Annotated in this window: 104 protein-coding genes, 5 tRNA genes, 1 pseudogene and 1 riboswitch (2 of these 111 cut by a window edge); of the genes and pseudogenes, 46 read left to right on the plus strand and 64 right to left on the minus strand. The window is 54.6% G+C overall.

The features are described from left to right. Window positions 1-6, plus strand: partial view of a DUF1471 family protein YbiJ gene (gene ybiJ / locus OGY62_RS06755; protein WP_012133170.1) — the end only. Its footprint begins 255 nt before the window's first position; the window shows 6 of its 261 coding nt (coding positions 256-261); the start codon falls outside the window, past its left edge; its stop codon occupies window positions 4-6. 121 nt (window positions 7-127) lie between these two features. On the opposite strand, the gene ybiB is transcribed toward ybiJ, so the two are convergent. Next, complete coding sequence (ybiB, locus tag OGY62_RS06760) at window positions 128-1,096, minus strand: DNA-binding protein YbiB (RefSeq protein WP_012133171.1); 969 nt, start codon at window positions 1,094-1,096, stop codon at window positions 128-130. Between the two features lie 253 nt (window positions 1,097-1,349). Between ybiB and OGY62_RS06765 the strand changes: the two genes are divergently transcribed. The 5 genes from OGY62_RS06765 (at window position 1,350) to OGY62_RS06785 (ending at window position 6,725) form a co-directional block, all read left to right on the plus strand. After that, complete coding sequence (locus tag OGY62_RS06765) at window positions 1,350-1,886, plus strand: fimbrial protein (protein WP_047457960.1); 537 nt, start codon at window positions 1,350-1,352, stop codon at window positions 1,884-1,886. Window positions 1,887-1,955: 69 nt separating this feature from the next. Continuing rightward, window positions 1,956-2,630, plus strand: coding sequence for a fimbrial biogenesis chaperone (locus OGY62_RS06770; protein WP_115181810.1), 675 nt, complete (start codon window positions 1,956-1,958; stop codon window positions 2,628-2,630). Between the two features lie 30 nt (window positions 2,631-2,660). Next, entirely contained in the window at window positions 2,661-5,204 is a 2,544-nt protein-coding gene (locus OGY62_RS06775; RefSeq protein WP_286459401.1) for a fimbria/pilus outer membrane usher protein, read from the plus strand. Window positions 5,205-5,226: 22 nt separating this feature from the next. Further along, the gene (locus tag OGY62_RS06780) at window positions 5,227-6,216 is read left to right on the plus strand and encodes a fimbrial protein (protein ID WP_286459403.1); all 990 of its coding nucleotides are present in this window, start codon (window positions 5,227-5,229) and stop codon (window positions 6,214-6,216) included. A 5-nt stretch (window positions 6,217-6,221) separates the two neighbouring features. Next, window positions 6,222-6,725: a fimbrial protein gene (locus OGY62_RS06785; RefSeq protein WP_286459404.1), complete on the plus strand. Its 504-nt coding sequence runs from the start codon at window positions 6,222-6,224 to the stop codon at window positions 6,723-6,725. Here the strand turns inward: OGY62_RS06785 and dinG are convergent. Together dinG and rhlE are read right to left on the minus strand one after the other, a co-directional pair. Continuing rightward, complete coding sequence (gene dinG / locus OGY62_RS06790; protein ID WP_286459406.1) at window positions 6,712-8,889, minus strand: ATP-dependent DNA helicase DinG; 2,178 nt, start codon at window positions 8,887-8,889, stop codon at window positions 6,712-6,714. The genes OGY62_RS06785 and dinG overlap by 14 nt on opposite strands. Before the next feature lie 96 nt (window positions 8,890-8,985). Beyond that, the gene (rhlE, locus tag OGY62_RS06795) at window positions 8,986-10,344 is read right to left on the minus strand and encodes an ATP-dependent RNA helicase RhlE (RefSeq protein ID WP_286459408.1); all 1,359 of its coding nucleotides are present in this window, start codon (window positions 10,342-10,344) and stop codon (window positions 8,986-8,988) included. A gap of 229 nt (window positions 10,345-10,573) precedes the next feature. Between rhlE and cecR the strand changes: the two genes are divergently transcribed. From cecR to OGY62_RS06820, 5 genes are all read left to right on the plus strand, one after another. Continuing rightward, window positions 10,574-11,251: a transcriptional regulator CecR gene (gene cecR, locus OGY62_RS06800; RefSeq protein ID WP_071259642.1), complete on the plus strand. Its 678-nt coding sequence runs from the start codon at window positions 10,574-10,576 to the stop codon at window positions 11,249-11,251. After that, on the plus strand, window positions 11,248-12,243 hold the full coding sequence (hlyD, locus tag OGY62_RS06805; protein WP_286459411.1) for a secretion protein HlyD: 996 nt from the start codon (window positions 11,248-11,250) through the stop codon (window positions 12,241-12,243). Before cecR ends, hlyD begins: the two co-directional genes overlap by 4 nt. Then, window positions 12,236-13,972: an ATP-binding cassette domain-containing protein gene (locus OGY62_RS06810; RefSeq protein WP_012133182.1), complete on the plus strand. Its 1,737-nt coding sequence runs from the start codon at window positions 12,236-12,238 to the stop codon at window positions 13,970-13,972. The genes hlyD and OGY62_RS06810 overlap by 8 nt, the downstream gene beginning before the upstream one ends. Next, window positions 13,965-15,098: an ABC transporter permease gene (locus tag OGY62_RS06815; protein WP_012133183.1), complete on the plus strand. Its 1,134-nt coding sequence runs from the start codon at window positions 13,965-13,967 to the stop codon at window positions 15,096-15,098. The genes OGY62_RS06810 and OGY62_RS06815 overlap by 8 nt, the downstream gene beginning before the upstream one ends. 406 nt (window positions 15,099-15,504) lie before the next feature. Beyond that, window positions 15,505-16,611, plus strand: a complete 1,107-nt coding sequence (locus OGY62_RS06820; protein WP_012133184.1) for an ABC transporter permease — start codon at window positions 15,505-15,507, stop codon at window positions 16,609-16,611. Here OGY62_RS06820 and OGY62_RS06825 read toward each other — a convergent pair. After that, entirely contained in the window at window positions 16,573-16,983 is a 411-nt protein-coding gene (locus tag OGY62_RS06825) for a YbhQ family protein (RefSeq protein ID WP_024130510.1), read from the minus strand. The genes OGY62_RS06820 and OGY62_RS06825 overlap by 39 nt on opposite strands. 133 nt (window positions 16,984-17,116) lie before the next feature. Between OGY62_RS06825 and OGY62_RS06830 the strand changes: the two genes are divergently transcribed. Genes OGY62_RS06830 through OGY62_RS06840 form a run of 3 tightly spaced genes read left to right on the plus strand, consistent with a single transcriptional unit; the run spans window position 17,117 to window position 20,078 of the window. Then, window positions 17,117-17,878 carry an endonuclease/exonuclease/phosphatase family protein gene (locus tag OGY62_RS06830; protein WP_012133186.1) on the plus strand — a complete coding sequence of 254 codons (762 nt, stop codon included), beginning with the start codon at window positions 17,117-17,119 and terminating at the stop codon, window positions 17,876-17,878. After that, window positions 17,875-19,116, plus strand: coding sequence for a cardiolipin synthase ClsB (gene clsB, locus OGY62_RS06835; RefSeq protein ID WP_012133187.1), 1,242 nt, complete (start codon window positions 17,875-17,877; stop codon window positions 19,114-19,116). Before OGY62_RS06830 ends, clsB begins: the two co-directional genes overlap by 4 nt. Beyond that, window positions 19,116-20,078 (plus strand): lysylphosphatidylglycerol synthase domain-containing protein, encoded by a 963-nt coding sequence (locus tag OGY62_RS06840; protein ID WP_047457979.1) that lies wholly within the window; start codon window positions 19,116-19,118, stop codon window positions 20,076-20,078. The genes clsB and OGY62_RS06840 overlap by 1 nt, the downstream gene beginning before the upstream one ends. 69 nt (window positions 20,079-20,147) lie before the next feature. Here the strand turns inward: OGY62_RS06840 and OGY62_RS06845 are convergent, their stop codons facing one another. The 6 genes from OGY62_RS06845 to moaA form a co-directional block, all read right to left on the minus strand. Then, complete coding sequence (locus OGY62_RS06845; RefSeq protein WP_115181814.1) at window positions 20,148-20,852, minus strand: Bax inhibitor-1/YccA family protein; 705 nt, start codon at window positions 20,850-20,852, stop codon at window positions 20,148-20,150. Between the two features lie 51 nt (window positions 20,853-20,903). Beyond that, entirely contained in the window at window positions 20,904-21,356 is a 453-nt protein-coding gene (gene moaE, locus OGY62_RS06850) for a molybdopterin synthase catalytic subunit MoaE (RefSeq protein WP_286459414.1), read from the minus strand. Window position 21,357: 1 nt separating this feature from the next. Then, entirely contained in the window at window positions 21,358-21,603 is a 246-nt protein-coding gene (gene moaD / locus OGY62_RS06855; RefSeq protein ID WP_012133191.1) for a molybdopterin synthase sulfur carrier subunit, read from the minus strand. After that, window positions 21,596-22,081, minus strand: coding sequence for a cyclic pyranopterin monophosphate synthase MoaC (gene moaC, locus OGY62_RS06860; protein WP_012133192.1), 486 nt, complete (start codon window positions 22,079-22,081; stop codon window positions 21,596-21,598). The genes moaD and moaC overlap by 8 nt, the downstream gene beginning before the upstream one ends. Before the next feature lie 2 nt (window positions 22,082-22,083). Beyond that, window positions 22,084-22,596, minus strand: a complete 513-nt coding sequence (gene moaB, locus OGY62_RS06865; protein WP_115609468.1) for a molybdenum cofactor biosynthesis protein B — start codon at window positions 22,594-22,596, stop codon at window positions 22,084-22,086. Window positions 22,597-22,620: 24 nt separating this feature from the next. Beyond that, complete coding sequence (gene moaA, locus OGY62_RS06870; protein ID WP_024130512.1) at window positions 22,621-23,610, minus strand: GTP 3',8-cyclase MoaA; 990 nt, start codon at window positions 23,608-23,610, stop codon at window positions 22,621-22,623. Beyond that, window positions 23,598-23,744: riboswitch (molybdenum cofactor riboswitch) on the minus strand. (Overlaps the previous gene by 13 nt.) A 286-nt stretch (window positions 23,745-24,030) precedes the next feature. Between moaA and yvcK the strand changes: the two genes are divergently transcribed. Next, on the plus strand, window positions 24,031-24,939 hold the full coding sequence (yvcK, locus tag OGY62_RS06875; protein WP_024130513.1) for a uridine diphosphate-N-acetylglucosamine-binding protein YvcK: 909 nt from the start codon (window positions 24,031-24,033) through the stop codon (window positions 24,937-24,939). Window positions 24,940-25,043: 104 nt separating this feature from the next. Here yvcK and uvrB read toward each other — a convergent pair whose 3' ends face one another. The 5 genes from uvrB to bioB form a co-directional block, all read right to left on the minus strand. Continuing rightward, window positions 25,044-27,065 carry an excinuclease ABC subunit UvrB gene (gene uvrB / locus OGY62_RS06880; protein ID WP_047457991.1) on the minus strand — a complete coding sequence of 674 codons (2,022 nt, stop codon included), beginning with the start codon at window positions 27,063-27,065 and terminating at the stop codon, window positions 25,044-25,046. Between the two features lie 567 nt (window positions 27,066-27,632). Next, a complete protein-coding gene (bioD, locus tag OGY62_RS06885) occupies window positions 27,633-28,319 on the minus strand; it encodes a dethiobiotin synthase (RefSeq protein WP_049008951.1) in 687 nt (228 codons plus the stop codon). Beyond that, window positions 28,312-29,067: a malonyl-ACP O-methyltransferase BioC gene (bioC, locus tag OGY62_RS06890; RefSeq protein ID WP_153258246.1), complete on the minus strand. Its 756-nt coding sequence runs from the start codon at window positions 29,065-29,067 to the stop codon at window positions 28,312-28,314. Before bioC ends, bioD begins: the two co-directional genes overlap by 8 nt. After that, window positions 29,054-30,208: an 8-amino-7-oxononanoate synthase gene (bioF, locus tag OGY62_RS06895; RefSeq protein ID WP_286459416.1), complete on the minus strand. Its 1,155-nt coding sequence runs from the start codon at window positions 30,206-30,208 to the stop codon at window positions 29,054-29,056. Before bioF ends, bioC begins: the two co-directional genes overlap by 14 nt. Further along, window positions 30,205-31,245, minus strand: coding sequence for a biotin synthase BioB (bioB, locus tag OGY62_RS06900; RefSeq protein ID WP_012133202.1), 1,041 nt, complete (start codon window positions 31,243-31,245; stop codon window positions 30,205-30,207). The genes bioF and bioB overlap by 4 nt, the downstream gene beginning before the upstream one ends. An 86-nt stretch (window positions 31,246-31,331) precedes the next feature. Here bioB and bioA point away from each other — a divergent pair, with 86 nt between their 5' ends. After that, window positions 31,332-32,621: an adenosylmethionine--8-amino-7-oxononanoate transaminase gene (bioA, locus tag OGY62_RS06905; RefSeq protein ID WP_130028170.1), complete on the plus strand. Its 1,290-nt coding sequence runs from the start codon at window positions 31,332-31,334 to the stop codon at window positions 32,619-32,621. Window positions 32,622-32,686: 65 nt separating this feature from the next. Beyond that, window positions 32,687-33,163, plus strand: coding sequence for a kinase inhibitor (locus OGY62_RS06910; RefSeq protein ID WP_049010068.1), 477 nt, complete (start codon window positions 32,687-32,689; stop codon window positions 33,161-33,163). Between the two features lie 42 nt (window positions 33,164-33,205). On the opposite strand, the gene hutH is transcribed toward OGY62_RS06910, so the two are convergent. The 5 genes from hutH to hutI form a co-directional block, all read right to left on the minus strand. Continuing rightward, on the minus strand, window positions 33,206-34,726 hold the full coding sequence (gene hutH, locus OGY62_RS06915; RefSeq protein ID WP_012133205.1) for a histidine ammonia-lyase: 1,521 nt from the start codon (window positions 34,724-34,726) through the stop codon (window positions 33,206-33,208). 1 nt (window position 34,727) lies between these two features. After that, window positions 34,728-36,413 (minus strand): urocanate hydratase, encoded by a 1,686-nt coding sequence (gene hutU, locus OGY62_RS06920; protein ID WP_060815870.1) that lies wholly within the window; start codon window positions 36,411-36,413, stop codon window positions 34,728-34,730. Between the two features lie 139 nt (window positions 36,414-36,552). Further along, entirely contained in the window at window positions 36,553-37,272 is a 720-nt protein-coding gene (locus OGY62_RS06925) for a histidine utilization repressor (protein ID WP_286459417.1), read from the minus strand. A gap of 88 nt (window positions 37,273-37,360) precedes the next feature. Continuing rightward, entirely contained in the window at window positions 37,361-38,302 is a 942-nt protein-coding gene (hutG, locus tag OGY62_RS06930) for a formimidoylglutamase (protein WP_275148023.1), read from the minus strand. Beyond that, entirely contained in the window at window positions 38,299-39,522 is a 1,224-nt protein-coding gene (gene hutI, locus OGY62_RS06935) for an imidazolonepropionase (RefSeq protein WP_286459418.1), read from the minus strand. Before hutI ends, hutG begins: the two co-directional genes overlap by 4 nt. Window positions 39,523-39,753: 231 nt before the next feature. On the opposite strand from hutI, the gene OGY62_RS06940 reads away from it, so the two are divergent. After that, window positions 39,754-41,037 (plus strand): putative acyl-CoA thioester hydrolase, encoded by a 1,284-nt coding sequence (locus OGY62_RS06940; protein ID WP_012133211.1) that lies wholly within the window; start codon window positions 39,754-39,756, stop codon window positions 41,035-41,037. A 72-nt stretch (window positions 41,038-41,109) separates the two neighbouring features. On the opposite strand, the gene OGY62_RS06945 is transcribed toward OGY62_RS06940, so the two are convergent. The 3 genes from OGY62_RS06945 to OGY62_RS06955 all read right to left on the minus strand — a co-directional run bounded on the left by OGY62_RS06945 (window position 41,110) and on the right by OGY62_RS06955 (window position 46,026). Next, a complete protein-coding gene (locus OGY62_RS06945) occupies window positions 41,110-43,368 on the minus strand; it encodes a hydratase (protein WP_286459420.1) in 2,259 nt (752 codons plus the stop codon). A gap of 84 nt (window positions 43,369-43,452) precedes the next feature. Then, complete coding sequence (locus tag OGY62_RS06950) at window positions 43,453-44,886, minus strand: anion permease (RefSeq protein WP_071259654.1); 1,434 nt, start codon at window positions 44,884-44,886, stop codon at window positions 43,453-43,455. 84 nt (window positions 44,887-44,970) lie between these two features. Continuing rightward, window positions 44,971-46,026 (minus strand): 4-oxalomesaconate tautomerase, encoded by a 1,056-nt coding sequence (locus OGY62_RS06955; protein ID WP_130028166.1) that lies wholly within the window; start codon window positions 46,024-46,026, stop codon window positions 44,971-44,973. Between the two features lie 198 nt (window positions 46,027-46,224). Here OGY62_RS06955 and OGY62_RS06960 point away from each other — a divergent pair, with 198 nt between their 5' ends. After that, complete coding sequence (locus OGY62_RS06960) at window positions 46,225-47,163, plus strand: LysR family transcriptional regulator (RefSeq protein WP_047458020.1); 939 nt, start codon at window positions 46,225-46,227, stop codon at window positions 47,161-47,163. A gap of 58 nt (window positions 47,164-47,221) precedes the next feature. Here the strand turns inward: OGY62_RS06960 and pgl are convergent, their stop codons facing one another. After that, a complete protein-coding gene (pgl, locus tag OGY62_RS06965) occupies window positions 47,222-48,217 on the minus strand; it encodes a 6-phosphogluconolactonase (protein ID WP_024130516.1) in 996 nt (331 codons plus the stop codon). Between the two features lie 163 nt (window positions 48,218-48,380). Between pgl and OGY62_RS06970 the strand changes: the two genes are divergently transcribed. Beyond that, the gene (locus tag OGY62_RS06970) at window positions 48,381-49,199 is read left to right on the plus strand and encodes a pyridoxal phosphatase (RefSeq protein ID WP_012133218.1); all 819 of its coding nucleotides are present in this window, start codon (window positions 48,381-48,383) and stop codon (window positions 49,197-49,199) included. Here the strand turns inward: OGY62_RS06970 and modC are convergent, their stop codons facing one another. The 4 genes from modC to OGY62_RS06990 form a co-directional block, all read right to left on the minus strand. Continuing rightward, on the minus strand, window positions 49,200-50,258 hold the full coding sequence (gene modC / locus OGY62_RS06975; RefSeq protein WP_012133219.1) for a molybdenum ABC transporter ATP-binding protein ModC: 1,059 nt from the start codon (window positions 50,256-50,258) through the stop codon (window positions 49,200-49,202). A 2-nt stretch (window positions 50,259-50,260) separates the two neighbouring features. Then, window positions 50,261-50,950 (minus strand): molybdate ABC transporter permease subunit, encoded by a 690-nt coding sequence (gene modB, locus OGY62_RS06980; RefSeq protein ID WP_012133220.1) that lies wholly within the window; start codon window positions 50,948-50,950, stop codon window positions 50,261-50,263. Then, window positions 50,950-51,723: a molybdate ABC transporter substrate-binding protein gene (gene modA, locus OGY62_RS06985; protein ID WP_012133221.1), complete on the minus strand. Its 774-nt coding sequence runs from the start codon at window positions 51,721-51,723 to the stop codon at window positions 50,950-50,952. Before modA ends, modB begins: the two co-directional genes overlap by 1 nt. A gap of 240 nt (window positions 51,724-51,963) precedes the next feature. After that, on the minus strand, window positions 51,964-52,113 hold the full coding sequence (locus OGY62_RS06990; RefSeq protein ID WP_024130518.1) for an AcrZ family multidrug efflux pump-associated protein: 150 nt from the start codon (window positions 52,111-52,113) through the stop codon (window positions 51,964-51,966). Window positions 52,114-52,241: 128 nt separating this feature from the next. On the opposite strand from OGY62_RS06990, the gene modE reads away from it, so the two are divergent. From modE to gpmA, 7 genes are all read left to right on the plus strand, one after another. Then, the gene (gene modE, locus OGY62_RS06995) at window positions 52,242-53,030 is read left to right on the plus strand and encodes a molybdenum-dependent transcriptional regulator (RefSeq protein ID WP_012133223.1); all 789 of its coding nucleotides are present in this window, start codon (window positions 52,242-52,244) and stop codon (window positions 53,028-53,030) included. A 67-nt stretch (window positions 53,031-53,097) separates the two neighbouring features. Next, complete coding sequence (gene modF, locus OGY62_RS07000; RefSeq protein ID WP_024130519.1) at window positions 53,098-54,570, plus strand: molybdate ABC transporter ATP-binding protein ModF; 1,473 nt, start codon at window positions 53,098-53,100, stop codon at window positions 54,568-54,570. Between the two features lie 218 nt (window positions 54,571-54,788). Then, window positions 54,789-55,805: a UDP-glucose 4-epimerase GalE gene (galE, locus tag OGY62_RS07005; protein WP_024130520.1), complete on the plus strand. Its 1,017-nt coding sequence runs from the start codon at window positions 54,789-54,791 to the stop codon at window positions 55,803-55,805. A gap of 9 nt (window positions 55,806-55,814) precedes the next feature. Then, the gene (gene galT / locus OGY62_RS07010) at window positions 55,815-56,861 is read left to right on the plus strand and encodes a galactose-1-phosphate uridylyltransferase (RefSeq protein ID WP_104868901.1); all 1,047 of its coding nucleotides are present in this window, start codon (window positions 55,815-55,817) and stop codon (window positions 56,859-56,861) included. A gap of 3 nt (window positions 56,862-56,864) precedes the next feature. Then, window positions 56,865-58,013, plus strand: a complete 1,149-nt coding sequence (gene galK, locus OGY62_RS07015; protein ID WP_198448346.1) for a galactokinase — start codon at window positions 56,865-56,867, stop codon at window positions 58,011-58,013. Then, on the plus strand, window positions 58,007-59,047 hold the full coding sequence (gene galM, locus OGY62_RS07020; protein WP_198448347.1) for a galactose-1-epimerase: 1,041 nt from the start codon (window positions 58,007-58,009) through the stop codon (window positions 59,045-59,047). The genes galK and galM overlap by 7 nt, the downstream gene beginning before the upstream one ends. A gap of 221 nt (window positions 59,048-59,268) precedes the next feature. Further along, a complete protein-coding gene (gene gpmA, locus OGY62_RS07025; RefSeq protein WP_012133230.1) occupies window positions 59,269-60,021 on the plus strand; it encodes a 2,3-diphosphoglycerate-dependent phosphoglycerate mutase in 753 nt (250 codons plus the stop codon). A gap of 102 nt (window positions 60,022-60,123) precedes the next feature. Here gpmA and OGY62_RS07030 read toward each other — a convergent pair whose 3' ends face one another. The 5 genes from OGY62_RS07030 to aroG form a co-directional block, all read right to left on the minus strand. Continuing rightward, window positions 60,124-60,900 (minus strand): ABC transporter ATP-binding protein, encoded by a 777-nt coding sequence (locus tag OGY62_RS07030; protein WP_012133231.1) that lies wholly within the window; start codon window positions 60,898-60,900, stop codon window positions 60,124-60,126. Continuing rightward, window positions 60,897-61,979 (minus strand): FecCD family ABC transporter permease, encoded by a 1,083-nt coding sequence (locus OGY62_RS07035; RefSeq protein WP_052194398.1) that lies wholly within the window; start codon window positions 61,977-61,979, stop codon window positions 60,897-60,899. Before OGY62_RS07035 ends, OGY62_RS07030 begins: the two co-directional genes overlap by 4 nt. Then, window positions 61,976-62,962, minus strand: a complete 987-nt coding sequence (locus OGY62_RS07040) for an ABC transporter substrate-binding protein (protein ID WP_012133233.1) — start codon at window positions 62,960-62,962, stop codon at window positions 61,976-61,978. The genes OGY62_RS07035 and OGY62_RS07040 overlap by 4 nt, the downstream gene beginning before the upstream one ends. Window positions 62,963-62,973: 11 nt before the next feature. Next, window positions 62,974-65,142 carry a TonB-dependent receptor gene (locus tag OGY62_RS07045; protein WP_198448348.1) on the minus strand — a complete coding sequence of 723 codons (2,169 nt, stop codon included), beginning with the start codon at window positions 65,140-65,142 and terminating at the stop codon, window positions 62,974-62,976. A 183-nt stretch (window positions 65,143-65,325) separates the two neighbouring features. Next, window positions 65,326-66,378, minus strand: coding sequence for a 3-deoxy-7-phosphoheptulonate synthase AroG (aroG, locus tag OGY62_RS07050; RefSeq protein WP_012133235.1), 1,053 nt, complete (start codon window positions 66,376-66,378; stop codon window positions 65,326-65,328). A gap of 316 nt (window positions 66,379-66,694) precedes the next feature. Here aroG and OGY62_RS07055 point away from each other — a divergent pair, with 316 nt between their 5' ends. Both OGY62_RS07055 and zitB read left to right on the plus strand, forming a co-directional pair. Beyond that, the gene (locus tag OGY62_RS07055) at window positions 66,695-67,069 is read left to right on the plus strand and encodes a YbgS-like family protein (protein WP_058668795.1); all 375 of its coding nucleotides are present in this window, start codon (window positions 66,695-66,697) and stop codon (window positions 67,067-67,069) included. A gap of 112 nt (window positions 67,070-67,181) precedes the next feature. Continuing rightward, the gene (gene zitB, locus OGY62_RS07060; protein WP_047458052.1) at window positions 67,182-68,123 is read left to right on the plus strand and encodes a CDF family zinc transporter ZitB; all 942 of its coding nucleotides are present in this window, start codon (window positions 67,182-67,184) and stop codon (window positions 68,121-68,123) included. Here the strand turns inward: zitB and pnuC are convergent. From pnuC to mngA, 20 genes are all read right to left on the minus strand, one after another. Continuing rightward, window positions 68,120-68,839, minus strand: coding sequence for a nicotinamide riboside transporter PnuC (gene pnuC, locus OGY62_RS07065; RefSeq protein ID WP_047458055.1), 720 nt, complete (start codon window positions 68,837-68,839; stop codon window positions 68,120-68,122). The genes zitB and pnuC overlap by 4 nt on opposite strands. A gap of 24 nt (window positions 68,840-68,863) precedes the next feature. Next, window positions 68,864-69,907: a quinolinate synthase NadA gene (nadA, locus tag OGY62_RS07070; protein WP_115181832.1), complete on the minus strand. Its 1,044-nt coding sequence runs from the start codon at window positions 69,905-69,907 to the stop codon at window positions 68,864-68,866. A gap of 397 nt (window positions 69,908-70,304) precedes the next feature. Next, window positions 70,305-70,380 (minus strand) — tRNA-Lys (locus OGY62_RS07075). Window positions 70,381-70,412: 32 nt separating this feature from the next. Next, a tRNA-Lys gene (locus OGY62_RS07080) sits at window positions 70,413-70,488 on the minus strand. A 145-nt stretch (window positions 70,489-70,633) separates the two neighbouring features. Next, window positions 70,634-70,709: transfer RNA gene (locus OGY62_RS07085), tRNA-Lys, on the minus strand. Window positions 70,710-70,712: 3 nt separating this feature from the next. Then, a tRNA-Val gene (locus OGY62_RS07090) sits at window positions 70,713-70,788 on the minus strand. Between the two features lie 36 nt (window positions 70,789-70,824). Then, window positions 70,825-70,900 (minus strand) — tRNA-Lys (locus tag OGY62_RS07095). Between the two features lie 164 nt (window positions 70,901-71,064). Then, window positions 71,065-71,853 (minus strand): cell division protein CpoB, encoded by a 789-nt coding sequence (cpoB, locus tag OGY62_RS07100; RefSeq protein ID WP_012133241.1) that lies wholly within the window; start codon window positions 71,851-71,853, stop codon window positions 71,065-71,067. A gap of 9 nt (window positions 71,854-71,862) precedes the next feature. After that, window positions 71,863-72,381: a peptidoglycan-associated lipoprotein Pal gene (pal, locus tag OGY62_RS07105; protein WP_003022983.1), complete on the minus strand. Its 519-nt coding sequence runs from the start codon at window positions 72,379-72,381 to the stop codon at window positions 71,863-71,865. 34 nt (window positions 72,382-72,415) lie between these two features. Beyond that, window positions 72,416-73,708 carry a Tol-Pal system beta propeller repeat protein TolB gene (gene tolB, locus OGY62_RS07110; protein ID WP_024130523.1) on the minus strand — a complete coding sequence of 431 codons (1,293 nt, stop codon included), beginning with the start codon at window positions 73,706-73,708 and terminating at the stop codon, window positions 72,416-72,418. A gap of 132 nt (window positions 73,709-73,840) precedes the next feature. Beyond that, window positions 73,841-75,067, minus strand: a complete 1,227-nt coding sequence (gene tolA, locus OGY62_RS07115) for a cell envelope integrity protein TolA (RefSeq protein WP_047458058.1) — start codon at window positions 75,065-75,067, stop codon at window positions 73,841-73,843. A gap of 63 nt (window positions 75,068-75,130) precedes the next feature. After that, window positions 75,131-75,559, minus strand: coding sequence for a colicin uptake protein TolR (tolR, locus tag OGY62_RS07120; RefSeq protein ID WP_012133245.1), 429 nt, complete (start codon window positions 75,557-75,559; stop codon window positions 75,131-75,133). 3 nt (window positions 75,560-75,562) lie between these two features. Then, window positions 75,563-76,255, minus strand: a complete 693-nt coding sequence (gene tolQ, locus OGY62_RS07125) for a Tol-Pal system protein TolQ (protein ID WP_024130524.1) — start codon at window positions 76,253-76,255, stop codon at window positions 75,563-75,565. Beyond that, entirely contained in the window at window positions 76,252-76,650 is a 399-nt protein-coding gene (gene ybgC, locus OGY62_RS07130) for a tol-pal system-associated acyl-CoA thioesterase (protein WP_012133247.1), read from the minus strand. The genes tolQ and ybgC overlap by 4 nt, the downstream gene beginning before the upstream one ends. A 149-nt stretch (window positions 76,651-76,799) precedes the next feature. Beyond that, the gene (gene ybgE, locus OGY62_RS07135; RefSeq protein ID WP_012133248.1) at window positions 76,800-77,093 is read right to left on the minus strand and encodes a cyd operon protein YbgE; all 294 of its coding nucleotides are present in this window, start codon (window positions 77,091-77,093) and stop codon (window positions 76,800-76,802) included. Further along, window positions 77,093-77,206, minus strand: coding sequence for a cytochrome bd-I oxidase subunit CydX (gene cydX, locus OGY62_RS07140; protein ID WP_003022970.1), 114 nt, complete (start codon window positions 77,204-77,206; stop codon window positions 77,093-77,095). The genes ybgE and cydX overlap by 1 nt, the downstream gene beginning before the upstream one ends. Before the next feature lie 14 nt (window positions 77,207-77,220). After that, complete coding sequence (cydB, locus tag OGY62_RS07145) at window positions 77,221-78,360, minus strand: cytochrome d ubiquinol oxidase subunit II (RefSeq protein ID WP_012133250.1); 1,140 nt, start codon at window positions 78,358-78,360, stop codon at window positions 77,221-77,223. A 15-nt stretch (window positions 78,361-78,375) separates the two neighbouring features. Next, the gene (gene cydA / locus OGY62_RS07150) at window positions 78,376-79,944 is read right to left on the minus strand and encodes a cytochrome ubiquinol oxidase subunit I (RefSeq protein ID WP_024130525.1); all 1,569 of its coding nucleotides are present in this window, start codon (window positions 79,942-79,944) and stop codon (window positions 78,376-78,378) included. Window positions 79,945-80,626: 682 nt separating this feature from the next. Continuing rightward, on the minus strand, window positions 80,627-83,260 hold the full coding sequence (gene mngB, locus OGY62_RS07155; protein ID WP_286459426.1) for a mannosylglycerate hydrolase: 2,634 nt from the start codon (window positions 83,258-83,260) through the stop codon (window positions 80,627-80,629). A gap of 21 nt (window positions 83,261-83,281) precedes the next feature. Next, window positions 83,282-85,198, minus strand: coding sequence for a PTS 2-O-a-mannosyl-D-glycerate transporter subunit IIABC (gene mngA / locus OGY62_RS07160; RefSeq protein WP_286459587.1), 1,917 nt, complete (start codon window positions 85,196-85,198; stop codon window positions 83,282-83,284). 177 nt (window positions 85,199-85,375) lie between these two features. Here mngA and OGY62_RS07165 point away from each other — a divergent pair, with 177 nt between their 5' ends. The 10 genes from OGY62_RS07165 to cobO all read left to right on the plus strand — a co-directional run bounded on the left by OGY62_RS07165 (window position 85,376) and on the right by cobO (window position 96,664). Then, complete coding sequence (locus OGY62_RS07165; protein WP_049008346.1) at window positions 85,376-86,095, plus strand: GntR family transcriptional regulator; 720 nt, start codon at window positions 85,376-85,378, stop codon at window positions 86,093-86,095. A 490-nt stretch (window positions 86,096-86,585) separates the two neighbouring features. Continuing rightward, window positions 86,586-87,035 (plus strand): methylaspartate mutase subunit S, encoded by a 450-nt coding sequence (glmS, locus tag OGY62_RS07170; RefSeq protein WP_047458071.1) that lies wholly within the window; start codon window positions 86,586-86,588, stop codon window positions 87,033-87,035. Further along, window positions 87,035-88,423 (plus strand): methylaspartate mutase accessory protein GlmL, encoded by a 1,389-nt coding sequence (gene glmL / locus OGY62_RS07175; RefSeq protein WP_012133258.1) that lies wholly within the window; start codon window positions 87,035-87,037, stop codon window positions 88,421-88,423. Before glmS ends, glmL begins: the two co-directional genes overlap by 1 nt. A gap of 18 nt (window positions 88,424-88,441) precedes the next feature. Beyond that, a complete protein-coding gene (locus OGY62_RS07180; RefSeq protein ID WP_012133259.1) occupies window positions 88,442-89,887 on the plus strand; it encodes a methylaspartate mutase subunit E in 1,446 nt (481 codons plus the stop codon). Continuing rightward, window positions 89,887-91,128 (plus strand): methylaspartate ammonia-lyase, encoded by a 1,242-nt coding sequence (locus OGY62_RS07185; RefSeq protein ID WP_012133260.1) that lies wholly within the window; start codon window positions 89,887-89,889, stop codon window positions 91,126-91,128. Before OGY62_RS07180 ends, OGY62_RS07185 begins: the two co-directional genes overlap by 1 nt. Before the next feature lie 3 nt (window positions 91,129-91,131). Then, window positions 91,132-92,502, plus strand: a complete 1,371-nt coding sequence (locus OGY62_RS07190) for an acyclic terpene utilization AtuA family protein (protein WP_047458076.1) — start codon at window positions 91,132-91,134, stop codon at window positions 92,500-92,502. Further along, complete coding sequence (locus tag OGY62_RS07195) at window positions 92,499-92,816, plus strand: DUF4387 domain-containing protein (protein ID WP_012133262.1); 318 nt, start codon at window positions 92,499-92,501, stop codon at window positions 92,814-92,816. Before OGY62_RS07190 ends, OGY62_RS07195 begins: the two co-directional genes overlap by 4 nt. A 167-nt stretch (window positions 92,817-92,983) precedes the next feature. Next, window positions 92,984-94,291: a dicarboxylate/amino acid:cation symporter gene (locus tag OGY62_RS07200; RefSeq protein ID WP_012133264.1), complete on the plus strand. Its 1,308-nt coding sequence runs from the start codon at window positions 92,984-92,986 to the stop codon at window positions 94,289-94,291. 108 nt (window positions 94,292-94,399) lie between these two features. Then, complete coding sequence (locus OGY62_RS07205; protein ID WP_047458079.1) at window positions 94,400-96,052, plus strand: class I fumarate hydratase; 1,653 nt, start codon at window positions 94,400-94,402, stop codon at window positions 96,050-96,052. Between the two features lie 9 nt (window positions 96,053-96,061). Next, the gene (gene cobO, locus OGY62_RS07210; protein WP_012133266.1) at window positions 96,062-96,664 is read left to right on the plus strand and encodes a cob(I)yrinic acid a,c-diamide adenosyltransferase; all 603 of its coding nucleotides are present in this window, start codon (window positions 96,062-96,064) and stop codon (window positions 96,662-96,664) included. Between the two features lie 89 nt (window positions 96,665-96,753). Here the strand turns inward: cobO and OGY62_RS07215 are convergent. The 9 genes and pseudogenes from OGY62_RS07215 to sdhC form a co-directional block, all read right to left on the minus strand. Next, window positions 96,754-97,662, minus strand: a pseudogene (locus OGY62_RS07215) (LysR family transcriptional regulator). Window positions 97,663-98,251: 589 nt separating this feature from the next. Beyond that, window positions 98,252-99,121 (minus strand): succinate--CoA ligase subunit alpha, encoded by an 870-nt coding sequence (sucD, locus tag OGY62_RS07220; protein WP_012133270.1) that lies wholly within the window; start codon window positions 99,119-99,121, stop codon window positions 98,252-98,254. Beyond that, a complete protein-coding gene (gene sucC / locus OGY62_RS07225) occupies window positions 99,121-100,287 on the minus strand; it encodes an ADP-forming succinate--CoA ligase subunit beta (protein WP_012133271.1) in 1,167 nt (388 codons plus the stop codon). Before sucC ends, sucD begins: the two co-directional genes overlap by 1 nt. 129 nt (window positions 100,288-100,416) lie before the next feature. After that, window positions 100,417-101,637 (minus strand): 2-oxoglutarate dehydrogenase complex dihydrolipoyllysine-residue succinyltransferase, encoded by a 1,221-nt coding sequence (odhB, locus tag OGY62_RS07230; RefSeq protein ID WP_047458082.1) that lies wholly within the window; start codon window positions 101,635-101,637, stop codon window positions 100,417-100,419. Between the two features lie 14 nt (window positions 101,638-101,651). Continuing rightward, a complete protein-coding gene (gene sucA, locus OGY62_RS07235) occupies window positions 101,652-104,453 on the minus strand; it encodes a 2-oxoglutarate dehydrogenase E1 component (RefSeq protein ID WP_012133275.1) in 2,802 nt (933 codons plus the stop codon). Between the two features lie 293 nt (window positions 104,454-104,746). Then, window positions 104,747-105,463, minus strand: a complete 717-nt coding sequence (gene sdhB, locus OGY62_RS07240) for a succinate dehydrogenase iron-sulfur subunit SdhB (RefSeq protein WP_012133276.1) — start codon at window positions 105,461-105,463, stop codon at window positions 104,747-104,749. Between the two features lie 15 nt (window positions 105,464-105,478). Next, on the minus strand, window positions 105,479-107,245 hold the full coding sequence (gene sdhA, locus OGY62_RS07245; RefSeq protein ID WP_012133277.1) for a succinate dehydrogenase flavoprotein subunit: 1,767 nt from the start codon (window positions 107,243-107,245) through the stop codon (window positions 105,479-105,481). Then, window positions 107,245-107,592 carry a succinate dehydrogenase membrane anchor subunit gene (gene sdhD, locus OGY62_RS07250; RefSeq protein ID WP_012133278.1) on the minus strand — a complete coding sequence of 116 codons (348 nt, stop codon included), beginning with the start codon at window positions 107,590-107,592 and terminating at the stop codon, window positions 107,245-107,247. The genes sdhA and sdhD overlap by 1 nt, the downstream gene beginning before the upstream one ends. Beyond that, window positions 107,586-107,990, minus strand: coding sequence for a succinate dehydrogenase cytochrome b556 subunit (gene sdhC, locus OGY62_RS07255; protein ID WP_047458089.1), 405 nt, complete (start codon window positions 107,988-107,990; stop codon window positions 107,586-107,588). The genes sdhD and sdhC overlap by 7 nt, the downstream gene beginning before the upstream one ends. 383 nt (window positions 107,991-108,373) lie before the next feature. Here sdhC and OGY62_RS23380 point away from each other — a divergent pair, with 383 nt between their 5' ends. From OGY62_RS23380 to OGY62_RS07285, 7 genes are all read left to right on the plus strand, one after another. After that, window positions 108,374-108,481 carry a hypothetical protein gene (locus OGY62_RS23380; protein WP_418222314.1) on the plus strand — a complete coding sequence of 36 codons (108 nt, stop codon included), beginning with the start codon at window positions 108,374-108,376 and terminating at the stop codon, window positions 108,479-108,481. 205 nt (window positions 108,482-108,686) lie between these two features. After that, on the plus strand, window positions 108,687-109,970 hold the full coding sequence (locus tag OGY62_RS07260; RefSeq protein ID WP_012133280.1) for a citrate synthase: 1,284 nt from the start codon (window positions 108,687-108,689) through the stop codon (window positions 109,968-109,970). 230 nt (window positions 109,971-110,200) lie between these two features. Next, window positions 110,201-111,937: a type VI secretion system tube protein TssD gene (gene tssD, locus OGY62_RS07265; RefSeq protein ID WP_286459429.1), complete on the plus strand. Its 1,737-nt coding sequence runs from the start codon at window positions 110,201-110,203 to the stop codon at window positions 111,935-111,937. A 10-nt stretch (window positions 111,938-111,947) separates the two neighbouring features. Beyond that, complete coding sequence (locus OGY62_RS07270) at window positions 111,948-112,226, plus strand: bacteriocin immunity protein (protein ID WP_134769621.1); 279 nt, start codon at window positions 111,948-111,950, stop codon at window positions 112,224-112,226. A gap of 43 nt (window positions 112,227-112,269) precedes the next feature. Next, the gene (locus OGY62_RS07275) at window positions 112,270-112,551 is read left to right on the plus strand and encodes a bacteriocin immunity protein (protein ID WP_286459432.1); all 282 of its coding nucleotides are present in this window, start codon (window positions 112,270-112,272) and stop codon (window positions 112,549-112,551) included. A gap of 70 nt (window positions 112,552-112,621) precedes the next feature. Continuing rightward, the gene (locus tag OGY62_RS07280; RefSeq protein WP_049011595.1) at window positions 112,622-113,026 is read left to right on the plus strand and encodes a DUF2251 domain-containing protein; all 405 of its coding nucleotides are present in this window, start codon (window positions 112,622-112,624) and stop codon (window positions 113,024-113,026) included. 204 nt (window positions 113,027-113,230) lie between these two features. Next, window positions 113,231-114,280, plus strand: coding sequence for an AbrB family transcriptional regulator (locus OGY62_RS07285; protein ID WP_286459434.1), 1,050 nt, complete (start codon window positions 113,231-113,233; stop codon window positions 114,278-114,280). A 5-nt stretch (window positions 114,281-114,285) separates the two neighbouring features. On the opposite strand, the gene OGY62_RS07290 is transcribed toward OGY62_RS07285, so the two are convergent. Continuing rightward, window positions 114,286-115,077 (minus strand): oligogalacturonate-specific porin KdgM family protein, encoded by a 792-nt coding sequence (locus OGY62_RS07290; protein WP_286459437.1) that lies wholly within the window; start codon window positions 115,075-115,077, stop codon window positions 114,286-114,288. A gap of 81 nt (window positions 115,078-115,158) precedes the next feature. Further along, window positions 115,159-115,343, minus strand: the end of a protein-coding gene (locus OGY62_RS07295) for a glycoside hydrolase family 88 protein (RefSeq protein WP_275375896.1). It continues 1,006 nt past the right edge of the window; 185 of the gene's 1,191 nt are visible here — the last part of the coding sequence; the start codon falls outside the window, past its right edge — the gene reads right to left on this strand; the stop codon is at window positions 115,159-115,161.

Below are 115,343 nucleotides of genomic sequence, written 5' to 3' on the forward strand. Positions count from 1 at the left end.
AAATAATTTCACACGTTTCTGTTATACCCGTCTGTTTGCCGACAGACACACTGCTCCAACCCTCATTGAACCTGTGTTACCCTTGTTCGCCCGTCCGCCACTGGACGGGCTTTTTTTTGCCTGACGTTTAAAAATGCTGCGCTACCCGCGCAAGCCCTTCCGTTAACGTCGCCGCTTCTCCCGTAGCCACCAGACAGCACGCCATCTGAATTTTCAGGGAAGCCGGGATCGGCTCGCTTCCCGCCAGGCAGCGCTCAATCCAGCGAGCGGTGGTTTCCGGGTCTTTTGCCGCAGGCAGCGGCACCGGCTCGTCGGGCATCTCGCTCTGGCGATCCTGAAGCACCTGCACGCCGGAACGGTCGATCAGGCTGATTTGCGGGCAACGCTGTGGATTGGCATACACCTCCCCTTCCGTGCCGTGCATCAGCAAACCGCGCCCGCCGATGTCGGCAAAAAATTTCGCGACGCGCGGAACGTACTCCGGGTGCGAGACGCTGGACAACCGCAAGGCGGCATCTTCCGCAAACGGCGTCGCTAACTTCGCCAGCGTGTGCGCGCTGTTACGCACGCCCAGCCGCCAGCGCATTGCCAGCTGTTTTTCCAGCGGTGGGCACAGCGTACCAACAGGAATAAACACCGGCTCGTGCCCATCCAGTTTCGCCTGAGCCTGACCGGCGTGCAGCGTCGGCGCAATCCCCATCAGTTCGAAAATGGTCTCCGTCAGTACGCGCGTCGGATCTTCGCTTACGCCATGTACCACCACCGGAAAGCCCAGTTTATGCAGCAGAATCGCCAGCAACGGCGTCAGGTTCGCCTGTTTGCGCGCCCCGTTGTAGCTGGGGATGACAATCGGCATCGGTTTGGCGACCGGCGGCGTAAGCGTAATCGTGTGGTTCTGCATGGCTTCATAAAAGCCCAGCATCTCCGCTTCGCCTTCCCCTTTAATACGCAACGCGATCAACACGCCGCCCATTTCCAGTTCGGGCACATCGCCATTCAACATATGGGTATACAGGCCGCGCGCGGTATCCTGATCCAGGTCGCGGGCGTGATTTTTACCTCGACCGACCTCTTTGATGATTTTGCGATAATCCATGACATTCTCCACTGCGACATTTTTTTAACAATATAGCCCCTCTGGAGACCCGGCCGTTAGTTTTTTATCTCAGTCATCAATCACCTGTTTTTGTAGTAATTATTAAAACGCAAGCATTAGTTCAAATATTTGTGATTTTTATACACGATTCTAATCCGTAAACAATCTGATTAAATATCCGGCGAAGAGTTATTGAGGGTCCACGGTGAAAACGTTCAGGCTGGTTTTCACCACTTATACACCAGGATTTATGATGAACAAGGTTGCTTTAGGTTTATTCATCGCTGCAACAGTAGGATGTTCCGCATCCGCATTTGCGGCAACAAATGGCGAAGGTCAGATTAACTTTACGGGTGAAATCATTGACTCCGCTTGTCAGGTCGTTAATGGGTTAAGTAACCCGCTAAATGTCGAGTTGGGCAGAGTGTCTAAAACCGTATTTTCTGGCGCAGGCTCTACCAGCACACCAACGAAATTCGATATTCAGCTAAAAGACTGCCCGGAAACGGTGACCTCTGCCGCCATTAATTTTGGCGGTACGCCGGATACGGATAACAGCACGACCCTGGCATTAACGCCAGACACGGAGACGGCTACCGGTGTGGCAATTCAGTTGCTCGACTCGTCAGAGCAACCCGTCAGCTTATATACCCCTTCCCGTCAATATCCACTGACGGCAGGAAGCACGGTAAACGATCTGGAATTTGCAGCGCGTTATATTCAGACTCAGGCTGCCGTTACGGCCGGCCCGGCAAATTCCGTATCTACCTTTACCGTTATCTATAACTGATATTATCCATCCGAAGATATTAGCCCTTTCTTCAGGGCTAATATCTTTTATTCATGCTGAGAAATATTTATGCGTCACGGTTATTTACTGGGCACTCTTTTTCTGGTAGCAGCGACAGCGCATGCTGGCGTTATTATTAACGGCACCCGTCTTGTTTACCAGGGAGACAAAAAGGAATCCTCGCTTGGTCTTTCAAACCCAGATTCAACGGACTATCTGGTACAATCCTGGGTCGATTCCGGCAGTAAAAATCCGGGCAACACCCCCTTTCTGATTACGCCGCCGCTGTTTCGCCTGAATGCGAAAGAAGACAACGTTCTGCGGGTTATTCGCACAGGCGGCAATCTGCCCGAGGATCGTGAATCGCTGTACTGGCTGAATATCAAGGCTATTCCATCTTCAAAACACGTTGAGGGGGTAAATACCCTGCAAATCGCGATCAACACGCGTATTAAATTATTGTATCGCCCATCCTCCGTGAAAGGTAAGCCAGAAGAGGTTGCTGACAAACTGGAATGGCATCGTGAAGGTCACGATCTGGTCGTCAATAACCCGACGCCGTTTTATATGAATTTCCAGAGCGTGATGATTAATGGTCATAAAATCAGTAAAGCGACCTGGGCAGTACCTGAAACGGCAACCCACATGGCTCTGCCCACCAATACTGACGGTAACACCGTGACCTATTCCATTATTACTGATTACGGCAGCATCAGCCGAACCTGGTCTAAGCCTGTCCATTAAGATAACGGCGCACAGGCAACTAAAATAATCATGTACCGCGATAAAAAGCCATTTTCCTGCAAATTATTCACACTGCTGCCCCTGTTATGTGGCCTGGCAGTGTTCTGTTTTGCGCAGCAAACGCGGGCAGATGATTATTTTAACCCGGCGCTCCTGGATATTGATAATCCCCGACAGGAAAAAACCGATTTATCGGTATATGAAAAAGGTCCAGGACAAGCACCAGGAAAATACCAGGTATCAATCTTTATTGATAATAATAAAGTCGACACCCGCGATGTCACATTTAAATTACAGAAAGATGTTAAGGGCAACCGTTCACTCCAGCCCTGTTTCAGCCTGGATGATTTAAAGAGTCTCGGCATTAAAACGAAGGCGTTTCCGAAGCTCATGGCACTAGGAAAATGTGCAGATTTAAGCGTCATTCCCGCCGCCTCCGCCACGTTCCGCGTGCGCAACCAGCAGCTATTGCTCAGTATTCCCCAGTCAGCACTGGGCCAGATTCCGCGCGGTTATATCGACCCAAAAACGTTCGATGAAGGCATTACCGCCGGTCTACTGAACTACAGCGCCAACGCCAGTCAGAGCGACGCCCGCCGGCAGGGTGAACAGGATAACAGCAGCCAGTATGTCAACCTGCGTCCCGGGTTCAACATCGGCGCCTGGCGCGTGCGCAATTACTCAACCTGGAATCGTAACGTCACGGGCCATGACGAACAGCAGAAATTCTCGTCGGTTTATACCTACGCGCAGCGCGATATCGTGGCGATGAAAAGCGATCTCACGGTAGGGCAAAGCGCCTCTCCGGCGGACGTGTTCGACAGCGTGCCTTATACCGGCGTACAACTCAATTCCGACAGCGACATGCTGCCGGATAGCGAAAAAGGCTATGCGCCGATTATCCGTGGCACCGCACACAGTAACGCCCTGGTGATGGTTCGTCAGAACGGCTACGTCATTTATCAGAACACCGTAGCGCCAGGCGCATTTGAAATTAACGATCTCTACCCGACGGGCAGCAGCGGCGACTTGCAGGTCACCGTCAAAGAGACGGACGGTAGCGAAAGCCATTTCGTGGTGCCCTACGCCTCCGTACCCGTGTTGCAGCGTGAAAAAAATCTGCGCTACAGCGTGACTGCCGGTCGCTATCGCGCCTATGACAAAGACGTCGAGCAAACTCCATTTGCTCAGGGGAGCGCAATCTACGGTCTACCTTATGGTTTTACCGCCTATGGCGGCGTACAGCAAAGCCGCCATTACCAGTCGCAGGCGATCGGCACCGGGAAAAACCTGGGGGATTTAGGCGCGTTTTCTGTCGACGTCACGCGGGCCAAAGCATTGCTGAAACAGCAACAGGCCAGCACGGGGCAGTCATGGCGCGTGCGTTACAGCAAAGATTTTGCAGGCGCAGGCACCAACTTTTCCCTGGCCGGGTATCGCTATAACAGTAAGGGTTTTTACACCCTGGAAGACACAATGGAGTCCTATACCCGCGCCAGCGACTGGTCCGCCCCGCAGCAGCGCCGCGCGCGTACCGAAGCCACTGTCGATCAGACGCTCGGCGAAAGTTGGGGGTCTTTTACGCTGAGTCTGGTCAAAGAGACCTACTGGAGCCAGCGCCAGGATATGACCTCCATGAGCCTCAGCTACAACAACAGCTGGCATGGCGTGAGCTATAGCCTGAGTTACAGCATGAACAAAAACACCAGCGACAGCGATGAAAACGGTGAGTCCGTTACCCATGACAACCAGTTCGCGCTGAGCGTTTCGGTTCCACTCGACCACTGGATGCACAACACCTGGGCGACGTACAACCTGAACAACAGTCAAGACGGCGCCACGCAAAACATTGGCCTTAACGGTACTGCTCTGGCCGAAGACAACCTGAACTGGAATATCCAGGAAGGCGTGAGCAATACCGGAAGCGGCAACTCAACCAGTATGAATGCCGATTACAAAGGAACCTATGGCGAAGTGAGCGGCGGCGTCAACCAGGACAGCCATCAACGGAGCGTTAATGTGGGTCTGCAAGGCGGCGTTGTGGCGCACGCCAACGGCATCACTCTGACGCAACCGCTCGGTGAAACCATCGCGCTGGTAAAAGCACCGGGAACACATGGCACGCACATTACCAATCAGACCGGCGTCAAAACCGATTTTCGCGGCTATACCGTTGTGCCATTTGTATCAGCCTACCGTCACAACACGATTGCCCTGGACACAGAAACACTGCCAGACGATGCCGACGTAACCCATGCCGCGCGAATAGTAACCCCAACGCGCGGCGCGGTAGTCCGCGCCAGTTTTAACACCCGCGTGGGCAGCAGGGTTTTAATGATGCTCACGCAAAACGGTAAGCCGTTGCCCTTTGGCGCAACCGTCACCACCGACGATAAAGACAGCGAGTTTATTGTTGGCAACGGCGGTCAGACTTATCTCTCCGGTTTACCTCAGCACGGAACGCTCTTCGTGTCGTGGGGTCAGGATGCCAGCGAACACTGCGTCGCAGAGTACACGTTAACGGATGAGAGACATAAAACCAGCATCATTAACGCTGCCGCGCAGTGTCATTGATTCACCATGCAGACTCAACATTATGCAAATGATTAAACAGTGTTTTTTCCTCCTGATTTTGGCCAGCGCAGCCTTGTTTATGCCGCATGCAAAGGCGGCCTGCACAACGCCGGATATGCCCAAAATGATCAACGTGGCATCTGTTTCCGTACCGACGACGCTGGCGATTGGTGAGACCATTCCAGGAACAGAGCAAACCGTACACGTTGCCGGACAGTGCGATCAAAGTATTGATAGCGGTCTGGAAATTGTCTCCTGCTATTACGGAACAGGCGCTGAGATACCAGGCCTGAGAGGGGTGTACGACTCCGGGGTGCCCGGCGTTGGCATCGCGCTGATGAACGAGCAAGGCCAGCGGATCAGCGGCGCAGGCGGCGTACAGTGCGATTCACGCGGCACGCCGATCGGTTATGTATCCAGCGATGGGCAGCAGTCATTTAACTTCAACGTCACGCTTGAGCTGGTGAAAACCGGCAGTGACGTGACCTCCGGTACACTGGTGCAGGCGCAAACAGAGTTTGGGATTGGCGTGTTTGGTCACGAAGGTATCGGGAGTCCTAACCACATTGCCTATGCCGGCAATGTGGATCTCGAAACCGTAACCTGCTCCGTGTTACCGAAAAACCTGACCGTCAATCTGGGCGACTTTCCGATCAGTGATTTTATGGGAGTAGGCACCCTCTCGATGCCAGCACAGAATTTTAACGTTACGGTCAATTGTAATTCCACCGTACAGCCTGAAGTGAAGATCACCAGTGCGAATGGCTACGAATCGGGTTTTGCCGGCGTGATGAAACTGACTCAGCAAAGCGGGATGGCGACCGGCGTCGGCGTCAGAATGCTGTTTGATGGCAATATCGCCACCTTCGACAACTACATCAACACGCAAAGCGAGGCAAAAGCCAACGAAACGCTGGATATTCCGTTCCAGGTCCGCTATGAGCAAATCAGCGACGACGTTACACCAGGCCCGGCAAATACCGTCGCCACGATTACGCTGGCCTATAAGTGATCGCGATGAAAAAAATGGTTTTCTTACTCACCGCAGGTCTGATGGCGTATGCCTGCGCAGATGATATCCAGGTGCAAATGGTGGGTAACATCTATGCCAACACCTGCTCCGTGGACAGCGCCAGTAAAGATTTAACCGTCGATTTGGGGCAGGCGTCATCCAGTGATTTCAAAGACGTAGGCGATACCGGCGAATGGAAAGCGTTTTCCCTGAAAGTAACGCATTGCCCAAAAACACTCACGCTGGCCAACGCGTTTTTTTACGGACAGGCCGATAGCGTACACCCGACCAAATTTGCCAACAGCGGCAGCGCGAAAGGGCTTGCGCTGGAGCTGGCCGATCGGCAGGACAATATTCTCATCGCCCCGCAGGCAAGTTTTAACGTGCTGATCAACCAAAGCGATCACACGGCCACTTTCCCGTTAGCCGCCCGCTATTACGCCACGTCCATTCCCGTCAGCGCGGGCTCGTTCGATAGCGTCATACAGGTCACGTTTACCTATCAGTAGGAGCGCGCCCCTTCGCACGGATGCTTTTTTTACGCCCGGCAACCACTTTTGTCGGGCGTTTTTTTACCTCCGGCACTTCCGGGCGTTCAATCGGAAATACCGGGAGCGCATTCAGCAAACGTTGCCCGTAGCTTTTGGTTAACAGACGCTTGTCGTAAATCACCACCTCTCCCCAGCAGCCGTGGCTACGAATCAAACGGCCCACCTGCTGGATCAGGTTAAACGACGCGCTTGGCAGGCTCTGCACTTCAAACGGGTAGCGATTCAGGCTTTTCAGCCACTCGCCTTCGGTGATCACCACCGGGCTGTCGATGGGAGGAAACGCAATCTTGTGAATATGCACCTGAGTCAGCAGGTCGCCTTTCAGATCCAACCCCTCGGCAAAAGATTGCAGGCCAATCAGCACGCTGCGCTCGCCGTTCGCCACCCGCTTACGGTGCAGTTCCACCAGGCGATAGCGCGGCTGATCGCCCTGAACCAGCAGCAAAAGACGCAAATCGGTCACATGCTCCAGAAAGCGCTGCATCGCCCGTCCGCTGGCAAACAAAACCAGCATGCCGTGGTGTTTTTTGCTTTCCAGCGCCTGACGGAAATAGGCCGCCATCTCCGCAATATGCTGCTCTTCGTTATCAATCAACGGTTCATAGCGCATCTGCGGAATGACAATTTTACCCTGTTCCACATGATTAAAGGGGGAGTCCAGCGCCACAAAGCGATCGCCCGCTTTCTCCTTCAGGCCGCTCATCTCCTGCAAGCGCGAGAAGCTGTTAAGCGAACGCAGGGTCGCCGACGTTACAATAATATGCGGCACGCTGCGCCAGAGCAGCCTTTCAAGCTGATCGCTGACGCGAATGCCCACACAGTGGAACCAGACGTGTATCTGCCCATCGCGCGCCTCCCGCGTGGCCCACTTCGAGACCGGCGCACCGGAAGACTGCGCCAGCGACGCCAGCCGCCAGAGCTTGCTTTGCGCCTCAAACATGCCCAGCGCGCGGTTCATCTGCAAAATCACCCGGTGCAGGCGCACAATATCGTGCGAGCCGGTTTTCTCGCTGAGATCGTTAAGGAACAGCTCCGCCAGCCCACGCAGCATTTCCGTCAGCTTCGCCAGTCGCTGGCAGATCGCCATGATCTCATCCGGTAACTCGCCCATCGCAAAGCGGTGCTCAGCATTCTGCGTCGCGGGCATATACAGATTCAGGGTGTTGTTGAGCGAGGCAATCAGCTCGTACAACTCTTCGCAGTGCGCATTCAGGCGCTCAGGATTCGCCAGCGGCGGCGTGGTTTTCGGGCGGAACTGTTCCAGGCAGGTCACCACCAGCTTAGTGAACAGATCCAGTTGCAGGCGATACCAGGGGGCGGAGATCTCAGCGCTCATCTCCAGCGCGTCGCGCGCGACATCCGGCAGATGGTGGCCTTCGTCCAGCACCAGCAGAAGATTTTTCGGCTCCGGCAGCACCGCTTCACTCTCCATCGCCGCCATCACCAGCGCATGGTTTGCCACCACCACTTCAGCTTCCTGAATTTCCCGTCGGGCGACAAAAAAAGGGCATTCACGGTAGTAATGGCAATTGCGGTTCAGGCAACTGGCTTTATCGGTGCTCAGGCGCTTCCAGAGCGCGTCGTCAATGGCGATATCGGTATGATCGCGCAACCCGTCCCACTTGTAGCTGTCAAGATCGCCCTTTAACCTGGCGCAGCGCTTTTGCTCTTCCTGATTATTCGGCGTCAGTTCGTCATCCAGAAACGCGAGCAGATCCTGTTGATTCGGTTCGCTGCTGGCCAGCGCCGCCAGATTACGCGGGCAAACGTAGCGCCCACGACCAAACGCGGCGGTAAACCGCAAGTCAGGAATGATTTTGCGCAGCAGCGGGAGATCTTTGCTGTAGATCTGATCCTGCAACGCCACGTTGGCGGTGCTCACCACCAGCGTTTTTTGTTCTTCGCGGGCGATGGCGATACCGGGAATAAGGTAAGAGAGGGTTTTCCCGACCCCGGTCGGCGCCTCAATCGCCAGATGACGACCTTCTTCACCCGCCAGCGTTTTGGCGACATCGGCAATCATCTGCCGCTGCGGCGCACGGGGGATAAAGTCGGGGATCTGCTCCTGAAGCGCCTTATACCAGGCGGCGATTTGCGCTTTAAGCGCAGCGGTCAATGCCATGAGAAAACCTGAAATACTGTATAAACAGCCACTATTGTGGCACTTTCTGGCGCGGGTCGCAAAAAGAAAAGCCCGACCTTTCGGCCGGGCTCGCAATTAATCCGCCAGTCTGCGCGGGCGGCGCGGCGGACGTGGTTTATCGCCGCCTGGCTTACCTTCTCCGCTGCGCGGTTTGGCTTTCGGCGCCCCGCCATCATTGCGACGCGGTTGCTGGGCACGGCCTGCTCCACCCTGCCCCTGACCCTGGCCTCGGCCGCGACCACCGCCGCCACGCTGCTGCTGGCGACCGTTCTGAATCGGCTCCGCTTTAATTGACGGGTCCGGTTCATAACCCGGCGTGGTGATGCGCGGGATCTCTTTTTTCAGCAGCTTCTCGATATCGCGCAGCAGTTTGTGTTCATCAACGCAGACCAGCGATAACGCTTCGCCGGTCGCGGCGGCACGACCGGTACGGCCGATACGGTGCACGTAATCTTCCGGGACGTTTGGCAGCTCATAGTTCACCACATGCGGCAGCTCTTCGATATCCAGCCCGCGCGCCGCGATGTCGGTCGCCACCAGGACGCGGATATCGCCGGATTTGAAATCAGCCAGTGCACGGGTACGCGCGCCCTGAGATTTATTACCGTGGATCGCCGCACTGCGAATACCGTCTTTATTCAGCTGTTCCGCCAGATGGTTGGCGCCGTGTTTGGTTCGGGTAAAGACCAGCACCTGCTGCCAGTTGCCTTTGCCAATCATCTGCGACAACAGTTCGCGCTTGCGTTTTTTATCCACGAAATGAACGTGCTGGGTCACCTGCTCAGAAGCGGTATTACGGCGCGCCACTTCAATTTCCAGCGGGTTATGCAACAGCTTCTCAGCAAGCGCTTTAATGTCATCGGAGAATGTGGCGGAGAACAGCAGGTTCTGGCGCTTCGGCGGCAGTTTTGCCAGCACGCGGCGAATATCGTGGATAAAGCCCATGTCGAGCATACGGTCAGCTTCATCCAGCACCAGAATCTCAATCTGATCCAGCTTCACCGCGTTTTGATGTTCCAGGTCGAGCAAACGCCCCGGCGTTGCCACCAGCACGTCAACGCCGCCGCGCAGTTTCATCATCTGCGGGTTAATGCTGACGCCGCCAAACACGACCAGAGAGCGAATGTTCAGGTATTTACTGTAATCCCGGACGTTCTCACCAATTTGCGCCGCCAGCTCACGGGTCGGCGTCAGAATCAACGCGCGTACCGGGCGACGGCCCTTCGCGTGCGGCTGCTGCGTGATCAGATGTTGTAACAGCGGCAGCGTAAAACCGGCTGTTTTACCCGTCCCCGTCTGGGCGCTGGCCATCAGGTCGCGGCCTTCCAGCACCGCAGGGATCGCCTGCTGCTGAATAGGGGTAGGTTCACGGTAACCCTGCTCGGCAATCGCGCGCAAAATATCAGAATTCAACCCAAGGGAATCAAAAGACATAACTACTCCGAACCGCCCCGACCGTTACCGGTGTAGTTTTCAGGGAGATACTCACAAGAGGGATGACAAAAACCACAATGTCATGAAGGGGCGGAGTGTAGCAGTTTTTGTGACATACCGCATAAATTATCCCCGTGACTGGAAAAAACAAAATAAACCACCACACTGGACAAGAACAATTATCGGTCATAATCTTAATCAATCGATTGATTAAGAATTGGGTTGCGCGATGAATACCCCAACCATGACGACGAAAGGCGAACAGGCCAAAAGCCAGCTTATCGCCGCTGCGCTGGCGCAGTTTGGCGAATACGGCCTCCATGCCACCACGCGCGACATTGCCGCCCAGGCCGGACAAAATATCGCCGCCATCACTTACTATTTTGGCTCCAAAGAGGATTTATACCTCGCCTGCGCCCAGTGGATAGCCGATTTCATCGGCGCCCAGTTTCGCCCTCATGCCGAGGAAGCGGAACGACTGTTCGCCCAGCCGCAGCCCGATCGCGCCGCAATGCGCGAGCTGATCCTGCGCGCCTGCAAAAATATGATCATGCTGTTAACCCAGGACGACACGGTCAACCTGAGCAAATTTATTTCGCGCGAGCAGCTCTCCCCGACGGCGGCTTATCAACGGGTACACGATCAGGTTCTCAACCCCCTTCACACGCATCTGACGCGCCTGATTGCGGGGTATACCGGCCGCGATCCGGGAGATACGCAAACCATTCTCCACACGCACGCGCTGCTGGGCGAAGTGCTGGCCTTCCGCCTGGGAAAAGAAACCATTTTGCTGCGTACCGGCTGGTCAACGTTTGATGAAGAGAAAACAGAACAGATTTACCAGACGATCACCTGTCATATCGATCTCATTCTGCAAGGCTTAACGCAAAGGAGTCAGGAGCAATGAAAAAACCTGTCGTTATCGCACTGGCTGTCGCGGCGCTGGCCGCCGTGCTTGCCGGTGGTACATGGTGGTATCAGAGTCGGCAGGATAACGGGCTGACGCTCTACGGCAATGTGGATATTCGCACCGTCAATATGAGTTTTCGCGTCGGAGGCCGGCTGGCTTCGCTGGCCGTTGACGAAGGCGACGCCATTACGTCCGGGCAGGTATTGGGCGTGCTGGGTAAAGCCCCGTACGAGAACGCGTTGATGCAGGCTAAAGCAGGCGTCTCCGTCGCCCAGGCGCAGTATGATCTGATGCTCGCGGGGTATCGCGATGAAGAGATAGCCCAGGCCGCTGCCGCCGTGAAACAGGCGCAGGCCGCATTTGACTATGCGCAGAACTTTTATCAGCGCCAGCAGGGATTGTGGAAAAGCCGCACGATTTCCGCCAACGACCTGGAAAACGCTCGCTCATCCCGCGATCAGGCGCAGGCGCAGCTGAAATCCGCACAGGACAAATTGAGCCAGTACCGTACCGGTAACCGCCAGCAGGATATCGCCCAGGCAAAAGCCAGCCTCGAACAGGCGCAGGCGCAGCTGGCGCAATCAGAACTCGATTTACAGGATACAACGCTGATCGCCCCCTCTGACGGTACGCTGTTAACCCGCGCGGTAGAGCCCGGCAGTATGCTCAACGCAGGCAGCACCGTGCTGACGCTGTCGCTGACTCGTCCGGTATGGGTTCGCGCCTACGTGGATGAACGCAACCTCAGCCAGGCGCAGCTCGGCCGCGAAATTTTACTCTACACCGATGGCCGCCCTGACAAGCCTTACCACGGCAAAATCGGCTTCGTATCGCCGACCGCTGAATTCACCCCGAAAACCGTTGAAACGCCGGATCTGCGCACAGACCTGGTCTATCGACTGCGCATTGTGGTGACTGACGCGGACGATGCGCTGCGCCAGGGAATGCCGGTGACGCTGACGTTCAGCGACGAGGCGCGGCATGAATGACGCCGTCATTACGTTAAACGGCCTGGTGAAGCGCTTCGCCGGAATGGAAAAACCGGCGGTCGCCCCGCTCGACTGTACTATCCACGCCGGTTATGTCACGGGTCTGGTCGGGCCGGATGGCGCAGGCAAAACCACGCTGATGCGGATGCTGGCAGGGCTGCTCAAGCCCGATAGCGGCAGCGCGTCGGTGATCGGGTTCGATCCGATCAAAAACGACAGTGAATTGCATGCGGTACTCGGTTACATGCCGCAAAAATTTGGTCTGTATGAAGATCTGACCGTGATGGAGAATCTCAATCTCTATGCGGACTTACGCAGCGTAACGGGCGAAGAACGGCAAAAAACGTTTGCCCGCCTGCTGGAATTTACCGCCCTCGGCCCCTTCACCAAACGGCTGGCAGGCAAGCTCTCGGGCGGGATGAAACAAAAACTCGGGCTGGCCTGTACGCTGGTCGGCGAGCCGAAAGTGCTGCTGCTTGACGAACCGGGCGTCGGCGTTGACCCCATCTCCCGTCGCGAGCTGTGGCAAATGGTGCATGAACTGGCGGGTGACGGCATGCTTATCCTGTGGAGTACGTCATACCTGGACGAAGCCGAACAGTGTCGCGACGTGCTGCTGATGAACGAAGGAGAGCTGCTGTATCAGGGCGAACCGACTAAGCTGACGCAGACCATGGCAGGACGCAGTTTCTTAATGAGCAGCCCGCAGGAGAATAACCGCAAGCTCCTGCAACGCGCGTTGAAACTGCCGCAGGTCAGCGACGGCATGATTCAGGGGAAATCGGTACGGCTGATCCTGAAAAAAGAGGCTACCGCAGAGGATATCCGCCGGGCCGAAGGGATGCCGGAGATAACGATTAACGACACCACGCCGCGCTTTGAAGATGCCTTTATCGACCTGCTTGGCGGCGCGGGTACGTCGGAATCTCCGCTCGGCGCGATCCTGCATACCGTTGACGGCACGCCGGGTGAGACGGTCATTGAGGCCAAAGAACTGACCAAAAAATTCGGCGACTTCGCCGCCACCGACCACGTTAACTTCGCCGTTGAGCGCGGAGAAATCTTCGGTCTGCTCGGCCCCAACGGCGCGGGGAAATCCACCACGTTCAAGATGATGTGCGGTTTGCTGGTGCCAACTTCCGGCAAAGCGCTGGTGCTGGATATGGATTTGAAAGTCAGCTCCGGCAAGGCGCGCCAGCATTTAGGGTATATGGCGCAAAAATTTTCCCTGTACGGCAACCTGACGGTAGAGCAAAACCTGCGCTTTTTCTCCGGGGTTTATGGCCTGCGAGGCCGGGCGCAAAACGAAAAAATCACCCGCATGAGCGAAGCCTTCGGCCTGAAAAGCATCGCCTCTCATGCGACGGATGCGCTGCCGCTCGGTTTTAAACAGCGTCTGGCGCTGGCCTGTTCGCTGATGCATGAGCCCGACATTCTGTTTCTCGACGAACCCACCTCCGGCGTCGATCCCCTCACCCGCCGTGAGTTCTGGCTGCACATCAACAGCATGGTAGAAAAAGGGGTCACGGTGATGGTCACCACCCACTTTATGGACGAAGCGGAATACTGCGACCGTATCGGGCTGGTTTATCGCGGCAAGCTGATCGCCAGCGGGACGCCGGACGATCTGAAAGCACAGGCGGCAGACGACGACACGCCGGACCCGACGATGGAGCAGGCCTTCATCACGCTCATTCACGACTGGGATAAGGAGCATACTCATGAGTAACGCCCTGCTCTCCTGGCGGCGCGTACGCGCGCTGTGCGTGAAAGAGACGCGTCAGATTATCCGCGATCCCAGTAGCTGGCTGATCGCCGTGGTGATCCCGCTGCTGTTGCTGTTTATTTTTGGCTACGGGATTAACCTCGACTCCAGCAAGCTGCGGGTCGGCATTCTGCTCGAACAACAGAGCGAGGAGGCGCTGGATTTCACCCACGCCATGACCGGTTCGCCGTATATCGACGCCACCATCAGCGATAGCCGCCATGAGCTTATTGAGAAAATGCAGGCCGGGCGCATTCGCGGGCTGGTGGTGATCCCGGTCGATTTTGCGCAAAAGATGGCGCGAGAGAATGACACCGCGCCGATACAGGTTATCACCGACGGCAGCGAACCGAACACCGCCAACTTCGTGCAGGGTTACGTGGAGGGGGTCTGGCAGATCTGGCAAATGCAGCGGGCTGAAGATCGTGGGGAGGAATTTGAACCGCTGATCGACGTGCAGACCCGCTACTGGTTTAACCCGGCGGCCATCAGCCAGCACTTTATCATTCCCGGCGCAGTCACCATTATCATGACGGTGATTGGCGCCATTCTCACTTCGCTGGTGGTTGCGCGCGAGTGGGAACGCGGAACGATGGAGGCCCTGCTCTCGACCGAGGTGACGCGCGCAGAGTTGCTGCTGTGCAAACTGATCCCCTACTACTTCCTCGGTATGCTGGCGATGCTGCTGTGTATGCTGGTGTCGGTGTTTATTCTTGGCGTGCCCTGGCGCGGCTCGCTGGTGATTCTGTTTCTTATCACCAGCCTGTTTCTGCTCAGTACGCTGGGAATGGGATTGCTGATTTCCACCATTACCCGTAACCAGTTTAACGCCGCGCAGGTCGCGCTGAACGCCGCTTTTTTACCGTCGATTATGCTGTCAGGCTTTATTTTCCAGATAGACAGTATGCCTGCCGTCATCCGCGCGGTGACTTACATTATTCCGGCGCGCTATTTCGTCAGCACCCTGCAAAGCCTGTTTCTGGCGGGGAACATCCCCATTGTGTTGATCGTTAATACGTTATTTTTAATCGCTTCGGCAGCCATGTTTATCGGCCTGACGTGGATGAAGACCAAACGCCGGTTGGATTAGGTTTTCTGCCTGATGGCGCTTCGCTTATCAGGCCTACGACCACATATTTTGTAGGCCGAATAAGGCATTTACGCCGCCATCCGGCAAAGACGTTAAGTTTGTAGGCCGGATAAGGCATTTACGCCGCCATCCGGCAAAGACATTAAGTTTGTAGGCCGGATAAGGCGTTTACGCCGCCATCCGGCGAAGACGTTAAGTTTGTAGGCCGAATAAGGCATTTACGCCGCCATCCGGCGAAGACGTTAAGTTTGTAGGCCGAATAAGGCGTTTACGCCGCAATCCGACAAAGACATTAAATTTGTAGGCCGGATAAGGCATTTACGCCGCCATCCGGCAAAGACGTTAAGTTTGTAGGCCGGATAAGGCGCCGCCGTCATCCGGCATGGCATGCATAAGGGAGAGAAACATGTTTCATCGCCTGTGGACATTAATCCGCAAAGAGCTGCAATCGCTGTTACGCGAGCCGCAGACCCGCGCGATCCTGATCTTACCGGTGCTGATCCAGGTGCTGCTGTTTCCCTTTGCCGCCACGCTGGAAGTGACCAATGCCACCATTGCCATTTATAACGAAGATAATGGCAAACATGCCGTCGAGCTGACGCAACGGTTCGCGCGCGCCAAAGCGTTTACCCATATCCTGCTGCTGAAAAGCCCGCAGGAAATCCAGCCGACGATCGACACGCAAAAAGCGCTGCTGCTGGTGCGCTTTCCGGCCGATTTTTCCCGTCACCTGGATAACCTCCAGCCCGCGCCGCTACAGCTCATTCTTGATGGCCGTAACTCCAACAGCGCGCAAATCGCCGCCAATTATCTCCAGCAGATCGTCAAGGATTATCAGCAGGAGCTGATAGAGGGCAAACCCAAGCCCAACAACAGTGAGCTGGTGGTGCGCAACTGGTACAACCCGAATCTGGACTATAAGTGGTTTGTGGTGCCGTCCCTGATCGCCATGATCACCACGATAGGCGTCATGATCGTCACCTCGCTTTCCGTTGCCCGCGAGCGTGAACAGGGTACGCTGGATCAACTGCTGGTTTCCCCTCTCACCACCTGGCAAATTTTCATCGGCAAAGCGGTACCCGCGCTGATTGTCGCCACTTTTCAGGCCACGATCGTACTGGCTATTGGCATCTGGGCGTACCACATCCCCTTTGCCGGTTCGCTGGCGCTGTTCTACTTCACAATGGTGATTTACGGGCTGTCGCTGGTTGGATTTGGCTTGTTAATCTCGTCGCTCTGCTCCACCCAACAGCAGGCCTTCATCGGCGTATTCGTCTTTATGATGCCTGCTATCCTGCTATCAGGATATGTTTCTCCGGTCGAGAACATGCCGGTATGGCTACAAAATCTGACGTGGATAAACCCTATCCGCCATTTTACGGACATCACCAAGCAGATTTATTTGAAAGATGCGAGTCTGAAGATCGTCTGGGGGAGTTTGTGGCCGCTACTGGTGATCACGGCCACAACGGGGTCAGCGGCGTATGCGATGTTTAGACGCAAAGTGATGTAGCTTTTTCTCCTTCGCCAGCAGCGAAACCACAGCAGGCCCGGCAAGGATCGCCAGCCCAGCCAGCGCCAGCAGCAGGTTGTTGTGCAGTACGCGGGACAGCAGCCACAGGGCAATCATCGCGGCGCCGAAATACCAGGTGGTCGTCAGCTCTTCCAGCACATCCGCAACGTCGCGCCAGCGCTGTTCGTGGTGGCGTTGTAACGCCAGCATCAGCAGCACCGTCACGCCATAAAGCACGCATAATCCCAGGCCGACGCGGACTAAAGCGCCGCTCATCCAGCCCATTACCAGCAGCGCCACTACCAGTAAATGCAACATTATCTGCCAGCAACTAAGACCCGTTGCGACACGAACACGTTGTTGCCACCTCATGGCTTTTTCTCCTGAAGGATTTTTATCTAATTATTCAGAGTACCGAACTTTACGGAAAATTCCGTAAGACCGCATCTTTTTGTGACGACGACTACACTATTTCAATCAGGATAGTGACGCGGACAGGAAGAAAATGATCCAACAAACGCGAAATTTTTCATTCAAAGTGCTCACAATTAACACGCATAAGGGTTTTACCGCCTTTAATAAGCGCTTTATTCTGCCGGAGCTGCGCGACGCCGTCAGAACCGTCAGCGCGGATATTGTCTGCCTACAGGAAGTGATGGGCGCGCATGAAGTTCATCCGCTGCACGTCGAGAACTGGCCTGATACCACCCATTACGAATTTCTTGCCGACACCATGTGGAGCGATTTCGCCTATGGTCGTAATGCCGTCTACCCGGAAGGGCATCACGGCAACGCGGTGCTGTCGCGCTATCCGATTGAACACTATGAAAATCGCGATGTCTCCGTCGGCGGCAGTGAAAAACGCGGCGTGCTGTATTGCCGTATTGTTCCGCCGATGCTGGCTCAGCCAATTCATGTGATGTGCGTGCATCTCGGCTTACGGGAAGGCCACCGCCAGGCACAGCTGGATATGCTGGTTGAATGGGTTAACGCCCTTCCCGAATCCGAACCCGTGGTGGTCGCCGGGGATTTCAACGACTGGCGGCAGAAAGCCAACTATCCGTTAAAAGCGTCTGCGGGGCTGGAGGAGATCTTCACCCGCGCGCATGGCCGCCCGGCGCGCACCTTTCCGGTCAGGCTGCCGATACTGCGACTCGATCGTATATACGTCAAGAATGCCAATGCCAGCTCTCCTGCGGCGTTGCCGTTGCGTAACTGGCGACATTTATCTGACCATGCCCCTCTTAGCGCGGAGATACATCTATGAAATGTGGATGGCGTGAAGGCAATCAGATTCAGCTACTGGAAAACGGCGACCAGTTCTATCCCGCCGTGTTTGACGCTATCGCGCAGGCACAGCAGAGGATCATCCTGGAAACCTTCATCTGGTTTGAAGATGACGTAGGTAAGCAGCTACACGCGGCGCTGCTTAAAGCGGCCAGACGCGGCGTAAAAGCGGAAGTGCTGTTAGACGGCTACGGCTCACCCGACCTCAGCGAGGCGTTCGTCGGGGAGCTGACCGCAGCGGGGATAATCTTCCGCTATTACGATCCGCGTCCTCCCCTGTTCGGCATGCGCACCAACCTCTTTCGCCGTATGCACCGTAAAATCGTGGTTATTGACGATCGGGTTGCGTTTGTCGGCGGGCTGAATTACTCCGCAGAACATATGTCCGATTACGGCCCGGAAGCCAAACAGGATTACGCCGTTCGCGTCGAAGGGCCGGTCGTGGAGGATATTTTGCAGTTTGAGCTGGAAAACCTGCCGGGGCAAAGCGCCGCGCGCCGCTGGTGGCGACGCCATCATCGCGCCGAAGAAAACCGGAAACCCGGCGAAGCGCAGGTGCTGTTTATCTGGCGCGATAATGATGAACATCGCAACGATATTGAACGTCACTATCTGAAGATGCTTACGCAGGCGAAACGTGAAGTGATCATCGCCAATGCCTATTTCTTTCCCGGCTATCGCCTGCTGCATGCCATGCGCAAAGCCGCCCGACGCGGCGTGCGGGTAAAACTGGTAATCCAGGGGGAACCCGATATGCCCATCGTCAAAGTCGGCGCGCGTCTGCTGTACAACTATCTGGTGAAAGGCGGCGTCCATGTCTATGAATATCGCCGTCGCCCGCTGCACGGCAAAGTGGCGTTGATGGACGATCACTGGGCGACCGTCGGCTCCAGCAACCTCGATCCGCTCAGTCTGTCGCTTAACCTTGAAGCAAACGTCATTATTCATGACCGCACGTTTAACCAGACGCTGCGCGACAACCTGAACGCCATTATCGCCAATGATTGCAAGCAGGTGGACGAGTCTATGCTACCGAAGCGCACCTGGTGGAATCTGAGCAAAAGCGTGCTGGCGTTCCACTTCCTGCGCCACTTCCCGGCGCTGGTCGGTTGGCTGCCGGCGCACACGCCGCATCTGGCGCAGGTTGAACCGCCCGCCCAACCGACGATGGAAACGCAGGATCGGGTCGAAGCGGAAAACACGGGGGTGAAGCCCTGATGTCAACATCACACCCGCGATGGCGGCTGGCGAAAAAGATCCTCACCTGGCTGTTTTTTATCGCGGTGATTGTCCTGCTGGTCATTTATGCCGGAAAGGTCAACTGGGAAGATGTCTGGACGGTGATCCGGGATTACAACCGGATTGCGCTGTTGAGCGCGGTTGGGCTGGTGATTGTCAGCTACCTTCTTTACGGTTGCTACGATCTGCTGGGACGTTTTTACTGCGGCCACAAGCTGGCGAAGCGGCAGGTCATGCTGGTGTCGTTTATCTGTTACGCCTTCAATCTGACGTTAAGCACCTGGGTCGGCGGAATCGGTATGCGCTACCGTCTGTACTCCCGCCTCGGCTTACCGGGGAGCACCATCACGCGTATTTTTTCGCTGAGCATTACCACCAACTGGCTGGGATATATTCTGCTGGGCGGAATTATTTTTACCTTCGGCGTCGTGCAACTCCCGGCCCACTGGTATATCGATGAAAATACGCTGCGCATTCTCGGTATTGTGTTGTTGCTGGTGATAGCCGTCTACCTGTGGTTTTGCGCCTTTGCGAAACGGCGTCATATCACGATTAAAGGCCAAAAGCTGATGCTTCCGTCATGGAAATTCGCCCTCGCGCAGATGGGGATTTCCAGCGCTAACTGGATGGTGATGGGCGCCATTATCTGGCTGCTGATGGGGCAAGACGTTAATTATTTCTTTGTACTTGGCGTGCTGCTGGTGAGCAGTATTGCCGGAGTGATCGTGCATATCCCGGCCGGGATCGGCGTTCTGGAGGCCGTGTTTATGGCGCTGCTGGCGGGTGAGCATACGTCGCAAGGCACCATTATCGCCGCCCTGCTCGCCTGGCGTGTGCTTTATTATTTTATTCCGCTATTGCTGGCGTTGATTTGCTATCTGCTGCTGGAAAGTCGGGCAAAGAAGCTGCGGGCGAAAAACGAGAAAGCCTTAGCGAAGTGACGGGTTATTTGCTGCTTATCAGGTGTATTACCGGCCTAACCTGTAGGCCGGATACAGCGTTCACGCCAATTAACGGCGATTACCGAAAATACGCAGCAGCATCAGGAACAGGTTGATGAAGTCCAGATACAGCGTTAACGCGCCGAGAATCGCGTATTTCCGCAGCGTCGAGCTGTCACGAACATCAATCTGCTCGCCAATGTTTTTCAGCTTCTGCGTGTCATAGGCGGTCAGGCCAACAAAGACAACCACCCCGATATAGGTCACCGCCCACATCAACGCTTCGCTTTTGAGCCAGAAGTTGACCAACGATGCCAGAATGATGCCGATCAGCGCCATAAACAGCATACTGCCCCAGCCGCTGAGATCGCGTTTCGTGGTGTAGCCATACAGGCTCATCACGCCAAACATCCCGCCGGTCACGACAAACGTGCTGGCGATAGACGAATAGGTATAAACGATAAAAATGCTCGACAGCGTCAGGCCCGTCAGCGCCGAATAGAGCATAAACAGCGTGGTCGCCATCCCGGCGCTAAGTTTTTGCACCATTGCCGACAGCGCAATAACCAGCGCAAGCTGGGCGATAATCAAGCCAAAGAAGGTGATTTTGCTGGAAAAGACAAACATCATCACCGCAGGCGTATTCGCCGCATACCAGGCGATAAATGCGGTCAGCAGCAGCCCAACCGTCATCCAGCCATATACCTGCGCCATATACGTTTGCAGGCCGGAACGGGTCTGTACGATAGAATCGGATCGTGGGAATCGGTCCATGATGATCTCCTGATTAAAAGTGATACCCCTGAATAAGGGTATCACATTCTGCTACCAGCGTTTTGCCGCCTGCCGATCGCTATCGCGCGCTTCCACCCAGCGGTCGCCTTCCGGCGTCGCTTCACGCTTCCAGAACGGCGCGCGGGTTTTCAGATAATCCATAATGAATTGCCCGGCCTCGAACGCGCTGCTGCGGTGCGCGCTGGTTACGCCGACAAAGACAATCTCATCGCCCGGCCACAGTTCACCAATGCGATGGATCACCGTCACGCGCCCCAGCGGCCAGCGCGAGCGCGCCTCGTCCACGATATCCGCCAGCGCTTTTTCCGTCATCCCCGGGTAATGTTCCAGCGTCAGCGCTTTAACGCTGTCGCCCAGATTATGATTGCGGACTTTACCGGTAAAGGTCACAACCGCGCCATCTTCATCACGCTCCGCCAGCCAGGGGTACACCTCCCCGACGCTGAACGGCGCATGGCCAACGATCACTCGCGTTTCAGCCATCTCAGCCTCCTGTCACCGGTGGGAAAAAGGCCACTTCATCACCCGCCGTCAGCGGATGTTCAAAACTGACCAGCGTCTGATTGACGGCGGCCAGCAGCTTGCCGTCTTCCAGCGCCAGCGCCCAGCGATCGCTTTGCGCCGCCAGATGCTGACGCAGCGCTTCTACGGTTGGGAAATCGGCGGCGACCTCTAACGCATCCGTTCCCACCAGTTCACGCACCTGAGCGAAAAACAGAACCTTAATCATGCGCATCCACCTTAAAATCGCCAGATTTACCGCCGCTTTTCGCCAGCAAGCGCACCGGGCCAATCACCATATCTTTTTGCACCGCTTTGCACATGTCGTAGATCGTCAATGCTGCCACGGAAGCGGCAGTCAGCGCTTCCATCTCCACGCCGGTTTTCCCCGTCAGGCGGCACAGCGATTCAATGCGTACCCGGTTGTGTTCAGGCTCCGCCTGCAATTGCACTTCGACCTTACTCAACAACAGCGGATGGCACAGCGGGATCAGCTCCCAGGTACGTTTAGCCGCCTGAATACCGGCGATACGCGCGGTCGCGAAAACATCGCCCTTATGGTGACTGCCGTCGATAATCATCGCCAGCGTTTCACTGCGCATCGTCACAAACGCTTCGGCGCGCGCCTCACGTACGGTTTCCGCTTTGGCGGAGACGTCCACCATGTGCGCTTCGCCAGCGGCATTAATATGGGTCAGTTGCGACATACTTATTTCTTCAAATGTGGGTGGAAGTTACACGGGCGTGTGCGAGCATCAAGCTGCGGCGCGATGATGTTGTCCCAGGCGGTGCGGCACGCTTTTGTGGAGCCCGGCATCGCAAAAATCAGCGTCTTGTTGGCAACGCCGGCCACCGCGCGCGATTGCAGGGTCGATGTGCCAATCTCTTCAAACGACAACATGCGGAACACTTCGCCAAACCCTTCGACTTCGCGATCAAAGAGCGGCAGTAACGCTTCCGGCGCCTGATCGCCATCGGTCAGCCCGGTGCCGCCGGTGATGAGCACCACCTGAACGTCATCGCTGGCGATCCACGCGGAAACCTGCGCGCGAATGGCGTAGCGGCTCTCTTTAACGATGGCTTTGTCCACAACCTGATGCCCTGCTTCCAGCGCGGCGTCGCGCAGAAAATGACCGGAAGTGTCGTCTTCTTCGCCGCGACGACTGGAAACCGTAAGAATAGCAATGCGGGTAGGGATAAACTCAGCGCTTACCTGACTCATAAAAACTCCTTGTCCGTTAAGGCGTTAACCGCCTATGTACGATAGATTTTGCGTAATACCGGTATTGTTCTGGTGCAGGAAGTGGGTCTGCTTTTTCTCCAGCAGCGCGGCTGAAATGCGTTCTTCCAGCGCATGTTGCTGTGCATCGTCTTCCAGCAGGTCGCGCAGGCTTACGCCGCCTTCGCCAAACAGGCAAAGATGGAGTTTACCGACCGAGGAAACGCGCAGACGGTTGCAGGTGGCGCAGAAATCTTTTTCATACGGCATGATGAGACCGATTTCACCGGCATAGTCAGGATGACAAAAAACCTGCGCCGGGCCGTCGCTGCGCTGGCGCAGCTGATGAATCCAACCGCGACGCAGCAGTTCATCACGCAGCACCTGTCCAGAAATATGGTGTTTACGAAAGAGTTCGCTCCCCTCTCCCGTCTCCATCAGTTCAATGAAGCGCAGTTGAATAGGGCGTGCCTGAATCCAGGCGAGAAAGGTGTCCAGTTGATGATGGTTCACATCGCGCATCAACACGGTGTTCACTTTGACCTTTGCGAAACCGGCGTCAAACGCGGCGTCAATGCCCGCCATCACCTGCTGGAATTTATCCTGCCCGGTAATGGCGTGAAACTGACGGGCGTCAAGGCTATCGACGCTGACGTTGATGCCCGTCAGACCCGCGTCGCGCCAGTTCGCCGCATCACGCGCCAGACGATACCCATTAGTGGTCACCGCAATCTGGCGAATCGCGTCGTTTTCACGCACGGCGGCAATGATGTCGGTAAAGTCGCGACGCAGCGACGGTTCACCGCCGGTAAGGCGCACTTTTTCGGTGCCCAGACTGGCAAACGCGCGCGTCACACGGCGAATTTCATCGACGGTCAGAAAGCCGTTATTAGTAACACCGCCAGGCTTGTAGCCATCCGGCAGGCAGTATGTGCAACGAAAGTTACACACATCAGTAATCGACAGACGTAAGTAATAAAACTTACGTGCGAAAGCATCGGTAAGTTGTGAGGCCATGTACACCTTTCCAAATACGGGAGGCGGAGTCATTTCTTCCTGCGCCCTGGTGGCAAACTCTTTCGAGGCTTGTCACGGCCAAAACACCATATCAATTTGACACAGGCGTAGAGGCTAGAGTGTCTTTTTAAGCATCGCTTAAAAAGGTGGTTATGCCGATACTAGCGTGTAAATAGCATTTTTGCCATTCCCACTTTACGCTATATAATCATGTATATAGCGTCATGATCGTGCTATTTCGCTACAGAATAAGCAAAAATCACACTTTTGCATTGATATACATCAGTTAGCCATCAGGCTAACCCTATCCGAAAGAGGTAGAGGGGATGGATTTATTTTCCATCGTTGTTCGTTGGCTAATTGCTGAAAAGGCGCTATTTGCGCTACTGTAGCGCAGTACCTCTGATATTAGGAATTTGTATGCGCAATCGTACGCTGGCAGACCTGGATCGTGTTGTCGCTCTCGGCGGAGGGCATGGATTAGGACGCGTTCTCTCTTCACTCTCTTCATTAGGCTCACGCCTGACCGGTATTGTCACCACTACCGATAACGGGGGTTCCACAGGCCGTATTCGCCGCTCTGAAGGGGGCATCGCCTGGGGCGATATGCGCAACTGTCTGAACCAGTTAATTACCGAACCCAGCGTCGCGTCGGCGATGTTTGAGTATCGTTTTGGCGGTAATGGTGAACTTTCCGGCCATAACCTCGGAAATCTGATGTTAAAGGCGCTGGATCACCTGAGCGTGCGGCCTCTCGAAGCGATAAATTTAATTCGCAACTTATTGAAGGTGGATGCGCATTTAATCCCTATGTCGGAGCTGCCGGTAGACCTGATGGCCATCGACGATCAGGGGCATGAAGTATACGGCGAGGTGAATATCGATCAACTGGCGACCCCGCCGCAGGAGCTGATGCTGTCACCGAAAGTCCCCACTACCCGGGAAGCGGTGCAGGCCATTAGCGAAGCCGATTTGATTCTGATTGGCCCCGGAAGTTTCTACACCAGTTTGATGCCGATTCTGCTGCTTGATGAGCTGGCGCAGGCGCTGCGCCGTACTCCGGCACCGATGGTCTATATCGGTAATCTGGGGCGCGAATTGAGTCTGCCCGCCGCCAGCTTAACGCTTGTCGACAAACTGGCGATTATGGAGCAATACGTCGGGAAACAGGTTATCGACGCCATTGTGGTTGGCCCGAAAGTGGATGCCTCGGCGGTGACGGGCCGGATTGTGATTCAGGAAGTGCTGGAAGCCAGCGATATTCCGTATCGCCATGACCGACAGCTGCTGCATAACGCGCTGGAGAAAGCGATACAGGCGTTGGGGTAAACGTATTCAGATTTGCCCGGTGGCGCTTCGCTTACCGGGCCTACACACAACAGGCGGCACAACCGTAGGCCGGATAAGACGCTTTACGTCGCCATCCGGCATCGTCAGGACGCCGCGATAAACAGCTCACGTAGCTGATGCAACTGGTCGCGGATCTCTGCGGCTTCTTCAAACTCCAGGTTTTGCGCATGCTGCATCATCTGGCCTTCCAGCTCATGAATTTTCTGCTGCAACGCTTTCGGCGTCATATCCATCTCAACCACACCCGATTTCGCCGCTGCGCGGGACTTCCCTTTGCCCTTCGCTTTGGTTTTCGCGATGTTCTGACCCAACGCCAGAATATCGACCACTTTCTTATTCAGCCCCTGCGGAACGATACCGTGCTCTTCGTTGTATAACTGCTGTTTCTCGCGACGACGTTCGGTTTCGCCTATCGCTTTCGCCATCGACGGGGTGATCTTATCGCCATAGAGGATCGCCTTCCCGTTGACGTTACGCGCCGCACGGCCAATGGTCTGAATCAGCGAACGCTCTGAACGCAGGAACCCTTCTTTGTCTGCGTCCAGAATCGCCACCAGCGAGACCTCAGGCATGTCCAGCCCTTCTCGCAACAGGTTGATCCCCACCAGCACGTCAAACTCGCCCAGACGCAAATCACGAATGATTTCCATACGTTCAACGGTATCGATGTCCGAGTGCAGGTAACGTACACGCTCGCCGTGTTCTTCGAGATATTCGGTAAGATCTTCCGCCATTCGCTTGGTCAGCGTCGTCACCAGCACACGTTCGTTAATCGCCGCCCGCAGGCGGATCTCAGAGAGCAGATCATCAACCTGCGTCGCCACCGGCCGAACTTCAATGATCGGGTCCAGCAGCCCGGTGGGACGCACCACCTGATCCACCACCTCGCCGCCGGATTTCTCCAGCTCATAGTTGCCCGGCGTGGCGGAAACGTAGATGGTTTGCGGGGCCAGCGCTTCAAACTCTTCAAATTTTAGCGGACGGTTATCCAGCGCCGACGGCAGACGGAAACCGTACTCCACCAGCGTCTCTTTGCGCGCCCTGTCCCCACGAAACATCCCGCCGATTTGCGGAATCGTGACGTGAGATTCATCCACGACTAACAGGCCATCGGCTGGCAGATAATCAAACAGCGTCGGCGGCGGCTCGCCAGGCCCGCGCCCGGAAAGGTAGCGGGAGTAGTTTTCAATCCCCGAGCAATATCCCAGTTCGTTCATCATTTCCAGATCGAACTGCGTACGCTGGGTTAAGCGCTGTTCTTCCAGCAGCTTATTGTTTTCCAGCATGATCCTGCGTCTGTCCACCAGTTCGTCTTTGATCTCCTCCATCGCCTGTACGATGCGCTCGCGCGGCGTAACGTAGTGCGTTTTCGGGTAGATGGTGTAGCGCTGGATAGTCGATTCAACCTGCCCGGTCAGCGGGTCAAACAGCGACAGACGTTCAACCTCTTCGTCAAACAGCTCAACCCGCAGCGCAATATCGTCAGACTCCGCCGGGAAGATGTCGATGACCTCGCCGCGTACGCGGAAAGTGCCGCGCTGGAAGGCCTGATCGTTGCGGGTATATTGCAACTCCGCCAGACGGCGCAGGATAGCGCGCTGATCGATGATCATCCCCACCGTCAGGTGCAGCATCATCTTCAGGTATAAATCGGGATCGCCCAGACCGTAGATAGCGGAAACCGAAGCCACGACCACAACGTCCCGCCGCTCAAGCAGTGCCTTGGTCGCCGACAGTCGCATCTGTTCTATGTGTTCGTTCACCGACGCATCTTTTTCGATAAAGGTGTCGGAGCTGGGCACATACGCCTCTGGCTGATAGTAGTCATAGTAAGAGACGAAATATTCCACCGCGTTGTCAGGGAAGAACTCTTTCATTTCGCCGTATAACTGGGCCGCCAGCGTTTTATTGGGCGCAAGCACCATCGTCGGGCGCTGTAAATCGGCAATCACATTGGCGATGGTGAACGTTTTCCCTGACCCCGTTACGCCCAACAGCGTCTGGTGCGCCAGACCATCTTCAAGACCTTCCTCCAGACGACGTATCGCCTCCGGCTGATCGCCTGAAGGTTTAAAAGCGGAATTCAGTTTGAACGGTTTACTCATGGGCAGCTACCTGAAGGAATGGGCGGGCAGGACACTAATTTTACCCGGAGCCGCTAATATTGCCAGCAAAATATACTGGATGAAAAAACAGTGGCGACTTAAGGTATTACTCAAATAAGGGATAACACCCGGCATTGCGACGTAAAATGTAGACCCTGACGAGATAAAAAACCAGTGAGATGCGGTTATCCCCAAACCAAAGACTTTTTTAACACTTGTCAAGATGTGTGATGAAAGATTTGTGGCAACCCGTGACACTTTCCTTACAGCCATTGCTTTTATCTAACAAATTGTTTCATAAGCACTATTTACTTAAGACGCCTTTCGCATCAATTTAGTCGCAGGCCGCGTCTTCTCTCGCTTACGTTGTGTTTTCTAACTCTAATACACAAGGTTATCCACAGGAATGGTGGATAACTGCGTCCAGCCCGTATGGACTGCCGCCTGGCAAAATCGCGCGGACGCCCTTTGATGAGGGGCTAAAAAAAAATTATCGCTTTTTTTTGATTTTTATCAGCTAACGAAACGCGGGCGGCAGGCGAGATCCTGCTCGCATTTTCACCTGTTTTACACCGCCTTCAGGCGCGTCAGGTCGAGATATTGTCCTGTTGATGCACTTTCCGCCTTCCCGGAAAGCCAGGGGATTTCGCCCAGCAGAGGAGCCGTAATCACCCGCGTTAGCGTCGCCATGTATTCCGCATGGCGCTTTCCGGGCGGCGTCACGTCATTGGCTACCCACCCGGCAAGCGTCAGCCCGGCTTGCTGCACGGCCTGCGCCGTCAGCATGGCATGATTGATACACCCAAGCTTCACGCCCACCACCAGAATCACCGGCAGGTGCTCCGCCGCGACCCAGTCGGCAAACGTCAGCGTTTCGCCAAGCGGAGTAAACCAGCCGCCCGCCCCTTCCACTAACACCCAGTCGGCCTGCCGTTCCAGCGTGCGTAAACCGGCGGACATCACCGAGGCCTGAACGGGTCTCCCCTCCTCTGCGCTCACAATGTGCGGCGAGGTCGGTTCCGCAAAGGTGTAGGGATTGATCGCTTCATAGGCCAGCGTCAGCGTACTGTTGCGCTGTAGCGCCAGGGCATCGCTATTGCGCAGCCCCTGCGCCGTCATCTCGCTGCCCGACGCCACGGGTTTGTAGCCTGCCGTCCGAAAGCCGCTCTGCGCGGCAGCCTGCAACAGGGCGCAACTGGCGACCGTTTTTCCAACTTCAGTGTCCGTCCCGGTGACAAAATACCGTTTAATCACGTTCAATGACTCCTAAAAAAAGCTGATACGTCAGCGGATATTTCCCCTGCTGCTGCGGCCAGGCCAACTGCAACTGTCGCAACTGCGAACGCGTTAACACGCGCGGTTCACGCCCCTCGTGCAGATGCGTCGCCCCAATACCTTTAAGCGAACGCATCGCGCTGAGCGCATCATCAAACCACAGAGTGATCGCCTGGATCTGCTGACGGACGCGCCAGCCGCGCATTGCATTGCCGATCGTCTCCGGCGACAAAAAATGGTTGGCATGCCCCCGGTTATCTACCGCCTGCCAGGCCTGACGCAGTTCCGGCAGCGATCCGTGCGCCAGCGAGGTAAACGCCACCACGCCGCCAGGACGCACCACGCGATACAGTTCGCTTAGCGCGCCGCGCAAGTCGCCGCACCACTGCACCGCCAGGTTGCTCCATGCCAAATCAAACCGCGCCGCCGCCAGCGGGATGGCTTCGATATCCGCCGCAAGGTAATGGTGAGCAGCCTGCTGACGACGCGCCTCATCCAGCATTTGCGCCGAGAGATCGAGCGCCGTGACCTCGCATCCCTGCTCTCGCCAGAAGCGGCTCATCCGCCCTGGCCCACAACCGGCGTCCAGAACGTGCGCACATTCGCGCCCTGCCAGCAGCGCCAACAGCGCGTCCGCACTCTGGCGTTGCAGTTCAGCGTGCTGTTCATAATGCGACGCGGCGCGCCCAAACGCGGCTGCAATCGCCTGCTTATCAACCTGCGCCATCCAGCACCTCCAGTAAGCGATCAATATCCTGCGTTTCGTGCGCCTGAGTGAGCGTCAGGCGCAATCGGGCAGTACCGGCCGGAACGGTAGGCGGTCGGATCGCGCTCACCCAGCATCCCTGCTCCCGCAGAGTATCCGCCAGCCGTAACGCGCGCGCATTGTCTCCGACAATCAGCGGCTGAATCGCACTGTGCGAATTTGCCAGCGTAAAATCGCTGGCCTTAACGCCCGAACGGAAGCGCTGAATTAACGCAGCCAGTTTTTCCCGGCGATCTGCGCCTTCCGGGCTTCGGATCACCGCCAGCGCCGCGCTCAGCGCCTGCGCCTGGGCCGGTGGCATACTGGTGCTGTAGATCAGATGGCGGGCAAACTGCAACAGATAATCCGCAACGCTTTCAGAGCAGAGAATCGCCGCCCCGCTGACGCCAAAGCCTTTGCCAAACGTCACAATCAGTAGCTCAGGTTTGACCTGCTGTCGCCAGCAGCTTCCGCGCCCCTCATCGCCCGTAACGCCAATACCGTGCGCATCATCCACCAGCAGCCAGGCGTTACGCCGCCGTGCGACACGGTGGATCTCCGCCAGCGGCGCGCCGTCGCCGTCCATACTGAATATGCCCTCTGTCACCACCAGTTGCTGCCCGCCGCACGGGGCGTCCAGCAGGCGCGCCAGGTGTTGAGGATCGTTGTGGGTAAAGCGGCGAAGCGTCGCCGGGCTGAGGTTTGCCGCTTCCAGCAATGAGGCGTGGCTGAGACGGTCCGCAACAATCCGATCGTCTTTCGCCATCAGCGCGGCGATAACCGCCTGATTCGCCGCAAAGCCAGAGATAAACAGCAGCGCCCGCGAATAGCCAAGCCAGCCTGCCAGCGCCTCCTCAAGCGCCTGATGCGCCACGGAGTAGCCGCTGACGTGGCCGGAGCCGCCGCTGCCGACGCCAAAGCGCTCCGCACCCTGTTGCCAGGCGCGAATAATCTGCGGATGGTGACTTAAACCGAGGTAGTCATTGCTGGAGAAATTCAGATACTGGCGTTCGTTAGCCACCAGCCAACGCCCTGCCCCCTGCGTCACCGCATAGCGGCGACGCAACGCATCGGCATAACGACGCGCCGTAAGCGCATCGTCGATTTTTTGCTGCCAGGTCATACTGCTGCCGCGTTGTAATAGTCGTCGGTATCCGGGGTCATCAGCGCCTGTTCCAGACGCTGTTGCTGTTCGTTGTCGCCAGCCAGCACCGACGTTTGCTGCGGATTCAGCCCCAGTTTGCGGAACAGCTGGAGATCTTTGTCTTCTTCCGGGTTCGGCGTGGTCAGCAGCTTACAGCCGTAGAAGATGGAGTTCGCCCCCGCCATAAAGCACATCGCCTGCGTCTGTTCGTTCATCTGTTCGCGACCCGCAGAAAGACGCACGTATGAGGTTGGCATCATAATGCGCGCAACAGCGATCGTGCGGATGAAATCAAACGCATCCACATCCTCATTATCCGCCAGCGGCGTACCTTTGACCTTCACCAGCATGTTGATAGGCACGCTCTCCGGCGGGGTCGGCAAATTCGCCAGTTGCAACAGCAGCCCGGCGCGATCTTTAACCGTTTCGCCTAAGCCAACGATACCGCCAGAGCAGACTTTAATCCCTGCTTCACGCACTTTGTCCAGCGTATCAAGACGTTCCTGATACGAGCGGGTCGTGATGATGTTGCCGTAAAATTCCGGGGAGGTATCCAGGTTGTGGTTGTAGTAGTCCAGCCCGGCGTTGGCGAGGCGCTGCGCCTGAGATTCATTGAGCGTGCCGAGGGTCATACAGGCTTCCAGCCCCATCGCCTTCACGCCCTGCACCATCTGTTCCAGATACGGCATATCGCGCTCGTGCGGGTTTTTCCATGCCGCGCCCATGCAGAAACGGGTTGAACCGGCGTTCTTCGCTTTGCGCGCGGAGTCCAGCACCTGTTCCACTTCCATCAGACGCTCCGCTTCCAGCCCCGTCTTATAGCGGGAACTCTGCGGGCAATATTTGCAGTCTTCCGGGCAGGCGCCGGTTTTAATCGACAGCAGCGTGCTGACCTGCACCTGTTGCGGATCGAAATGCTGACGATGGATTTGCTGCGCGTCAAACAGCAGATCCAGCAGCGGTTTATTAAATAATTCGGTAACTTGCGACAATGTCCAGCGTGGGTGGTGAGCCATAGGGCCTCTCCAAAGGGTGTTGTTAATTCTTGATTCGGTGTAGACTCGTAAACCTAAATGTTTTTAATTTGGTTTACAAGTCGATTATGACAACGGACGATCTTGCCTTTGACCAACGCCATATCTGGCATCCCTATACCTCCATGACCTCCCCGCTCCCGGTTTATCCGGTTGCGCGCGCCGAGGGTTGCGAACTGATTTTGGCCAACGGCGACCGTCTGATCGACGGCATGTCGTCATGGTGGGCGGCGATCCACGGTTACAACCATCCACAGCTCAACGCCGCGATGAAAACGCAAATTGACGCCATGTCGCATGTGATGTTTGGCGGCATTACCCATGCCCCTGCGGTCAACCTGTGTCGCAAGCTGGTGGCGATGACGCCGCAAGCGCTGGAGTGCGTGTTCCTGGCGGACTCCGGTTCGGTGGCGGTGGAAGTGGCGATGAAAATGGCGCTGCAATACTGGCAGGCGAAAGGCGAGTCTCGTCAGCGTTTTCTGACCTTTCGCAACGGCTATCACGGAGACACCTTCGGCGCGATGTCGGTATGCGATCCAGATAACTCAATGCACAGCCTGTGGAAGGGCTATCTGCCGGAAAACCTCTTTGCCCCCGCCCCGCAAAGCCGGATGGATGGCGAATGGGACGAGCGGGATATGGTGGCCTTTGCCCGCCTGATGGCGGCGCACCGGCATGAGATTGCGGCGGTGATTCTGGAGCCCATTGTCCAGGGCGCAGGCGGGATGCGGATATATCACCCGGAGTGGCTTCGCCGCATCCGCAAGATGTGCGATCGCGAAGGGATTCTGCTGATTGCCGATGAGATCGCCACCGGATTTGGCCGCACAGGTAAACTGTTTGCCTGTGAACATGCGGACATTACGCCGGATATTTTGTGTCTCGGTAAGGCCATCACCGGCGGCACGATGACGCTTTCCGCCACGCTAACCACCCGTCTGGTCGCTGAAACCATCAGCAACGGCGAAGCCGGTTGCTTTATGCATGGCCCGACTTTTATGGGCAATCCGCTGGCATGTGCCGTGGCTTGCGCCAGTCTTTCTCTGCTGGAAACGGGCGAGTGGCAGCAGCAGGTGGCGGCGATTGAAACGCAGTTACGCCAGGAATTAGCGCCCGCGCGCGCATCGTCCTGGGTTGCTGACGTGCGCGTACTCGGCGCCATCGGCGTCGTGGAAACCACGCACCCGGTCAATATGGCGGCGTTGCAGCGTTTCTTTGTCGGGCAAGGCGTCTGGGTGCGCCCGTTCGGTAAACTTATCTACCTGATGCCGCCCTATATCATCCAGCCGGAACAATTGCATCGTCTGACGCAGGCGGTGAACGACGCTGTGCGCAATGAAACATTTTTTATCCATTAATCAGCGGTAAGCTGTAGCGGTTCTGGCTACACTTCCTTGCTAATCAGTAGATTAATGGAGGCGGTATGAAACTTATCAGCAACGACCTGCGCGACGGGGAAAAACTGCCCCATCGCCATGTGTTTAACGGCATGGGCTATGACGGGGACAACATCTCCCCGCACCTGGCCTGGGACGAGGTGCCCGCCGGTACGAAAAGCTTTGTCGTGACCTGCTACGATCCCGATGCGCCAACCGGCTCAGGCTGGTGGCACTGGATTGTCGCCAACCTGCCAGCCGATACCCGCGTACTGCCGCAAGGGTTTGGTTCCGGCCTGGTGGCGATGCCGGAAGGGACTCTCCAGACGCGCACCGATTTTGGTAAAGCAGGCTACGGCGGCGCAGCTCCGCCAAAAGGGGAAACGCACCGCTACATCTTTACCGTTCACGCGCTGGATGTGGAGCGTATTGATGTCGATGCAGGCGCCAGCGGCGCGATGGTGGGCTTTAACGTCCATTTCCATTCGCTCGCCAGCGCGTCGATTACCGCAATGTTCAGCTAAGTGCCGTAGGCCGGATAAGCGTCAGCGCCATCCGGCATTTTTTTACAAGAAATCAGGTAATAACCGGAACAAGTCCCCACGCGCCAGCAGTTCGGTCGCGCACTCAATATCCGGCGCGAAGAAACGGTCCTGAGTATAATGCGGCACCTGCTCGCGCAGCGCTTTTCGCGCCTGCTCCAGCAGCGGGCTTGAGGTTAATCCTTCCCGGAGGTCGATACCCTGACAGGCCGCCAGCCACTCTACCGCAATGACCCCACGCGTGTTTGCCGCCATTTCCCATAGTCGCCGACCCGCAGCGGGCGCCATCGACACATGATCTTCCTGATTGGCCGACGTCGGCAGGCTGTCCACGCTGTGCGGATGCGCCAGCGCTTTGTTCTCGCTGGCCAGCGCCGCAGCGGTCACCTGCGCAATCATAAAACCGGAGTTGACGCCGCCGTTTTTCACCAGGAAAGGCGGCAACTGCGACATATGTTTATCCATCATCAGCGCGATGCGCCTTTCCGACAACGCGCCGATTTCCGCAATCGCCAGCGCCAGATTATCCGCCGCCATCGCCACCGGTTCGGCATGGAAGTTACCGCCGGAAATCACATCCCCCTCTTCGGCAAACACCAGTGGGTTATCCGAAACGGCGTTGGCTTCAACGAGCAGCACCTCCATCGCCTGACGCAGTTGTGTGAGGCACGCGCCCATCACCTGCGGCTGACAGCGCAGCGAGTACGGGTCCTGCACCTTTTCGCAGTTATGGTGCGACTGTGCTATCGCGCTGGTCTCCGTCAGAACGTGGCGGAACAGCCCAGCGGCGTCGATCTGCCCACGCTGACCGCGCGCGGCATGAATGCGCGCATCAAACGGTCGGCGCGACCCCAGAACGGCTTCGGTGGTTAACGCCCCGCAGACCACCGCAGAGGCGAACAGCGCCTGCGCTTCGAACAGCCCACGCAGCGCAAAGGCGGTGGAGGCCTGGGTGCCATTCAGCAGCGCCAGTCCCTCTTTCGCCGCCAGCGTGATCGGTTCCAGTCCGGCCTTTTTCAACGCCTCTTTCGCCGGAAGCCACTCCCCCTGCCAGCGGGCTTTCCCTTCGCCAAGCAGCGTCAACGACATATGCGCCAGCGGCGCCAGATCGCCCGATGCCCCTACAGAACCTTTCGCCGGGATCAGCGGCCAGACTTCTGCGTTGACCAGCGCAATCAGCGCTTCAATCACGCTCAGGCGGATGCCCGAGAAACCACGCGCCAGGCTATTGATTTTCAGCACCATGATCAGACGCACCATCGCGTCGTCCAGCGGCTCGCCAATACCCGCCGCGTGGGAGAGCACCAGCGAACGTTGCAGGTTTTGCAGATCCTCCGTGGCGATGCGCGTCTGCGCCAGCAGACCAAAACCGGTATTGATACCGTAGGCCGTGCGCCCCTCGGCGACGATATTGTTCACGCAGTCGACGCTGGCATTAATACCGTCAACCGCGCTGCTATCAAGACGCAGTTGCACTGGCTGCTGCCAGACGGCGCGAAGCTGCGCAAAACTCAGATGACCCGGCGTTAACGTAAGCGTATTCATATCAGCGTTTTCCTTGAGTAGCCGCGATCATCGGCAAGTTCAGCCCTTGTTCTGCGGCGCATTCAACCGCAATCTCATACCCGGCGTCAGCATGACGCATCACGCCTGTCGCCGGATCGTTATGCAGCACTCTGGCGATACGCGCCGCCGCCTCGTCGGTGCCGTCGCAGACAATCACCATTCCGGCATGTTGCGAGAACCCCATGCCGACGCCGCCGCCATGATGCAGCGAAACCCAGGTCGCACCGCTGGCGGTATTGAGCAGCGCGTTCAGTAACGGCCAGTCGGATACCGCATCAGAACCGTCGCGCATCGCTTCCGTCTCCCGGTTTGGACTGGCGACGGAGCCGGAATCCAGATGATCGCGGCCAATGACGATCGGCGCGGAGACCTCTCCACGGCGTACCATTTCGTTAAACGCCAGACCCAGTTTTTGCCGCCACGCCAGCCCCACCCAGCAAATACGCGCCGGTAAGCCCTGGAAGTTAATACGTTCGCGCGCCATATCCAGCCAGTGATGCAGATGTTTGTCATCCGCCACAATCTCTTTGACTTTGGCATCGGTTTTATAAATATCTTCTGGATCGCCGGAAAGCGCTACCCAACGGAATGGGCCGATCCCCCGACAGAAAAGCGGGCGGATATAGGCCGGAACGAACCCAGGAAAATCAAAGGCGTTCTCTACGCCCATCTCTTTCGCCATCTGGCGGATATTGTTGCCGTAATCGAAGGTCGGGACGCCCATTTCACTGAACGCCAGCATCGCCTGTACGTGCTTCGCCATTGAGCGTTTCGCCGCCTGTACCGTGCCCTGTGGATCTGACGCCGCTTTCGCCTGATACTCCTCCCAACACCAGCCAGAGGGCAGATAACCGTGCAGCGGATCGTGCGCGCTGGTCTGGTCGGTCACCAGATCCGGGCGAACGCCGCGTTTTACCAGTTCCGGCACGACGTCCGCCGCGTTGGCGCACAGCGCAACGGAGACGGCTTTACCTTCGCGGGTATATTTTTCAATTCGCGCCAGCGCGTCGTCCAGCGAGGTGGCCTGTTCATCGACGTAGCGGGTACGCAGACGGAAATCGATACGGCTTTGCTGGCATTCGATATTCAGCGAACACGCCCCCGCCAGCGTCGCGGCCAGCGGCTGTGCGCCGCCCATACCGCCAAGCCCGGCGGTCAGCACCCAGCGCCCGGACAAATTCCCCTGATAGTGCTGCCGTCCTGCTTCAACGAAGGTTTCATAGGTACCCTGCACGATGCCCTGACTGCCGATGTAGATCCAGCTTCCGGCGGTCATCTGGCCGTACATCGCCAGCCCTTTGGCGTCCAACTCATTGAAATGTTCCCAGGTCGCCCAGTGCGGCACCAGGTTGGAGTTAGCGATCAGGACACGCGGCGCGTTTTCGTGGGTCTTAAACACGCCGACCGGTTTACCGGACTGCACCAGCAGGGTTTCATCGGCCTCCAGTTTGGTCAGCGCATTGATGATGGCGTCATAGCACTCCCAGTCGCGCGCTGCGCGGCCAATGCCGCCATAAACCACCAGTTCATGCGGATTCTCGGCAACATCGGGATCGAGGTTGTTCATTAACATGCGCAGCGGCGCTTCGGTTAACCAGCTTTTTGCCGTCAGGGTTGTTCCCCTCGGGGCGCGAATATCCTGCTGACGATACTTGCTTTGAGGCATGACACCAGACTCCTTACGATGATCGGACAGATAAGTAACATATACTTGTCTATACAACTTGTCGCAAGGCTGATTTTAACAACTGAGATACATTTTTGTTATATTGCGTCAGCAATCACGCTTTTTATCGCGCCGTCATTCAGGACATAAAATGGCCCTGCAACCGGTAGCGAGAACCGGGGAAAAGCAGGCGAGCGTGAGAAACAATGTGCGACGCAGACCAGGTGCGTCGATGAATTAACAGGCAGGGATCGTGCTCCTTAATGTTCAGCAGCGCGCACTCTTCCGCCGTGGCGCGCACGGCTTCCACAATGTGCTCCCCTTCCGTTAGCGGGGCGATCAGCGACAGGTATGCATGAGGCGTGGTCTGACTGTAATCCTGCGCCAGATAATCCGGTACAACGCCGGCATTCACACAGCGATCCTCAATCTGCACCGGCAGATCGTTTTCATAGTGCACCATCACCGAATGAAAAATCAGCGTGCCTTCACGCACATTCAGGGCCGTGGCCTGAAGCGCATTCGCCTGCGTCTGTTCCAGCGTCAGCACCTCACAGCGGTGCTGATGGTGACGAGCGGCGATTTCATCGGCAATGCTGCGAATTTCAAACAGCGCGGACTGCCCTTTCGGTTCCGCCACAAATGTGCCGACGCCCTGTAAACGCACCAGCAGCCCTTCATCCGTTAATTCCCGCAACGCCCGGTTGATTGTCATCCGGCTGAAGCCAAATTGCGCCACCAGTTCCGCTTCCGAGGGAATACGGTCATGCGGGCGCCAGACGCCGCTGGCGATGTTGTCGCTGATCATCTGTTTGACCTTTTCATAGAAAGGCACAGGGGCAGAACGGGATGGGAGCATGCGTAAGCCTTCCTTAAGCGTATGATTTTATTTGCCGGATGGCATTATCCGGCCTGTAACGCGATTCTGGGCCGGACAAACATCGCGATTAACGCCACCCGTGTGCGATTTGCCAGCCGAGGCGTGCCGCAACACGCGCGGCGTTGCCATCATCGTCAAAGCGCGGATTAAATTCAACCATATCCACCGCCTGTAACTTACCGCTGCGACAAACGGCATCGACAAGCCGCATCACCGTCGCCAACGGCACACCGAGCGCTGCGGGCGCAGACACTGCGGGCATCTCCCAGGCGGGCAGCACATCAAGATCGATGGTCAGGTAGATCTTATCCACGCTGTCGATAACCTGCGCCAACGGCGCCTGAGCGGTATCACAATCCACGTCTTCTACGATGGTCACTCCGCGTTGTTGCGCCTCATCCCATAACGCCTGCGTATTTGCCGCCCGACTGACGCCAAAGCAGGCGTAATGAAACTCACGCTGTTGTTCATCGCATAATTGCGCCAACTGGCGAAACGGCGTACCGGAGGTGGCGTGGTCAGCCCGGCGCAGATCCAGATGCGCATCAAGATTAATAATGCCGACTCTGGCATGCGGGAGCGCATCAAGCAGCCCCGCGCCATGCCCAAACGCCGTTTCATGTCCGCCGCCTAGCACAAACGTGCGCATATCCGCCTGCTGGCAGCGCCGTACCGCATCGCGAAGCGCCTGCTGCGCGCCTTCCAGATCGGGGGCTTGCGCAATAATGTTGCCTAAATCCACCAGCCGATCGTGGCCGTGGTGAGAGGCCAGGTTCGCCAGCGCCCGGCGCAGGGCATCCGGCGCGCCAGCAGCGCCAGGCCGCCCCTGGTTTCGCTTCACGCCTTCGTCACAGGCAAAGCCGAGTAAGGCGATTTTTTCACGATACATTTCGGGAGAAAACGTCGGGCTGCGCGTCACCGTCTGAAAGAGACGCAGCGCGTTAGCCGCCTCGGCGCTGTCATCACGCCCCTGCCAGAGCGTGGGGGATGCGGGTTGCCATTGCGTCATGTTACTTCTCCTCTGAATACACGGTGACAGAGCGGGTTACGCCCCGGTTCATAAAGGATTTCAACCGGAAGCTCAGCGTCCCATACGGCAAAGTCAGCGACATATCCCGCTTTCAATTGCCCATGCGTCGTCTGCCGCCCCAGCGCGCGCGCAGCATGCCGCGTCACGCCCGCCCACGCCTCTTCCGGCGTTAAGCCAAACTGTACGCAAGCCATGTTCATCGCCAGATGCAAACTGATAAACGGACTGGTGCCGGGGTTAAAATCCGTTGCAATCGCCATCGGCACGCCATAGTGGCGGAGCAACGCCACCGGCGGGCGCTGCGTCTCTTTGAGGAAATAAAACGCCCCCGGCAGCAGAACGCCCACGGTGCCGCTGCGACTCATCGCCGCCACGCCAGCCTCATCCAGATACTCAATATGGTCGGCGGATAACCCCTGATAACGACTCACCAGTTGTGCGCCCCCCAGCAAGGAGAGCTGCTCAACGTGCCCTTTTACCGGAATGCCCAACGCCTGAGCGGCCTGAAATACCCGCTCGCTCTGCGCCAGGTTAAACCCCACGCTTTCACAGAAAAGATCCACCGACTCAAACAGCCCTTTTGCCCATAATCCGGGCAGAATACTTTCGCAAACTAGCGTGATATAGCCGTCGGGATCGTCGCGGTATTCTGCTGGCGTCGCATGTGCCGCCAGCAGGGTAGGACTGATTTCCACCCTGTTTTCATGCGCCAGCGCAGCGGCAACGCGCAACATTTTCTCTTCCGTGGCGAAATTCAGGCCATAGCCGGATTTCACCTCCAGCAACGTAACGCCTTCTTGCAGCAATCGCGCCATCCGCGCACGCGCAACGGCTAAAAGTTCATCTTCAGAAGCCGTCCGGGTCGCGGCGACGGTCGCGTTGATACCGCCGCCCTGCGCGCTGATCTGCTGGTACGACACGCCGTTAAGCCGCTGCTCCCACTCCCCGGCGCGCGTGCCGCCAAAAATCAGGTGGGTGTGACAGTCAATCAATCCGGGCGTGACCAGTCGGCCTTGCAGATCCACGGTATTGCGGTGCGCGGCGTTGAGCGACGACGCAGGCACAATATCCAGTATCCGGCCCTGGCGGACGACAAGCGCATGATCGTCCACCATCCCATAAGGGCTACCGCGTTCAGGGTCCATCGTCGCCAGTCGGCCATTCCGCCAGATCGTGTCATCAGGTAAAAGTTGCGCCATTGGGTTCATCACTTGTCATGGGTTGTCTATACATTTATTTTTTATTCTGCCGGGGTTGTCAATCTTACAGGCCATGAATGTTATTTATTTGTGATGTACTTGCCTGGAACATCGGGTGCGCGGCGTCTAAAAAAGAACTTTTTACCTTTTCACCTTCCCGTTTCGCTCAACTTAGTATAAAAAAGCAGGCTTCAATGGAATTAATTTAACTTTCAAAGCCCGGAGCAACCTGTGAACACATTTTCGGTTTCCCGTCTGGCGCTGGCACTGGCTTTTGGCGTGACGCTGACCGCCTGTAGCTCTACGCCGCCCGATCAAATCCCATCCGATCAGACCGCGCCAGGCACCTCCTCGCGTCCGATCCTGTCGGCGAACGAAGCGCAGAATTTCGTTGCTGCACACTATTTCTCGTCACTGACGCCGAATACGGCGCCGTGGACGCCTTCCGCCATTACGCTGCCTGCGCAACCTGACTTCGTTGTCGGCCCGGCTGGCACGCCAGGCGTGACGCACACCACCATTCAGGCGGCGGTAGATGCAGCAATTACGCAGCGCAGCAGCAAGCGTCTGTACATCGCCATTATGCCGGGCGAGTATCAGGGAACCGTGTATATCCCGGCGGCGCCTGGCAGCCTGACGCTGTACGGCACGGGCGAGAACGCGATTGATGTGAAAATCGGCCAGGCGATTGACGGCGAAATGAGCACGACCGACTGGCGTCGTTCAGTGAACCCGGGCGGTAAATACATGCCGGGCAAACCTGCGTGGTATATGTTTGATAACTGCCAGAGCAAACGCGGCGCCAGCATTGGCGTGATGTGTTCTGCGGTGGTCTGGTCACAGAATGACGGCTTGCAGTTACAAAATCTGACCATCGAAAACAATCTCGGTGACAGCGTTGACGCCGGCAACCATCCGGCAGTGGCCTTACGCACTGACGGCGACAAAGTGCAGATTAATAAAGTGAACATTCTGGGTCGCCAGAATACCTTCTTCGTGACCAACAGCGGCGTGCAGAACCGTCTGCAAAACGATCGCCAACCACGCACACTGGTGACGAACAGTTACATTGAAGGGGATGTGGATATGGTTTCCGGTCGCGGCGCAGTGGTGTTCGATAACACCGATTTCCGCGTGGTGAACTCCCGTACCCAGCAGGAAGCGTATGTTTTCGCTCCGGCAACGCTGTCGAATATTTATTACGGTTTCCTCGCCACCAACAGCCGCTTTACCGCCGCAGGTGATGGCGTCGCACAACTGGGGCGTTCGCTGGATGTGGATGCCAACACCAACGGTCAGGTCGTTATCCGCGATAGCGTGATTAACGAAGGGTTCAATATGGCGAAACCGTGGGCTGACGCCGTTATCTCCAAACGTCCTTTTGCCGGGAATACTGGCGCGAAGGATGATAAAGACGAGGTACAGCGTAACCTGAACGACACGAACTTTAACCGGATGTGGGAATACAACAACCGGGGTTTGGGCAGTAAAGTGGTTGCCGAACCGAAGCAATAATATCTGCTGACGATTATTCTTCAGGCCAGATAAAAGAGAAAAGGTCGTCACGCCAGGCGTGACGACCTTTTTTTACATCTGACGATTTTTATTGAAATTAATCAGACTTCCCGCTTTGATAATTTCACGTTCCTCGGCGGTCAGGCTTTCCAGATACAGACTGATTTCCGTGATTTCATCGTCATGAATCACATAGCCTTTTAAGGTGGTTGCGCATTGATCCAGCGCCGTACGGACGCCAGGAATGTAAATATAATCCCCGACGTCAAACCCAGGCTCACCCGCCATTTGCAGCGGCAACATTCCCCAGTTGATCACATTCGAACGGTAGCGTTTCGTCGCATACTCCTGGGCAATATTCGCCAGACCGCCAATCACGCGCTGACAGCTTGCCGCCTGTTCACGCGCGGAACCGTCTCCCGGCTTAACGGCATAAATCATGCTGCCAATCCCGGTGGCTAACGGATCGGTGGTTTCCTGGCCCGCAATTGTGCGAATACGGGCAAAGACCGGCTCCAGCTCACTCACCTCGCCTGCCAGACGCTGTTTTTCCAGCGTCGCGGTTGCTTTGCTTCGGCCAACATAGTCTGGATCGCGGCGTGACAGGGTGAACTCCGCCAGACCAACCGGGTTTGAGCGGAAAGACGAGGTCTCCCCGGACGGGATCAGCTCATCCGTCGTTGTGACTTCATCAAGAATTTTTGACGCCACCTTGAGCAGAATATTTTCCGTCAGCGCCCCCAGCGCCGGCCAGTCTTTAATATTCGGGCCATAGATGAGCGATTGCTGCGTCGCCCCTTTAACAAAACCCTGATAGACACGGTTTTTGTACGGAGTGGGATCAAACGCATAGTCAGGAACGTTTTCCCAGCAGTCCAGTTCAGCGGCGGAGGTCAGATAGCCCCCATTTATTGCCGTCGCCGCAATAGAACGCGCATCCATCAGCGCAACCGCGGACATTTGACCATTACCCGGTTTCGAACCTTCACGGTTCGGGAAGTTACGGGTGGTGTGGCGAATGCTCAGCCCGTTGTTAACGGGCGTATCGCCAGCGCCAAAGCATGGGCCGCAGAAAGCGGTTCTGATGATTGCGCCCGCGCCAGTTAAATCGGCCACCACGCCTTTTTTCGCCAGATCCATAAATACAGGCTGTGAAGAGGGGTAAACCGCGAGTGAGAACGTCTCGTTACCACACGATTTTCCGCGCAACGCATTCGCCGCCGCAATGACGTTCTCATAGTTACCGCCTGAGCATCCGGCAATAATTCCCTGCTGAACCTTTAATCTTCCCTTCTCAACTTTATCCAGCAGCGAGATTTTGGCTTTCCCACGGGCAATGCGCGCAGACTCAATTTCTACCTGGTGCAGAATATCCGTCAAATTCTCATTTAACGTGTCGATTTCATACACATTGCTCGGATGGAAAGGTAGCGCGATCATCGGTTTAATTGTGCTCAAATCAACATAAATACAGCCATCGTACCAGGCCATTGGCTGCGGATTCAGCTGTCGATAATCCGGTTCACGGCCGTGTAACGCCAGCCAGCTACGGGTCTCATCATCCGTTTGCCACACCGAACTCAGGCAGGTCGTCTCCGTGGTCATGACATCAACACTGTTACGGAAGTCCGTGGACATTGCGCTAATGCCCGGCCCCACAAATTCCATGACCTTATTTTTGACATAGCCATTTTTAAATACGGCGCCAATGATGGCTAACGCCACATCCTGCGGGCCAACGCCTGGCGCCAGTTTTCCCGTCAGATATACCGCCACGACGCCCGGATAATCGATATCCCAGCTATCATTCAACAGTTGCTTGACGAGTTCACCTCCGCCCTCCCCTACGGCCATCGTCCCCAGCGCACCATAGCGCGTGTGGCTGTCTGAGCCTAAAATCATTTTTCCACCGCCCGCCATCATCTCGCGCATATATTGGTGGATGACCGCAATATGGGGCGGCACATAAATACCGCCATAGCGCTGCGCGGCGGAAAGTCCAAAAAGATGATCATCGCCATTAATGGTTCCACCAACGGCGCATAATGAGTTATGACAGTTTGTGAGAACATAAGGTAATGGAAAACGCGCCATCCCGGACGCTTTCGCGGTCTGAATTATGCCTACATAGGTAATATCGTGGGAGGTTAACGAATCAAACTTGATTTTAAGTTTATCCATATTTCCTGACGTATTATGAGACGCAAGAATGGACCATGCTATGGTACCTTTTTTGGCTTCCTCTTTTTGTACATTACCGCAATACTGTTCTTCTGCAATTATCTCATTGTTACCGGAGAGATAAATCCCTTTGTCATATAACTTAATCATTCATTACTCCACATTGCCATGCATGTTTCCATGCACGGACAACAGACAATGTCATTAATAATAAAAATGAACGCTGACGGTTGATTACAGCATGTTCCAGTCAATCAACATGTTCCACCACCAGATACCAACCGTGATATGTACCAGGAACGTTAAAATGGTCAGAACCGCGCCGACGAGCCACCAGGACTTAATATCGTTATAACCGACCCCGAAAATAACCGGGCCAGCGGCACCGCCATAGTGCGTGACCATTCCGCCATAAGAGTTGGAGAATAATAAGGCCAGCGCGGTTAGCATTAATGGCGCGCCAGAGACATTCGCCAGCATGGCGAATACCGGCATCATCGCCACAATATAAGCGCTACCGGAGGCAAAGAAATAACGGACAATAATACTCAGGAACAAAATGACGAAGAACGCCACGTTACCATGATTATCAAAAGAGAGATTGTTTTTAAACAGTTCAGCCAGCCAGTCAAAAAACTTCACTTTCGATAATAAAGAGCTTAAGCCAATGATACCGCCGTACCAGATTAATGTATTCCAGCCGCCCTTATTTTTAACGACATCATCCCAGCTCACCACGCCCAGTAGCAACATCGCGCCCATCACCACAATCGCAACGGTTGATTCATCCACGCCAAGCTGTTTACTGAAAATCCAGCCTGACAGCGCGAGGACAAAAATACCCAGCAGTAATTTCTCACGGCCTTTCATTGGCCCGAGATCCTGAAGCCCGGCTTTCGCGATCGTCTTATTATCAACCTTTTTAATTTCCGGCGGGTACATGGTATAAATCACCAGCGGCGTCACCAGCAACATAATGATACCCGGCACCATTGCTGCCAGCGCCCATCCTCCCCAGCTTAATTGCAGATGGCAAATATCGTTGATCATTTTCAGCGCCAGTATGTTCCCTGCCATTGCGGTAAAAAACATATAACTGGTCGTTTTCGTGACCATATACACGGACATCATTAAGTAATGACCGACACGACGGGGGCTTTTTTCAGGCTCAGAACCCAGCGCGACGGCCACACTGTTGATAATAGGTAAAACAATGCCGCCTGCGCGCGCCGTGTTTGACGGCGTTGCCGGAGAGAGAACCAGATCGAGAAAAACCGTGACGTAGCCCAGCCCCAGCGTGGTATTCCCAATCTTACCAATCAGAATATACGCAATGCGTTTGCCAAGGCCAGTAGTGACAAACGCGGCGCTTAACGTAAACGCAGAAAATACCAGCCACGTCGTTCCAGAGGCATAACCGCTGAGCACGCTGGTCGTTTTAAACGCCCCTTCACTTAAATTTCCGACCACGACCATCGATGCCGCGACGGCAATCAATAATACAACGGGTTCGGGAAACGGTTTTATCACCAGCCCCACGATTGCCGCAAGATAGATGCCAAAGAGAACCCAGGCGAGTTCACTCAGACCGGCTGGCGCGGGAATTAAGCCAATAATACACGGGATCGCTAATATAATAATTAGCTTCCATATGGATTTTTTATTCATTTTTTGCACCCTGATTTATCTGTATTCGTTATACAGAAAAGGCATTGTTTAATTTTCCTTAATCACAGCGAAATGAGATCAACATCATTCAGGAATATAAACTTCACCTGCAAAAATCTTTCTTGCTGTGCGAATAACAGAAGCGCGTATTGAAGAAGGCTCATTACCTTCATTTGTTAAATGAATATCAAGGCACCCGCCCGGGTGTTCGATATTTATATCGCCATAGTCCGTCAATTGCGTCATCCGGTGTGCGACCGTCCCTTCTGTCGCACAACTACTGGCAAGCGCGATAGCACCAGTAATCGCCAGCGCCTTATGGCAGGAGTGCGGCATAAAATAGCGCACATTGATCGTCCCGCCCCGTCTGGCCGGGGAAATAAGCACCGGTTTAGGAATAACCATATTGCTGACGTCGCCTAACCCCATCGCTTTACCCGCCTGCAAACGGATGGATTCAATGCGGCGCAATAATTCAGTATCGGCATCAAGTTCCGCAGGGGATTCATAACCCGTTTTACCGACATCTTCGGCAGCGATAATAACCACCGGCATCGCCATATCAATACAGGTGACGGCAACGGAATCAAAATGATCGACACGATGACCGGTCGGAAAAATTTGCCCGGTTTTGGCGCCAGCAGCGTTCAAAAACGTGAGTGCCACGGGCGCGGCCGTTCCCGGTACGCCATCGATTTTTGCCTGGCCTTCGTACTCAACGGCGCCGTCCGGCGTCTGCACGTCCGCTTCGATATACGTATTTGTATTTACATTACGTATACGCACGCGCGTGACGGGCGGCGTAGTCTCAATTAAGCCATGTTCAATCGCAAATGCGCCTACCGCGGAAAGCATATTTCCACAGTTCGGCGTGGTATCAACGCGGTGTTCATGTACCAGAACCTGAGCAAATAAATAGTCGATATCTGCTTTTGAGTCATCCGAACGACGGATAATGGCCACTTTACTGGTCAACGGATTACCGCCGCCAATGCCATCTATTTCCAGCTCATTCCCCGATCCCATAATTGCCATCAATATGGCATCGCGCCGCTGTCTCTCCTCAGGAAGGTGTTCTGCTAATAAAAACGCCCCTCTGGATGTTCCCCCTCGCATCAACGTGCAGGGAATTTTTTTCATAACATTGCCCTCAATTAAAAAACATTAGCGTTAATGAGGACATGGTTGCACGCGCAGAATAGAGAGGCTAATGACTTTAAATTTATGATTGATAATTTATTTGCATTAATCAAGACGGATAATTTACATATAAACTACGTTTTTCTCTCCTGGGGCAGCAAATCAGGGAATCCCTGGATTCTATTTTCTGGAGTTATGATGAAACACGAATTATCAAGTATGAAGGCATTTGTCACACTGGCAGAAGCAGGATCATTTAACAAAGCCGCTAAATTACTTAACATTACGCAACCTGCATTAACTCGCAGAATAAAAAAGATGGAAGATGATTTACATACCCTGCTTTTTGAGAGAACAACACGTAAAGTAGAATTAACAAAAGCGGGGAGGATGCTGTTACCGGAAGCCAGAGAATTAATAAGAAAACTGGATGAAGCTCTTTTTAATGTTCGCGAAATGAATGCTTATCACCACGGCACGATCACATTGTCCTGTATTCCGACCGCTGTTTTCTATTTTCTACCCCTTGCTATCGGAAAATTTAATGAGTTGTACCCCAATATCAAAATACGAATTCTTGAAAAAGGTACGAACAACTGCATGGAATCGGTGTTGGGTAACGAAGCTGATTTCGGCATAAATATGAACAGCATCACAAATTCTGCTATTGACTTCACCCCGCTGGTGAATGAACCGTTTGTTCTGGCCTGTCGACGAAACCATCCCTTAGCCAGTAAGCAACTGGTCGAATGGCAGGAGTTGGTGGGCTACAAATTGATTGGCGTGCGGTCATCCAGCGGTAACAGGCTGCTTATTGAGCACAATCTGGCGGATAAACCCTGGAAGCTGGACTGGTTTTACGAGGTTCGTCATTTATCGACCTCGCTTGGGCTGGTTGAGGCCGGGCTGGGTATTTCTGCGCTGCCGGGGCTGGCAATGCCTCAGACAGTGCATCCCACGCTTATCGGAATCCCGTTGATCGAACCCGTTATCAGACGCACGTTAGGGATTATCCGGCGCAAAGACGCCGTTCTCTCTCCTCCGGCAGAGCGTTTTTTCTCTCTGCTTTTGAATGTCTGGGCCGATGATAAAGACACGCTGTGGACGCCCTTTGCTGAACCACAGCGGCAACAATAACGCCGTATCCGGCCGACGGCCCGGTAAGCGAGCGCCACCGGGCACAACTCACGGAATATTAATACGCGTTAACCACGACCCACATTGGCCCCTGGCCTACCGCATAACGGCCTTTCTCCGTCAGCAGCCCCTGCTCACCGGCAATGGCATACACCGCAATATGATGTGACTTCTGCCCGGCGGCAATCAGGTACTTACCGCTATGATCGACGTTAAAGCCGCGCGGCTGCGTTTCGGTCGGCTGGAAGCCCTCTTTCGTCAGTACGCTGCCGTCTTCAGAAACGCTAAAAACGGTAATCAGGCTGGCGGTACGGTCGCAGGCATACAGATGACGGCCATCCGGCGTAATGTGGATATCCGCCGCCCAACGCGTGTCAGAAAAATCGGCAGGCATCATATCCAGCGTCTGCACGCATTCAATATTGCCGTGCGGATCTTTCAGCTCCCAGACATCAACAGAGCTGTTCAGTTCATTCACGCAGTAGGCATATTGCTGGTTCGGGTGGAACGCCATATGGCGCGGCCCGGCCCCCTCAACGGTGGTGACTTCCGCCGGTTCCTGGGCGACCAGTTTGCCGTCGTCGCTGAGCGTAAACAGGCAAATGCGATCCTGCTTCAGCGCAGGCACCCACAGCGTCCGGTTATCCGGCGAGATATTCGCTGAGTGGCACCCTTCCAGCCCTTCAACGACATCCACCACGCCAGCCGGCAGGCCATCATCCAGACGGGTCACGCTGACGTTACCGGCATTGTACGAGCCAACAAACACAAAACGGCCCTGATGATCGGTAGAGATATGGGTTGGGCTACCCGGCAGAGCGGACTCCGCCGCGAAGGTCAGCGCGCCGTCATCCGGCGCAATACGGTAAGCCAGCACGCGGAACTCAGGACGGACGCCAACATAGAGATAGCGCTTATCAGGGCTGACCACCATCGGCTGAACCTGCCCCGGTACATCAACCACCTGCACCAGCTTCAGCGAGCCGTCATGATTCAGGCTCCAGACGTGAATTTGCTGGCTCTCAGGGCTGGCGGTATAAACGGTTTGCTTCATGACTACTCCTTCCTTATGGCAACTGTCTGCAATTGCGGAATACAGCTTAACGTAGACGCTTTTAACGGTGAATGCTGAATTAACGCTCAGAATTTTGTCCGGCCAACCGTCTCGGTGTACCATTCCCACAGGCAAAATTCTCAACCTTAATCTGGAACTCCCTATGACCGCTCGTGTGATTGCCCTGGATTTAGACGGCACCTTACTGACGCCGAAAAAAACATTGCTCCCCTCCTCGCTTGAGGCGCTTTCTCGCGCCAGAGAGGCAGGCTACCAACTTATCATCGTCACTGGCCGTCATCACGTTGCGATTCATCCTTTTTATCAGGCACTGGCGCTGGATACACCTGCAATTTGCTGTAACGGCACTTACTTGTATGATTATCAAGCAAAAAATGTTCTTGAGGCCGATCCGCTGCCTGTCGATCAGGCATTGCAACTGATTGATCTGCTGGATGCGCATCAGATTCACGGTCTGATGTACGTTGATGACGCGATGGTTTATGAACGCCCGACCGGCCATGTGATCCGTACCGCTAACTGGGCGCAGACGCTGCCGCCGGAACAGCGCCCGACCTTTACTCAGGTGCCGTCGCTGGCGCAGTCGGCACGCGACGTCAACGCCGTATGGAAATTCGCGCTGACCGATGAAAATCTGCCAAAACTGCAACAGTTCGTGCAGCAGGTTGAGCATCAGCTGGGTCTGGAGTGCGAATGGTCCTGGCACGATCAGGTGGATATTGCGCGTAAAGGGAACAGCAAAGGGAAGCGCCTTACCCAGTGGATTGAAGCACAGGGCTGGTCGATGGAGAATGTGGTGGCGTTTGGCGATAACTACAATGATATCAGTATGCTGGAAGCGGCAGGCACCGGCGTCGCGATGGGCAATGCTGACGACGCGGTAAAAACGCGGGCGAATATCGTGATCGGCGATAACACCACGGACAGCATTGCGAAGTTTATTTATACCCACCTGCTGTAATCAGGCGGTAATTGAAACACTCTTGATTTGCGCGTACAGCCACAGGCCAGGTTTGATGCCCAGCTCATCCCTGGCCCATGGGCTGATTCTCGCCCACAGCGTTTTCCCGCCGACTTCAAGCTGGACTTCCACCTGCCCGTTATCGTCATAACAGTTTGCCACTTTTGCCCGCAGGATATTACGGATACTGGTTTGCATCGGTGGTTGTAATACCAGCGACACGTCCGAGGCCTGAATACGAATACGCAGTACGGTTTGCAGCGGCTCTTCCAGTTTGTTGACCCACAGGTGCTGATCGCCCAGCGCCAGCGCGGTCATTGCATAATGCGGATGATGCTCCAGCACGCTCACTTTCAGGATGCTGCTCTGCTGCTCTTTCGGCAGCCACGGGTGCATCACACTGCTGCCCCAGACCTCTTCCAGCGCGCCAAACGCTTTCACCTGCCCGTTTTCCAGCACCATGACTCTGTCCGCCAGATGTAAAATCTCGTCCAGCGAGTGGCTGACGTACAGCAGGGGGATATTAATTTCGCGCGCCAGGCGTTGCAGATACGGCAGCAGTTCGCGTTTGCGCGGAATATCCAGCGAAGCCAGCGGCTCATCAAGCAACAGTAGCTCCGGCGCGGTCAGCAACGCGCGGCCAATCGCCACACGCTGTTTTTCCCCGCCGGAAAGGCTGCCTGGCAAACGCTCCAACAAAGGTTCGATACCGAGCAGATCCACCAGCTTGTCGAACTGTCCAGCCATGCTTTTCGCCATGCCATAGCGCAGATTGCCGCGCACTTTGTAATGCGGAAACAGTCGGGCATCCTGGAACACATAACCAACGCGCCGTTTTTCCGGCGTCAGGCAGATGCCATTTTCAACATCATTAAGCACGCGACCATTGAGCACAATGCGCCCTTTTTGTGGGCGCGTCAGTCCGCTGATGGCATTGATCAGCGATGTTTTCCCGGCGCCGGAAACGCCAAAAATAGCGGTGATCCCATTGGCAGGTAGCGTTTCATTGAGCGTCAGACAGTGGGTGCCCAGCGTCTGGGAGAAATTGAGTTCCAGCATGTTTATCTCCCCGCGCGCTCACGGCTGATACGCGCCAGCCATTCCGAAATCAACAATGAGATCAGCGCCAGCACAATAGAAATAATGCACAATCTCGCCGCCGCGCTTTCGCCGCCAGGGGTCTGGATCAGGGTATACATCGCGGAAGGAATGGTGCGGGTTTCACCCGGAATGTTAGACACGAAAGTGATGGTAGCGCCGAACTCGCCGAGCGAACGGGCAAACGCCAGCACGGTCCCGACGATGATGCCAGGCAATGTCAGCGGTAGCGTAATGGTGAGGAAAACACGCCAGCGTCCTGCGCCCAGCGTTCTGGCGGCCTGCTCCAGCTTAATGTCGACCCCTTCAAGCGCCAGACGAATAGCGCGAACCATTAACGGGAAAGACATCACCGCCGCCGCCAGCACGGCGCCTCGCCAGCTAAAGGCAAAGGTAATGCCGAACCAGTCATAAAGCCACTGACCAATAAATCCGCGTCGGCCCATCGCGATAAGCAGCAGATAACCGACCACCACGGGCGGTAAAACCAGCGGCAGATGCAGTACGCTGTCAAGCAACGCTTTGCCTGGAAACTTGCATCGCACAAGTAACCAGGCAAAAAAGATCCCAAACGGCAGACTAAACAACACGGCCAGGGAAGAAACTTTCAGGCTCAGTAGAACGGCCTGCCATTCTGGATCAGTCAGTATCATTACTTCGTCGTAAATCCATAACGTTTAAAGATTTCGGAAGCCTGCGGTCCTTTCAGGTAGTCATAGAACGCGCTGACCGTTGCGTTTTTGTGTCCATCAACAATCGCGATCGGGTATTCCACTTTCTTATGGGAATCTTCCGGGAACGTGCCAACCACTTTCACGCCTTTGCTGGCAACGGCATCAGAACCGTAAACGATGCCCAGCGGCGCTTCGCTACGCTCCACCAGCGCCAGTGCGCCACGCACGTCTTCCGCAGGAGCAAGTTTCGGTGCCAGGGTATCCCATGCGCCCAGTTTTTGCAGCGCTTCTTTTGCATAAATGCCAGCCGGAACGTGTTCCGGGTCGCCCACCGCCAGACGACCGCCATTCAGCAGAGTCGTCCAGTTGGTTTTGCTGTCGATGGTGATGTCTTTCTGTTCACTGGCTTTTGGCGCGACCACAACCAGGCTGTTGCCAAGCAGCGTTTCACGCGTTGCGGTATCAATCGCTTTTTTGTCTACCGCGTAGTCCATCCATTTCTGGTCAGCAGAGATAAACAGATCCGCTGGCGCTCCCGCTTCAATCTGGCGAGCCAGCGTAGAAGAAGAGGCAAATGAAGAGACAACGTCAACGTTCTTCTCTTTTTTGTATTCAACCGCAATATCCTGCATTGCGTTGGTCAGCGAAGCCGCCGCGAATACGGTGATTTTCCCTTCATCCGCCAGCGCATGTCCGGCAACAGTCAGAGATAATGTTGCCCCAGCAAACAGGCGTAACCATGTACGTGCCATCTGTAACTCCTTTGAGTGTCGTTATGTAGGCGCAAATATAGCGAGAAAATAAGGTTTTTCCCAGAAGTTATTGATACCCAATTGAGGTTACGCAAAGAAAATATCGGCAGGAAAAGCAGGATCTTGAGGGGCGCTACCCAATGGATTTCGGGTTGCGCTGAGACTCACAGGCACAGCCAACAAAAATGCGGCCTGAAAGTCGAAGAAAGTAAAACGCCCGACTGAGCGGGCGTTTAAAAATCAATGGTTCTGTCTGGACTGGTCTTTCTGACCGATACCGGAGAAAATGTTGAACACTTCACCCAGACCGTAAATCAGCCCCAGAATGATGGCCATGACCACCGGAACCATGACTACGGCGAATACCAGACTTTTCAATAACTCTAACATGGTCAACTCCAGATAGGATTCTTTTGATATTCTAACTGCATAAATGAGAAAAGCACTCCCCTTTTGTGCGGTCGACTTTGCGCGGAAGCGGTTTTCCGTCACAATAACCCTTTTGCCAGGATCTTGTTATGCAGGCCGAAATCCTCCTTACACTCAAACTTCAACAAAAATTGTTTGCGGACCCCCGCCGCATTTCGCTGCTCAAGCATATCGCGCTTTCCGGCTCCATCAGCCAGGGGGCGAAAGATGCGGGCATCAGCTACAAAAGCGCCTGGGATGCCATTAACGAGATGAACCAACTCAGCGAGCAGACGCTCGTCGAGCGCGCAACGGGCGGCAAAGGCGGCGGCGGCGCGATACTGACCCGCTACGGTCAGCGCCTGATCCAGCTTTACGATTTGCTCGCCCAGATTCAGCAAAAAGCGTTCGACGTGCTGAGCGACGACGACGCCCTGCCGCTCGACAGCCTGCTGGCCGCCATTTCCCGTTTCTCTTTGCAAACCAGCGCCCGTAACCAGTGGTTCGGCACCATTACCGCACGCGATCACGATCAGGTTCAACAGCATGTCGATGTGCTGCTGGCCGACGGCGAAACGCGACTGAAGGTCGCCATCACTGCGCAAAGCGGCGAGCGTCTTGGCCTTGATGAAGGTAAAGAAGTCCTGATCCTGCTGAAAGCACCGTGGGTTGGCATTACCCAGGACGAGGCGATTGCCCGGGCTGCCGACAACCAGCTTCAGGGAACCATCAGCCATATTGAACGCGGCGCCGAGCAGTGCGAAGTCCTCATGACATTACCTGACGGCCAGACGTTATGCGCCACCCTGCCCGTTGAAGAGACCGCCACGCTGGAAGAAGGTGCTAACGTGACGGCATATTTTAATGCTGACAGAGTGATTATCGCTACGTTGTGCTAAGTGCATTGACATCTGTTCTTTGAACACGTATCCCTGTCATTCATCGCTGCAAAAAATGGGATACAAAATGTCATCATTGCATATTTCGCAAGGTACGTTTCGCCTGAGCGACACAAAAACGCTTCAGTTAAGTGCGCTGACATTGCAGGCGGGGGATAGCTGGGCTTTTGTCGGCACCAATGGAAGCGGGAAATCGGCGCTGGCCCGCGCGCTGGCGGGAGAACTGACGCTACTGAAAGGCGAGCGCCAGTCTCAGTTCGCGCGCGTCACCCGCCTCTCATTCGAACAGTTGCAAAAACTGGTCAGCGATGAATGGCAGCGCAACAACACCGACCTGCTCAGCCCTGGCGAAGACGACACCGGACGAACTACGGCAGAAATCATTCAGGATGAGGTGAGCGATCCCGCCCGCTGTGCCGAACTGGCGCAGCAGTTTGGCATTTCTTCTCTGCTCGACAGACGTTTTAAATACCTTTCTACGGGCGAAACGCGCAAAACGCTGCTTTGTCAGGCGCTGATGTCAGAACCGGATTTATTAATCCTCGATGAGCCGTTTGACGGGCTGGATGTCGCCTCCCGCCAGCAACTGGCGAATCTTCTCGCCACGCTGCACCAGTCGGGCTATACGCTGGTGCTGGTGTTAAACCGCTTCGATGAGATCCCCGAATTCGTTCAGTATGCGGGAGTCCTTGCCGACTGCACGTTAACGGAAACGGGGGAAAAAGCGGATTTGCTCCAGCGGGCGCTGATTGCCCAACTCGCGCATAGCGAACGACTGGAAGGCGTAAAGTTGCCCGAGCCGGATGAACCTTCTGCCCGTCACGCCCTGCCGGACGGCGCGGCGCGCATTATTCTCAACGATGGCGTCGTCTCCTATAACGACCGCCCTATTCTTAATCATCTGAGCTGGCAGGTGAATCCGGGTGAACACTGGCAGATTGTCGGGCCTAACGGCGCGGGAAAATCCACCCTGCTAAGTTTAATCACCGGCGACCATCCGCAGGGATACAGCAACGACCTGACGCTGTTTGGCCGCCGTCGCGGGAGTGGTGAAACAATCTGGGATATCAAAAAACATATCGGCTATGTCAGCAGCAGCCTGCATCTGGATTACCGCGTCAGCACCACGGTGCGTAATGTCATTCTCTCCGGTTACTTTGACTCGATTGGCATCTACCAGGCGGTTTCCGACAGACAGCACAAGCTGGCGCAGCAATGGCTGGATATTCTGGGAATGGACAAACGCACTGCGGATGCGCCTTTCCACAGCCTGTCCTGGGGGCAACAACGACTGGCGCTGATTGCCCGTGCGCTGGTCAAACACCCTACGCTGCTGATTCTTGACGAGCCATTACAAGGGCTGGACCCGTTGAATCGTCAACTCGTTCGCCGCTTTGTCGATGTACTGATTAGCGAGGGAGAAACGCAGTTGCTGTTTGTCTCCCATCACGCGGAAGACGCCCCAGGCTGCATTACCCATCGGCTGGAATTTGTACCGGAAGGCGAGAGTTACCGCTATCAACAGACGACGCTGCGTTAGCGGTTCACTGGGGGCGTGCGACCACGTCCCTTTTTTCACTGCTTTTTCAGATAAAAGGCGCAATCATTCTTAAAGCATATGATTTATCATTAAATAACAGTCGTCGGCGGGTGAAAAAACCGAAGTGTAAACGATTCCACTAATATATTCCATGTCACACTTTTCGCATCTTTGTTATGCTATGGTTATTCCATACCATAGGCTTAACGGAGCGAATTATGAGAGTACTGGTCACCGGTGGTAGCGGTTACATTGGAAGTCATACTTGTGTACAGTTACTGAAAAACGGTCACGATGTCATCATCCTTGATAACCTCTGCAACAGTAAGCGCAGCGTACTGCCTGTTATCGAGCGATTAAGTGGTAAGCACCCAACTTTCGTTGAAGGCGATATTCGTAACGAAGCGCTGATGACTGAAATTCTGCATGACCACGCGATTGACGCCGTCATTCACTTTGCCGGTCTGAAAGCCGTGGGCGAATCCGTCGCCAAACCGCTGGAATACTATGACAACAACGTCAACGGTACGCTGCGTTTAATCAGCGCCATGCGCGCCGCCAATGTCAAAAACTTCATCTTCAGCTCCTCCGCCACCGTCTACGGCGATCAGCCCAAAATTCCTTATGTCGAAAGCTTCCCGACCGGCACGCCGCAGAGCCCATATGGCAAAAGTAAACTGATGGTCGAACAGATCCTGACCGACCTGCAAAAAGCGCAGCCGGACTGGAGCATCGCCCTGCTGCGCTACTTCAACCCGGTCGGCGCGCATCCGTCAGGTGATATGGGCGAAGATCCGCAGGGCATTCCTAACAACCTGATGCCGTACATCGCCCAGGTCGCCGTTGGCCGTCGCGAATCGCTCGCGGTCTTTGGCAACGACTACCCTACCGAAGACGGCACCGGCGTGCGCGATTACATCCATGTGATGGATCTTGCCGACGGCCACGTAACCGCGATGGAAAAACTGGCTGGCAAACAAGGCGTGCATATTTACAACCTTGGCGCTGGTGTTGGCAACAGCGTGCTGGATGTGGTTAACGCCTTCAGCAAAGCCTGCGGTAAACCCGTTGCTTATCATTTTGCCCCACGCCGTGAAGGCGACCTTCCGGCCTACTGGGCGGACGCCAGCAAAGCCGACCGCGAACTGGACTGGCGCGTAACCCGCACTCTTGACGAAATGGCGCAGGACACCTGGCGTTGGCAGTCACGCCATCCGCAGGGATATCCAGACTAAGGACATGTCATGACGCAATTTAATCCTGTCGATCATCCACATCGCCGTTTTAACCCGCTAACCGGACAGTGGATTCTGGTTTCACCGCATCGCGCAAAGCGCCCCTGGCAGGGGGCGCAGGAAACGCCATCTCAGCAGGCGCTTCCCGCCCATGACCCTGACTGCTTCCTGTGCGCGGGCAATACGCGGGTAACCGGAGATAAAAACCCGGATTACACCGGCACCTATGTCTTTACAAATGACTTTGCCGCGCTGATGTCTGACACCCCGGACGCGCCGGACAGCCATGACCCGTTAATGCGTTGCCAGAGCGCCCGCGGCACCAGCCGCGTGATCTGCTTTTCTCCCGATCACAGCAAGACGCTGCCGGAACTGAGCCTCCCCGCGCTGACCGACATCATCAAAACCTGGCAAGAACAGACTGCCGATCTGGGAAAAACCTACCCCTGGGTGCAGGTTTTTGAGAATAAAGGCGCGGCGATGGGCTGCTCCAACCCGCATCCGCACGGCCAGATTTGGGCCAACAGCTTCCTGCCGAACGAAGCCGAGCGTGAAGATCGTTTGCAAAAAGCCTACTTCGCCGAACAGCACTCCCCAATGCTGGTGGATTATGTGCAGCGCGAACTGGCGGACGGCAGCCGTACGGTGGTTGAAACCGAGCACTGGCTGGCGGTCGTGCCTTACTGGGCGGCCTGGCCGTTTGAAACGCTGCTGCTGCCCAAAGCGCATGTGCTGCGCATTACCGATTTGACCGACGATCAGCGCGACTCCCTGGCGCTGGCGCTGAAAAAGCTGACCAGTCGTTATGACAACCTGTTCCAGTGCTCCTTCCCCTACTCCATGGGCTGGCACGGCGCGCCGTTTAACGGTGAAGAGAACGGGCACTGGCAGCTGCACGCGCACTTTTATCCACCGCTGCTGCGTTCCGCGACCGTCCGTAAATTTATGGTCGGTTATGAAATGCTGGCGGAGACCCAGCGCGATCTGACGGCAGAACAAGCGGCGGAGCGTCTGCGCGCGGTCAGCGACATTCATTTTCGCGAATCAGGAGTTTAAATAATGAGTCTGAAAGAGAAAACACAATCTCTGTTTGCAGAAATTTTCGGCTACCCTGCTACCCACACCATTCAGGCGCCTGGTCGCGTCAATCTGATCGGCGAGCACACCGATTACAACGACGGCTTCGTGCTGCCTTGCGCTATCGACTACCAGACGGTGATTAGCTACGCCACGCGTGACGATCGCAAAGTGCGCGTGATTGCGGCTGACTACGACAACCAGGTTGATGAATTCTCCCTTGATGCGCCGATCGTTACCCACGACAGCCAGCAGTGGTCAAACTACGTGCGCGGCGTGGTGAAGCATCTGCAAAAACGAAATAACGCATTTGGCGGCGCGGATCTGGTTATCAGCGGCAATGTGCCGCAGGGCGCGGGACTCAGTTCTTCTGCGTCGCTGGAAGTCGCGGTCGGCACCGTATTCCAGCAGTTGTACCACCTGCCGCTGGATGGCGCGCAAATCGCGCTCAACGGCCAGGAAGCGGAGAATCAGTTCGTCGGCTGCAACTGCGGCATTATGGATCAGCTGATCTCCGCGCTGGGTAAAAAAGATCATGCCCTGCTGATTGACTGCCGCACGCTGGGTACGAAAGCGGTTTCCATGCCGGAAGGCGTGGCGGTGGTGATCATCAACAGTAACTTTAAACGTACGCTGGTGGGCAGCGAGTACAATACCCGCCGCGAGCAGTGTGAAACGGGCGCGCGTTTCTTCCAGCAACCGGCGTTGCGCGATGTCAGCCTTGCGGCGTTCAACGCGGTGGCCAGCGAGCTGGACCCGATTGTCGCCAAACGTGTTCGCCACGTACTGACCGAAAACGCCCGTACCGTTGAAGCCGCCAGCGCGCTGGAGAAAGGCGACCTGAAACGCATGGGTGAATTGATGGCGGAATCTCACGCCTCAATGCGCGATGACTTCGAAATCACCGTCCCGCAGATCGACACGCTGGTCGAAATTGTGAAAGCGACCATCGGCGATAAAGGCGGCGTACGCATGACCGGCGGCGGCTTCGGCGGCTGCGTCGTCGCGTTGATCCCGGAAGCGCTGGTTCCTGCCGTACAGCAGGCCGTAGCCACGCAGTATGAAGCGAAAACCGGAATCAAAGAAACGTTTTACGTATGCAAACCCTCACAAGGAGCCGGACAGTGCTAAACGAAACGCCCGCACTGGCGCCCGATGGTCAGCCGTACCGCCTGCTCACCCTGCGCAACGATGCAGGGATGGTGGTCACGCTGATGGACTGGGGCGCCACACTACTTTCCGCCCGTATCCCGCTAACCGATGGCAGCGTCCGTGAAGCGTTGCTGGGGTGCGCCAGCCCGGAATATTACCAGGATCAGGCCGCCTTTCTTGGCGCATCGATTGGCCGCTACGCCAATCGCATTGCCAACAGCCGTTACACCTGGGCGGGTGAAACCGTCAGTCTGCTGCCGAGCCAGGGTGAAAACCAACTGCACGGCGGGCCGGACGGCTTTGACAAACGTCGCTGGCAGATAGTCAACCAGAACGATCGTCAGGTGCTGTTCGCACTGACGTCTGACGATGGCGATCAGGGCTTCCCCGGCCATCTCTGCGCCACCGCGCAGTATCGTCTCACCAACGATAACCGAATCTCCATTACCTATCGAGCGACGGTAGATAAGCCCTGCCCGGTGAACCTGACCAACCACGTTTACTTTAACCTGGACGGCGAGCAGTCAGACGTACGCCAGCACAAGTTACAGATTCTGGCTGATACGTACCTGCCGGTTGATGAAAGCGGTATTCCACGCGACGGGCTGAAATCCGTTACCGGAACCTCGTTCGACTTCCGTAGCGCAAAAACCATCGCCAGCGCGTTTCTTGCCGATGACGATCAGCGCAAGGTAAAAGGTTACGATCACGCCTTCTTATTGCAGACCAAAGGTGATGCCAGCCAGCCAGCCGCACATCTGTGGTCGCAGGATGAGAAATTGCAGATGAAGGTTTATACCTCCGCTCCGGCGCTGCAATTCTATTCCGGCAACTATCTGGGCGGCACGCCGTCGCGCGGGCCTGAACCTTATGCCGACTGGCAAGGCCTGGCGCTGGAAAGCGAATTTCTGCCAGACAGCCCGAACCACCCGGAATGGCCGCAACCTGACTGCGTGTTGCATCCCGGCGACGAGTACGCCAGCCTGACGGAATATCAGTTTATTCCGGCCTGACGATGAGCCATAACAGGCCCGATGGTGCCAGCTATCGGGCCTGTGGCGCGTCGCTTTGCTCAAATCCCCACCACTCAAAGACAAAATCGCAACTCCGGGTTCACAAGAACCTTACACTGCGTCACTATTTTCGCTATGGTTATGCGTAAGCGTTGCCGCTGACCTGTCACGGCAATATAATGAGAATTATTATCATTCAATAAAGCTTGAGGAGTGAGAGTATGGCTGTAACTAAGCTGGTTCTGGTACGTCACGGCGAAAGTCAGTGGAACAACGAAAACCGTTTCACCGGTTGGTACGATGTTGACCTGTCCGAGAAAGGCGTGGGTGAAGCAAAAGCGGCAGGTAAACTGCTGAAAGAGGAAGGCTATAGCTTCGATTTTGCTTATACCTCCGTGCTGAAACGTGCCATCCACACGCTGTGGAACGTCCTGGACGAACTGGATCAGGCCTGGCTGCCGGTTGAGAAATCCTGGAAGCTGAACGAACGTCACTACGGCGCACTACAGGGTCTGAACAAAGCGGAAACCGCTGAAAAATACGGTGATGAGCAGGTTAAACAGTGGCGTCGTGGTTTTGCCGTGACCCCGCCGGAGCTGACCAAAGATGACGAGCGTTATCCGGGCCACGATCCGCGTTATGCGCAACTGACCGAGAAAGAGCTGCCGCTGACTGAAAGCCTGGCGCTGACTATCGATCGCGTGATCCCTTACTGGAACGAAACCATTCTGCCGCGCATGAAAAGCGGTGAGCGCATCATCATCGCCGCTCACGGTAACTCTCTGCGTGCGCTGGTGAAATACCTGGATAACATGAGCGAAGAAGAGATTCTCGAACTGAACATCCCGACCGGTGTACCGCTGGTGTACGAGTTCGACGAAAACTTCAAACCGATCAAACATTACTATCTGGGTAACGCTGACGAGATCGCGGCAAAAGCGGCGGCCGTAGCGAACCAGGGTAAAGCGAAGTAATCTGATTTGCCTGATGGCGCTTCGCTTATCGGGCCTACGGGTTGGCAATATGCGTCCTGTAGGCCGGATAAGGCGTAAGCCGCCATCCGGCAATACATGCACTTAAACCCCGATAACCCCGTCGAGCACCACCTGCGCCCTGCCCTGTGAACAACGTTCCACACGACCCCGAACGTTATACACTTCCGCCAGGCTTTCTGCGGTAATAACCGCTTCCGGCGCGCCGCTGGCCACCAGTTTGCCCTCCTTCAGCATCAGCACATGTTCGCTGTGACGTAGCGCGATATTAATGTCATGCACCACCACAACCGTCACCATATTGCGCGCCCGCGTTTCCCGCGCGATCAGATCCATAACGTGAAACTGATAGTTCAGATCCAGCGCGCTAAGCGGCTCGTCCAGCAACAAAAGTTCCGGGTAGCGAATCAGCGACTGCGCAAGCCCCACCAGTTGCCGCTGGCCGCCGGAAAGCTGGTCAAGATAGTGCAGCGCCAGATGTGCAATGCCGAGTTGATCCAGGATTGCCAGCACCTGCGAGTGACTGTTCGCGCCATCCCGCCCGCCGGACGCCCGCTGCGCCACGATAATCGACTCCAGCACATGCAGATGTACGCCCTGCGGCAGCGACTGCGGTAAAAACACCACCTTTTCCGCACGTCGGGCAAACGGCAGCGACATCAGGTTCTCACCGTCCAGCATGACCTCGCCACGGGCTTTATTCAGCCCGGCCAGCGCGCGTAATAACGTTGATTTCCCGCAGCCGTTCGGCCCCAGCAGAACGGTAATTTTACCGCGCGGCAGCTCAGGCACGCTGAGATCGCGGATAACCGGATGTTTCGGATAACCGGCGCTTATTCCCTTGAGGATCAACCCGCTCATGACATGCTCCCCCGGTGGCGCAAAATAATGCTCAGGAAGAACGGCACACCCACCAGCGACGTTACGATGCCTACCGGAATGATCACCCCAGGAACAATATTCTTCGACGCGATCGAGGCCAGCGACAGCACCAGCCCCCCCGTCAACACGCTGCCCGGCAGATAGAACCGGTGATCTTCACCAAACAGCATTCGCGCAATGTGCGGCGCGACCAGACCGATAAAACCGATTGGCCCGACAAACGCCACCGACAGCGCCGATAGCAGGCTGATGCGCAGCAGCGATGACAGGCGCAGGCGCCGCACGTCAATGCCAAAACTCATCGCCCGATCTTCCCCCAACCGCAGCGCCGTCAATTGCCAGGCGCTACGCATCGACCACGGCAGCACAATGGCAAACACCAACGCCAGCACGCCGAGCTTTTCCCACGACGCGCGCGCCAGGCTGCCCATCGTCCAGAACACCAGCCCCTGTAGCGTGTCCTCATCGGCAACGAACTGCATCATCGACACCAGCGCATTAAAAGTAAACACCAGCGCGATACCGAACAGCACCACGCCAGAGGTCGCCACGCGCGTCCAGCGAGTAATCCCGTCCAGCAGCAGGGCAGACAGCAGCGCAAAAGCAAAGGCATTCGCGGGAATAAACCAGGCGGCAGGAACGCCGGGAATGCCGATACCCAACACGATCGCCAGCGCAGCGCCAAAGGCCGCTGCGGAAGAAACGCCCAGCGTGAACGGACTCGCCAGCGGGTTGTTCAGGATCGTCTGCATTTCGGCGCCCGCCAACCCCAAAGCCATTCCCACCAGTAACGCCATCAGCGCATAGGGTAAACGGATATCCCAGACGATAACGCGCGTCCCCGCATTAACGCTTGCCGGGTGCAGCAGCGTTTGCCAGAGCTCGCCGAGCGACAGACCAGACGGGCCAAGCGTAGAGTCCAGCACCAGCGAGGCGACTATCGCCGCAATAATCAGCAGCGCCAGCATCAACCGCTTGCGTACCACAAGACGGTAGCGATCGTCGATCGACGGAGCATTAGCGGATAGCGACATAACGTTCCTTACCTGTAGAGTCATTTCGGCGGATTGAGCACATCGCTAATCTGCGCGTCGCTGAGTGTAATGCCAAAAAAGTCCTGGTAAAAGCGGCGGGTCTCCTTGCGCATATCCACATCGGCAAAGCGCTGCGGGTAGAGCGTTTTTGCCAGCCAGAGGAATTGTAACGCCTCTTCGCTGGTCTCCCGACACCACCAGAACATCCCTTTCGGGTTCACATACACGCGATGATGAATCACGGCGTCCACCTGCGCCCACTGGGGAGAAGTCAGGATGGCATCCGCATCCCGCTTATTCATGGCGACAATCACCGCCGGATTTGCCGCGACGATCTGCTCAAGAGCGACTTCCCCCGTCCGGTTTTGCTTGTGGCTAAACCAGCGCTCGGCGACATTTTTTGCACCGGCCAGATCCATCCAGTCCTGATTAAGCGACGGCCTGCCGGAAGTGGTCAGCGGATTGCCCATGCTGTGATAGAGGGTCATTCGCTGATCTTCAGGAAGATCGCTTAAGCGCGCCTTTACCCGCGCCACATTGCGGTCAAAATACTGCTGATACCGCTGCGCTTTATCCTGCGCATCCGGCCCCAGCACCTCCGCTGTTTTATGCACCCTGGCGGTCAGCGCCTGCATGGAGTTCGCCTCAAACGCCAGTACGCGCACCCCCGCCTGCTGGAGCAGCGACGCCCTCGGCACCGTCATCGATTTCGGCACAAACAGCAGTTGTGTACCGAGCGAGATGATCTGCTCCGGGTCCAGTTCGTGACCGCTGTTGACGCTGACAACGGCGACATTCTCAATACGCGGCAGACTCTGGCGAAAAAGCGGAATCGTCTTTGCAATCATCGACGTGCCAACAATATTATCGCCATACCCCAGCATGGTGATGATGGTGTTTTGCGCCGGCCACGGCGAAGCGATGCGCACATCGCTGTGCGGCTGCGCGGCAAACAGGCTCCCCGCCACCAGCCAGGCCAGCGCGGGGAAAATGCGGGTTAGCGTCATGACTCCATCCTTTAAAAATCAAACGTGACGGAGGCGCGAACTTCACGCCCGCTGCCGATAAAGGCGCTGGGTGAACCGTTATCGCCATCGGTGCCTGACGGGAAGATTGATGCCCAGTAGTGCTTATCGAACACGTTGTTAACCACCACGCGGAAGGTGGTCGGCACGTTGCTGATTTTCGTGGTGTAGCGGGTGCCCAGGTCCCAGGTGGTGTAGCTGCTGGCCCATGCGGTGTTGGTATCGTTGGCGGCACGCTTGCCGGTATAATGAACGTTAGCGCTGTATACCCATTCCGGCATCGACGGTAAGCTGTACTCCGCCAGCACGTTCGCCTGTACTTTCGGTACGCCTACCACCCGTTTATCGCTGGTGGTATCGCTCACCGTATCTTTCAGTTTCGGATCGAGGAGCGTCACGCCGCTGTAGATATTCAGCCCTTGCCAGACATTACCGGAGGCCGTCAGCTCCAGACCGTTATTGACCTGGTTCCCCTGTTCCTTATAGACGTTGTCGCCGGGATCGACATAGGCAAATGGACGCTCAAGACGGAACAGCGCCGCCCCCAGATTCATCCCGGAGACATCGGCTTTTAGCCCCATCTCATATTGTTTGCTGCGATACGGGTCGAGGGTTTGCCCGGCATTTTTCACGTCGCTATTGGTTGGCGCCGTCCCGCCCTGTTCCAGCGACTCCGCATAGCTGACGTAGGCCATCACATTCGGGGTGATTTTATACATCAACGCCGCATTCGGGCTTAAACCGTTCTCATCAATCTGGCCGGTTTTATGACCGCTTTTATTGTAGTTCTGCGACTGAATCCAGCTCTGGCTCAAGTAGAACATCGCCGACCATTTCGGCGTGAAAGTCACGGTATCCCCAAGGGTAATGCTCTGTTGCGTGTTGACGCTGGATTTATAACGATCCCCACCGGTTATGATTTTGCCATCGCCCTTTTCGTACATCTCAGAGGGGTGATACATATTGGTGGTGTCCCAGCTATAAGACGGCCCCGTCCCTTTCGCACTGTACAGCGACCAGACATAACCGGTGGTCGAGAGCGCAATATCATGCCCGACAGAACCAGTATCAACATGACCGTTAAGCGTGGCGGTATTGCTCAGTACGCGAAAACGTCCTGCGGCAGTAGAGTCTTTCAGCGAACGGCTGATATCGCCCTGGTTATTGATAATTTTGCTGGATACGTTACGCATCGCACGATCCGCCTGCTGCCAGCCAACGCCCGCCGTTACGGACCAGTCATCATTGAGATAATGAATAAGACGCGTGCTCACCGTGTCGGTTGTCAGATCGTTCCCGGCCGTGCTGAGCGCCAGATTTTTATCTTTGGGATCGGGTGCGGAAGGTAATTTAATGTTCGGGCCATAGCTGAAGCTACCTGGATAGCCTTTCTGAATAAACTCATAGTGGCTGGCATCCAACTGCAATTGCGTTCCTGGCTGAATATTCCAGTCCAGCGCCACGGAAAGCAACTTACGGCGCAGCGTACTGTCATCCAGATTCCCTTCACCTTCCTGATTCAGCACATTCACGCGATAGCCAAAACGGTTGTCATCATCAATGTGTCCGCCCAAATCGACATGCCCGGTAAAGGCGCTCCGGCTTTGATAACCCAGAGTGACTTTGCGCAGCGTCTCTTCCGTTGGGCGTTTGGCGACAAAATTAAACTGCCCGGCCGGACTTGCCGGGCCGTACAGCGCGCCGGTCAGGCTGTTGAGCACATCCAGGCGTTCCAGCATCTCAACGGGGAAAGCGGTGGTTGAGACGATGTTCAACCCATCCAGGCGGCTGTTGGCAACCACGCTGCCCTGCATCCCCCGGCTCTGCGGTCTGCCGACATCCATGCCGCCGCGCGCCTGCATTTGTGTGCTGGGCGAGTATTTCAGCAGTTCGCTCACGCTTTGCGCCTGCTGGTTCTCAATCATCTCTTTGGTGACGGTCGTGGTCGAATACGGTGTATCAACCCAGGCTTTATTGCCCAGCGGCCCGACATCGATATCATTGGTTTTGAATCCAGCGCCGGAAGCGGCATGCGTGGTATCGGCAGAAGGCTGGCTGGTGACGATAATTTCATCTTCAGAGGTGTTTGCCGCATGTGCGCTGTGCGGCGCCAGGGAAATGAGAAGAGGCAACAGCGTTGCCAGTTGAGTGGGCTTATTCATTTGTATTATCAATCGTTATGTAAAAATTTATATTACGACCGATATAAGTGTAAAAAGTTGATCACGATCACATCAAAACTTTTAAACAAAGAACTAACTCTTTTGGATTACAAACAGTTAGTAGAAAAAAACCGGCCTGATTTGCCGGTTTTTCAATTGCGCAACGTGCGTTGGCAGGAGAAATTATCCGCGACGGGCTTTCACCGCATTCGACAACTGACGCAGCAGCGCATCCGTATCTTCCCAGCCGATGCAGGCGTCGGTAACGCTCTTACCGTAGGTCAGCGGTTCGCCGCTTTCCAGGCTCTGATTACCTTCCACCAGATGGCTTTCCACCATCACGCCAATGATCGCGTTTTCGCCACGCGCAATCTGCTGGCAAACATCCGCACAAACGTCCATCTGCTTTTTAAACTGTTTGGAGGAGTTCGCATGGCTGAAATCGATCATAACCTGCGGCGCAAGCCCCGCTTTAGCAAGACCTTCTTTTACTTCTGCCACATGTTGCGCGCTGTAGTTTGGCTCTTTGCCTCCACGCAGAATAATGTGGCAGTCGCCGTTGCCGCTGGTATTCACAATGGCGGAGTGCCCCCACTTAGTGACGGAGAGGAAGCAGTGAGGCGCACCGGCGGCATTGATGGCGTCAATCGCCACTTTGATGGTGCCGTCGGTGCCATTTTTAAAGCCGACCGGGCAGGAAAGACCGGAGGCCAGCTCGCGGTGTACCTGAGACTCCGTGGTACGTGCGCCAATCGCGCCCCAGCTCATCAGATCCGCCAGATATTGCGGGGTAATCATATCAAGGAACTCACCCGCAGCGGGTAATCCGCTGTCGTTAATGTCGAGCAATAGCTTGCGGGCAATACGCAGACCATCGTTAATCTGGAAGCTGTTATCCATATGCGGATCGTTGATCAGCCCTTTCCAGCCCACCGTGGTGCGCGGTTTTTCAAAATAGACGCGCATGACAATTTCAAGCTCGCCTTTTAGCTCTTCACGCAGCGTCATTAAACGAGCGGCATACTCTTTGGCGGCAACCGGATCATGAATTGAGCACGGCCCAATCACCACCAGCAGGCGATCGTCATTCCCTTTCAGGATTTTATGAATCGCTTTGCGGGCATGGGCAACGGTGTTTGCTGCATTCTCTGTAGCGGGAAATTTTTCAAGGAGTGCGACTGGCGGTAATAACTCGTTGATCTCTTTAATACGTAAATCGTCGTTCTGATAATTCATGATTATTCCAGTGTTGCCATACTTATCTAATTAAATGCAATCCCTTCAATCTATCTCTTTGGCTAAAAAGTGTAAACTGACTTTTACACTTCGAACGGACTAATCCTGGAATTAGGAAAAAAAAACGCCAGAAAGTAGCGAAAAACGAGATCTAACCTACAATTTTTAACTGCAAACACTATTTTTGTGAGTTTTTTCAAGATTCTCTGCTGGGCTAAATCGCCAGTGCGGGATCTTTAACCCCTCTCTGAGATTTTACTGGCACATGCACTGTTGGAAGAGTTATCCGACATATCGACCATAACAGGAGCATCTTATGAAAATGACAAAACTGGCCACACTTTTTCTTACTGCCATACTCAGCCTTGCCAGTGGCGCAGCGTTGGCCGCTGACGCGAATACGCAGTCCAACAACGGACAGGCAAACTCTTCGGCGGATGCCGGACAGGTCGCCCCTGACGCCCGCGAAAACATCGCGCCAAACAATGTGGACAACAGCCAGATTAATTCCGGCGGCACCATGCTTCACCCGGATGGCTCATCAATGAACCACGACGACATGACCTCCGATGAAGTGCATAAAAACACCATGTGTAAGGACGGCCGCTGCCCGGACGTGAATAAGAAAGTGGAGACCGGCGACGGCATCAACAACGACGTTGATACTAAAACCGATGGCACCACGCAGTAAGCCTGAAAAAAGGCCAGGTAACGGGAGAGCTGACGCTCTCCTTTTTATTTTGTCAGCCCAAAACTTGTATGATGTCATACAGTAATAATGAAAATAACAAAGGGATGACACGATGGCACATTCACACTCTCATACTGCTTCGCATCTGCCGGAAGATAAGAACGCCCGTCGGTTGCTGTTCGCATTTTGTGTCACCGCCGGATTTATGCTGGTTGAAGTGGTGGGCGGCATTCTTTCAGGATCGCTGGCGCTGCTGGCCGACGCCGGGCATATGCTTACCGATGCCGCAGCCCTGTTGTTCGCTCTGATGGCCGTACAGTTTTCCCGTCGTCCTCCAACCATTCGCCACACTTTCGGCTGGCTGAGGCTGACAACGCTGGCCGCGTTTGTTAACGCCATCGCATTAGTGGTGATTACCCTTTTAATCGTCTGGGAAGCCATTCAGCGCTTCTATACGCCACGACCTGTCGCAGGCGGCATGATGATGACTATCGCAGTGGCGGGCTTGCTCGCCAACGTGTTCGCGTTCTGGCTCCTGCACCGGGGGAATGAAGAAAAAAACCTCAATGTGCGTGCCGCCGCGCTGCATGTGATGGGGGATTTACTGGGATCGGTCGGCGCCATTTTTGCCGCACTGATTATCATCTGGACAGGCTGGACGCCAGCGGACCCGATTCTCTCGATCCTGGTTTCCATACTGGTGTTACGCAGCGCCTGGCGTCTGTTAAAAGACAGCGTAAATGAATTACTGGAAGGCGCGCCGGTTTCGCTGGATATCGCGGCGTTGCGTCGCCATCTCAGCCGGGATATTCCCGAAGTACGCAATGTGCATCACGTCCATGTCTGGATGATAGGAGAAAAACCCGTGATGACGCTGCATGTGCAGGTGATCCCGCCGCACGATCATGACGCGTTGCTGGCGCGCATCCAGCATTTCCTGATTCACCATTACCAGATTGAGCACGCCACCATTCAGATGGAATATCAGCCGTGCAACGGGCCGGACTGCCACCTGAATCAGGGGCTATCCGGCCATTCGCATCATCACCACTAACTGGAAAGCGCGTGTGAGCCTCGTTCGCGCGCGCTGTTGATCCACATCCGGCTGCCATTCAGGGCGATGAAGGTCAGGATCAGATACTCCAGCGACATCGCATAGACGCCTTGCAGTGCGAAGATCACCACGCTTATCACGTTGATAATCACCCACAGCAGCCAGTTTTCGACATACTTGCGCGTCATCAGGATCATCGCCACAATCGACAGCACCATCATGCAGGAGTCCCAGAACGGGAAGGCATCAGGCTGCAATTCCGGTACGGCGACCGACAATCCCAGCGCCTGCATCAGGTTGACGGCGACGCGAGTCAGGAAAGCAAATACCGGATCGATATACGCGGTCATCAGACCTATCGCCACCACGCATACCGCCAGCCAGGCCAGCGCTTTTGGCAGCGGCAGCCAGCGAATTTTCAATTCAATCTCATGCTGGCTTGTTTTGCGGGACCAGGCATACCAGCCGTAAATATTGGCGGCAAAGAAAAATACCTGAAGCAACAGGCTGGCGTAGAGTTGGATCTGAAAAAAGATGATCGCGAATAGCGTCACGTTAATCAGGCCGAAAAAATAGTTGCTGATCTTTTCCAGGCTGGCAAGCCCGATACACAGCAACCCCGCAACGGTGCCAACAGCTTCAATCCATGACAGGTCGTAACCGCCAGCGCCAATTGGAATATGAACCAGAATGTTCTGTGTGCTAAAAAAATCCATCTTTCCCCCAGAGCGTTTTATGTTTTACGCTCGTAGTGTAGCCGCAAATTCCAGCATACGGTTGAGCGGCAGCAGCGCCCCTTCTCGCAACGCCTGGTCAACGTGAATCTCATGGGCCTGCCCGCCCTGCTCTAACCCCTCAGCAATTGCCTTAAGGCCGTTCATCGCCATCCACGGACAATGCGCGCAGCTACGGCAGGTCGCCCCTTCTCCGGCTGTCGGCGCTTCAAGCAACTCTTTATCAGGCACCGCCTGCTGCATTTTATAGAAAATGCCCCGGTCGGTCGCCACAATAAGCTGCTTATGCGGCAGCGTGCGGGCGGCATTAATCAGCTGGCTGGTAGACCCGACGGCATCCGCCATATCGACAATCGATTGTGGCGACTCAGGATGCACCAGCACGGCGGCATCCGGGTACAAACCTTTCATCCGGGTCAACGCCTGGGTTTTAAATTCATCATGAACGATACAGGCCCCCTGCCAGCAGAGCACATCCGCGCCGGTCTGCTTTTGCACGTAATTTCCCAGGTGACGATCCGGCGCCCAGATAATTTTCTCGCCCAGACTGTCCAGATGTTCAATCAGTTCAACGGCGATACTGGAGGTAACAACCCAGTCAGCGCGGGCTTTGACGGCAGCAGACGTGTTGGCGTAAACCACTACCGTGCGATCCGGGTGGGCGTCGCAAAACGCGCTAAATTCGTCAATCGGACAGCCCAGATCCAGCGAGCATTCCGCCTGTAGAGTCGGCATCAGGATGGTTTTTTCCGGGCTGAGAATTTTGGCCGTCTCGCCCATAAAACGGACGCCAGCGACCAGCAACGTGGAGGCAGGATGTTTCGCGCCAAATCGCGCCATCTCCAGCGAGTCGGAAATGCATCCTCCGGTTTCTTCAGCCAGTTGCTGAATTTCGGGATCGGTGTAATAGTGCGCCACCATGACGGCATCGCGCGCTTTCAGCAGACGTTTGATTTTCTCGCGGTAGAATTGCTTTTCATCCACGCTTAGCGGGGTCGGTTTCGGCGGAAACGGATAGATTGCGGCTTCCGGGTCAAACATTACGCTCATCATGCTTTCTCGTTTTACTGGCTTAACGAAATAACCGATATAAAGCGTAACCCACGCCACAATCGGTTAAATTTGTTTTATATGCTAAACAAGATAGCCGATTGGTTGGCAAAAGTCACAACAATTGCGCTTGATAATGCCGGATGGCGGCGCAAGCGCCTTATCCGGCCTACGGGTCGCCGACTGACGTCTTATCCGACCTGAACGAGTGTATCGCTGTAGGCCTGATAAGCGCAGCGCCATCAGGCACAAATTCTGCGCATAGCAAAAAGGCGCCTTTAGGGCGCCTTTTTACATTGGTGGGTCGTGCAGGATGACTCGGCTTCGCCTCGCCCTTCGGGCCGTTGCTGACGCAACGTTATCCTTCACGTTTAACATCTGAGTGCAATGTTAAAATTGGTGGGTCGTGCAGGATTCGAACCTGCGACCAATTGATTAAAAGTCAACTGCTCTACCAACTGAGCTAACGACCCCTTGCGGGATTTTACTGCTTAATCATTCAGGATGGTGGGTCGTGCAGGATTCGAACCTGCGACCAATTGATTAAAAGTCAACTGCTCTACCAACTGAGCTAACGACCCATACGGGTGTTACCTGAAAGATTTTACTCGGCACCAATTTAAAATTGGTGGGTCGTGCAGGATGACTCGGCTTCGCCTCGCCCTTCGGGCCGTTGCTGATGCAACGTTATCCTTCACGCTTAACATCTGAGTGTGATGCTAAAACTGGTGGGTCGTGCAGGATTCGAACCTGCGACCAATTGATTAAAAGTCAACTGCTCTACCAACTGAGCTAACGACCCGAGTGGTGGGTGATGACGGGATCGAACCGCCGACCCCCTCCTTGTAAGGGAGGTGCTCTCCCAGCTGAGCTAATCACCCGATACTACGCTGGATACTGCTTACTAACTAAATTAGTGGTGGGTCGTGCAGGATTCGAACCTGCGACCAATTGATTAAAAGTCAACTGCTCTACCAACTGAGCTAACGACCCACTTTTGCGCTGCTTTCGGTTTGTTTGATATCCCCTGGCAACGGCGGCATATATTACTGATTTCAGATTTCAGCGCAACAAAAATTTCGATGTAGATCACTCAACTGCTTAGGAATCGCACGACGAGACCAGAAATAACGCGATTTCTGGTCACGTGGTGTGCATTACATCGCGTTAAGACGTTTTTGCGCTTGTTTTGCGCCATCAGTGCCAGGGTATTTACTGATAACCTGCTGATAAACCGCTTTGGCTTTTGCCGCGTCGCCTTTGTCCTGCATGATGACGCCGACTTTGTACATCGCGTCAGCCGCTTTTGGTGACTTCGGGTAGTTTTTGACTACCGAGGCAAAATAAAATGCGGCATCATCTTTTTTACCCTTGTTGTAATTCAACTGGCCAAGCCAGTAATTGGCATTCGGCTGATAAGTTGAGTCCGGGTATTTTTTGATGAAGTTCTGAAACGCCACAATCGCATCATCCTGGCGGGACTTATCCTGCACCAGAGCAATTGCCGCATTGTAATCGGTATTGGCGTCTCCGCTTTGTACCGGCGCGCCTGACGTCGCCGCACCCGCGCCAGGCGCAGGTGTTGCGGTTGCCGCCCCGCTTTGCTCGCCGCCCGCCGACGGCGTCGCTGCGCTACCGCTGCTCAGACTGTCCATCTGTAGCAGGATCTGCTTCTGCCGTTCAACAACCTGATTCAACTGATACTGGCTTTCCTGGATTTGACCACGCAGGGAATCAATATCGGACTGATTATCAGAGAGTTGTTGCTGGAGTTGGGTTAAAAGCTGGCTGTGAGCATTCGAAATACGCTCGAGTTGAGTGACGCGGTCTTCGACCGAGCCTGAGCCGACACTACTGATTGGCGCCTGAGCAAAAGCGGCCCAGGGGGCCGCTATGCCAACCAGTAACGACAGACTCAACAGGTGATGTCTGAAGTTACTGCTCATGCAATTCTCTTAGTAAACCAGTACGGCGCGACGGTTTTTAGCGTAAGCCGCTTCGTCGTGACCCAGTACTGCGGGTTTTTCTTTACCGTAAGAAACGATGGAGATCTGGTCAGCAGAAACGCCTTTACCCTGCAAGTACATCTTAACAGCGTTAGCACGGCGTTCGCCCAGGGAGATGTTGTACTCAGGAGTACCACGTTCGTCCGCATGACCTTCTACGGTGACTTTGTAAGACGGGTTGCTACGCAGGAAGTTAGCGTGCGCATCCAGCATTGCCGCGAAGTCAGAACGGATATCGTACTTGTCCAGATCGAAGTAAACGATGTTGTTCTGCTGCAATTGCTGCATCTGCAAACGCGCTTGCTCTTCAGAAGACATGTTGCCGCTGCCGTTCGCATCCATACCAGTGCCTGCACCCAGCATGCCTTCGCTGCCGTCATTGCTGGCGTTCTTGTTGGAAGAACATGCAGCAATTGCCATAACAGGCAGAGCGATCATCAGCCCTTTCAGCACTTTGTTCAGTTGCATTTCAATGATTCCTTTACTAATCAATTAATTATTATCACAGATACGGCGACCAGGCAGGGAATTTAACCTGACCATCGGTTGCCGGAAGACGCGCCTTGAAACGCCCATCTGTAGAAACCAAATTCAGCACGGATCCCATCCCCTGAGAAGAGCTGTAGATTACCATAGTGCCGTTAGGTGCCAGACTTGGCGTTTCATCCAGGAACGTTGACGACAGAACCTGTACGCCACCCGCTACCAGATCTTGTTTGGCAATGTGCTGCTGACCATTCGCCGAGCTTACCATTACCATAAATTTACCGTCGCTGCTCACATCCGCATCCTGGTTTTGCGAACCTTCCCAGGTGATACGCTGCGGAGCACCGCCGTTCACGTTAACTTTATACACCTGCGGACGACCGGCCTGGTCAGAGGTAAAGGCCAGGTTCTGGCTGTCCGGGAACCACGTTGGTTCGGTGTTGTTGCTGCGACCATCCGTCACCTGACGAATCTGACCAGAACCAATGTCCATCACATACAGGTTCAGGCTACCGGTTTTAGACAACGCAAACGCCAGTTTGCTGCCATCCGGCGAGAACGCAGGCGCGCCGTTGTGACGCGGGAACGACGCAACCTGACGCACAGCCCCGTTAGCCAGCGTCTGGATAACCAGCGCGGAACGACCGCTTTCGAAGGTCACGTAGGCCAGTTTAGAGCCGTCAGGAGACCACGCCGGAGACATCAGCGGCTGCGGAGAACGGTGAACCACGAACTGGTTGTAACCATCGTAGTCAGACACGCGCAACTCATACGGGAACTGGCCGCCGTTAGTCTGCACAACGTAAGCGATACGGGTGCGGAATGCGCCCTTGATGCCGGTCAGCTTCTCAAACACTTCATCACTTGCAGTATGGCCAGCATAACGCAGCCACTGCTTGTTCACTTTGTAAGAGTTCTGCGCCAGTACAGTACCCGGTGCGCCGCCGGTGTCAACCAGCTGATAAGCAACATTGTAGGAACCGTCAGGATTCGGAGTCACCTGGCCGACAACAACCGCATCAATACCCAGCGCAGACCATGCCGCCGGCTGAACTTCTTGCGCCGTACCCGGCTGCTGCGGCAGACGAGAACGATCCAACGGATTGAATTTACCGCTGTTGCGCAGGTCAGCGCCAACGATGCCGCCAATATCTTCAGGCGCAGCTCCCGGCCCTGCCCACTGGAATGGCACAACGCCAATCGGGCGCGCCGAGTCCACCCCCTGGGTGATCTCGATACGTACTTCTGCGTGCAGCACCGCTGCCCACAGCATTAAGAAACCAAATGCTACTCGTAATGCCTGCTTCATCATATCTCCCTTATCCGGGCGGAAAGCCCACGATAATTTAGCAGAATGTTAACAAACTCAAATACACAAAACTACCAGAACCCAGCGACTCCCGTAGCGTTTCTTTCCCCGCCGTGACGGGGAAAGTTTAGCTTACGGTTTAAAGTCCAGAGGTGCGTTTTTAAACACTTCGTATACCGCCTGGCTTGGTGGTTTTGGAATCTTCGCCTGTCGGGCCGCAGCAAGCGCTGCCTGACAAAGCGCGGGATCGCCACCTTCAGACTGAATATCCAGCAACAGGCCGTCTGGCGCCAGTTTTATACGCAGCGTACAGGTTTTACCTGCATAGGACGATGCGTCGTAAAACTTACTTTCAATGGCCGATTTAATCTGCCCGGCATAGTTGCTGATATCCGCGCCTGATGCGCCATTGTTTTTAGTATTACCACTCCCCGCAGGAGAAGCATTGCTTCCTGCCGCTCCGCCACCGGTTTTCGGCGCATTCTTACCGGAGCTTAAATCGCCCAACAGGTCGTCGACGCCAGATGCGGCAGCGGCTTTTTCGGCTGCGGCTTTCTTCGCGGCAGCCGCTTTATCTGCCGCAGCTTTCTTATCGGCAGCAGCCTTCTCAGCAGCAGCTTTTTTTGCTGCTGCCGCTTTCTCAGCGGCGGCTTTGTCGGCGGCAGCTTTCTTCTCTGCGGCCGCTTTTTCAGCAGCAGCCTTTTCTGCTGCGGCTTTCTTCGCGGCCTCTGCCTGAGCCTGCTTAGCCGCCTCGGCTTCCGCTTTTTTCTTCGCGTCGGCGGCGGCTTTTGCCGCTTCAGCTTCGGCTTTCTTCTTCGCATCAGCAGCCGCTTTTACCGCTTCAGCTTCCGCTTTCTTCTGCGCTTCCGCCGCTGCTTTAGCCTGCGCGTCCGCTTTCGCTTTCGCATCCGCTGCGGCTTTCGCCGCCGCTTCTTCAGCCTGTTTCTGCTGCTCCTGCGCTTTCTTCGCGGCCGCTTCCGCTTGTTTCTGCTGTTCCGCCTGCTCGCGCGCCTGTTCCTGCGCGGCTAAACGTTCTTTCTCAAGTTGCTTCAGTCGTTCCTGTTCAGCCGCCTGCTTCTCGCGAAGCTCTTCAGCTTGCTGCTGCGCCTGTTTCTCACGCTGTTCCGCCGCACGCTTCGCGCTCGCCTGTTGCTGCTGCTGACGATCGTACTGCTGAACAACTGCGCCGGGATCGACCATGACGGCGTCGATGGAAGAACCACCGCCGCCCCCGGCTGAAGCCTCTATATGCTCATCGAACGAACTCCAGATCAGCACTGCAAATAAGATGACATGCAGTACCGCTGAAATAATTATCGCCCGTTTGAGCTTGTCGTTTTGTTCGGTTGCCTTTGACACTCTCGGTTCCCAAAAACTGTGCGCCTGTTACTTGCTATCTTTACGTCCCGGAGACGCAGAAGATCAGATAGGCTGCGTCATCAAGCCAACCGATTTCACGCCCGCACTGTGTAACAAGTTCAGCGCTTTAATTATTTCATCGTAAGGCACGTCTTTCGCGCCACCGATTAAGAAGACCGTTTTCGGATTGGACTCCAGGCGACTTTTCGCTTCGGCAATAACCTGCTCTGGCGGCAACTGATCCATCCTGTCTTTCTCAACCACCACGCTGTATTGCCCAATACCGGAAACTTCAATAATGACCGGCGGATCGTCATTGGTGCTGACGGCCTGCGACTCGGTCGCGTCCGGCAGATCGACTTCCACACTCTGGGTAATGATCGGCGCCGTCGCCATGAAAATCAGCAGCAGCACCAACAGTACGTCGAGCAACGGTACAATGTTGATTTCGGACTTGAGATCGCGACGACCTCGTCCACGCGTTCTGGCCATGGCTTACCCCTTGTTGCTCTCGCTACTGGTAAACGCCTGACGGTGCAGAATGGCGGTGAACTCTTCCATAAAGTTGTCGTAATTCAGTTCCAGCTTGTTCACGCGCTGATTCAGACGGTTGTAGGCCATAACCGCTGGAATCGCCGCAAACAGACCGATAGCCGTTGCAATCAGCGCTTCCGCGATACCCGGCGCCACCATTTGCAGCGTCGCCTGTTTCACCGCACCGAGGGCGATAAACGCGTGCATAATCCCCCATACCGTACCAAACAGACCAATATACGGACTGATGGAACCCACGGTGCCGAGGAAAGGAATGTGCGTCTCTAATGTTTCCAGCTCACGGTTCATGGAGATACGCATCGCACGGGACGCCCCCTCAACAACCGCTTCCGGCGCATGGTTGTTTGCACGATGCAGTCGCACAAACTCTTTGAACCCGCTATAGAAGATTTGTTCCGAACCCGCGAGGCTATCACGACGCCCCTGGCTCTCCTGATACAGGCGAGACAGTTCGATTCCAGACCAGAATTTATCTTCGAACGCTTCCGCTTCGCGCGCCGCAGCGTTAAGAATACGAGTCCGCTGGATGATGATAGCCCAGGATGCGATTGAAAAACCAATCAAAATCAACATGATAAGTTTAACCAGAAGGCTTGCCTTCAGGAACAAATCAAGGATATTCATGTCAGTCACTGCTTAAACTCCGCGACAATAGACTTGGGAAGCGCACGAGGCTTCATTTTGAGTGGATCAACGCAAACAATCAGAACTTCCGCTTCGTTGAGCACGTTGTTCTCTGCGTTGACAATGCGTTGCGTGAAAACCAAAGAGGTGCCACGCATTGACGTAATTTCAGTTTGGACTTCGAGCATATCGTCGAGTCGCGCAGGCGCATAATATTCCAGCGTCATTTTACGCACCACGAAGGCAACCCGTTCAGCCAACAGCACCTGCTGACTGAAGTGATGATGACGCAGCATCTCTGTGCGTGCTCTTTCATAAAAAGCGACGTAACTGGCGTGGTAAACCACACCACCGGCGTCGGTATCCTCATAATAGACACGAACCGGCCATCGAAATATATTCACTGTACATCCCGGTAATGCAAAAAAAGTTAACGCTTTTAAACGTTGCTACTATACGCGCGCGGATGAGGCTTGGGAATGGGGGGAAGTTAAGGGAGAGTAAAAATTTATGGGCTTATGAAAACCCATAAATTTTTAAGGATACTTCTTATTCAAAAGAAGAAGAAAATCAGACCAACAATAAGCACGATATCGGCGAGCAGCGGGCAAAAGATCCCCTGCCAGTGAACGGCGCGAGGACGAAATCCTACGCCATGAATCACGCCCGTACAGACGGCCCACATCAGCAGAAAACCATGCCAGATTTCCAGCTCGCTTGTTTTCGCCGCGAAACGCGTCGGGTCCCAGAAGATGCAGCCTGCCAACACTAACGCCAGCATAAAGGAAAGCGCCCGTAATGGGCGCTTATCCATTACCGCATACAACGTTGCGATAATACTGGTCATTAGCTGTCTTCTTGTCCGGCTTTACCTGATTCTACGTGCTCAAGCGCCAGCGCAGTGATTATCCCAAATGCACAGGCAAGAAGCGTTCCCAGAATCCATGCGAAATACCACATTTTTAGCTCCTTACTTAGTACAGAGAGTGGGTGTTGCTTTCAATATGTTCTTTAGTGATGCGGCCGAACATTTTCCAGTAACACCAGCTGGTGTAGATCAGAATGATCGGTACAAACACCAACGCAACCCAGGTCATCAGGTTCAGCGTTCTCTGGCTGGAGGTCGCATCCCACATGGTCAGGCTCGCATTCATCATGGTGCTGGAAGGCATCACAAACGGGAACATTGCGATACCGGCAGTCAGGATGATGCAGGCCAGGGTCAGAGAAGAGAACAGGAATGCCCATGCTCCTTTCTCCATACGGGAGGTCAGGATAGTCAGCAGCGGCAGAACCACGCCCAGCGCCGGAACCAGCCACAGGATCGGCGTACTGTTGAAGTTCACCATCCACGCACCGGCTTCACGCGCGACTTCTTTGGTCAGCGGGTTAGATGCGGCGTGATGATCCATCGCGGAAGTCACGACATAACCATCAATACCGTAAACCACCCATACGCCCGCCAGCGCGAAGCACACCAGCGTAACCAGCGCGGCTACCTGTGCCGTCGTGCGGGAACGCAGGTGCAGCTCACCCACGGTACGCATTTGCAGATAGGTCGCGCCCTGGGTAATGATCATCCCTACGCTGACGATACCTGCCAGCAGGCCAAACGGGTTCAGCAACTGGAAGAAGTTACCGGTGTAGTACAGACGCAGATACTCGTCGATATGGAACGGTACGCCCTGTAACAGGTTGCCGAACGCCACGCCGATAACCAGCGGCGGCACAAAGCTCCCCACGAAGATGCCCCAGTCCCACATGTTGCGCCAGCGGGTGTCTTCAATCTTGGAACGGTAGTCAAAACCGACCGGACGGAAGAACAAGGACGCCAGCACGAGGATCATCGCCACATAGAAACCAGAAAACGCCGCAGCGTAAACCATCGGCCAGGCGGCGAACAGCGCGCCACCGGCGGTGATCAGCCACACCTGGTTACCGTCCCAGTGCGGGGCGATGGAGTTGATCATAATTCGACGCTCGGTGTCGTTACGACCGAGGAAACGGGTGAGCATGCCCACCCCCATGTCGAAGCCATCGGTAACCGCAAAACCGATCAGCAGAATGCCAACCAGCAGCCACCAGATAAAACGCAATACTTCATAATCGATCATTTGACGACTCCTGTCTTAGCGTGCCGGCTGAGAGGCCACATTGGGCTGCTCAAAGTGATAGCGACCGGTTTTCAGGCTGCTTGGGCCACGGCGTGCAAACTTGAACATTAAGTACAGCTCCGCCACCAGGAACAGGGTATACAGGCCGCAAATCAGGATCATGGAGAACAGCAGGTCACCGACCGTCAGTGACGAGTTCGCCACGGCGGTTGGCAGCACCTCACCGATCGCCCACGGCTGACGACCATATTCGGCAACGAACCAGCCTGCTTCTACAGCAATCCACGGCAGCGGGATGCCGTACAGCGCCGCGCGCAGCAGCCATTTTTTCTCACCGATGCGGTTACGAATGACGCTCCAGAAGGAGAGCGCGATGATCGCCAGCAGCAGGAAGCCGCACGCAACCATGATACGGAACGCAAAGTACAGCGGCGCAACGCGTGGGATGGAGTCTTTGGTCGCCATCTCAATTTGCGCTTCGGTCGCGTCAGTGACGTTCGGCGTATAGCGTTTAAGCAGCAGACCGTAGCCCAGATCTTTCTTCACGTTATTGAACTGGTCGCGAACGGCCTGGTCGGTAGAACCGGCACGCAGTTCTTCCAGCAGCGCGTAGGCTTTCATCCCGCTACGGATACGTTCTTCATGCTGCACCATCAGGTCTTTCAGACCGATGACCGGCGTATCGACGGAGCGAGTCGCGATAATACCCAGCGCGTAAGGGATCTGGATAGCCAGTTTGTTTTCCTGCGTCTCCTGATCCGGGATACCGAACAGGGTGAAGGAAGCAGGCGCTGGCTGGGTTTCCCATTCCGCTTCAATCGCGGCGAGTTTGGTTTTCTGCACGTCGCCCATTTCGTAGCCGGATTCGTCACCCAGCACGATAACAGACAGCACAGCAGCCATACCGAAGCTGGCGGCGATAGCAAAGGAGCGTTTAGCGAACGCGATGTCGCGGCCTTTCAGCAGGTAGTAAGCACTGATACCGAGGATGAACATTGCACCGGTCACATAGCCAGACGCCACAGTGTGAACGAATTTCACCTGCGCAACCGGGTTAAGCACCAGTTCGGAGAAGCTCACCATCTCCATACGCATGGTTTCGAAGTTGAAATCCGATGCGATAGGGTTCTGCATCCAGCCGTTCGCCACAAGTATCCACAGCGCAGACAGGTTGGAACCCAGCGCCACCAGCCAGGTAACACACATATGCTGGACTTTACCCAGACGGTCCCAGCCAAAGAAGAACAGACCTACAAAGGTGGATTCGAGGAAGAAGGCCATCAAACCTTCGATTGCCAGAGGCGCACCGAAGATATCCCCTACATAGTGGGAATAGTAAGACCAGTTAGTCCCGAACTGGAACTCCATGGTCAGACCGGTAGCCACACCCAGAGCGAAGTTGATACCAAACAACTTGCCCCAGAACTTGGTCATATCTTTATAAATCTGTTTGCCGGAAAGGACGTATACCGTTTCCATAATGGCCAGCAGGAACGCCATACCGAGCGTCAGCGGCACAAACAGGAAGTGGTACATCGCGGTCAAGGCAAACTGTAAGCGCGACAGTTCGACTATATCTAACATCATGACTCCTTGCTCATCGCATGAAGACTCCGAGAGTGAACCCCGTTAGAAAGGGTCACACGCATGCCCCAATAAAATTTATTTGCTCCCCTTCACCGTTGCCGTTTCATCATCAGAGGAAACAGCAATGATAAAAAGTTACAAACATGTTAATAAAAATCCTAAATTGATCCCGCAAATATATTACGCCGTAAAATCCCTACAATAAACAGGTTTTTATTGAGTCAAATTTGCATTTTTCGACATTGATCAATTTATAGCTAATTTACCAGTTTCAGGCCAATTTGATCGGCGACAATTTATCGTGTTTTGACATCTTTTTCCAAGCATTAAACATTGATTTAAATCAAAAACACCAAAATTCGTTAACGGTGTATACAATGCGTAAACACAGTGAAAACAATGTTGCGCATATGTATCTCTGAGGGTGTTGGCGGTTATCTAATAGAAAGGTATATATAAAAAAACAGCATTTCATTTAACGTTATCATCGACGACATTCTTTTGCCGTCTGCAACTATTTAGCGTAGACGCTTCAGCGTAATTTTCCACAGGGTCAATTTGCCATGAAAATAATCACAAATATTTTACTTTTAACCCCATTGAAATTAACACCGGATTGTTATTATTCCGTTAACAATAAAGCCACGCTAAGCGTGGCTTTAATCTGTTTGTCTGAGATTCAGGCAAGCGTGTAGCTAAACGTTCGGGACTGCCCCGGCAGAAAGAGGCCAGCCCCACTTGTGCCCTCTCCTTTCGCAGGGCACGTCTGTTCATCCATCATGGTCTCTGTACATGCGCTAACGGCTCTGCCGAAGGCAACGGTGGCATCACATGAGGTTGTTTCGGACGGATTGTACAGGCGCAGGATGACATCATCGCGATCCTCTGCTTTTTTCAGCGCGCTTAACAGGCAGCCCACCGGCGACATCGTTAACAGGCTGTAATGTTCCGGTACGCAAACATCGGCCTTGTTGAGTTTCATCGCATCCCAGGGAATTTTGTTATAGCACTGAACAGGCGTCAGCCACGCCTTCGCCTGTTGCGCGACACCGGCGCTAAAAGGCATTCCGCTATAGCTGAACAGGCTAAACCGACTGCGCAGCATTCCGCGCATTTGTGAATCCGGCACCGCCATTTTGATGCCGGAAGGCCGCCCTGGCCGCAGCAGTAGATCCTCTTTCCCCAGCAGCCCCACCCCACGCAGGAGCGTTAAGGCGAACGTTTTCTTCCCTTCGCCGATAACTTCAAATTCACGTAATCCCTCCGTGAAAAGCGCAAGGCCATTTCTCTCTTCCTGAAGCGCCGCATAGTTCAGCATATTCCAGACCGGAACCGGCGCCTCTTTCCACCCCTCTTCCTGCCAGTTTTCCATCGCGCTGTCCTGTACCGGACGCGTCACTGCGCCAAACTGGGTGTCCGCCAGCACAACATCCGTCGTGAACGGCGTGGGGATTAACACCCGCACGCGGTGATCGTCAGCCTGATTATCCAGCGCCACCTCAACATCAATGCGTCTGCTGTTATGGCTCAGGGTGACGGCGATCTCCACGCCTAACGTTCCGTTGCGCTGCCGCGCGCTGCGTTCGGCAAGATTCGCCGGAACCGCCAGGGTATAGCGAATGACAACCCTGCTCTGCCACGCGTCATGAATCACTTCATATTCCGGTTTTGCCGTCGTCGAAGTAAGCAGCCACTCTTCTCTGGCGGGGGAGTAATCGTACTCATCGCCATCGTCTGACCCCTCTTCCAGCGCCAGTATGCGTTGATAACGCACGCCGCTGTCTTTATCGCGCAGGTTCAGCGTACCGTCATCATTCGCCGTAATCTGCCAGAACGCGTTCTCCAGCAGCGCGTCTGATGAAACCGTCGGGCTCACCACATTGCCCGCTGCGTTCGGTTCGATATAAAGCGTGCGATAGCCCATTGAAGGGATAATCTGCTGGATCTGGATATCAAATTCCATAAACGGCTCGTAGTTACCGTAATGCACAATCTGGCGGTCAATTAAACCGGGATCGATCTCCCGGGCCTGGCGAATGCAATAAGGAATGGTGTTGCCCCGATCATCCCGCAGAGAGAACTGGCTGGCGCGCAGGCGTACCGTGGTGTTAATTACCTCTTCACGCGGCCACGGCATCAGGTTAAACAGCACCAGTTTGTCGGCATCGCTCTGCGGCATGTTGTCGGCAATTTTGCGCTGATAAAAACAGATCAGGTTGTCGGCCATATCCTCAGCCAGCTCGAAACGGGACGCAATTTCGCGGTGTACTTTGTCACTGCAACAGCAGCCGATGCTGTCGTGGGCGTGATTCTTCAGAATCTCTTTCCACATTTTCTCCAGCAGGCCGTGGTGATACTCAAACCCCAGCGTCCAGGCCAGCGTCGCCAGCGGCTCAAGAATGTTGACGATTTTGTTCTCGATGCGCGCATGGGCGATTTTGATGTCCATCCGCGTCGAACCAATGGTGCGATGAACGCGCATATATTTGCCATCAATAAACTCGCCTTTCAGCGTGGCAAGCTGCTCGCGGCGGGCTTCTATGTGTTCAAACACCTCTTCAAAGCGGCTCATCACAAACTTACGCTGCGGGTAGATTTCGCGCAGTTTATCCATCACCGCAAAGATATTTTGCTGCAACGGCATCTGATCGTGGCCATTCGGCAGCAAAATTTCTTTGGTCAGCGACGCGCGCTCCAGCACATCGAAGTAGCTGTCAAGACGTTTACGCAGCCCGGCCTCGTCCTCCGGTAAGTACTTACCAATCGCGTAGCCCAGCGGCAGCACCTGCGCCGTCACTTCACTGCCATCCGCGCTTTGCCATAAAAATTCGGTTTTATCGGTGCCGTGGCGTTCCGAACAACCACGCCAGAACATGGCGCGGGTAATACCGAAACCGTTATAGATATGCGGAAGCTGCCCCGACATGCCGAACGAATCTGGCAGATAGCCAATTTTCATCGGTTCGCCAAACGCCAGGCAGTCGCGCATACCGTACATCAGATTACGCACGATCGACTCCCCGGATACCAGCGTGGTATCCGTTTGGGTATACCACGGGCCGATGATCAGTTTTCCGGCCTGCACCAGTTTTCTTACCCGCGCTTTATTTTCCGCTTTGACGGCGAAATAGTCCTCCAGCACCGCCGTCTGCCCGTCAAGGACATAGTATTTATACTCTGCATCCTGCTCCAGGCGGGTCAGGATCTCCTCCATATTGTTGACTAGCAAAATACGTGACGCTTCCGTGGTGAAATACCATTCACGATCCCAGTGCATGTGCGGCGTAATGTGAACGCGAGATACTGCTTTCATCTTCGTTTCCTGTTAGTTCGTTTATGGCAACACATTGTTAGTCAGATACTTGCCCTGCTTTACCGCATGACGACGCCAGAACAGCAGGATGGTGGTCGATATCGCTGTCCCCACTAACGCTGCGCCAAACCAGCCTGCGGCGGCGACGAAACCGCCGTATCCGGCGTCATGCAAAAGAAAGAGTGAGAAAATGCCTGCGCCCGGCGTCGAAAGACCAATGTTCATCGCGCCGACAATCGCGCCCGTCACCATTGACCCCAGAACAAAAGAACCGATAACCCGCAGCGGATCTTCAATCGCCATCGGGATTGCCCCTTCCGTAATGCCCGCCAGCCCCAGTAGCCAGGTCGACTTTCCTGTTTCGATCTCAAACTCTTTGAACAGCCTCGGCGCCAGCATCGTTGATGCCGTTACGGTGAAGGCGGACACCATTTTGACCGAGGCGAAAATGGCATACGGGCCGTAGACGCCGTTCGCCATCGCCCCAAGGCAGAACGCGTAAGACGCTTTATTGACCGGCCCGCCCAAATCGAAAGAACACATAAAGCCGAGAATCGCGCCAAGCAGCAGCGCATTGGCGCCGCTCAGCCCATTAAGCCAGGCGGTCAGCGCGTTGTTGATCCACGCAACGGGCTCGCCCACCACAAACAGCATCAGGCTGCCCGCGCCTAAGGTGCCGATGACCGGATACAGATAGAAGGTCAGGAAGCCGTTGAATTTGCTGCTCAGGCGAAGATGGTTTTTCACCCAGCGCATCAGATATCCGGCGATCAAGCCACCCGCGATCGCGCCGAGAAAGCCGGAGCCAATCATATTGGCGGCAAGGCCGGCGGCGAATCCGGGAGCCAGCGCGGGTTTATCCGCCAGCGAATAGGCGGTATAGGCGGCGAGCACCGGCACCATCAGGATGCCGAGCATCCCGCCGCCCAGCTTGCGGTACATCCACAGCCAGGAGTTCTCCTGATCGAAGAGATGCTGCAAGCCGAGCATTTGCGCCAGCAGCACCGACACGGCCAGTACGGTTCCCCCGGCGACAATCAGCGGCACGGCGAACGAGATGCCGCTCAACAGCGCCTGTTTTAACTCCGTTTTCAGACGCTTAGGCGCTGTCGTTTCCTGGTAAACCGCGCGATCGCCCTGCGCGGGCTCCAGCGCCAGCGCTTGTTGGATCAATGCTTCGGCGTGGCGGATAGGTTCGGCGACGGGCACCGACAGCGCAGGAATGCCCGCAAAGCGCTCACTCTCTTTTATCGCCACCTCTGCGGCGAAAATGCAGGCTTTTGCCGCGTTGAGCTGCTGAGCGGTAAGACGGCCTTCAATTCCGTTAGCGCCCTGCTTTTCCACATACACGTTCACGCCCAGTTTGCGTCCCGCTTTTTCCAGATACTCCGCCGCCATATAGGTGTGCGCAATCCCTGCCGGGCACGCCGTTACGCAAACGATGGTCGGCGCATCCCGTAAGGGCTGAAAAGCGCTTTCCTGATATTGGTCGTCCAGCGCCGACAGTAGCTCATCCGCCGTGGTCGCTGCCAGAATCCTTGCGCGGGTGTCATCATCCGCCAGTCGCGTGGTGAGTGCGGTCAGCAACTGCATATGGGTGCTTCCCGCTTCGCCTGGCGGAATGGCGAGCAGAAAAATCAGCGTCACCGCTTCCGGCCCGTCAACCCCTTCCCACATCATGGGTTCGCGCAGGGTGGCCACGGCAAATGCCGCTTCTTTAACCGCCGACGTTTTACCATGCGGCACCGCCAGCCCTTCTCCCAACGCCGTTGGCCCCTGGCTTTCACGCAAAAAGACTTCTTCAAGGTAAGCATCGGAATCTGAAATTTTCCCCAGTTGCACGAGCCGCTGGGTTAACGCGTGAATAGCCTCTTCACGACTGCCAAACCGGGCGTTCAGGCATAACGCATCGCGGTGGGTTAACGTCGTCAGGTTCATCATAGTCCTCACACTGTCATTGTATGTTTCAGAAATTGTGCCAGATGAAACAATACATTTATGTGATCATTTTCACTTACGCAAAATAATTTGTATTTAATTTGTATTGTTTACAAGAGCTATTGATCGGGCATAATCAACGAAGTCGTATTAATTCATTCATACAAAAGTAAAAAGATGAGCCAAAAACCGTTATACCGACAGATTGCCGACCGAATCCGCGAGCAGATTGAACGTGGCGAACTGAAAGCAGGCGACGCGTTACCCACCGAGCAGGCATTGCAGCATGCGTTTGGCGTGAGCCGGGTCACGGTACGTCAGGCGCTCAAGCAACTGACCGAACAGCAGATCATCGAAAGCATTCAGGGCAGCGGGACCTATGTGAAAGAAGAGCGGGTCAATTACGACATTTACCAGTTAACCAGCTTTTACGAAAAACTCGCCGATCGCCATGTTGACACCCACAGTGACGTTTTGGTTTTTGAAGTGATCCCGGCGGACGACTTTCTGCGCAACCAGTTACAACTGGCGGAGAACAACCGGGTCTGGCACGTAAAACGCGTGCGTTACATTAAGCAAAAACCCGTCGCCCTCGAAGAGACATGGATGCCGCTGGCGCTCTTTCCCGACCTGACCTGGCAGGTGATGGAAAATTCCAAGTATCACTTTATTGAAGAGGTGAAGCAGATGGTCATTGATCGCAGCGAGCAGGAGCTGATCCCAATCATGCCAACCGAAGAAATGAGCCGCACGCTGGCGATCAGCGCAAATAAACCGATTCTGGAAAAGGTCTCTCGCGGATTTCTAAAAGACGGTCAGGTATTTGAATATAGCCGTAATGCGTTTAATACCGATGATTATAAATTTACGTTGATCGCGCGCAGAAAACAGCGCTGATCATGTTTTCTGTTCACGGTATTGTGACAATATGCTACCGGGCTCACAAATAATCCGCCCGGCAAGAAAGAACAAATTATTATCATATTTATCCTTTCATTAACAATGAACCGTGTTCCTATAGAAACATCCATTTCCGTTCCGTTATTTAACTCACAGTTTTGCCTTTGTATTATATTTATCTCTCAATAACCGTTTGCAAAAATAAATAAGACCGCGATCACAAACACAGCATATTATTTATTAACCCCCTGTTCCAATTAAATTAACCAGAGCTGGACAATCAATAATAACTCATTGATAACAAACACCCTTCCAATGATTAATTAAGAACATTAGTTTTAAGAAAGATATTTTGAAAATAGATCAATTGCATCCCTTCCCGCCTGCACAGACACTCCATGACTATTAAAAGGTTGCAGAAACCTGAGTGCGCAATATTAAACGAAGACTCTTACCTTTTGTTCATCAGCTCTACAGAGGATTACTCATGAAAAAATCAACACTTGTTATTGGCGTCATTGGTGCTGACTGCCATGCAGTAGGCAATAAAGTTTTGGATCGCGTTTTTACTGCCCATGATTTTCGCGTAATCAATCTGGGGGTCATGGTAAGCCAGGATGAATATATTGATGCCGCAATCGAAACCGGCGCCGATGCGATTGTCGTGTCATCCATTTACGGCCACGGCGATATCGACTGCCTCGGTTTACGTGAACGCTGCATCGAACGCGGTATTGGTGACATTCTGCTCTATGTCGGCGGCAATCTGGTGGTGGGTAAACATGACTTTGCCGACGTGGAAGCGAAGTTTAAAGAGATGGGCTTTAACCGCGTCTTTGCGCCAAGTCATGATCTGGAAGATGTGTGCCGGTTAATGGCCGGGGACATTAACCGGCGTCATGGTGTTGAACAGCGCTGCCTTGAAGAGGCCATCTGATGCAAATCGTCTCTGTCGATATCGGCTCGACATGGACCAAAGCCGCCCTCTTCGCCAGGGAGGGGGATGCGTTAACCCTGGTGAACCATGTCCTGACGCCAACCACCACATACCATCTGGCAGACGGTTTTTTTGCCAGTCTGAATCAGGTGCTGAATGTCGCCGATGCTCGTCCGTTGCTGAAAAGCGGCGAAGTGCAGTTGAAATACTCCTCATCGGCAAAAGGCGGGCTCGCCGTCGCCGCTATGGGGCTGGTGCCGTCTATCACGCTGGAATCCGCAAAAGTTACTGCCCACTCAGCGGGGGCGAAGATCGCGCAATATTACGCGTATAAGCTCAACCGCCATGACATCCAGGCGTTAGAAAACTCGCCGCCGGACATCCTGCTGTTTACCGGCGGTACGGATGGCGGCGAAGAAAGCTACGGTCTGGCGAATGCGCGCGCGCTGGCGAACTCAAATCTGGATTGCGCGATTATTTATGCCGGAAACCGTGACATTCAGGATGAGGTACAGGCCATTCTGGGGCACAAAGATCTGACCACGGTAGACAACATTCTGCCCGACCTCGATCACCCGAATCCGTATGCCGCCCGCCAGGCCATTTGCGATCTGTTCCTGTCCCGCATCGTGAAAGGCAAAGGGCTGGACGTGATTGTTGGCGAAACCGGCGAAGAGCCGATGCCAACGCCGTGGACCGTCTACGAGCTGGTTAAAGCCATCAGCGACATCGACAGCGCATGGAAAGAGTTCATGCTGATCGATATGGGCGGCGCCACCACCGACGTGTACTCCGCCTGCGCCAATATGCTCTCTCCCGATACCGTGCTGCATGGCGTGCCGGAACCGTTCGTCAAACGCACCGTTGAAGGCGATCTCGGGATGCGCGTCTCTGCCCTTGTGGTCGGAGAAAGCACCCAGGAGATGGTAAACGTCGTGTTTGCCCAACAGCCTGAGCGTCAGGAGGCGTTCTACGGCTATCTGCGCCACCTGGTGTCCCACCCCGATTATCTCCCCCGCAGCGACGAAGAGAAATTCTTCGACGCCCTGCTGGCAGGACTGTGCGTGGGTTATGCCAGCGAACGTCACGCGGGCACCAAAAAGCAGGTCTGCACCTGCGTGGGCAACGTCGACTTACAGATGGGGCGCGACCTCACCACCGTTCGCAAAGTTGTCGGTTCCGGCGGATGGCTCTCCCGCGCCAGTCAGTTCGACATCCATCGCTGGTTGAAATACCGCGAGCTGGACGATGACGGCAGACGCATTCTCTTACCCGGGCAGTTTGACTATTACCGCGATTCAAAAGGCTTGCTTCCTCTGCTGGCGAACGTCGCCAGGCTGTACCCGCAGCTCGCCGCTCGCACCAGTATTCAATGTTTAACCCTATAAAACCTAAGGCAGCTACGAATGGAACTCCGAAATAAAAAATTAACCCATGACGAATTCATGACCGAGCGGCATCAGGTATTGCAAACCTGGCATACCGGCAAGGACGTCGAGAATTTTGAAGATGGCGTGAAGTATCAGCAAACCATTCCAGAGAAAAAACGCTTTTCTCATGCCCTGTTAAAAGCCGATCAGGAAGGCAAAACGCTCAGCCAGCCGCGCGCGGGCGTGGCGCTGATGGATGAACACATCGCGCTGCTCAAAACGTTGCAGGAAGAGTGCGATCTGCTTCCCAGCACCATCGATGCCTATACCCGTCTGAACCGTTACGAAGAAGCGGCGATCGGTATTCAAAAATCCATCGAAGCAGGCACCTCTAAGCTGAACGGCCTGCCGGTTGTCAACCACGGCGTTGCTGCCTGCCGCCGGATGACGGAAGCACTGGAAAAACCCATTCAGGTTCGTCACGGTACGCCGGATGCGCGACTGCTGGCGGAAATCGCGATGGCCAGCGGCTTCACCAGCTATGAAGGCGGCGGCATCTCCTACAACATTCCTTACGCCAAGCGCGTCACGCTGGAAAAATCAATCCGCGACTGGCAGTACTGTGACCGTCTGATGGGAATGTATGAAGAACACGGCATCCGCATTAACCGCGAGCCGTTCGGCCCGCTGACCGGCACGCTGATCCCGCCGTTTATGTCCCACGCGGTCGCCATCATCGAAGGTCTGCTGGCGCTGGAACAGGGCGTGAAGTCGATTACCGTCGGCTATGGCCAGGTGGGCAGCCTGACGCAGGATATCGCCGCCATTCAGTCACTGCGCGAACTGTCCCACGAATATTTCCAGAACTACGGCTTTGATGATTACGAACTGAGCACCGTCTTCCACCAGTGGATGGGCGGCTTCCCGGAAGATGAATCCAAAGCGTTCGCCATTATCTCCTGGGGCGCAGCGGTGGCGGGTATGTCCGGCGCGACCAAAGTGATCACCAAGAGTCCGCACGAAGCCTTCGGTATCCCAACGGCCGCCGCAAACGCCCAGGGGCTTAAAGCCTCTCGCCAGATGCTCAATATGGTCAGCGACCAGAAATTCCCGCCGTGCGCGGCCGTGGAACAGGAAGTCGAACTGATTAAGTGCGAAGTCCGTGCGGTGCTGAAAAAAGTCTTTGAGCTGGGTAACGGCGATGTGGCGCGCGGCACGGTGCTGGCTTTTGAAGCCGGCGTGCTGGACGTACCTTTCGCCCCGGCCTCCTGTAACGCAGGCAAAATCCTGCCGGTTCGCGATAACTCCGGCGCCATTCGCATCCTTGAAGCCGGTGCGGTTCCGCTGCCGAAAGATATCCTCGCCCTGCACCACGATTACGTCGCTGAGCGCGCCCATTTTGAAGGACGCAAGCCCTCATTCCAGATGGTTGTTGATGACATCAACGCGGTATCCCACAGTCAATTAATAGGAAGACCATAATGAAAATTAAACAGGCCCTTTTCACCGCTGGCTACTCCTCATTCTATTTCGACGATCAGCAGGCGATTAAAAACGGCGCGGGTCATGATGGATTCATTTATACCGGCGCGCCGGTCACGCCCGGCTTTACCTCTGTGCGTCAGGCGGGCGAGTGCATCTCGGTACAGCTGATTCTGGAAAATGGCGCGGTAGCGGTCGGTGACTGCGCCGCCGTGCAGTATTCCGGCGCTGGCGGTCGTGACCCGCTGTTCCTGGCGGAGCACTTTATTCCGTTCCTGAACGATCACATTAAACCACTGCTGGAAGGTCGTGATGTCGATGCGTTCCTGCCGAACGCCCGCTTCTTCGACAAGCTGCGCATTGACGGCAATCTGCTGCACACCGCCGTGCGTTACGGCCTGTCGCAGGCGCTGCTCGACGCCACCGCGCTGGCGTCCGGTCGTCTGAAAGCAGAAGTGGTTTGCGATGAATGGCAGTTGCCGTGCGTCCCGGAAGCGATTCCGTTATTTGGTCAGAGCGGCGACGATCGCTATATCGCCGTCGATAAGATGATCCTCAAAGGCGTTGACGTGCTGCCGCATGCGCTGATCAACAACGTGGAAGAGAAACTGGGCTTTCAGGGCGAGAAACTGCGTGAGTATGTACGCTGGCTGTCCGATCGCATCCTGAGCCTGCGCACCAGCCCACGCTATCACCCGACGCTGCATATTGATGTCTACGGCACCATCGGCCTGATCTTCGATATGGACCCGGTACGCTGCGCGGAGTACATCGCCAGCCTGGAGAAAGAAGCGCAGGGTCTGCCGTTGTACATTGAAGGCCCGGTGGATGCCGGTAACAAACCGGATCAGATCCGTCTGCTGACCGCGATCACCAAAGAGCTGACCCGCCTCGGTTCCGGCGTGAAAATTGTCGCTGACGAATGGTGTAACACCTATCAGGACATCGTCGATTTCACTGACGCGGGCAGTTGCCACATGGTGCAGATCAAAACCCCGGATCTCGGCGGCATTCACAACATCGTTGACGCCGTGCTCTATTGCAACAAACACGGGATGGAAGCCTATCAGGGCGGCACCTGTAACGAAACCGAGATCAGCGCCCGCACCTGCGTACATGTCGCGCTGGCCGCGCGCCCGATGCGGATGCTGGTGAAACCGGGTATGGGCTTCGATGAAGGTCTCAACATCGTGTTTAACGAGATGAACCGTACCATCGCGCTGTTGCAGACAAAGGATTGAGAAATGGCACGCACATTTAAGATCTTATCGCCGACGGCCATTCTGGGTTATGGCTTCCCGGAAGAGAGCTTTCGCAAAGCGATGGAGGAGTCGCCGGATCTGATCGCCGTTGACGCCGGTTCCTCCGATCCTGGCCCCCACTACCTGGGGGCAGGGAAACCCTTTACCGACAGGGCGGGAGTGAAACGCGATCTGCGCTATATGATCACCGCTGGCGTAAAAAACGATATCCCGGTGGTGATCGGCACTGCCGGAGGCTCCGGCGCGGCGCCGCATCTGGAGTGGTGTCGCCAGATAATCCTTGAGATTGCTCAGGAAGAGAAGCTGTCGTTTTCGATGGCGCTTATCCCGTCAGATGTTGATAAAGCGATCGTTCACCAGGCGCTGGATAACGGCAAAATCACCGCGCTGGATTTCGTCCCGGAACTGACCCACGACGCGATCGACCAAAGCACCTATATCGTCGCGCAAATGGGCATCGAACCTTTCCAGCGGGCGCTGAAAGCCGGTGCGCAGGTGGTGCTGGGCGGACGCGCTTACGATCCGGCCTGCTTCGCGGCGCTGCCGATCATGCAGGGCTTTGATGAAGGTCTGGCGCTGCACTGCGGTAAGATCCTTGAGTGCGCGGCCATCGCCGCGACGCCGGGTTCCGGTTCCGACTGCGCGATGGGGATCATTGACGATAACGGCTTTACGCTCAAAACGTTCAATCCAAAGCGCAAGTTCACCGAAACCTCTGCGGCGGCGCACACCCTGTATGAGAAATCCGATCCGTACTACCTGCCGGGGCCGGGCGGCGTGCTGAATCTGAAAGGGTGCAGCTTCAAAGCGGTCAACGAGGGCGAGGTCTACGTCAGCGGTTCCCGTCACGAAGAGACGCCGTACGCGCTGAAGCTGGAAGGCGCGCGTCAGGTGGGCTTCCGCTGTCTGACCATCGCCGGGACGCGCGACCCGATCATGATTGCCAGCATTGACACCATTCTCGAAGAGGTGAAAACCAGCGTGGCGCGTAACCTCTCGCTGAATGATGACAGCATCCGCATGACGTTCCACCTGTACGGTAAGAACGGGGTGATGGGCAATCACGAACCGATGCAGAGCGCCGGGCACGAACTGGGCATATTGCTCGACGTGGTCGCGCCGACGCAGGATATCGCCAACAGCGTCTGTTCGCTGGTGCGTTCCACCCTCCTGCACTATGGCTATGAAAACCGGATTGCGACGGCGGGCAACCTCGCCTTCCCGTTCTCGCCTTCCGACATTCAAAGCGGGCCAGTGTATGAGTTTTCAATCTATCACCTGATTGAAGCAAGCGACGCGCTGCAATTTGATTTCCACCTCGAACAGGTGACGCCGGAAGGAGTTCAGGCATGAAACACTCAATTTGCTCACTGGCGCAGGTGATCCGTTCCAAAAACGCCGGACCGTACGAACTGGTTTTAGATATTTTGTTTAAAACCCGGGAAGACTATCAGCGGGTAAAAGCATCGGAACAATTAACGCCGCAGCTTATTGCCCGTTTATATAACGTCGAGCCTGATTTTATTCATCGCATTGTCTGGTTTGATCCGGCAAATGCGGTAAAAATTGTCATGCCGCGCGATATTATTTCCGGCAACGTTGGTGACAATGATGTTTATGGCGCACAGCAACACGCGCCGCTATTAAGTATTACCTTCGACTTGTAGTCATAACAATACAACAACAGCCATCAGGATACAGGATTTTGCTGTATCACTGTTTTCCTGATTATTCATGCGGTTGGTCATAACAAGCGCGTACCTGAGCGGTTGTCTGCGTTCGGGTATGCGCTGCCCTACACATTATTCTCCAACCATTATCCGATGGAGCAAACATGAAAAAAATAAGTTTAACCAAAATGATCATATTAGGCCTGATACTCGGCATGATTGCCGGGGTGGCCATTAATAATATGGCATCGGCTGAAACAGCAAAATCGTACGCCCAGGACATCTCTATTTTTACCACCATATTTTTGCGCATGGTAAAAATGATTATTGCCCCCCTCGTTATTTCAACGTTAGTGGTGGGGATCGCCAAAATGGGCGATGCCAAAACGCTGGGGCGTATATTCTCTAAAACCTTTTTCCTGTTTATTTGCGCCTCATTGTTGTCTATTGCGTTGGGTCTGGTCATCGTCAATATGTTCCAGCCAGGCGCAGGCATTAACTTTGTAGCACACGATGCAGGCGCGGTTGCCGCCGTGCAGTCTGAACCCTTCACGCTGAAAGTCTTTATCTCGCACGCCGTGCCCACCAGCATTATCGATGCGATGGCGCGCAACGAGATCCTGCAAATTGTGGTGTTCTCCATTTTCCTCGGTTGCAGCCTGGCCGCCGTTGGTGAAAAAGGCGCCGCCATCGTTAAAGTGCTCGACTCACTGGTGCACGTCATGCTGAAGCTGACAGGTTACGTGATGCTGTTTGCGCCGCTGACCGTCTTTGCCGCCATCTCCGGTTTGATTGCTGAACGCGGTCTGGGCGTGATGGTCAGCGCCGGGATCTTCATGGGCGAGTTCTACCTGACGCTGGGGATGCTGTGGGCGATCCTGATTGGCCTGTCAACAATGATTGTCGGGCCGTGCATCAGTCGTCTGACCAAAGCAATCTTCGAACCCGCGCTGCTGGCCTTTACCACGTCCAGCTCGGAAGCGGCTTTCCCCGGTACGCTGGACAAGCTGGAGAAGTTTGGCGTCTCTTCCAAGATTGCCAGCTTCGTACTGCCTATCGGTTACTCCTTTAACCTCGTCGGCTCAATGGCCTACTGCTCGTTTGCCACCGTGTTTATCGCCCAGGCGTGCAACATTGAACTGAGCATGGGCGAGCAGATCACCATGCTGCTGATTCTGATGCTGACCTCCAAAGGAATGGCAGGCGTGCCGCGTGCGTCAATGGTGGTTATCGCCGCCACTCTCAACCAGTTCAACATTCCAGAAGCCGGTCTGATCCTGCTGATGGGCGTCGATCCGTTCCTCGATATGGGCCGTTCTGCCACCAACGTGATGAGTAATGCGATGGGTGCGGCGATTGTCGGTCGTTGGGAAGGCGAGCACTTCGGCGCAGGCTGCCGTGGCAAAGCACCGGTCAAAACCCCGGAACAGGAGCGCCCGGCAACCGAACACTCAGAAGTGGCGATGTCCTGATACCACAGCGATGCCGGATGGCGCTAACGCTTATCCGGCCTACGGTTTGCGCATTGTTGTAGGCCGGACAGCCGTCCGGCAAAAATAACTTAAAGGTGAGAAGTTAATATGTCTAAACCATTTGTCTGGCAGGAACCGTTTGTTCAAAGCAAAGATACGACGGAATATGAATTACTCAGCGACAAGCACATTACGGTAACGGAGTTAGACGGTGAAGAGGTTATCAAAGTTGCGCCTGAAGCGCTGACTCTGCTGGCCCAACAGGCATTTTATGAAGCCTCGTTTTTCCTGCGCACCGCGCATCTGAAACAGATTGCCAGCATCCTGCACGATCCGCAGGCCAGCAGTAATGATAAGTACGTCGCGCTGCAACTGTTACGCAATGCCGAAGTCTCGGCGAAAGGCGTACTGCCAAACTGCCAGGACACGGGAACGGCAACCATTGTGGCGAGCAAAGGTCAGCACGTCTGGACAGGCGGCGACGATGCCGAAGCCCTGAGCAAAGGCGTGTACATCACTTTCCAGGAAAATAACTTACGCTACTCCCAGAACGCCCCGCTGGACATGTACACCGAGGTAAATACCCAAACCAACCTGCCCGCCCAGATTGATATCAGCGCGACGCCGGGTGACGAATACCGGTTTCTCTTCGTCAATAAAGGCGGCGGTTCCGCCAACAAAGCGGCGCTGTTTCAGGAAACCAAATCTATTCTGCAACCCGAAAAACTCACCGCTTTCCTGATCGAAAAAATGCGTTCGCTGGGAACAGCAGCCTGCCCGCCTTACCATATCGCTTTTGTGGTTGGCGGATTGTCTGCCGACCAGGCGCTGAAAGTGGCGAAGCTGGCCTCAACCAAATATTACGACACCCTGCCGACCAGCGGAAACGAGCTGGGCCAGGCGTTTCGCGACACGGCGCTGGAAACAATCCTGCTCAATGCCAGCCGCGAGTTTGGCATCGGAGCACAGTTTGGCGGCAAATATTTCGCTCATGATATCCGCGTTATCCGCCTGCCGCGTCACGGCGGCTCCTGCCCCATCGCAATGGCGCTCTCCTGCTCTGCCGACCGCAATATTAAAGCGAAGATCAACAAACGCGGCATCTGGCTGGAAAAACTCGAACACAATCCGGGAAAATTTATTCCTGAATCCCTGCGCGTGGAAAACAGCGCCCAGACCGTACAGCTCGATCTCAACCGTCCGCTGCGCGAGATCCTGCATAACCTTTCCACGCTGCCTGTCGGCACCCGACTGTCGCTGAATGGCCCGATTGTCGTCGCCCGCGATATCGCGCACGCCAAAATTAAAGAGCGTCTGGATAACGGCGAACCGATGCCGGACTACATGAAAAATCACATTGTTTATTACGCGGGGCCAGCCAAAACGCCGGAAAAACAGGCCTGCGGCTCGCTCGGCCCGACCACCGGCGGGCGCATGGACGGCTATGTTGACGCCTTCCAGGCGGCGGGCGGCAGTTTGATCATGCTTTCGAAAGGCAACCGCAGCCAGCAAGTGACCGAGGCCTGCCACAAGCATGGCGGCTTCAATCTTGGCAGCATTGGCGGCGCCGCCGCGCTTCTGGCGCAGCAGTACGTTAAAAGCTTGCGCTGCCTTGAGTATCCCGAACTGGGGATGGAAGCCGTGTGGATGATGGAGGTCAAAAACCTGCCCGCCTTTGTGCTGGTGGATGATAAAGGCAATAACTTCTTCAGCCAGTTTGAGCAGCAACATCGCTGCGCGACCTGTCCGGCAGGGCATTAAGGAGCATTTATGGAAGCGCGAGCCAATACTGACAGGCACCGCCAGCGGCAGCAAAAACTGAAAGAACAGGTGGACACCCGCGTGGCGGCGGCCACGGAACAGAAAGGAGTCCTGATTGTTTTCACCGGGAACGGTAAAGGAAAATCGACGGCGGCCTTTGGCACCGCAACCCGCGCGGTCGGTCACGGCAAAACCGTTGGCGTCGCGCAATTTATTAAAGGTCAGTGGGATAACGGTGAATACAACACGCTGCAACCGCTTGGCGTTGAGTTTCACATTATGGGCACCGGTTTTACCTGGGAGACGCAGGACCGGGAAGCGGATATACAGGCGGCGGAAGCCGTCTGGCAGGAAGGCAGGCGTATGCTCGCCGACCCGCGTTACGATCTGGTGGTGCTGGATGAACTGACATACATGCTGGCTTATCACTACCTGGACACCCAGGACGTGATCGCCGCGATTGTGAATCGTCCCGAACAGCAGAGCGTGATCGTTACCGGTCGCGGGTGTCATACGCAGTTACTGGAACTCGCCGATACGGTCAGCGAAGTCCGCCCGGTGAAGCATGCATTCGATAGCGGCATTCAGGCGCAGGCGGGGATAGACTGGTAGCCGCGCCTTTGCCTGATGGCGCTGCGCTTATCAGGCCTACAGTCCTCACCACTTGTAGGCCGGATAAGGCCACTGGCCGCCATCCGGCGTCAGCGCTCCACCGCTGAGATTACCGATTTTTGCAGCAGCCAGTCACGGAAGATCTGTAAATACCGGGATTCCGCTTTTTCTTCACGCCACGTCATAATAAACCGGTTCCCTGTACGCATCGGCACATCGCAGGGAATCACCATCTCACCGTTATCCAGATCGTGCTGGATCGCAAACCGGGGCAATAGCGCCACGCCCAGATTAGAACGCACGGCGGCAATCAGCATCGACAATAAATCAAAGCGCGGGCCTTTATTCACCAGCGGACTGTTGATATCCGACAGCGCGAACCATTCCTGCCAGCCTTTGATGCGCGTACTTTGATGCAAAAGAGGAAATTCATTGAGCAACTCTTCTACGGTCAGTTTTTGATTCGGCTGAGGTAAAAGGCTGCCACTGCATACGGGTAAAATTTCCTCTTCAAATAAATACTCCACCTCTGACCAGGGCGATCAAAAATCTTCCCGCATAATGGCGGCGTCATACTCACGGTTAAGAAAATCGCCAATATTCGCCAGCGAATGAATATTAACGATAATGTCAGGATTAATTTTATTAAATTCACGTAAATTCGGAATCAGCCAGTGGGTACTGAACGTTGGGTTCACCGCCAGCTCAATGACCTGAACGGTGGGTTGCCAGGTCATTATCGTATTGGTATCGCGTTCAAGTTTGTTAAGTGTTTCTTTAACAATGCTCAGATAATGCTTACCGGCTGCATTTAAAAAAATTCGCTTTTTAGCATGGTTAAATAACGAGGTATGTAAAAAATCCTCCAGCGCATTCACCTGCCGGAACACGGCACTCTGAGTCAACGCCAACTCTTCTGCTGCCCGGGTATAGCTTTCGTGACGCGCCACCACTTCAAAAGTCACCAGTAATTCGGTCTTGGGTATCTTTCCTCTCATAACGTCTTCCATATGCAGCGTACAAAAATAGTTTAATTTATAAAAAATTAATGCAACCCCTCCAGATTATCCCCGAGAGTTATATTTTATTTTCTCCGCTAATGTCATTGATCCACTCCATGATTTACGCACACTGCCAGTGTTTAAATATTAAGCAATAATACTCAACCCCGACAATAAACACAATTTAAACGCGGTTAATTACAGGCAAATAGTGCTAATAAGTTCTTAATAATTTTTCATGTTAACTTGTTTTATGGAGAAAAAATGTTGCGAGGTGAATCAATATTATTTGTGGTTTATTTAAGGAGGATTTAACACGCGGCATAACAGAAAGCGACTGTTTATGTGTCTGATAATTTTCTGTTCGTTACCTGCTGGCAGGATGATATTAATAACAATAAGCGCGGGTAAACGTTTACCGCAGCAAGATGCTTATTTTCAACACGGTTAAGCGGCAAAACAGGCAAAAAAAAGGTCACCAGAAGGTGACCAACCATGTCGAAAACGGACCAGCCCTGCATCCTTCGCGCTTCAGGTATTCCCCTGTCGCACGAAGGAGTCGGGCCTTATTGCTGCTTTTTGAGAATTACTTCATTACGGCTTTCAGCGCTTCGCCGATATCCGCCAGGCTACGAACGGTTTTCACGCCTGCGGCTTCCAGCGCGGCGAATTTTTCATCCGCCGTACCTTTACCACCCGCGATAATCGCGCCCGCGTGACCCATACGCTTGCCTTTCGGCGCGGTAACGCCCGCGATGTAACCAACAACCGGCTTGGTTACGTGTTCTTTGATGTATGCCGCCGCCTCTTCTTCCGCGCTACCGCCGATCTCACCGATCATCACGATCGCTTCAGTCTGCGGATCTTCCTGGAACAGTTTCAGGATATCGATGAAGTTAGAGCCCGGGATCGGGTCGCCGCCGATGCCCACACAGGTGGACTGGCCGAAACCGTAGTCAGTGGTCTGCTTAACCGCTTCATAGGTCAGCGTACCGGAGCGGGACACGATGCCCACTTTGCCCGGCTTGTGGATGTGGCCCGGCATGATGCCGATTTTGCACTCGCCTGGGGTGATCACGCCCGGGCAGTTCGGCCCGATCATGCGCACGCCCGCTTCGTCAAGCGCGACTTTCACGGTCAGCATATCCAGCGTCGGGATGCCTTCAGTGATGGTGATGATCAGTTTGATGCCCGCGTCGACAGCTTCCAGAATGGAGTCTTTGCAGAACGGCGCCGGAACGTAGATAACCGTTGCGGTGGCGCCAGTGGCTTCTACCGCTTCACGCACGGTATTGAACACCGGCAGACCCAGATGCGTGGTGCCGCCTTTGCCTGGCGTTACGCCACCCACCATCTGCGTGCCGTAAGCAATCGCCTGTTCAGAGTGGAAAGTCCCCTGGCTACCGGTAAAGCCCTGGCAGATAACCTTGGTGTTTTTATCGATTAAAACAGACATTATTTCCCCTCCACTGCGGCAACAACCTGCTGAGCTGCATCCGTCAGACTTTTCGCTGCAATAATATTCAGGCCGCTGTCAGCCAGTTTTTTCGCGCCGAGTTCGGCGTTGTTGCCTTCCAGACGAACGACAACCGGTACGCTAACACCCACTTCTTCTACCGCGCCGATGATACCGTCGGCAATCAGGTCGCAACGGACGATGCCGCCGAAGATGTTAACCAGAACCGCTTTCACGTTGTCGTCAGAGAGGATGATTTTGAACGCTTCGGTTACGCGCTCTTTGGTCGCGCCGCCGCCTACGTCGAGGAAGTTAGCCGGTTCGCCGCCGTGCAGTTTAACGATGTCCATCGTGCCCATCGCCAGACCTGCGCCGTTAACCATGCAGCCGATGTTGCCGTCCAGCGCCACGTAGTTCAGTTCCCACTGCGCCGCCTGTGCTTCACGCGGGTCTTCCTGAGACTGGTCGCGCATTTCGCGCAGATCCGGCTGGCGGAACAGCGCGTTGCCGTCAGCGCCCAGTTTACCGTCGAGACAGATCAGATCACCTTGTTTAGTGATCACCAGCGGGTTGATTTCGATCAGCGCCAGATCGCGCTCAAGGAAAATGGTCGCCAGACCCATAAAGATCTTCGTAAATTGCTGAACCTGCTTACCTTCCAGACCCAGCTTGAACGCCAGTTCGCGGCCCTGATACGGCATTGGGCCCGCCAGCGGATCGAGGGCGATTTTGTGGATCAGGTGCGGGGTCTCTTCCGCCACTTTTTCGATTTCCACACCGCCTTCGGTGGAGGCCATAAAGACCACGCGGCGGGAGCTACGGTCAACAACCGCGCCAAGATACAGCTCTTTATCGATATCGGTCGCCGCTTCAACCAGAATCTGGTTGACCGGTTGACCGTTAGCGTCTGTCTGGTAGGTCACGAGGCGTTTACCCAGCCAGTGTTCCGCAAACGCGCGAATCTCTTCTTTGCTGTTAACAACCTTCACACCGCCCGCTTTGCCACGGCCGCCTGCGTGAACCTGACATTTTACTACCCACGGACCCGCGCCGATTTTTGAAGCGGCTTCTTCTGCTTCACGCGGAGTAGTACAGGCATAACCCACCGGCGCCGGTAAGCCATAGCGGGCAAAAAGTTGTTTTGCCTGATATTCATGTAAGTTCATGTGTTCTGTCCATCCTTCAGGTAATCATTATCTTTAAACCTGTAGGCCTGATAAGACGCGGCTGCGTCGCCATCAGGCATCTCACCAGCGCCTTATCCGGCCTACAGGGCAGGTGACACTAAAAAGTGACTACACGTCCAGCAGCAGACGCGTCGGATCTTCCAGCAGCTCTTTAATGGCGACCAGGAAGCCCACTGATTCACGACCATCGATCAGACGGTGATCGTAAGACAGCGCCAGGTACATCATCGGCAGGATCTCAACCTTGCCATCTACCGCCATCGGACGATCTTTGATCGCATGCATGCCGAGGATTGCGCTCTGCGGCGGGTTGATGATCGGGGTAGACATCAGCGAGCCGAACACGCCACCGTTGGTGATGGTGAAGTTACCGCCGGTCAGATCGTCCACCGTCAGCTTACCGTCACGCCCTTTCACGGCCAGTTCTTTGATTTTCTTCTCGATATCCGCCATGCCGAGGGTATCGACATCACGCAGTACCGGCGTTACCAGACCACGCGGCGTGGAAACCGCCATGCTGACGTCGAAGTAGTTGTGATACACCACGTCGTCGCCATCAATAGAGGCGTTCACTTCCGGGTAGCGTTTCAGCGCTTCAACCACCGCTTTCACGTAGAAGGACATGAAGCCCAGACGAATGCCGTGACGTTTTTCAAACGCGTCGCCGTACTGCTTACGCAGATCCATGATTGGCTTCATGTTGACTTCGTTGAACGTGGTCAGCATCGCGGTGGAGTTTTTCGCTTCCAGCAGACGCTCGGCTACACGCTTGCGCAGACGGGTCATCGGGACGCGTTTTTCACTGCGAGCGCCAAGCGCAGGCTGTGCGGCAGGCGCGGCTTCCGGCGCTTTGGCTTCCGCTTTCGCCGGTGCCTTCGCCAGATGTTTTTCCACATCTTCGCGCGTGATGCGACCGCCTACGCCCGTGCCTTTGATGGCGCTGGCGTCGAGATTGTGTTCACCCAACAGACGGCGGATCGCCGGGCTGAGGGCATCGTTGTTTTGCTCGGATAGCGACGCCTGCTGGCGCTGCGCCGGTGTAGACGCTTTCTCTTCGGATTTGGCGCTGGTCTCTTTACCGGAGCTGTTGCCTTCACGCAGGCGACCCAGGATCTGGCGAGACGTTACCGTCGTACCTTCATCTTCCAGAACCGCATCCAGAATGCCGTCAGCCGATGCCGGTACTTCCAGTACCACTTTGTCAGTTTCGATTTCTACCAGCACTTCATCACGCTGGACACTATCGCCCGGTTTTTTGTGCCAGGTCGCAACGGTTGCGTCCGCTACGGACTCAGGCAGGTCGGGAACAAGAATATCTACGCTACTCATTATTTATCCTTTAATTAATCGACGTTCAGCGCGTCATTAACCAGATCTTGTTGCTGTTTCTGGTGAACGGACAGATACCCTACCGCCGGGGAGGCGGAGGCCGGGCGACCTGCGTAACGCAGAGCAGACCCAAATGGAATCACTTCACGGAAATGATGCTGACTACAGTACCATGCGCCCTGGTTGAGCGGCTCTTCCTGGCACCAGACAAAATCATGTACGTGGGCGTACGGTTTCAGCGCTTCCTGAACCGCTTTGTGCGGGAACGGGTAGAGCTGTTCAATGCGCACAATGGCGACATCTTTCTGATCGTTTTTACGACGTTGTTCCAGCAGGTCGTAATAAACCTTACCAGAACACATCACCACGCGCTTCACGCCTTGCGGATCGAGCTCATCAACCTCGCCAATCGCTGGCTGGAAGGCGCCGTTGGCCAGTTCGTCCAGGCTGGAGACCGCCAGCGGATGACGCAGCAGCGACTTCGGCGACATAACAACCAGCGGGCGGCGCATACCGCGCAGCGCCTGACGACGCAGCATGTGGTAAACCTGCGCCGGGGTGGACGGGACGCAAACCTGCATGTTCTGCTCAGCGCAAAGTTGCAGATAACGTTCCAGACGCGCGGAGGAGTGCTCCGGCCCCTGCCCTTCGTAGCCGTGCGGCAGCAGCATCACCAGACCGCACATCCGCCCCCATTTCTGCTCGCCGGAGGAGATGAACTGATCGATCACCACCTGCGCGCCGTTGGCGAAGTCGCCGAACTGCGCTTCCCAGATGGTCAGGGTGCGCGGTTCAGCGGTCGCATAGCCGTATTCGAACGCCAGCACCGCTTCTTCAGACAGGACGGAGTCCCAGACACGGAAGGTGCCCTGACCGTTATGAATGTGCTGCAACGGCGTATACGTGGAACCATTTGCCTGGTTATGAATCACCGCATGACGGTGGAAGAAGGTGCCGCGACCGGAGTCCTCGCCGGACAGACGCACCGGAATCCCCTCATCAACCAGCGTGGCGTAGGCCAGCGTTTCCGCGCCGCCCCAGTCGAACAGCTTCTCGCCAGCGGCCATTGACTGACGATCGCCGTAAATTTTGGCGACGCGCGACTGCATTTCTACCGCTTCCGGCACCGTGCTGATGCGTTTAGCCAGTTCCTGCAAACGCTTCATTTCCACCTTGTTCGGGTAGCTCTCATCCCATTCATGGTTGAGGTACGGCGACCAGGTAAAGGAGTGCATGTTCATCGGACGCCACTCTTTCACCACGCATTCGCCTGCATCCAGCGCATCGCGGTAGAGGTTGACCATTTCAGTGGCGTCTTCCAGCGTAGCGACCTTGTCCGCTTCCAGCTTGTCGGCGTAGAGTTTACGCGGCGTCGGATGCTTTTTGATTTTCTGGTACATCAGCGGCTGGGTTGCGCTCGGCTCGTCGGCTTCGTTATGGCCGTGACGGCGGTAGCACACCAGATCGATGAAGACATCGCGTTTAAAGGTGTTACGGAAGTCCAGCGCCAGACGGGTAACGAAAGCCACCGCTTCCGGGTCATCCGCGTTAACGTGGAAAATCGGCGCCTGAACCATCTTGCCGATGTCGGTGCAGTATGGGGTGGAACGCGCATCCAGCGGGTTGGAGGTGGTAAAGCCCACCTGGTTGTTGATGACGATACGCACCGTACCGCCCACTTCGTAACCACGCGCTTTGGACATGTTCAGGGTTTCCTGAACCACGCCCTGGCCCGTCACTGCGGCGTCGCCGTGAATGGTGATTGGCAGCACTTTATTGCTGCTCGGCTCATCCAGACGATCCAGACGGGCGCGCACGGAACCGATCACCACCGGGCTGACGATTTCCAGGTGCGACGGGTTAAACGCCAGCGCCAGGTGAACCAGACCGCCTTCGGTTTCGATATCAGACGAGAAGCCCATGTGGTACTTCACGTCGCCGGTGCCGAGGTGTTCTTTATGTTTGCCCGCAAATTCGTCGAACAGATCCTGCGGTTTTTTACCCAGCACGTTGACCAGCACGTTCAGACGACCACGGTGCGCCATACCCAGCACCACTTCGCGGGTGCCGCTGTTGCCCGCATGGCGGATCATCTCTTTGAGCATCGGGATTAACGCATCGCCGCCTTCCAGCGAGAAGCGTTTCGCCCCCGGGAATTTCGCCCCCAGATAACGCTCCAGCCCTTCGGCGGCGGTCAGTTCGTTGAGGAAGCGTTTTTTCTCTTCCGCGCTGAAGGCAGCGCGGCCGGATTCGATACGCTGCTGAATCCAGCGTTTCTCTTCGGTGCTGGTGATGTGCATATACTCGGCGCCAATCGGGCCGCAGTATGTTTGTTTGAGCGCGGAAATAAGTTCGCCCAGCTTCATCGTCTCTTTGCCAATCGCAAAAGAACCTACGTTAAAGCTTTCCTGGAAATCGGCCTCTGTCAGATCGTGGAAAGAGGGGTCCAGATCCGCCACGTTTTCTTGCTCCCACAGTCCCAGCGGATCGAGATTCGCATGCTGGTGACCACGGAAACGATAAGCGTTGATAAGTTGCAGGACTTTGACCTGCTTCGTATTGGTGTCAGGGTCGGAAATCGAAGAAGAGTAACGTGAGGCATCCTTCGCCAGACGACGGAAATAATCACGCGTTTTTGAATGGAATTGATCCGGTTTGACTCCGGTGCCAGGTAACTGCTGGAACGTCGAACGCCAGTTAGCGTCTACCGAGTCAGGATCGGTTAAGAAGTCTTCATAGAGCTGTTCTATCCAGCTCTGGTTTGCGCCAGAGAGGTAAGAAGAGTCCAACCAGGCTTTCAAAGCGCTGTTCTGCATCGTGATCCCTTAAGCATTCTGTATGCTTACTTCGCCGTGGATACTACCACGCACATTGCTGTGCGTGCCGGGGTTCACTTGCGAGCTCTTCTCTGTGTAGCGGCTCGCGAAGGAACCTTTAGAAACTGTCTAACCATCAGGGCAGTTTTTAAAGGTTTCCTGCATTTCAAACCGGTGGTGGCCCCGTAGACCTGATAAGCGTAGCGCCATCGGGCAATATATGCCGGATGGCGACGCCAACGCCTTATCCGGCCTACGGGACTGTCATTTACTGCGCTTACCGGCGTTATTATTTACGCACTGCGTTGCAACAACATCGACTTAATATGGCCGATGGCGCGCGTCGGGTTCAGTCCCTTAGGACATACACTGACGCAGTTCATGATGCTATGACAGCGGAATACGCTGAATGCATCGCTCAGGTCTTCCAGGCGGCTGTCGGTCTCGGTATCACGGCTATCGATCAGGAAACGATACGCCGCTAACAGACCTGCCGGGCCGATAAACTTATCCGGGTTCCACCAGAACGACGGGCACGACGTTGAACAGCACGCACAAAGAATACACTCATACAGCCCATCGAGTTTTTCACGCTGCTCGGGCATCTGTAAATGCTCACGAGCGGGTGGATTTTGCCCATTATTCAATAAGTAAGGCTTAATCTTCTCATATTGTGCGTAGAATTGCCCCATGTCTACCACCAAATCGCGGATAACCGGTAAACCGGGCAGCGGACGGATAACAATCTTCTTACCCGGCTGGTGTAGCGCCGAAACCGGCGTAATACACGCCAGGCCGTTTTTGCCGTTCATGTTCAGGCCATCTGAACCGCACACGCCTTCACGGCATGAGCGACGGAAAGAGAGGCTGGGATCTTTCTCTTTCAGTTGCATCAGCGCATCCAGCAGCATCATGTCACGCCCTTCTTCGCCTTCCAGGGTGTAATCCTGCATGCGCGGAGCGTCATCAACATCCGGGTTATAGCGATAAATCGAAAACTCGAGTTTCATTTTCCTGTCTCCGCATTAGTAAGTACGAATCTTCGGCGGGAATGCCGGGCGCAGTTTCGGTTCCATATTGACGCTACGACGCGTCATGGATTCCGTCTCTGGCAGATACAGGGAATGGCACAGCCAGTTTTCATCATCACGATCCGGGAAGTCGAAGCGGCTATGCGCGCCACGGCTTTCGGTACGGAAGTTGGCGGATACCGCAGTTGCGTAAGCCGTTTCCATCAGGTTGTCCAGCTCCAGACACTCGACGCGCTGGGTGTTGAACTCGCTGGAGGTGTCATCCAGACGGGCGTTTTTCAGACGCTCACGGATCACCTTCAGTTGCTCAAGCCCTTTCGCCATCGCGTCGCCTTCACGGAATACCGAGAAGTTGTGCTGCATACATTCCTGCAACGCTTTACGGATAACCACCGGATCTTCGCCGTCACGGTTGTTGTTCCAGCGGTTGAGACGTTCCAGAGAGGCCTCAATGTCAGACTCGCTGGCGTCACGCAGCGCGCCCTGCTCGGCGATGGACTCCTGCAAATGCAGACCGGCCGCACGTCCGAAGACCACCAGGTCAAGCAGCGAGTTGCCGCCCAGACGGTTAGCGCCGTGTACGGATACGCAGGCGATCTCACCCACCGCGAACAGGCCAGGAATCACCACGTCTTCGCCCTGCTCGTTCACGGTCAGCGCCTGACCGGTCACTTTGGTCGGGATACCGCCCATCATGTAGTGACAGGTTGGGATAACCGGGATCGGCTCTTTAACCGGGTCAACGTGCGCAAAGGTACGGGACAATTCGAGGATACCCGGCAGACGGGATTCGAGCACTTCTTTACCCAGATGGTCGAGCTTCAGTTTCGCGTGCGGCCCCCACGGGCCGTCGCAGCCGCGACCTTCACGGATTTCGATCATAATAGAACGCGCGACCACGTCACGACCGGCCAGGTCCTTCGCGTTCGGGGCATAGCGCTCCATAAAGCGCTCGCCATGTTTATTCAGCAGATAACCGCCTTCACCACGGCAGCCTTCCGTCACCAGCACGCCCGCACCCGCAATGCCGGTCGGGTGGAACTGCCACATTTCCATATCCTGCACCGGAACACCGGCACGCAGCGCCATACCCACGCCGTCGCCGGTGTTGATATGAGCGTTAGTGGTGGACTGGTAAATACGGCCTGCGCCGCCGGTCGCCAGCACGGTTGCGCGCGCTTTGAAGTAGACCACTTCGCCGGTTTCGATACACAGCGCGGTACACCCCACTACCGCGCCATCCTGGTTTTTCACCAGATCCAGCGCATACCATTCAGAAAAAATGGTGGTGTGGTTTTTCAGGTTCTGCTGGTACAGCGTGTGCAACAGCGCGTGACCGGTACGGTCAGCCGCCGCTGCGGTACGCGCCGCCTGTTCGCCGCCGAAGTTTTTCGACTGGCCGCCGAACGGACGCTGATAGATACGGCCATCGTCAAGACGGGAGAAAGGCAGCCCCATGTGCTCCAGTTCCAGAATCGCTTCCGGGCCGGTTTTGCACATATATTCAATCGCGTCCTGGTCGCCGATGTAGTCCGATCCTTTTACGGTATCGTACATGTGCCATTCCCAGTTATCTTCATGGGTATTACCGAGCGCCACGGTGATGCCACCTTGTGCGGATACGGTATGGGAACGGGTTGGGAAGACTTTGGAGAGCAGCGCACAGGTCTGGCCGCTCTGGGAAATTTGCAGCGCTGCGCGCATACCTGCGCCGCCTGCGCCAATAACAACAGCATCAAATTCTCTGACTGGCAGTTTCATTACACACCCCACACCACAACAAATCCATAAATGACGTAAACCACCAGCGCAACAACGATTGCCAGCTGTAGCACAAGGCGCAGGGCCAGAGGTTTAACGTAGTCGGTCAACACCTGCCACATGCCGATCCAGGCATGAATCAAGATGGAGAAAAGTGCCAGCAGGGTGAAGACTTTGGTGAATGCCGATGAGAAGAAACCGCTCCAGACATCAAAGGTCAGCTCGCCGCTTATTGCGAAAAAGCCCACCATATAAACGATGTAGAGGGTCAGAACGATAGCGGTAGCACGGACCAGGATGAAGTCATGTACGCCATTGCGTCCTAATGCGGAGGCGTTGCTTACCATACGAGGACTCCTGCGAGAAGTGAAAGCACGACAGTGATAACAAAAGAGATTTTGGCTGAGCGTTTACCCGCTTCGAATGTTTCTTCCAGATAGCCAAAATCCATCATCATGTGACGAATACCGACCACGACGTGATACGCCAGCGCGGTGAGGATGCCCCACATAATAAATTTAACAAAGAAGCTCCCCATGATGGCGGATGCCTGCTGGAATCCTTCAGGGGAAGAGAGGCTGGTGCCCAATAACCACAACAGAATCCCGACCGCCACGAAGGTGATCACTCCAGAAACGCGATGGAGAATGGACGCTATCGCCGTGATTGGGAACCGGATCGTTGTCAGATCCAGATTGACAGGTCTTTGTTTTTTCACATTTCTTATCATGAATAACGCCCACATGCTGTTCTTATTATTCCCTTTGGACTTCGGGTACAGAGGGTGAATCTACCTGTAGCCAGAAAGACGACGGGATTTCCTTCCTCCGGTCTGCTTGCGGGTCAGACAGCGTCCTTTCTATAACTGCGCGTCATGTAAAACACTGCTTCCAGTTGCTAAAACGACACGTTACAACGCTGGGTGGCTCGGGATTGCAGGGTATTCCGGAGACCTGGCGGCAGTATAGGACGTTCACAAAATCATTACAATTAACCTACATATAGTTTGTCGGGTTTTATCCCGAACAGTGACATAGGTCACGATAACAACATTTATTTAATTTTTAATCATCTGATTTGACAAACATTAAACAAAGTTGTTACAAACAACACCAGAAAAGGCATATAATGCGCAAAAGTTATGGGGTCACTCTTTCACCTGCTAATAAGTTATGTAACAGTGTGGCGGTATTGACCAATTTATTCAGGACAGTTATTAGTGATAGTCAGGTTTAATAATTCGGATTGCTAAGTTGTTGATTTGTTGCTAATTCGCCATAAGTTAACTGTTTTTACCTGCAAGCGCCCATTGCTCTGTACCCTGGTTTTCTCCTCTTTCGCAGAGCGGCGAGCCAAATAACAAACTGGTAACGGTTGATTTATGTAACGAAGCAAATCTCACTGAGTAGTCTTAAGCAATAAGGCGCTAAGGAGACCGTAAATGGCTGATACAAAAGCAAAACTCACCCTAAATGGTGACTCTGCTATTGAACTGGATGTGCTAAAGGGCACACTCGGTCAAGACGTTATTGATATTCGTAGTCTCGGCTCAAAGGGGATGTTCACTTTTGATCCAGGTTTCACCTCTACCGCATCCTGCGAATCCAAAATCACCTTCATCGACGGCGACGAAGGCATTCTGTTACATCGCGGCTTCCCGATTGACCAACTGGCTACCGAGTCTAACTATCTGGAAGTATGTTACATCCTGCTGTACGGCGAGAAACCGACCCAGGCAGAGTACGACGAGTTCAAAACCACCGTCACACGCCATACCATGATCCATGAGCAGATTACCCGTCTGTTCCACGGTTTTCGCCGCGACTCGCATCCGATGGCCGTTATGTGCGGCGTCACCGGCGCGCTGGCTGCGTTCTACCACGACTCGATGGATGTGAATAATCCGCGTCATCGTGAAATCGCCGCGTTCCGCCTGCTGTCCAAAATGCCGACAATGGCGGCAATGTGTTACAAGTATTCTATCGGTCAACCGTTCGTCTACCCGCGCAACGACCTCTCCTATTCCGGCAACTTCCTGAACATGATGTTCTCCACACCGTGCGAAAACTATGAAGTTAACCCGGTGCTGGAACGCGCAATGGATCGCATTCTGATTCTTCACGCCGATCACGAACAGAACGCATCGACGTCAACCGTCCGTACCGCAGGCTCCTCCGGCGCGAACCCGTTCGCCTGCATCGCGGCGGGCATTGCCTCCCTGTGGGGACCGGCGCATGGCGGCGCGAACGAAGCGGCGCTGAAAATGCTGGTAGAAATCAGCTCTGTTAAACACATCCCGGAATTTATTCGCCGGGCAAAAGACAAGAATGATTCTTTCCGCCTGATGGGCTTCGGTCACCGTGTTTACAAAAACTATGACCCGCGCGCTACCGTCATGCGTGAAACCTGCCACGAAGTTCTGAAAGAGCTGGGCACCAAAGATGACCTGCTGGAAGTCGCGATGGAGCTGGAACACATCGCGCTGAACGACCCGTACTTTATCGAGAAGAAACTCTACCCGAACGTAGACTTCTACTCCGGCATCATTCTGAAAGCGATGGGCATTCCGTCCTCCATGTTCACCGTGATCTTCGCGATGGCGCGTACCGTGGGCTGGATTGCACACTGGAACGAAATGCACAGCGAAGGCATGAAAATCGCCCGTCCGCGTCAGCTGTACACCGGCTACGAAAAGCGCGATTTCAAGTCTGATATTAAGCGTTAATCATCCTGGCCATCGGGTAACACCGGTGGCCTTTATTATTTACTGAAACTCTGGCAACAATATTCATCTTGCCAATATAACCTTTATTACTCCAGTCACTCCCAATATATTACCGCCGAAAAAATAGCTATTTCTTTTCACATAGCATCAATAGCTAATGCATTATTTGACCTTTAAAACCATTAGATCTTTAATCCGACACAATTGGATGCAGGTAAAGGCTAAATGGAATGGGCGATATTATTTACCTGAGAATCACAGGTGAGGAACAAGGAAACATTTCGGCGGGATGTGGAACATATTCGTCAACAGGTAATCGCTGGCAAAAAGGGCATGAAGACGAGATCTTCGTATTTTCGCTATTCAGCGCATTGAGTAATACAGGAAGAGGTATTAACCTTCAGGGACTCAGATTCAGCAAATTAATCGATAAAAGCACCCCGCTATTTTGTAATGCAATCACTAATAATGAAAGACTGTTCATTGAAATTGATTTCTGGCGAATAAACAGAACGGGCCGATGGGAACGCTATTATTATATTCAACTAAGAAATGCTTCTGTAAGAAGTATTCAAACGCATGTGGCCCTTAATGAGCTGGATACCGAAGAGATTGCGGTATCATATGATTATATTCTTTGCAAACACCTCATCGCCAATACCGAATTTGACTACCTGGCATTTCCCGCTGAATATAACCACTTGTTTATGCCGCAGCGCTCTCAACCGGTAAGTTCCCCCAGACCAGCGGCAATAAAAATCACGCCCCCCAGCCAACACCTCCCAAAAATCACACCGGTCTATGCTAAATCCTGCCTGAAAGCGAAAGGATGTACGGACGCCGGGAACACAGAAGAACCGGCAAAAAACTTCGGCCAGATGGCGATCTTTGCACAATCTTCAGTCGATGATTGTTGCGGATATACACGGTCCGCTGAAGCCTCAGCCATACCGCTGGCTCTGGGCGGACTGGCGCAGGTGTGGGGAGAGTGGCCGCTTAGCGGTACGCTCAGTGCGACAAGAGCGATACCTTATGTGGGAGCCCTGGCTTCCGCTCTGTATATTTCGTCCGCTGGCGAAGGCAGCACGCGCGTTCCCGGGCGTGATGAATACTGGTACGAAGAGACCCTCAGACAGAAAGCGCTAACCGGAAGTACCGCCACCACCCGGGTACGCTTTTTCTGGGGTGCCGACACTCACGGCACACCGCAGGTCTATGGCGTACATACAGGGGAAGGTACCCCTTATGAAAACGTCCGCGTCGCGAACATGGTGTGGAATGCCAACGCGAAGCGCTATGAATTTACCCCCGCCCACGACGTAGACGGGCCGTTAATCACCTGGACACCGGAAAACCCCGCGACTGGTGATTTACCTAATCACACCGGAAGCAATGTTCCACCGCTTGATCAGCCAACCATTCTGGTGACACCAATCCCGGATGGCAAAAATGAGTACACCACGCCACCGTTCCTTGTGCCGGATGTCGCCGATTTTAACGATTATATTCTGGTCTTTCCGGCCGATTCAGGCATTCAGCCGATATATGTTTATCTTCGTGAAGATCCGCGCAAACAACCCGGCACGGCAACCGGTTACGGCGAAATTTTACCCGAAAATAGTCGTTGGCTTGAGGCCGCCAGTTCAGGGCTGGGAGCGCCGATACCTGCACAGGTCGCAGATAAGCTGCGAGGAAGAACGTTCAGAAACTTCGACCATTTCAGAAAAGAGTTCTGGCTTGCGGTATCAGAGTGTCCTGAGCTAATGTCACAGTTTAAAAAATCGAACCAATTCCATATTCTTAACGGTAACGCGCCATTTAATATTCCTTCTGAACGGGTGGGAGGCAGGAAAAGGTTTGAAATTCATCACATTGATTTTATCCGTGATGGTGGTGAAGTCTATGATATGGATAAGATGCGCGTTAACACAGTAAAAAATCATATCAGCATTCACTCAAATAAATAGCGAGGTTCATATGGAACTAAAAAAACGGATTGAAGATTATACCGAAGCCGAATTCATAGAATTCCTGAATGAATTTTTCAGTAACGTTCACAATCTGAAAGGAAGAGAACTTGAATCTCACATTGATTCGTTAGTCGATCATTTCGATAAAATCGTGGACCATCCAGAAAGTAATGGTTTGATTTTCTATCCCCCGGATGACAGGGAAGACAGCCCACAAGGCATCATTGAAGAAATTAAAAGATGGCGCAAATCTCAGGGACGCCCATCATTCAAAGACTCTGAGTAAATACGAGGACCTGTATTTAACAACACATTAGAAAGGTGAACATATGATTCATTTTAAACAAAAACTCGAAGACTACACTGAATCCGAATTCATAAAATTCCTGAATGAATTTTTTGAAAACCCTGGCAATCTGAAAGGAAGAGAATTTGAATCTCACTCTAATAGGCTAGTCAAACACTTCGATAAAATCGTGGATCATCCTGAAGGGAATGGTTTGATTTTTTATCCCCCGGATGACAGGGAGGACAGTCCACAAGGCATCATTGGAGAAATTAAAAGATGGCGTAAATCCCAGGGACTTCCCCCGTTCAAAGACTCTGATTGAATTATTAATATAAATTATATAAATAATTCAATCACAGAAAAAACTCAGATACAAACCTAAGGAAATTCAAATGACAATACTGGTTACGGTTCAGGCTCAGCTCATTGTGGGTGAAGCGCAGGTGATAGAGAGTCTGGCCCCCGAAGGTTCATTTGCAGCAGTGTTTGAAGACGATGGAAAAACGGGATATTTCTATGCCCTTGATGAGTCTGTTGATGGTAATCCTATCAGAGATGCTCTACATATCTACAATACAGAAGACGTTTCAGACGGGCATATCCCGTCTGATGTGAAGATCGGTTGGTCAGAAGACAGCAGGAAATGCGTGCTTTTAATTAATAATTATCCGCATGGTGTATTTGATTTTGAATCTAAAAATGGATACTGCCGAAGTGGCTTCCCACCCCCAATCAATCAGGAATGGTCTGTTTCAGGTCACAACTGGAATGATACCGTTGATGATTTTTTCAGATGATTTGTGAATAACCCACAGGTGTCAGGCATATCAATACTGTCGAGGTAAAATTAAAGTATCCTCCTGTCAGTATAAAACAGTACCAGACACCTGTTATTCAGTTCTGGTTTAGCCCGCTTTTATTGACGCCTGATATTTTTTTCAGCGTACTTTTTCTCTATGCTGTATCGATACACTTGATTGGATATCGCCAGGGAGCACAGGATGCCGGTTTTGCAGTGGGGTTTGTTGTTCCTGCTATCACTCCTTCTTTCGCTGGCTTTTCTCTGCATCCACCTCCCGGCGGCGCTGCTGCTCGGCCCGATGATTGCCGGTATCGCATTCAGTCTGAAAGGCATTACGCTGCGACTCCCCCGCTCCACTTTTCTCGCAGCGCAGGCCATTCTCGGCTGCATGATTGCGCAAAACCTTACTGGTTCGATTCTCACCACGCTGGCGGTGAACTGGCCGGTGGTGTTAGCCATTCTGCTGGTGACGCTGCTCTCCAGCGCGGTGGTCGGCTGGCTGATGGTGCGCTACAGCTCACTGCCAGGCAATACCGGCGCATGGGGTTCCTCCCCCGGCGGCGCGGCGGCAATGGTGGCGATGGCGCAGGACTACGGCGCGGATATCCGCCTGGTGGCGTTTATGCAGTACCTGCGGGTACTGTTTGTCGCAGGCGCCGCCGTGCTGGTCACGCGGCTGATCCTCGGCGACAGCGCAGAAGCGGTCAGCCAGCAGATTGAGTGGTTCCCGCCGCTGAGCGGCAATCTGTGGAGCACGCTGCTGCTGGCTGCGGTTGCAGGCTTCGCCGGGCGCATATTGCGCATTCCTTCCGGTACTATGCTGGCGCCGATGATCGTCGGCGCATGGCTTCATGCAGGCGGCATGATCGTGATTGAACTGCCGGAATGGCTGCTGGCGATTGCGTATATGGCCATTGGCTGGCGCATCGGATTAGGGTTCGACAGGCAGGTCTTTTTTATGGCGCTGCGTCCTCTGCCGCAGATTCTGGCCTCCATCTTTGCCCTGATGGCGATTTGCGCGGCGATGGCCTGGGGACTCGCCCACTACATGCAGATTGATTTTATCACCGCCTGGCTTGCCACCAGCCCCGGCGGGCTGGATACCGTGGCGGTGATCGCCGCCGGTAGCAACGCCGACATGGCGCTGATTATGGCGATGCAAACCCTGCGGCTGTTCAGCATTTTGTTGACCGGGCCTGCGGTTGCCCGTTTTATTTCAACCTATGCGCCGAAACAACCGCAGGCATAAAATGTTTAATTTAAATTATATTTAAACCCAACCCTGATCTGGTATTCGTTTTTGGTGTCATCGCCATCTTTATATTCATCCAGATAACCTAATTCAAAGAAGGGATAAAAACGCGGCGTCGCATGGAAGTTAAAAACAAAATTATGTTGCAGCGTATGGTTTTTACCATTCGCATATTCAAATTTTTCGCCATGCGTTTTACTGTAATATGTCGGATTATATTGCACCCAAAAATCTGGCGTAAAATATTTGGTCAGATAAATATCAACGCGATGTTCCGAAGAGTCATCCCAGTCGCCCTGTAGCGTCTGGCTGTCGTGATTTTGATGATTATAGCGATAGCGTAAAACGGCACCCAGCGTTGGGTCAAAGTGATAACCAATACCGAGGTAAGGATCGATACGCGAACCGGCGGACTCCCAATGGAAGACAACCCCAGGTTCAAGCCAGAAGTCGCTCTCGCCCAGCGGGAACGGCTTGTTAAACTCTGCTTCTTCGTAGCTGCTTTTCCACTGCTCCATATTTTTACCGAGATCGGAGTCCGTCTCAAAACTCCAGTACATTCGGGCGAAAATACTGTTCGGGTCCTGCACCACGCCTGTCAGCATCAGTCGTTGTAAAAAACGCTCGCTGGCCGTGCGATATTGTGTGCGTGGCGCAAAATAAACCGTCGTAAACGGTTTTTCTTTTGCCTGTGGCGCCGTCGTTGAATGACTGTTATTGTCCGCAAAAACGCTGGCGGAAGGCATGACCAGTGCAGCCGCTAATAGGGCTGTATTCATATTCTTACTTTGCATTATATTTTCCTTGCAGAAACAGAGATAAAATCTCCCCCTGCTAACTGAATAGCATTATTATTCAACAGGAGGAGTGGGATATTACCAGTAACTATTCCAGCATGACGTTGCGCGGGTAATGGCCTCCATCAGGAAATAATCACCCCAGGCACAGCATTCATTCACGCCGACGTTACCTTTAAAATAATAAACAGAATGTTTTAATAATCCTTCGCCTTCTTTGTGCTCCAGATTGAGATAGCCATCGAGCATCCGCTCAATCATTC

Source organism: Citrobacter sp. CK198 (assembly GCF_030333295.1).
In the GTDB taxonomy this organism is placed as follows: domain Bacteria; phylum Pseudomonadota; class Gammaproteobacteria; order Enterobacterales; family Enterobacteriaceae; genus Citrobacter_B; species Citrobacter_B koseri.

Excerpts from the sequence above, each read along its gene's own strand:
- odhB (WP_047458082.1), bottom strand. The coding sequence starts at position 101,637 with ATGAGTAGCGTAGATATTCTTGTTCCCGACCTGCCTGAGTCCGTAGCG.
- moaA (WP_024130512.1), bottom strand. The coding sequence starts at position 23,610 with ATGGCCTCACAACTTACCGATGCTTTCGCACGTAAGTTTTATTACTTA.
- OGY62_RS07275 (WP_286459432.1), top strand. The coding sequence starts at position 112,270 with ATGATTCATTTTAAACAAAAACTCGAAGACTACACTGAATCCGAATTC.
- OGY62_RS06960 (WP_047458020.1), top strand. The coding sequence starts at position 46,225 with ATGAAACACGAATTATCAAGTATGAAGGCATTTGTCACACTGGCAGAA.
- OGY62_RS07190 (WP_047458076.1), top strand. The coding sequence starts at position 91,132 with ATGGCACGCACATTTAAGATCTTATCGCCGACGGCCATTCTGGGTTAT.
- moaB (WP_115609468.1), bottom strand. The coding sequence starts at position 22,596 with ATGAGTCAGGTAAGCGCTGAGTTTATCCCTACCCGCATTGCTATTCTT.
- rhlE (WP_286459408.1), bottom strand. The coding sequence starts at position 10,344 with ATGTCTTTTGATTCCCTTGGGTTGAATTCTGATATTTTGCGCGCGATT.
- OGY62_RS06990 (WP_024130518.1), bottom strand. The coding sequence starts at position 52,113 with ATGTTAGAGTTATTGAAAAGTCTGGTATTCGCCGTAGTCATGGTTCCG.
- OGY62_RS06970 (WP_012133218.1), top strand. The coding sequence starts at position 48,381 with ATGACCGCTCGTGTGATTGCCCTGGATTTAGACGGCACCTTACTGACG.
- OGY62_RS23380 (WP_418222314.1), top strand. The coding sequence starts at position 108,374 with ATGCGCAAAAGTTATGGGGTCACTCTTTCACCTGCTAATAAGTTATGT.
- OGY62_RS07035 (WP_052194398.1), bottom strand. The coding sequence starts at position 61,979 with ATGACTCTACAGGTAAGGAACGTTATGTCGCTATCCGCTAATGCTCCG.
- glmL (WP_012133258.1), top strand. The coding sequence starts at position 87,035 with ATGCAAATCGTCTCTGTCGATATCGGCTCGACATGGACCAAAGCCGCC.
- cpoB (WP_012133241.1), bottom strand. The coding sequence starts at position 71,853 with ATGAGCAGTAACTTCAGACATCACCTGTTGAGTCTGTCGTTACTGGTT.
- glmS (WP_047458071.1), top strand. The coding sequence starts at position 86,586 with ATGAAAAAATCAACACTTGTTATTGGCGTCATTGGTGCTGACTGCCAT.
- moaE (WP_286459414.1), bottom strand. The coding sequence starts at position 21,356 with ATGGCTGAAACGCGAGTGATCGTTGGCCATGCGCCGTTCAGCGTCGGG.
- modA (WP_012133221.1), bottom strand. The coding sequence starts at position 51,723 with ATGGCACGTACATGGTTACGCCTGTTTGCTGGGGCAACATTATCTCTG.
- uvrB (WP_047457991.1), bottom strand. The coding sequence starts at position 27,065 with ATGAGTAAACCGTTCAAACTGAATTCCGCTTTTAAACCTTCAGGCGAT.
- OGY62_RS06785 (WP_286459404.1), top strand. The coding sequence starts at position 6,222 with ATGAAAAAAATGGTTTTCTTACTCACCGCAGGTCTGATGGCGTATGCC.
- clsB (WP_012133187.1), top strand. The coding sequence starts at position 17,875 with ATGAAATGTGGATGGCGTGAAGGCAATCAGATTCAGCTACTGGAAAAC.
- mngB (WP_286459426.1), bottom strand. The coding sequence starts at position 83,260 with ATGAAAGCAGTATCTCGCGTTCACATTACGCCGCACATGCACTGGGAT.
- OGY62_RS06950 (WP_071259654.1), bottom strand. The coding sequence starts at position 44,886 with ATGAATAAAAAATCCATATGGAAGCTAATTATTATATTAGCGATCCCG.
- moaD (WP_012133191.1), bottom strand. The coding sequence starts at position 21,603 with ATGATTAAGGTTCTGTTTTTCGCTCAGGTGCGTGAACTGGTGGGAACG.
- bioB (WP_012133202.1), bottom strand. The coding sequence starts at position 31,245 with ATGGCTCACCACCCACGCTGGACATTGTCGCAAGTTACCGAATTATTT.
- pal (WP_003022983.1), bottom strand. The coding sequence starts at position 72,381 with ATGCAACTGAACAAAGTGCTGAAAGGGCTGATGATCGCTCTGCCTGTT.
- OGY62_RS06830 (WP_012133186.1), top strand. The coding sequence starts at position 17,117 with ATGATCCAACAAACGCGAAATTTTTCATTCAAAGTGCTCACAATTAAC.
- hutG (WP_275148023.1), bottom strand. The coding sequence starts at position 38,302 with ATGACGCAATGGCAACCCGCATCCCCCACGCTCTGGCAGGGGCGTGAT.
- modC (WP_012133219.1), bottom strand. The coding sequence starts at position 50,258 with ATGCTGGAACTCAATTTCTCCCAGACGCTGGGCACCCACTGTCTGACG.
- OGY62_RS07030 (WP_012133231.1), bottom strand. The coding sequence starts at position 60,900 with ATGAGCGGGTTGATCCTCAAGGGAATAAGCGCCGGTTATCCGAAACAT.
- hutH (WP_012133205.1), bottom strand. The coding sequence starts at position 34,726 with ATGAATACGCTTACGTTAACGCCGGGTCATCTGAGTTTTGCGCAGCTT.
- sucD (WP_012133270.1), bottom strand. The coding sequence starts at position 99,121 with ATGTCTGTTTTAATCGATAAAAACACCAAGGTTATCTGCCAGGGCTTT.
- OGY62_RS06825 (WP_024130510.1), bottom strand. The coding sequence starts at position 16,983 with ATGAGGTGGCAACAACGTGTTCGTGTCGCAACGGGTCTTAGTTGCTGG.
- OGY62_RS07290 (WP_286459437.1), bottom strand. The coding sequence starts at position 115,077 with ATGCAAAGTAAGAATATGAATACAGCCCTATTAGCGGCTGCACTGGTC.
- bioA (WP_130028170.1), top strand. The coding sequence starts at position 31,332 with ATGACAACGGACGATCTTGCCTTTGACCAACGCCATATCTGGCATCCC.
- hlyD (WP_286459411.1), top strand. The coding sequence starts at position 11,248 with ATGAAAAAACCTGTCGTTATCGCACTGGCTGTCGCGGCGCTGGCCGCC.
- cydB (WP_012133250.1), bottom strand. The coding sequence starts at position 78,360 with ATGATCGATTATGAAGTATTGCGTTTTATCTGGTGGCTGCTGGTTGGC.
- OGY62_RS07195 (WP_012133262.1), top strand. The coding sequence starts at position 92,499 with ATGAAACACTCAATTTGCTCACTGGCGCAGGTGATCCGTTCCAAAAAC.
- modE (WP_012133223.1), top strand. The coding sequence starts at position 52,242 with ATGCAGGCCGAAATCCTCCTTACACTCAAACTTCAACAAAAATTGTTT.
- pgl (WP_024130516.1), bottom strand. The coding sequence starts at position 48,217 with ATGAAGCAAACCGTTTATACCGCCAGCCCTGAGAGCCAGCAAATTCAC.
- OGY62_RS06945 (WP_286459420.1), bottom strand. The coding sequence starts at position 43,368 with ATGATTAAGTTATATGACAAAGGGATTTATCTCTCCGGTAACAATGAG.
- sdhB (WP_012133276.1), bottom strand. The coding sequence starts at position 105,463 with ATGAAACTCGAGTTTTCGATTTATCGCTATAACCCGGATGTTGATGAC.
- sucA (WP_012133275.1), bottom strand. The coding sequence starts at position 104,453 with ATGCAGAACAGCGCTTTGAAAGCCTGGTTGGACTCTTCTTACCTCTCT.
- OGY62_RS07200 (WP_012133264.1), top strand. The coding sequence starts at position 92,984 with ATGAAAAAAATAAGTTTAACCAAAATGATCATATTAGGCCTGATACTC.
- cydX (WP_003022970.1), bottom strand. The coding sequence starts at position 77,206 with ATGTGGTATTTCGCATGGATTCTGGGAACGCTTCTTGCCTGTGCATTT.
- galT (WP_104868901.1), top strand. The coding sequence starts at position 55,815 with ATGACGCAATTTAATCCTGTCGATCATCCACATCGCCGTTTTAACCCG.
- sdhD (WP_012133278.1), bottom strand. The coding sequence starts at position 107,592 with ATGGTAAGCAACGCCTCCGCATTAGGACGCAATGGCGTACATGACTTC.
- OGY62_RS06840 (WP_047457979.1), top strand. The coding sequence starts at position 19,116 with ATGTCAACATCACACCCGCGATGGCGGCTGGCGAAAAAGATCCTCACC.
- OGY62_RS06955 (WP_130028166.1), bottom strand. The coding sequence starts at position 46,026 with ATGAAAAAAATTCCCTGCACGTTGATGCGAGGGGGAACATCCAGAGGG.
- galE (WP_024130520.1), top strand. The coding sequence starts at position 54,789 with ATGAGAGTACTGGTCACCGGTGGTAGCGGTTACATTGGAAGTCATACT.
- OGY62_RS07205 (WP_047458079.1), top strand. The coding sequence starts at position 94,400 with ATGTCTAAACCATTTGTCTGGCAGGAACCGTTTGTTCAAAGCAAAGAT.
- cydA (WP_024130525.1), bottom strand. The coding sequence starts at position 79,944 with ATGTTAGATATAGTCGAACTGTCGCGCTTACAGTTTGCCTTGACCGCG.
- tssD (WP_286459429.1), top strand. The coding sequence starts at position 110,201 with ATGGGCGATATTATTTACCTGAGAATCACAGGTGAGGAACAAGGAAAC.
- cobO (WP_012133266.1), top strand. The coding sequence starts at position 96,062 with ATGGAAGCGCGAGCCAATACTGACAGGCACCGCCAGCGGCAGCAAAAA.
- nadA (WP_115181832.1), bottom strand. The coding sequence starts at position 69,907 with ATGAGCGTAATGTTTGACCCGGAAGCCGCAATCTATCCGTTTCCGCCG.
- dinG (WP_286459406.1), bottom strand. The coding sequence starts at position 8,889 with ATGGCATTGACCGCTGCGCTTAAAGCGCAAATCGCCGCCTGGTATAAG.
- tolR (WP_012133245.1), bottom strand. The coding sequence starts at position 75,559 with ATGGCCAGAACGCGTGGACGAGGTCGTCGCGATCTCAAGTCCGAAATC.
- aroG (WP_012133235.1), bottom strand. The coding sequence starts at position 66,378 with ATGAATTATCAGAACGACGATTTACGTATTAAAGAGATCAACGAGTTA.
- mngA (WP_286459587.1), bottom strand. The coding sequence starts at position 85,198 with ATGAACCTGACGACGTTAACCCACCGCGATGCGTTATGCCTGAACGCC.
- hutU (WP_060815870.1), bottom strand. The coding sequence starts at position 36,413 with ATGCCTCAAAGCAAGTATCGTCAGCAGGATATTCGCGCCCCGAGGGGA.
- OGY62_RS06780 (WP_286459403.1), top strand. The coding sequence starts at position 5,227 with ATGCAAATGATTAAACAGTGTTTTTTCCTCCTGATTTTGGCCAGCGCA.
- OGY62_RS06925 (WP_286459417.1), bottom strand. The coding sequence starts at position 37,272 with ATGCTCCCATCCCGTTCTGCCCCTGTGCCTTTCTATGAAAAGGTCAAA.
- sucC (WP_012133271.1), bottom strand. The coding sequence starts at position 100,287 with ATGAACTTACATGAATATCAGGCAAAACAACTTTTTGCCCGCTATGGC.
- ybiB (WP_012133171.1), bottom strand. The coding sequence starts at position 1,096 with ATGGATTATCGCAAAATCATCAAAGAGGTCGGTCGAGGTAAAAATCAC.
- OGY62_RS07285 (WP_286459434.1), top strand. The coding sequence starts at position 113,231 with ATGCCGGTTTTGCAGTGGGGTTTGTTGTTCCTGCTATCACTCCTTCTT.
- yvcK (WP_024130513.1), top strand. The coding sequence starts at position 24,031 with ATGCGCAATCGTACGCTGGCAGACCTGGATCGTGTTGTCGCTCTCGGC.
- OGY62_RS06775 (WP_286459401.1), top strand. The coding sequence starts at position 2,661 with ATGTACCGCGATAAAAAGCCATTTTCCTGCAAATTATTCACACTGCTG.
- OGY62_RS07045 (WP_198448348.1), bottom strand. The coding sequence starts at position 65,142 with ATGAATAAGCCCACTCAACTGGCAACGCTGTTGCCTCTTCTCATTTCC.
- OGY62_RS06815 (WP_012133183.1), top strand. The coding sequence starts at position 13,965 with ATGAGTAACGCCCTGCTCTCCTGGCGGCGCGTACGCGCGCTGTGCGTG.
- OGY62_RS07260 (WP_012133280.1), top strand. The coding sequence starts at position 108,687 with ATGGCTGATACAAAAGCAAAACTCACCCTAAATGGTGACTCTGCTATT.
- zitB (WP_047458052.1), top strand. The coding sequence starts at position 67,182 with ATGGCACATTCACACTCTCATACTGCTTCGCATCTGCCGGAAGATAAG.
- sdhC (WP_047458089.1), bottom strand. The coding sequence starts at position 107,990 with ATGTGGGCGTTATTCATGATAAGAAATGTGAAAAAACAAAGACCTGTC.
- modF (WP_024130519.1), top strand. The coding sequence starts at position 53,098 with ATGTCATCATTGCATATTTCGCAAGGTACGTTTCGCCTGAGCGACACA.
- sdhA (WP_012133277.1), bottom strand. The coding sequence starts at position 107,245 with ATGAAACTGCCAGTCAGAGAATTTGATGCTGTTGTTATTGGCGCAGGC.
- gpmA (WP_012133230.1), top strand. The coding sequence starts at position 59,269 with ATGGCTGTAACTAAGCTGGTTCTGGTACGTCACGGCGAAAGTCAGTGG.
- modB (WP_012133220.1), bottom strand. The coding sequence starts at position 50,950 with ATGATACTGACTGATCCAGAATGGCAGGCCGTTCTACTGAGCCTGAAA.
- ybgE (WP_012133248.1), bottom strand. The coding sequence starts at position 77,093 with ATGACCAGTATTATCGCAACGTTGTATGCGGTAATGGATAAGCGCCCA.
- OGY62_RS07270 (WP_134769621.1), top strand. The coding sequence starts at position 111,948 with ATGGAACTAAAAAAACGGATTGAAGATTATACCGAAGCCGAATTCATA.
- OGY62_RS06910 (WP_049010068.1), top strand. The coding sequence starts at position 32,687 with ATGAAACTTATCAGCAACGACCTGCGCGACGGGGAAAAACTGCCCCAT.
- OGY62_RS06810 (WP_012133182.1), top strand. The coding sequence starts at position 12,236 with ATGAATGACGCCGTCATTACGTTAAACGGCCTGGTGAAGCGCTTCGCC.
- OGY62_RS07180 (WP_012133259.1), top strand. The coding sequence starts at position 88,442 with ATGGAACTCCGAAATAAAAAATTAACCCATGACGAATTCATGACCGAG.
- bioF (WP_286459416.1), bottom strand. The coding sequence starts at position 30,208 with ATGACCTGGCAGCAAAAAATCGACGATGCGCTTACGGCGCGTCGTTAT.
- tolB (WP_024130523.1), bottom strand. The coding sequence starts at position 73,708 with ATGAAGCAGGCATTACGAGTAGCATTTGGTTTCTTAATGCTGTGGGCA.
- galK (WP_198448346.1), top strand. The coding sequence starts at position 56,865 with ATGAGTCTGAAAGAGAAAACACAATCTCTGTTTGCAGAAATTTTCGGC.
- OGY62_RS06820 (WP_012133184.1), top strand. The coding sequence starts at position 15,505 with ATGTTTCATCGCCTGTGGACATTAATCCGCAAAGAGCTGCAATCGCTG.
- pnuC (WP_047458055.1), bottom strand. The coding sequence starts at position 68,839 with ATGGATTTTTTTAGCACACAGAACATTCTGGTTCATATTCCAATTGGC.
- cecR (WP_071259642.1), top strand. The coding sequence starts at position 10,574 with ATGAATACCCCAACCATGACGACGAAAGGCGAACAGGCCAAAAGCCAG.
- OGY62_RS06770 (WP_115181810.1), top strand. The coding sequence starts at position 1,956 with ATGCGTCACGGTTATTTACTGGGCACTCTTTTTCTGGTAGCAGCGACA.
- OGY62_RS07040 (WP_012133233.1), bottom strand. The coding sequence starts at position 62,962 with ATGACGCTAACCCGCATTTTCCCCGCGCTGGCCTGGCTGGTGGCGGGG.
- moaC (WP_012133192.1), bottom strand. The coding sequence starts at position 22,081 with ATGTCGCAACTGACCCATATTAATGCCGCTGGCGAAGCGCACATGGTG.
- hutI (WP_286459418.1), bottom strand. The coding sequence starts at position 39,522 with ATGGCGCAACTTTTACCTGATGACACGATCTGGCGGAATGGCCGACTG.
- OGY62_RS06765 (WP_047457960.1), top strand. The coding sequence starts at position 1,350 with ATGAACAAGGTTGCTTTAGGTTTATTCATCGCTGCAACAGTAGGATGT.
- OGY62_RS07185 (WP_012133260.1), top strand. The coding sequence starts at position 89,887 with ATGAAAATTAAACAGGCCCTTTTCACCGCTGGCTACTCCTCATTCTAT.
- bioC (WP_153258246.1), bottom strand. The coding sequence starts at position 29,067 with ATGGCGCAGGTTGATAAGCAGGCGATTGCAGCCGCGTTTGGGCGCGCC.
- OGY62_RS06845 (WP_115181814.1), bottom strand. The coding sequence starts at position 20,852 with ATGGACCGATTCCCACGATCCGATTCTATCGTACAGACCCGTTCCGGC.
- OGY62_RS07280 (WP_049011595.1), top strand. The coding sequence starts at position 112,622 with ATGACAATACTGGTTACGGTTCAGGCTCAGCTCATTGTGGGTGAAGCG.
- OGY62_RS07165 (WP_049008346.1), top strand. The coding sequence starts at position 85,376 with ATGAGCCAAAAACCGTTATACCGACAGATTGCCGACCGAATCCGCGAG.
- OGY62_RS07055 (WP_058668795.1), top strand. The coding sequence starts at position 66,695 with ATGAAAATGACAAAACTGGCCACACTTTTTCTTACTGCCATACTCAGC.